This is a genomic window from Vibrio navarrensis (assembly GCF_015767675.1).
GTDB lineage: Bacteria > Pseudomonadota > Gammaproteobacteria > Enterobacterales > Vibrionaceae > Vibrio.
The window spans coordinates 2,765,192-2,880,534 of the sequence record NZ_CP065217.1; the positions used below are offsets into that span (position 1 = coordinate 2,765,192).

Consider the following 115,343-nt stretch of genomic DNA (forward strand, 5'->3'; position numbering starts at 1 on the left):
AACACTCGACTTCGAACCTTCCTTTAAATTCCATTTGGTATGACCAGTCTCATTTTCCGTCGCTGGCTATTTAGCCAAACAGCAAACATGCCGCGAACTCATCTCACATTCCCCTAACCTAACTCTGCTTATCTAGTTAATAAAATGTAATATTCTCTGATAGTTAACGAGAATATGCGGCTTCTGAACGTCAAATACATGGTGGATTGGCTATGAAAGCTATGTCTTCAATTGCTCATTGCGCGAAAAATACTCAAACAATGACTTATTTAACAAAAAAGATACGTATCATTAATAAAATTATGCTCGAACGCTCAATTTGATTGTTTGTTTGTTTTCGCAATCGTTTAAATGTGCAAAATAACCGCTGTGCATGTGGTTTATAAAAATAAGCACGCCGACTGTGGAACATAAAGGACTCTTACCATGACAAACAAAAAAACAACTCTCTTCGGAGAGTGCCTGGCCGAATTCATCGGTACAGGTCTACTTATCTTTTTCGGTGTTGGCTGCGTTGCCGCGCTGGTTCTTGCCGGTGCTCAATTTGGTCAATGGGAAATCAGCATTGTGTGGGGCTTTGGGGTCACCATCGCTATCTACTGCACCGCAGGGGTATCGGGTGCGCACATCAACCCAGCGGTGACCATCGCTCTGGCTGCTTTCCATGGCTTCGATAAAGCGAAAGTCGTGCCTTACATCATCGCTCAATTGCTTGGCGCATTTTGCTCTGCGGCGCTGGTTTACAGCCTGTACAGCAACCTCTTCACTGACTACGAACTGGCGCACAACCTGATCCGTGGCAGCAAAGAGGGCTTGGCAACGGCTGGTATTTTCTCCACTTACCCACACGCTTCAATCTCTTTCCTTGGCGCTTTTGCGGTGGAATTTGTGATTACCGCGGTACTGATGTTCGCCATTTTGGCGCTAGGCGATGAGCACAACGGCGCTTCTCGCGGCGCGATGAACCCACTGTTGATCGGCATTTTGATTGCGGTCATCGGTGGCTCACTTGGCCCACTAACCGGTTTTGCCATGAACCCGGCTCGTGACTTTGGACCAAAACTGTTTGCTTACTTTGCAGGCTGGGATTATGCCCTGACTGGTGCGAAAGACATTCCTTACTTTATCGTGCCAATCCTTGCTCCGATTGCTGGTGCTTGCTTTGGTGGCTGGTTGTATCCAAAAGCGATTGCGGCCTACCTACCTAATGTTGGCCAAGGTTGCACCATCCCGAATCAATGCGATGCTGCTGAAGACGTTGAAGAAGCTCGCGCTTAATAAATTGACTAAAATATAACTAACGAAACGAAAGGATCTTACCATGACTGAGCAGAAGTACATTGTGGCGCTGGACCAAGGCACAACCAGTTCTCGCGCGGTGGTTTTAGACCACGACGCGAATATTGTTTCCGTTTCCCAGCGCGAGTTCACTCAGATCTACCCTCAAGCAGGATGGGTAGAGCACGATCCCATGGAAATTTACGCCACCCAGAGCTCAACCTTAGTGGAAGTTTTGGGTAAATCCGGCATTCGTAGCGACCAAGTCGCCGCCATCGGTATCACCAACCAACGTGAAACCACCATTGTGTGGAACAAAGAGACTGGCAAACCGGTGTATAACGCGATTGTGTGGCAATGCCGCCGCACCGCCGATATCTGTGAAGATCTGAAAGCACGCGGCTTGGAGAGCTACATCCGTGACAATACAGGCCTAGTGCTCGACCCTTACTTCTCGGGCACCAAGGTGAAGTGGATTCTCGATAACGTGGAAGGCGCTCGCGAAGACGCTGAAGCCGGCAAACTGCTGTTTGGTACCGTCGATACTTGGCTCGTTTGGAAAATGACCCAAGGCCGTGTGCACGTAACCGACTACACCAACGCCTCTCGTACCATGCTATTTAACATCAACGATTTGTGTTGGGATCAGAAGCTTCTAGACGAAATGGACATTCCAGCCTCAATGTTGCCAGAAGTGAAACGCTCTTCTGAAGTCTACGGCCAAACCAACATCGGTGGTAAAGGTGGTACGCGTATTCCAATCGCCGGGATCGCAGGTGACCAGCAAGCAGCACTGTACGGACAAATGTGTGTTGAAGCGGGGCAAGCGAAAAACACCTACGGTACGGGCTGCTTCTTGCTGATGAACACGGGTAAAGAGAAAGTGGCGTCGCAAAACGGCCTACTGACCACACTGGCTTGTGGCCCACAAGGCGAACCCGCCTACGCGCTGGAAGGTGCGGTATTTATGGGCGGCGCATCGATTCAATGGCTACGCGATGAGCTTAAGCTGATTTCTGATGCGCACGACTCTGAATACTTTGCTACCAAAGTTGACACTTCAAACGGCGTGTATGTGGTGCCTGCCTTTACTGGCCTTGGCGCACCATACTGGGATGCCTATGCTCGCGGCACCATTGTCGGCCTGACTCGCGGCGTGAACTCGAATCACATCATCCGCGCGACACTAGAAAGCATCGCCTACCAAACTCGCGACGTGTTGGATGCAATGCAAGCCGATTCAGGCATCAAGCTCTCTGCGCTGCGCGTCGATGGTGGTGCGGTGGCCAATAACTTCTTAATGCAGTTCCAATCCGATGTATTGGATACCGAAGTGCACCGTCCGAAAGTGACCGAAGTAACCGCACTTGGCGCAGCATACCTGGCCGGCCTTGCCGTGGGTTACTGGAACAGCATTGATGAGCTGAAGAACAAAGCGGAAATCGATCGCTCTTTCCTTCCTCATCACGACGAAGAGAAACGCAACCGCCGCTACAAAGGCTGGAAGCGTGCCGTTAAGTGTGCGCAAACTTGGTCTGAAATGCGCGATCTCGAAGATTAATTCTTACCTCCCCCTATGTTTGGGCGCCTTCATGGCGCCCTTTTTTGTTGTTTCAGCCGATTTCTTGATGTTGGTTGCTTCTATGAATGCGTTATTTAGCGCACAATAGCCCGAGTGATTATTTTCGAATGCCAGCATTTCTAACCCTTAAGGACTAAGCTGGTTAGAGGCATCAGGGAGACAAAGTGAAGCAGATACCAAGACACCAACAAATTATCGAAATGGTGAAAAAGCAGGGATACGTCAGCACCGAGGAGCTGGTCGAGAAATTTAATGTTAGCCCGCAGACCATTCGCCGTGATCTGAACGAACTTGCCGACGAGAATAAAATCCGCCGCTACCATGGTGGCGCAACCATTCCGCTCAGCTCAGAAAACACCTCCTACTCGACCCGCAAAAAAGAGCACTTTACCGAGAAAGATCTGATCGCCGAAGAGCTAGCCAAGCACATTCCCGATGGCGCTACGCTGTTTATTGACATCGGCACCACGCCAGAGGCGGTTGCCAAAGCGCTCAACAAAAATCACAAGCAATTGCGCGTCGTTACCAACAACATCAACGTCGCCAGTATTTTGCTCAGCAATCCAGAGATCAAAGTTATCCTCGCGGGCGGAGAAGTGCGTAACCGAGATGGCGGCATTGTCGGAGAAGCCACGTTGGATTTCATCAAACAGTTCCGCCTCGATTTCGGCATCTTAGGCATCAGCGGCATTGATTACGATGGCTCCTTGCTCGATTTCGATTATCACGAAGTGCGCGTTAAACAGGCCATTATCGAAAACAGCCGCAGTGTGTACTTAGCGGTCGACCACAGCAAATTTGGCCGTAATGCGATGGTGAAACTGGGCAACATCTCGCAAATTAACTTGCTGATCACCAATCAGCAACCTCCCGAAGAGATCAGCGCCATACTCAAAGAGCATCAAATCCCGTTAGAAATCGCTAGCCACTGACCTTTCCTCAAGCTCCCTTTGCGCCTCACTTCTTTGGTGGGGCGTTTTTGTTTTCGTCTCCACAAACACCCAAACGCGCGCCTTATCAGCTTCCTTTTCTTTGTTCTTATGCGCAAATCACACAAACGCTCAAAAACGAAAATAAAAGATGATCTCATTCGAAAATTCGGTTAGGCTTCTTTTAGTTTCTAAAATGCTCGTTCGCTCAACATGACAATACAAAAATAGGTCAGCTTCTATGATGAACTCACAACCTCAACAATCTCCAATTCTTGATCTCATTGTCGTTGGCGGTGGGATCAATGGTGCTGGTATCGCCGCCGACGCAGCAGGCCGTGGGCTTAGCGTTGGTTTATACGAAATGAAAGACTTCGCTTCAGCTACCTCGTCAGCCAGTTCGAAACTGATCCACGGTGGGCTGCGCTATCTTGAACACTATGAGTTTCGTTTGGTCTCGGAAGCGCTTGCTGAACGTGAAGTGCTGATCAAAAAAGCACCGCACATCGCCTTTCCGATGCGCTTTCGTTTGCCACATCGCTCCTATCTGCGCCCAGCGTGGATGATTCGCTGTGGGCTATTTTTGTATGACCACCTTGGCAAACGCACAACGTTACCTGGCAGTGAAAAGGTCAATCTGGCGCAGACAGGCCTTCTCAAAGAAGAGATGAAAGTGGGCTTTGAGTACTCCGATTGCTGGGTGGATGATGCCAGACTCACACTCTTGAATGCCCTTTCCGCACAGCAAAATGGCGCGGAAGTGCGCAACTATTGCAAAGTGGAAAAAGCCGAACGCACCGAAGGGATGTGGAAAGTAACGCTGCAAGATCAGCACACTGGCGAGCGTTTTGAGCGCATGGCGCGTGCGTTGGTCAATGCGGCTGGCCCTTGGGTAAAAGCGTTTTACGATCAAAGTTTGGCTACGCCATCACCACGCAATATTCGTTTGATCAAAGGCTCACACATCGTGGTACCACGCGTGCATCCCGATCCTCAGGCGTATATTTTACAAAACAACGATGGTCGGATCGTTTTTGTTATCCCTTATCTAGATAAGTTCTCAATTATCGGCACCACCGATGTGGAATACAAAGGCGACCCGCGCGAAGTGGCGATCGCGGAGCAAGAGATCGAGTACTTGATTGATATCGTCAATCAGCACTTTATCCACCAGCTTGAGCGCAAAGACGTAGTATGGACGTACAGCGGCGTGCGCCCTTTGTGTGATGATGAGTCGGACTCACCGCAAGCCATTACCCGCGACTACACCATCGAGCTTGAGCAAGAGTTAGACCAAGCACCTCTTCTCTCCATCTTTGGTGGCAAGCTAACCACTTACCGCAAGCTGGCGGAATCGGCGATGCGTAAATTAGCGCCCTACTTTACCGAGATGGGTCAAGCATGGACCGCCAACCAAGCCCTGCCAGGCGGACACTTTAGTTGCACACGCGAGCAACTCGCCACGTCACTGACCCAGCAGCACGCATGGCTACCCCCTGCTTTGGCACAACGCTACGTAGCGCAATTTGGTAGCGATGCTCGGGTGCTGCTGCAAGATGTAGCTCAAGAGAGCGACATGGGCCTGCTGTTTGCCGAAGGCGTCTACCAAAAAGAGATCGATTATATGCTGAACCATGAGTTTGCCCGCTGCGCAGACGATGTACTGTGGCGACGCACTAAACTTGGCCTTTACCTCACCCCAGAGCAGGTAGATGAACTCACACGCTATATTCAGCAGCAAGTAGAAGGTACTCAGCCAGCGCTACTTAAAGCGGCCTGTTAAACCTAAGCTCTCTGTTTCTTAGCAAACAACACTGGCGTCATGGCAGTAAGTCGCGTACTTTGAACACTGCCATTTTTTAGGAAACAGAGAGCCTATCCATGGGATTTATCATTGCTCACTGGGATTTCAATTCCGCCCCGGCGAATCAGCCAAGTGACAATCAACTGCGCATGCAAGCGGGTCACTGGTATCATTGTGAACGCCACCATCCTGATATCCGCCGCTGGTTAATCGACAATCAAGTGCCACTGAGCACCATTAACCACCTTTTAGCTGACGAGACTCGGCCCTCTTTTCACCGCTATGATGATGAGAGCTTCATGCTGATCCTGCGTGGTGTGAACATGAACGAAAACGCCACACCGGAAGACATGCTAAGTGTGCGTATTCTCTATTTTAACGGCTGCTTAATCTCTACACGCAAAATCTCCTCCAAAGCCATTTCCGAGATCCGCGACACGCTGACGCAACATAAAGGGCCGCAAACACTCGGCGATCTGCTGCTCGCCATTATTGATGGCTTGACGGGGAAAATGCAGAGCTATCTGCAAACCATTGAGGATCAAATCGAACGCTTTGAGTTAGACACCGAACAGATTGGCGATGTGATTGAGGTGCAGAAATCGCTCCTGAGCGTCAAACGCTTCATTCGTCCACAGCAATACGCGATTGCCGACTTCGCTATGTCTGAACTCAATCTTTTACAAAACAAAACACTGCTGATTAATTACGCGCTCAGCAATATCACGCGTATCAATGAAACTATCGATTTCTACTTAGATGAGCTGCAACTGTTGAAAGAACAAATTCAACAGTTGCGTGAAGACAAGATCAGCCGCAACAGCTACTTGTTTACCTTGATTGCCAGTATTTTCCTGCCGACCAGTTTTTTAACTGGATTGCTGGGCATCAACATCGGTGGTATCCCGGGTGTCGAATCCCCTGTTGCTTTTATGTGGTTTTGCATCGGCTTAGTGGTGATTTTTACCGCCGAAGTGTTGCTACTCAAACGGCTCAAATTTTGGTGACCATTGCCATTATTATCGGGGCACACGGCCTGGTTTGATCACCACGCAGGCCGTGTGTTTCTGTTTGCCAAAACCAATGATCTGCGACAACGCCTTTTTACTCACCGTCACATGTGCCGAGGCTATGGCATCTTGTTCAGACTCGGCATGCGGATCGTGAATAAAGAAAAAGCGCTCGCTCATGCCGCTCAACAACACCCAGTGCGGCTCCTTACTACCATTAAAGCGGTAGGTGCTGATCAGCAGCAGCACGCTCGCCCCTTCTCTGACCCACTGCTCCAGTTGCATTTGGGTTGGCGGCGCTTCAATCATGCTGACGTCAAACTCTTGCAACTGTTGGCAGAAATCTTGATGGACGATTTCGATCACTTGTTTTTTATTTTCATCTCGCACGCTGTCGATAAACGGGGTCGATTTGGCATGACTCCACAGCTCGACATGGTAACCGCGTCGCGCCGCAGCAAGTGCCAATCCGTGGCCACTGCATCCACCGTGCCCAGCTGCCATGAAAATCGTTGTCGCTTCACGCCACAGTTGTAATTCCTCTTTTCTTGACGGCGTAAATTCCGGGGTGCTATGTGCAAAGGCCATCAGCAAACACGCCGCACCACAGGTAAATGGCGTAGTCTGCACGTAAAGAGGCATCGGTAGTAACGTTTTCGGCCCATAGTGCGCCAGCCGTTTTTGCATGCGGATGCCATCACACAAATCATCATAATAATGAATCAGCAATTTAAAGGTTTTGTAACCCAATTTTTGGTACAAATTTATTGCGGCTGTATTGTCTTCGCGAACCTCAAGGCGTAATGTAGTGAAACCCTGTTCAATGGCCGAACGCTCACATAGTTCAATCAAAGACTGAGCAATTTTCTGCCCACGAAACTCAGGTCTTACAGCAATCGAATACAATCTTGATAGTTGTGTTCCTTGATGAAACAGTAACAGCGCATAGCCTGCTAACTGTTGGCCACTATCCGCAACCAGCAGCATGGCATGGTCAGATTGGATAAAACGTTTCATTTGTCTCGGTGCAATTCTGTCACCGGTGAAAAGTTCTTTTTCCAGCTTGTTCAACGCATCAAGATCGGTCATTTTCGCGACACGAAAATCCATTTGGCACCTTCGGGAATGAGTAAGAAAGCTTCCTCATCATAGCTCGTTTATTAAGGAAAAAAAGAGATGGCAAATCTTTTAATTGTGACTGACCAAACCAGTGATTGGCAGCAGTATTTTCCATCCGAACAAGTGGTCAATGTTGCCCAATATTTAGACAGTGAATGGCAACACAATCAGCGCAGTGTACAGGTTGTTAACCTGTGCCGAGATTACAGTTACATGAGCAGTGGCTACTACTGCTCTCTGATGGCGGGCGCACGCGGACATCGCGTCATCCCGACCGTCACCGCCATCAACGACATTACCCAGCCATTATTGATCTCCTCCGGTTTTCTTCGCCTTCATCGTCTACCGAAAGATCAAGATGAAATCGCGTGCAAGATCTACTTTGGCCGCACAGAGCAAAAAGGGCTAGAAAAGCTGGCCAGACGCCTGTTTGAACAATTTATGGTGCCAGTGATTGAGCTGAAAATGACCCGCAATCAGCACAACTGGCAAATCGACTCAGTACAGCCTTTCCCATTCCAAGATCTTGAAGAACAAGAGGAAAACTTCTTTATCGAATCGCTAGAGATGTTCTCAAACAAAGTATGGCGCAAACCCAAGCAAGAGAAAAAATATCGCTACGATATCGCGATGCTGGTCGATAACGAAGAGAAAATGCCCCCGTCAGACCCTTCCGCGCTCAAACGCTTTAAGCGTGCCGCTGCACGTTTAGGGATGAATTTGGAAACCATTTCTCGTGATGAAATTTCGCGTCTTGGCGAGTTCGATGGCCTGTTTATCCGCGCGACCACCAATATCAGCAACTATACCTACCGCTTTGCCAAAACGGCCGAGAAACTAGGGCTGGTGGTGATGGACGACTCCGAGTCGATCATGAAGTGTACCAACAAGGTCTTTCTCACTGAGCTGCTAAAAAACAACAAAGTGCCTGCGCCAGACAGTGTGATTTTGAAAAACTTTGACCCGGAGTGGAAAAGTGATCTACTCAGCGAATTAACCTTCCCTATGGTACTAAAAATTCCAGACGGTGCTTTTTCACGTGGCGTAGTAAAAGTACGTAATGAAGAAGAGCTGGAAAGAGAAGCGGCTGCTCTGTTTGAAAAGAGCGAGTTGATTTTGGCTCAAGCCTTTATGCCAACCGACTTTGACTGGCGCATTGGGATTTTGAATCGCCAAGCGATCTTTGGCTGTAAATACATGATGAGCCGTGGTCACTGGCAGATTTATCAGCATCACAACAGCGGCCGCGTCTCTTCTGGTGGTTTTGAGACGCTGGATCTAAAACAAGTGCCGAAAAATGTGGTTGATGTAGCGCTCAAAGCGGCCAACTTGATCGGCAATGGCCTCTACGGCGTGGATCTCAAAGAAATTGATGGCCAAGTGTACGTGATTGAAGTCAATGACAACCCAAGCATCGATCATCATGTCGAAGACGCCTTCCTCGGTGATTTACTTTACGATCGCATTATGACCGAATTCTTGCGTCGTATTCAGATGCGCGGTTTCTAATTTTACACAACAAGCTCTGCTAACAACCAAGCCACTAGCAATGAGTGGCTTGGTTTTTTCTATCATCCCGGATGCCCATCCACCCTTGGCGTGAGTAACATCTTGCCAAACTTAACCACAAACAAGGTAAAAGCGACAATCCACAACGCCGCACTCAAGTTTACCCACACAAACAGATATTCAGGAAAGGCAATCACCCCAAAGCTGCGCACGCACGCCGCCAACAAGATGGAGAGAAAAGCGACGCGCAGATTTGGTCCTTTGTATATCATCCGCCCGGTGTGCCCCATCGTCACACGCGCAATCATCGCCAAGATCAAGCCGCCCAGCGCACCGATGGCAAACAAATGCAGTAAATTATGCGTTGCTAGCGGGTTATGCCCAACGCCTCGTAAAATCAAGCTAAGCGGCAGACACAAATACGCGCCATGCAGTGACCAAACCAACGGCTCGCTCAATGTTCGCCATGGTTGCCAACGGTAAAAACGAACCAGTTGAATAATCCCAGTGAACAACATAAGCGCCGGACCAATTTGAAGAAAAGTGACCGGGAAAAAACTGAGAACAAACAGTAGAACCAGTGGCAAGTTTGCCAGCCAATCTAGCCAGACTAAAGCCGGCGCTTTTTCAAAGTTAAAACGACGGGCAGTAAAAAACGGGATAACGCGGCCGCCCATGACCGAAAGGAGTAACGTAAACCACCACAACATCGCCTGCCACACTGCGGAGGCACTAAAAGGCGGCATGCCTTTTACGGTGGCGTAACTGGCAAAATTGGCCGCAATCGCCAACAGAAAAAGGGGCACGAAAAACAGGTTGCGCCAACCTTTCGCTTTGACAACACGGCTTCCAACTTCATACGCGACTAAGGCAAGGAACAGCGCTTCGATACTGGAGGTCAGCCAAAGTGGCGTGGGTGTCCAGAGCAAAACTCTTGGCAAGATCCAAAGTACCACTAACCAAGCGAGACGATGGTGTTTGGTGCCATTAACCCCTGTCCAGTTTTGTACCGCGGTGAGTAAGAAGCCAGCGACGATCGCCATGGCAAATCCGAACAACATTTCGTGGACATGCCACCACAGCGCGGGTACTGCCAACCAAGAAGGTTGCCCCTTTTGAAACATCCACACCCAGGAAAAAATGGCGACGACCGCATAAACAGAGCCCAGTAGAAAGAAAGGACGAAACCCCAATCTTAACCAAGGTGGGATCGCTTCCTCCACCCGCTTATCCGTAATATTTAGCATCGCAGCTCCCATAACTTGATTTGATTTTGCTCGCTGGCCGCAGTGTAACACCAAAAGATGTAAAATAAATACAACTTTAAAATTATTCTCAGGTGGGTATAAATAGTCCCACTGCGATCACTTGGGGAGCTCTTATGTACATCTTTGGTTATGGTAGTTTGATCAATTCGGCGTCGCGCCAATTAACCGGACAGACAGGCGAAGCAATTCCTGTCATTGCGCATGGCCTAGTGCGCTATTGGGGCAAAGTGGACGATAGCTATGTTCTCTCACCTTTAGTGGTTAACCGCGGCGACAGCCAAGTCAACGGTGTGTTGCTTGAGATTGATGAGCAGGCATTAGCCGAGTTTGATCGACGAGAGCGCGGTTATCACCGCATCGCCATCAGCGCAGAGCAGATAGAAACGGAGCACACATTTGATCGTGACTATCCGATTTGGGTTTATGTAAAAGAGCAGCCGGAGCCGCCCTGCACTTTAAGCCCAATCATGCAAACCTATGTCGATACGGTTTTAGCTGGCTGCTTGGAAATCTCCGCCGATTTCGCCCGTCATTTTATCGACTACACCGTTGGTTGGCACTTTCCCAAAGAAAACGACCGCCACGCGCCGAAATATGGCAATTTGGCTGGGGTTGAGCCGCATCACTATCCACTGATCGATGCACTGATTACTCAAAAGGGAGCATAATACTCCCTTGGGTCAAGCATCAAATAATCATCAGAACTTGTAACGGCCACCAATATAAAGGGCTGTTAGATCGACATTGGTGTCGTAAAATTCAGTGCCAAGGCCACGGTAACCACCTTGGATCATCCAACCAGAGTCAAACTCGTAGCCAGCTTCAATGCCGTAAGTGAAACCATTGCCACTTTCGCTCTCCATTGTCGCCGAGTTGTAGTTGCTCTTAGTTAGCTCTACTTCAAACTTAGTTGCTGAATAACCCAGCAAAGCCCCTACGTAAAACTTAGTATTAGAGAAATAGTACTTGGGACGAATGTTCAGACCGTAGCCTGAAAATGATCCTTCAACGTCCGCAGAAACAATCCCACCATTAGTGGTCGTTGCTAGTGCACTACCCAATGTTTTAGAGCCGTAGTTTACGTACTCAAATTCAATACCAGTAACGAAATTGTCAGTGATTTTTTTATCGAAGCCAATCGCAAATGCGGCACCAGCATCCAGATCATAAGACTTCGCATTTGCATCATTGATAGAAACTTCTGTTTTTAGCCCCTCAAGCCCCACATACCAGCCCTGTTTAGGACCAACTTGAGTTTGTTCGATCTCTTCCGCACCTGCTGCAAATGCAGCACCCATAGCCAATGCCAGAATCGGCAAGATTTTATTCATTATAATTCCCTTGTATGTCATACTGTTAAACAGTAAACCAATCGCGCAGGATTATAATATCTCTTGCTTTTTAACCAATTAGGAATCTCATAAAATGAGACAGATTCCATAAAAATGGGTGATATATTTATACTTTTGTATATGAATTAAACACAATAAAGCGTTCTTACGCCCATATGTCGTTAAGTTTGCACATGGGCTTTAGAATAAGAAATCAGAGAAATGAATACATGCAAAGCCCAATGCTCAGCACGTCCCTTAGCCTGTCACCAAAATAGTTAAAGTCTAAAACGTGTCATTTTTTCATCGAGCTGGCGAGAGAGTTCCGCTAATGTTTCACTCTCTTCGGCTAAGAAACTGGCGGCTTGCGACATCTCCATCGCGGCGTCGTTAATCCCACTGACGTTGCGATTCATCTCTTCCGCCACGGCACTTTGTTCTTCCGCAGCTGTAGCTATTTGCGTTGCTTTGTCACTCACATGACGAATATGGTCAACGATAAGCTGTAAATCTGCTCCGGCGTGCTCTGCCTGGGCCACACTGCTGTCGGCCAAAGAGCGGCTTTTTTGCATTGCAGCCACCGCAGCCACCGCAAGTTGCTGTAGACGATGAATGGTGGTTTGAATTTCATCGGTCGAATGATGAGTACGTGCCGCGAGATTACGTACTTCGTCAGCGACCACGGCAAAGCCTCGCCCTTGCTCACCAGCACGAGCCGCTTCAATCGCCGCATTGAGGGCCAGAAGGTTGGTTTGTTCAGAAATGCCACTAATCACACTGGTCACTTCACTGATTTGCATCACGCCTTCTTTGAGTTTGTTGACCTGCTCATTAGCCACATTTAACTCAACGGAAAGCTGGCGAATGCTATCGACACTGGAATGCACATCCTTGTCCCCGAGGTTGGCTTCTTTGGTGGCGTCGAGTGTATCGCGCGCCGTATCTTCAGCATGCCCGGCCACATCGGCCACCGTCGCACTCATCTCATTCATCGCGGTCGCCAGTTGATTGAGTTGATCGCGCTGACTGACTACCGCTTGGCTGGTCTCTTCCGCTGAAGTAGCAATACGCACCGCGGCATCGGCCACTTCTGACGCTGACTGCACGGATTCATACAGAGCATCTCGAACCGAGGCAATGCTTTGATTAATATCGTGCGCTAAGCGGCCGAACTCATCTCGACCTTCAACCTTCACGCGAGCGGTTAAATCACCTTTCGCCACTTGCTTCATGCTTTCGCGAATCGCTTGCAATGGCTCAACCACTGCGCGGGTAATCACGATACCCAAGCCGCTCATTAGCAAGGTGGCAATTAAAGTGGCCAGCCCCATTTTCATGATCTGCTGATTGACCGCCGATTCAATGTCATCTAGCAGCATACCCGAACCAATAATCCATCCCCACGGAGCAAATCCTTGCACCACTGAGAGTTTATCGGCTGGCTGCCCAGCATTATTTTGCCAAGGATAGATCAATGACCCGCTTCGGCCATCACTGCCTTTTTCTACCATAGTGAACCAGAACTGCCCGTCACTGCCATTGCCCATCTGTTTTCCGACCAGATCATCACGAATGGGATGGACAATGGTGTAGCGGTTTTCATCCATCACAAACAGGTAATTTTCGCCGTCAAAGCGCGTATGTTTGATCAATGCTTGCGCTTGTTGCTGCGCTTCTTGTCTCGGTAACGTCTGATTGAGGTAAGCCACTTGAGAAAACACACCGCGGATCACCGCATTTAAGCGGGCTTCTCTTTCAAAAATGAGGTTTTGTTTGAGTACATTGGCAGAAATAGCCAGAAGAGAGAGAAATCCCAGTATTCCAACCGCAATAATAATAGCCAGCTTGTAGCTGACTTTGATGTTTCTTAGCTTCAACATGACGCGATACCACCCTAAATCAATCTTGAATAAATGTTGAGACTGATAATTTTGTTATTTTGGGACTGAATGTATTTATCATGGTCGACGGTTTTTACTTTGCCAGTATAGATATGCAGATTGTTATTGAGCTCAAAAAACATTATGCAAGACCATGAAATGCACCCAGTGGTTATACTTCTATTCTAGCCATTTCGCCTGAATGATGGTTCTCTTCACCACCTCTCTCAGCCAAAGTCCCTTATCACTCTGCGTGACACTCGAATGCCAAACCAAGGAGATATCGAAATCGGCCACGGTGAGAGGTGGCTGAAACGTCACAAGACCATCGTCAAAACCGTTCGCTTTCGCCATACGTTCCGGCACGATGGCGATTAACTCTCGGCCAACGAGAAGATGGCGAATAGTGAGAAAATTTCGACTGGCTAAAGAGACACGGCGGCTCAAACCGTATGAAGCTAACGTTTTGTCGGTTTGTGTCGTCAAACTGCCATCGGTACTGACCAACGCTTGTTCGAGCGCGGCAAATTTCTCTAACGTCATGCCTTGCACATCAATAAGCTGTGGATCGCACAGGCATACATGGCGCTCAGTGTAGAGGTACTGCTCGCAAAACTTGCTGTCCAATTGCGGGATCGATCCTATCACCACATCCAACTTTTCTTGTTCCGTCAAGGAGATATAGTTTTGACGATTGACATTGACAAAGCTGACTTGCGCGCCAGGCGCTTCAGATCGTATCGCGTCATACAATTGGGCGGCAAAGATAAACTCCGCATAGTCTGTCAATCCGATGCGGCAAACACCTGCAAACTGTGATGGACAGAACTCACGCCGAGTCAAAAGCTCGCGTGCAATCGATTCAAGTAGCCCATCAATAAACGGCGCAATTTTATGCGCGTACTCGGTTGGCTCCATCTTGTGTCCTTTGCGTTCAAACAGCGGGTCGTCCAACATGATGCGTAGTCGGCCTAAGCTGTGGCTCATGGCAGACTGACTAACGAAGCCCATTTCGGCGGCTACGCTGACACTCCGGTAGCGGTAAAGCTGTGAGAAGACCACCAGCAGGTTCAGATCCATATTCTTCCAATTCAGATCGCCGAGCACTTTCATCCCATCCTGTTCATACAAAAAATTAAAACTATTAATTTGAATCATTATAAGTCGCTGCGTACAGTGTGCTCATCATTTATATGAGAAAAATCCATGTTCACAATTTTCAAAACCTTCTTTTACTTGGGCTGGATCAGTTTCGGCGGCCCTGCAGCACATATTGGTTACTTTCGTCATACGTTTGTGGAAAAACGCCATTGGCTGAGCGACGAGGAGTACGCCCAATTGGTCGCCTTAAGTCAGTTTTTGCCTGGGCCGGGATCAAGTCAAGTCGGCTTTGGTTTAGGCTACAAACAAGGGGGCCTGCCCGGTGCTTGTGCGGCTTTTTTCGGTTTTACGCTTCCCTCAGTCATTGTCATGTTGCTGTTGGCGCTGCTGAGCAGCCAAATCATGGGCAACTTTTGGTTCGAACAGGTCGTGCATGGTCTCAAGCTACTAGCCGTGGTCGTGGTCGCCGATGCGGCTTGGGGCATGTATCAGAATTTTTGCCGCACACGTCTAACCACAGCGCTGTGTGTTGTCACCGCTTTTGCCTTGTTGGTTTTCGCTTCTATCGCGACACAAATGTTGCTGTTGCTTTTGGCTGCCGTGATTGGTGTGGCCTTTATAAAAAACGATAAGGTCGCTTCTCCATCCGAGTTTAAACCGTCACTATGGCCACTGGTGATGTTTGTTCTGCTGCTTTTGGCTGTGCCCATTGCTACGACACAACACTCTCTTCTCGCGCTTTTCAACGATTTCTTCCAAGCAGGCAGTCTGGTATTTGGTGGTGGTCATGTAGTGCTGCCTCTTTTGCAAAACATTGTGGGCGATAAGCTCAGTCAAGACGCCTTTTTAACCGGTTACGCCGCTGCACAAGCCGTGCCCGGGCCTATGTTTACCTTTGCCACCTACATTGGCTATGTGCTTCATCCACAGGCACCGATTCTCGGAGCCTTAGTCGCGACATGCGCCGTCTTTCTGCCTGGTTTTCTTCTGATGCTCGCTGTGTTGAAAAACTGGCAACAACTGGCGAACAAGCCGAAAGTCAGTGGCGCATTGATGGGGGTCAACGCGTCAGTGGTGGGCCTACTGGTAGCGGCGCTTTATCAACCCGTGTTTAGCAGTGCGGTAAGCTCTGGTCTTGATGTCGGGCTAATTTTGTGCGGATTTTTTCTGCACAAACAGATAAAGCTACCCATATTAGTACTGGTTATTTTCTTTATGCTCGCTGGTGTTGTCAGCGGCGGGTTCTAGTCCTGCTCGCTGGATCTCTAAGCGTGTTGTCTGCCCAACGGGTTGTTTTGACTGCAGTTGGGCAACGCCTAATTCTCTTTTCAATACCACATCCAGAAAAAGTCAGCGAAACGGATTGGATCAATTACTTGGCGCAAATTCTCAACAGCAAAACGTGGATTTTTATTTCTGACTCCTCTAAAACATGCTAAATTAACAACAAATTAACATAACAATAACGATTGTTTTGCCAATAACATGGAGTTAGAGAATGATTCAGCCTAACGAGTTAAGCAAACCCAACTGTGCTCTCCCACCGCCAAATGAAATGATCTTAAAATGGGCAGCGGAACGCCCGAATGAGGTCTATCTAAAACAAATCATTAACCGCCAGTTCGTCGAGTTCACCTATGCGCAAGTCGCTGACCAAGCCCTGCGTTTAGTCACCGCTCTTCGCGAACTTGGTGCACAACCGGGCGATCGCGTCGCTCTGATTTCGAAAAACTGCGCCGAATGGTTTATTTGCGATTTGGCGATGATGCTTGGTGATTACGTCAGTGTCCCGATCTTTCCAACCGCGAGTGCGGAAACGATTGAATACTGTTTGAGCCACAGTGAAAGTAAAATTTTGATCGCGGGTAAACTTGATAATCCGGAGACCACACAAAAAGTCATTGATGAGATGACCGATATCAAGAGCATCGCGTTACCGTATGATTCTGCGCCACAATGCCAGTATCAGTACAAAAACTTGATTGCCAAGGCCGAGCCGAGTCAAGAGCGCCCACAGCACGACGATGATAAACTGATGTCTTTAGTTTATACCTCGGGAACGTCTGGTCTGCCGAAAGGCGCGATGCTCACTTATGGCGCATTTTGTTGGTCGGTGCATCAACTGATTAAACACATCGGAATTCAAGAAAACGACCGCCTGTTCTCCTATTTACCTCTCGCGCACATCACTGAGCGCGTCTATATCTTTGGCTCCTCAGTGATCGGCGGTGTTCCTACTGCCTTTCCCGAATCGCTGGATACTTTTATCGAAGATGTCAAAATGCAGCGCCCAACGCTGTTCATTTCCGTACCACGCTTATGGACACTGTTCCAGCAGCGCATCCAAGACAAATTGCCGCAAAAACGTCTTAATTTTTTGCTGAAGATTCCCTTGGTCAATTCCTTGATCAAAAAGAAATTGGCCGATGGACTTGGTTTGGATCAAGCACGCGTGTTGGGTTGTGGCTCCGCCCCAGTTTCCCCGGCTCTGCTCCAGTGGTACCACAGTGTCGGGCTCAACATTACTGAAGCCTGGGGGATGACAGAGGCCTTTGCCTACACCACATTGAACTACCCTTTTAAGGCCGACAAAATCGGCAGTGTTGGCAATGCCGGGCCGGGTATTGAACTGAAAATCGCCGAAGATAGCGAGATCATGGTTCGCAGCAAAGGACTCTTTTCTGGCTACTATAAGAATGACATTGCGACCAAAGAATCCTTTGATAAAGAAGGCTGGCTACATACTGGCGACATAGGATCCATCGACAGCGAAGGCTATTTGACCATTCAAGGTCGTAAGAAAGACACCTTCAAAACCGCCAAAGGCAAGTTTGTCGCTCCTGTCCCCATCGAGAAAAAACTCTTTGAATACAGCCGAGTGGAAATGATGTGCCTTATAGGCTCGGGGCTACCTGCACCAATCTTGCTTGTTGTGCCACATAACTTCCCCCATTTTGACCGTGAGCGGTATGAACGGACAACGCAAAAGGTCATCAAACGCATGAATGCCGAATTGGAATCTCATGAGCAGATCAAGGGAGTTCTGATGATTAAGGAGCCATGGAGTATCGAAAACGGCATTTTGACGCCAACCCTGAAAATAAAACGTCATGTGCTTGAGCAGAAGTATCACGAAGTTGGTCACAACTGGCCAAAAGATAAATTGGTGGTTTGGGAAGAATAACCTGTTCATCGACACGCCTTAAAGACTCAAAAGCCGCAGCCTCACTCCTAATATAGAGTCTGCGGTTTGTTCAATTAAAAACATCGATATGACCTTTCTCAGCAACTACATGTGCGCGCATGCTGGCTATTTCCGACGAGAGAAAGTCCTGCTTTTTCGCCAGTGGCTTCTCGACGAAATAGCGAACTTTCAGTACGCTTATCCACTCACTGGCATTGATGTAATCAGCAATATCGATTAGTCGAGGCGAATAGATAAAGAGGCTAAGAGCAGCTTACCGCATCTTGATATCCAAATAATAAAAAACCCGCAGTTGCCTGCGGGTTTTTCTGTTATCGAGTTAAGTTAAGAATTACTTCTTAGCGTTACGCTCTTTAACTTCAGCAATCACTTGCTCTGCTACGTTGTTTGGACATGCTGAGTAGTGAGAGAACTCCATAGAGAACTGACCACGACCAGAAGTCATTGTACGTAGAGTACCGATGTAGCCGAACATTTCAGAAAGTGGTACGTCTGCTTTAACGCGAACGCCAGTTACACCCATTTCCTGGTTCTTGATCATGCCGCGACGACGGTTCAAGTCACCGATTACGTCACCAACGTGATCTTCAGGAGTGAACACGTCAACTTTCATGATTGGTTCAAGAAGCTGAGGAGCCGCTTTAGGAATTGACTGACGGAATGCGCCTTTCGCTGCGATTTCAAATGCGATTGCAGATGAGTCAACTGCGTGGAAGCCACCGTCAAACAGTTCAACTTCAACGTCAAGCACAGGGAAACCAGCCAAAGTACCAGTCGCCATCATAGACTTGAAGCCTTTCTCAACTGCTGGCCAGAATTCCTTAGGAACGTTACCACCCACAACGGTTGATTTGAAGGTGAAACCAGTGTTTTGCTCTCCTGGACGGATACGGTAGTCAATCTTACCGAACTGACCTGAACCACCAGACTGTTTCTTGTGCGTGTAGCTGTCTTCTACTGCTTTGGTGATAGTTTCACGGTAAGCAACCTGAGGAGCACCCACTTCAAGCTCAACGCCGTAAGTACGTTTCAGGATATCCACTTTGATATCTAGGTGAAGTTCGCCCATACCTTTCAGAATGGTTTCACCTGAATCTTCGTCAGTTTCAACTTGGAATGATGGATCTTCTGCAACCATTTTACCGATCGCGATACCCATTTTCTCAGAACCGTTCTTATCTTTTGGCTTAACCGCGATAGAGATAACTGGATCTGGGAAGATCATTGGCTCAAGAGTACATTCATGCTTAGGATCACATAGAGTGTGACCAGTTTGAACGTTCTTCATACCAACGATCGCGATAATGTCACCCGCTTGTGCTGCTTCAAGCTCGTTACGGTCGTTTGCGTGCATCTCAACCATACGGCCAACACGCTCAGTCTTACCAGTTGCACTGTTAAGAATGGTATCACCCTTCTTAATTTTGCCTGAGTAGATACGAACGAAAGTCAGAGCACCGAAACGGTCATCCATGATCTTGAACGCAAGCGCTTTTAGAGGCGCATCAACAGATACTGTTGCTACTTCACCAGTTGGCTCACCCGTTTCTGGGTTAGTCAGAGGCTGAGGCTCAACTTCAGTTGGAGACGGTAGGTAATCTACAACCGCGTCTAGTACAAGCTGCATACCTTTGTTTTTGAATGCAGAACCACAGTACGTTGGGAAGAACGCTAGATCACGAGTACCTTTACGGATACAAGCTTTGATTTGCTCGATAGATGGCTCTTCGCCGTCCATGTAAGCCATCATCAGATCATCGTCTTGCTCAACAGCAGATTCGATCATCATCTCACGGTATTCTTCAACTTGATCTACCATGTCTGCTGGAATTTCTTTGATTTCGTAGTTTTCTGGAAGACCTGTGTCATCCCATACGAATGCTTGACGAGTCAATACATCAACTACACCTACAAACTCGTCTTCACGGCCGATAGGTAGAGTCATCACTAGAGGGTTGGCGCCTAGTACTTTCTTCACTTGCTCAACAACGCGGAAGAAGTCTGCACCCATACGGTCTAGTTTGTTAACGAAGATCAGACGAGATACTTCTGATTCGTTCGCGTAACGCCAGTTTGTTTCTGACTGAGGTTCAACACCGCCAGAACCACAGAATACACCGATACCACCGTCAAGAACTTTCAGAGAACGGTAAACTTCAACAGTGAAGTCAACGTGTCCAGGGGTGTCAATTACGTTAAAACGGTGGTCTTTCCAGAAACAGGTAGTCGCAGCAGACTGGATAGTGATACCACGCTCAGCTTCCTGTTCCATGAAGTCCATCGTTGAAGCGCCGTCGTGTACTTCACCCAGACGGTGGATTTTACCAGTAAGCTTCAAGATACGCTCAGTGGTAGTGGTTTTACCCGCGTCAACGTGCGCGAAAATACCAATGTTTCTGTATTTTGATAAATCTGCCATTGTCTTACTCTGTTAATAAGGTATAAAGTGCGCGCAGAGTATATCACAATCGTTCAAGACTGATACCCTTGCATGCCATTCGTTAAGAAAAATTTTCTTCTACAACAGTAAAGCTTACCAATGCTTAGCTTGCAAAGCGGCGCGAAACTATATTTTTGCTTCCTCTGTTCACGCACAAAATTTTCCTTCCTGACTATGAAGATCGAACTCTCTACTCTCTAGAGTTCATCAAAGGCACTGATCGCATCGGCAAGTTTTTTCACCCCGTGGATCTGCATGCCCGCAATTCCGCCTTTCGGCATATTCGCCATTGGGACAATCGCTTTCTTAAAGCCATGTTTGAACGCTTCATTGAGACGCTCTTGACCACTGGGGACTGGGCGGATCTCGCCAGCCAAGCCCACTTCGCCAAAAACCACTACGTCTTTAGGCAGCGGCCGATCACGAAAACTCGACAGCAGCGCCATAATCAGCGCCAAGTCAGCGCTGGTTTCACTCACCTTTACCCCACCGACCACATTAACAAAGACATCTTGATCAGCCATTTGTAAGCCGCCGTGCTTATGTAAGACCGCCAATAATAAAGAGAGACGGTTTTGCTCAAGACCAACAGCGACCCGACGAGGATTAGCAAGCTGCGAGTAGTCCACCAGAGCTTGGATCTCGACCAGAAGCGGCCTAGTACCTTCCCAAACCACCATTACCGAACTGCCAGAGGTTGCTTCTTCTCCACGTGACAAGAAAATCGCCGATGGATTACTTACTTCTCGCAGCCCTTGCCCGGTCATCGCGAATACGCCGAGCTCATTCACCGCACCAAAGCGGTTTTTGTGGCTACGCAGGGTACGAAAACGACTATCGGTATCGCCATCAAGCAGCACAGAACAGTCAATAATATGCTCTAATACTTTCGGCCCCGCTAAGGTGCCATCTTTAGTTACGTGCCCAACAATAAAGACAGCGACATTGTTTTGTTTGGCATAACGGGTTAATGCCGTCGCGGATTCACGTACTTGTGCAACACTACCGGGTGAAGATTGCACATCTGAAACATGCATGACCTGAATCGAATCAATCACCATAATGCGTGGTCGCACTTCTTCGGCAATTTGGCAAATCTTATCCACGTTAGTCTCTGAGAGCATTTTCAAATGCTCTTTCGGCAATCCCAAACGAGAAGCTCGCATCGCAACCTGTTGTAAAGACTCTTCGCCAGTGACGTACAACGCTGGCATGTGTGCCGAGAGTGCACACATCGTTTGCAACAACAACGTCGACTTACCCGCACCTGGGCTTCCGCCAATCAAGATTGCCGCACCGGGTACGATACCACCACCCAACACGCGATCCAGCTCTTTAAAACCACTGGTAAAACGTGGGACTTCCTGCAGATCGATATCAGACAAAGTCTGTACTTTGGACTCGGTTGCACTGCCCGCATACCCTGACAAACGTTCATTACGTGCGACACTCGGCGAAGCCGCTAACCTGACTTCAGTAATGGTATTCCAAGAACCACAGGCGTTGCATTGCCCCTGCCAACGAGGAAAATCCGCCCCACAGTCGTTACATACATACGCGCGTTTTGCTTTCACCATGCCGCCTCAAATTGTCCAGCCTGTGATCCTGTCAGACCACTGATTCATTAAACACAGAACAAAGTGCTGTTATACTTAAGTTTATTATCACTTTGCCGATACTCTTATCAAGAACAGATACTGTAACAGAAAAGATGGAACAAGCTGAAATTCTCTCAATCGCAGAAAGACTCATCCCGCTGTACAACGCGGAAGATTTTGATTTTGTCCTGAGTCAACTGACCGAGGGAGAACCGCCATCGGCTAAATTGCTGGTGAAGATGGAGCTTAACCGCATCATGGCGCCATGCAAAAAAAGTATCGACTTACGTGGTCGTGTGCAAGGTGAGTGCCGTGAATATGAGTTGGATGGTTTAAAGCACTGGCTTGATGATGTCGCTTTTAATGCCTACCACAAAAACACGAAGAAATTTGGCCGCTATACCGAAGGGGTATGGGAAGCATTAAGCAATACACGTAATAGTTTCCGTGTGTTGGGCAAAAACACGCAACAGCCGGAAGGTCTCGGGTTAACGGATCCGGCTAGCCCTTATGAAGCGGAAACCATTTACCTTGGCTACGATCTTAAAAGACAAGAAAAGCGCCTGCGCGTGCAGTCGCAGGTGGAAATAAAACTGTCTAAAGGACAAGTTTTGCATGGTGTGAGCGTCGATCTCTCTAGCTCTGGCGCTAAATTCAAAGTGCCGAGTGCCTTTAATTACAACCTCGGTGAAATTATACAGGTCTCCTTTTCCGAGCTCGCCAAAACTTCGCAAGTGGCGAACATCGACAAAAAATTGGAGTATCGCGTGATTGCCGTAGAAGACTCTTATGAGAACGATGCGGTCAAATTTCTACGTTGTCTGCGCCTGACCGAAACCAACATCATTGCCCGCGTGATTGATGAATCACTAAGCAATTCGGCCAAACGGACTCGCCACGATAACCAAGACAAAATCATTCGTTCAAGAACGCGTGGATACGAGCACATCTATCTTAAACACACCTGCAACCTGCCGCTGTTTTTCCAAGGAAGTGAGCTCAAACTGGCGATGATGACGCCCAACAATGCGCCGATTTGGAATTACTGGCACGATGAGCGCAAGCAGCAAGTCTTCGGCACGCTATTTAATCCACAAAGAATGGAGATGTTGATTAAGTCTGGCGTGAAAGGGGCCAGCAATGTCATCTACTCCTTTACTCACGAGCATGAGGGCAAGACCTTCTTCTATTCGATGCTGATGCCTGAAGCGACTCGAGAACAACGACAGCTTTTTTGGCATTTGGGAGCACGTCGTTCAAGCTGGCGCGCATTCCGCATTACCATTTTTGAGCTTTCAGACAAAGAGAAGCAGCAATTAGCCTCTTTTTCTTCTGAGCTTGCCGATGCGTCAACCGCCCTGACTCACTGCGGTATTTTGCAAGAAATTGCCGATGACAGTGTGGGTGACGATTATCTATTTACCGAGAAACCTCGTATTCCAGCCAGCACGCTAAATACATTTCGTCACCCAAGAAAGATCGTCGGCTCGCCCAAGGGAATTTTCTTCGACGCAAAGTCGAGGCGCAAAGAGCCAAGATACAGCTTTCAGTCGCCACTGCTTTTGACTAAGAGTGGCGGCTTACAAGCGCAAGGTAATACGCTTGATTTGTCCAAGCGCGGGCTGAGTTTGCAATTGAATGCGCCGTTGGTACTGGTTGCCGGAGAAGAGGTTGAGGTCAATTACCTTGAACTGCAACTGTATGACAAAAAACTCCCGCTAGATAAAGTGCCGTATCGAGTAATACGTGTAAGCCCAGACGGCCAGCAAGTGCAGCTGGTGATTGATGAAAATAGTCAAACCATCAAAACCATCGCTTTTTTCAACAGCATTATAGAACACAACCAAGATAAGCTGATTGCCCAGCAAGAGATCCTGCCGAACAATGAGCTATTGGAGTCATTGCATAGCATATTGCTCTCCAAGATGGTGAGCACACCTATTTTTATTAGCAAAACACCATCAGGTTATCGCACTAAAGTGATTGGCGTGAATTTTCCACTAGAGAAGCACTTAATGCTGTTGGCAAAGCTAGGCCACAAAGAGAACTTCTCTCTCGAGCCAATCTACAAAGGCCGCTCGAATACGCTGATCGCGAATCCAACGAAGAGGATCGACGGCATAGAGCCGACTCATCATGAAATTTATATTGCGGTGACTAAATTCAGCGACAAGATCAAAGCCGTTCAGACCAAGATGCCGATGGAATTCGACAGCGTCAAAGAGCGCATCCAATTTGTGAAAAAGGCAAAAATGTCTGGTGAATTTTATGTGCTGAGGCTTTCCACCGCGCCGATTTTCAGCCCGATGACCTCTTTACTGCAAAAAGATCTTAACGATTTAGCCCATCTGAGCATGCACCAAGCCAGCAAGCTGGAGAAAGAGCTCTCCACCTTAATGGGTTATTGCGAAATGGAAGACATTACTGAAGAAGTATTGATTCGTCTTGAGTTAAGCGATTAAAGCTCATGAACAACAAGGAGCGATAATCGCTCCTTGTTGTTTAGAGAAATCTCAATCGATTAAGGCTTGGTTTGCCAACTGATTTTTTGCTGCCGTGCCAATACACCAGACAAAATGCACACAATGCCACCTAAACCAGCAAAGCGCACCGCGTTTTGTGCCTGCTTTTCCACTTTGGGTTTGGCATGATACGCAATCCCCAACCCAGCGGCCTGCATCATCACCAAATCATTAGCACCATCGCCGACAGCAACAGTGTTGTGCATTTCGACGTCATATTTCTCGACAAGCTCGATGAGGATATCGGCTTTGGTTTGCGCAGAGACCACCTCTCCCAACACTTGCCCCGTCAACCGTCCGTCAATAATTTCTAGTTGGTTAGATTGGGCATGATCTAAACCCAAACTCTGCTTTAAATGATCAGAAAAATAGGTAAATCCACCTGAGGCAATCGCCGTCTTCCAACCAAACGCTTTTAAGGTGTTGATAAGCTCGGGTAAATCCGGCATCAAGGGCAACTGCGCACGCACACTTTCGAGAATCGACTCATCGGCACCTTGCAACTTTCCAACACGTGCTCGCAAGCTCTGCTCAAAATCCAGCTCGCCCTGCATGGCCCGCTCAGTGATTTCGGCAACTTCTTCGCCCACACCCGCCAACTTGGCAATTTCATCAATACATTCAATTTGAATGACGGTGGAATCCATATCCAGAACGATCAACCCCGGTTTGGAGAGATCAGGGACATCTTGCAAATTGGCGTAATCAATTTGGAGGCTTTGCAAAATGGTTTCGTGTTCTGCGGTCAGTTCGCCCGCCATCAGCGCCACCTCGTAGCGTCCGACTTTCCAAGTATCGATGATCGGGTTGTACATTCCGGTAAAAAAATCGATGTCCTCAAAATGCCCCGGAGCTAAATACTCAGCATACATCAGCCAGTTGGCTCTGTTTTTATCCAGTTGTGTAGCAAATCGAGTTTCTGGCAAACGAGTCAAAAGTTGAGTATGCCTTCTCAGCGGCAGTGTCTTTAGCGCTTCCATGAATCTAATCCTTTGTGAACCTTGGCAAACGTTAACCTATTGCAATTTGAAAAGGCAAGCCCCAAACTGGCATTTGTTCGCGAATCAAAGTTAGTGCTAGATATGAAAGAGTCTCTTTTTTCACTGCGGAATGCCTTACGCGTCGTCGCGCTGATCATTTTAGGGGTGATGTTTTTCATCACCATTAAAAACAGCGTGGTGATCAGCAAAGGGAACGAACGCATCCAGGCGCAACAACTGGAAACCTTAACCAAGGTGTTAAGCTCTCAGGCTGCCCTTTCGGCCAGTGATATGATTGTGCAAAAAGATCAGGAACAGTTGCTCAAGTTAACCAATCAGTTAGCGAAAGAGCGTTTGGTCTTTGATGCCACCATTTACGACGCAGAAGGCATCCGTCTCGCCTCCAGCGAAAAAGCGCTGACGGTGCGTGAGGTGTTGGGGCTAGATACGCCGCTAGCGACAGCGGGCATTGGCCGCCAACAGTTGGTCGAACCCGTTTATGCCGATAACAGCATCATAGGTTTTATCCGCATCACGTTTGAGACAGGCAAGGTGACGGCAATTTCTGATCATCACTATCGCAAAAGTGACCGCTATATGTTTTTGATGATCTTGATGAGTTTCGTCGGCGGCATGCTCTTTATTCTCATCCTACGCAAAAAGCCGCAGCCCAAAGTCGAGAACCTGTTACTCACCCATAAAGATCCATAAAAAAGAGCCTGCATTGTCGCAGGCTCTTGATATTGCGTTGTAAAATCTAAAACACTTACTCAGCATCACCCAGTAGCACAGAGTCCAACGCGATGATCATCATATCGTTGAAGGTGTTCTGACGCTCTTCCGACGTGGTTTGCTCACCGGTTTTGATGTGGTCAGAGACGGTACAAATCGTCAGTGCTTTCGCGCCGTATTCCGCAGCAACGCCGTAGATACCTGCCGCTTCCATTTCTACGCCGACAATGCCGTATTTGTCCATCACGTCGAACATGTCTGGATCTGGCGTGTAGAACAGTTCAGCAGAGAATAGGTTGCCCACTTTTACATCGATACCACGCGCTTTCGCTGCTTCTTCAGCGGCTTTGACCATTTTGTAATCCGCGATAGCGGCAAAGTCATGACCTTTGAAACGGATGCGGTTCACTTTGGAATCCGTGCACGCGCCCATGCCGATCACGACATCACGCACTTTGATCGCTTCGCTCACTGCACCACAGCTACCTACGCGAATGATTTTCTTCACGCCGTAGTCTTTGATAAGTTCAGTCGCATAAATAGAGCAAGATGGGATGCCCATACCATGACCCATAACCGATACTTTACGACCTTTGTAAGTACCAGTGAAACCGAACATATTACGAACATCACACACTTGAACGACGTCCTCTAGGAACGTCTCTGCGATGTATTTTGCACGTAGTGGGTCACCAGGCATCAGAACGACGTCTGCAAAATCACCCATTTCAGCATTAATATGCGGAGTTGCCATGTTTTTGTTTCCTTGTTTTTCATTCACAAAAGACTTGCTTTGTATTCGCAAAAGAATAGAGAGGCATACCTCTCTATTCGATAAGTTCCATTATAGCTCTGGATTAGAGAAAGTTTTTGCCGTAATCCATTGGCGATGTACCAAAGTAGCTCGCCAGTGTTTGGCCAATATCCGCGAACGTTTCGCGGAGACCCAATGAGCCCGCTGGGACTTTTTGACCATAGACAAGCACTGGAATGTGCTCACGAGTGTGGTCAGTGCCCGGCCAAGTTGGGTCGCAGCCGTGGTCAGCCGTGAGGATAAGGATGTCATCGTCTTGCATCAATTCCATCACTTCGTGGATGCGTCCATCGAAGTACTCAAGCGCAGCGGCGTAACCCGCCACATCACGGCGGTGGCCATAAGCAGAGTCGAAATCAACAAAGTTGGTGAAGACGATGGTGTTATCGCCCGCCGCTTTGATTTGCTCAAGTGTCGCTTCAAAAAGCGCAGGGATGCCCGTTGCTTTCACTTTTTTGGTGATGCCGCAGTTAGCGTAGATATCGGCAATCTTACCAATAGAGACCACTTGACCTTGTTTTTCCTCAGCCAGCTTTTGCAATACCGTCGCTGATGGCGGCTCAACAGAAAGGTCACGACGGTTACCAGTGCGCTCAAACTGACCTTTACCCGGACCAATGAATGGACGCGCAATCACACGACCGATGTTGTAATCTTCCAGCTCTTCACGAGCAATTTGGCAAAGCTCAAGTAGGCGATCAAGGCCGAATGTATCTTCGTGACAGGCGATTTGGAATACAGAGTCCGCAGAGGTGTAGAAAATTGGCTTGCCCGTTCTCATGTGCTCTTCACCTAGGTCATCAAGCACTTGTGTACCTGACGCATGGCAGTTGCCGAGGAAACCATCAATGCCAGCACGGGCAAGAATGCGATCGGTCAGCTCTTTCGGGAAACTGTTGGCTTTGTCGGTAAAGTAGCCCCATTCAAACAGAACTGGCACACCCGCGATTTCCCAGTGGCCAGACGGCGTATCTTTACCAGACGAGAGCTCAGCGGCATGGCCGTACGCGCCAATAATCTCCGCGTTGGCATCCAAACCCGGTGCAAAACGACCCGTTGACTCTTTGTGCGCCATTGCCAAGCCCAATTTGGACAGATTTGGCAGACGAAGAGCCCCTTGGCGCTTGTCGTTGTTTGCCAAGCCTTGCTCACACTGGTCCGCAATATGACCAAGCGTGTCAGACCCCACATCGCCAAACTGCTCGGCATCCGCCGTTGCGCCAATACCAAAAGAATCCAGTACTAAAATAAATGCTCTTTTCATTACTTCTTCCTCAGGCCTGCCGGTACGAAAATGTGCAAGCAGGCCCAATAGTCATTAAATATCTTCTTCGCGAATCAGGCCGTAAACGTCGGGGGTGGGTACGTAGTCGCCACCCACTTTAATCGCCGCTTGCAGCGCATTTGCCGCTTCTTGCCATTGCGCTTCGCTACGCGCATGAATCACCGCCAAAGGCTTGTTACTGTCTGCGATTTCACCCAAGCGGATGAAGCTATCAAAGCCAACCGCATAATCGATGCTGTCGGTCGCAACACGGCGTCCACCGCCCATCGCCACCACCGCCATACCGATAGCACGCGTATCCATTGCCGACACCACGCCGCTCTCTTTGGCATAAACCGGCTTGACGATTTCCGCCTTGTCTAAGTAGTGATCGTAGTTGTCGATAAAGTCCGCAGGTCCGCCCAAACCAGCCACCATTTTGCCAAAACACTCGGCGGCTTTGCCGTTATCCAGCACCGCCATCAACTTCGCGCGCGCTTCGTCAGTGTCTTGCGCCAGCTTACCCAGCACCAACATTTCCGCACACAGCGCCAACGTCACTTCGAGCAAACGAGGGTTACGGTATTCGCCTTTGAGGAACTGCACCGCTTCGCGCACTTCCAGCGCATTCCCCGCCGACGACGCCAACACTTGGTTCATGTCGGTAAGAATGGCGGTGGTTTTGGTGCCCGCACCGTTTGCCACGGCTACAATCGATTTCGCCAGTTCTTGTGACGCTTCGTAAGTTGGCATAAAGGCACCCGAACCGACTTTCACATCCATCACTAGTGATTCAAGGCCAGCCGCCAGCTTCTTCGATAGAATGGACGCGGTGATTAACGAGATGTTATCAACCGTTGCTGTGATGTCACGCGTGGCATAAACACGTTTATCCGCAGGCGCCAGATCGCCCGTTTGGCCGATGATCGCTACGCCAGCGTCTTTTGTCACTTGGCCGAAAACGTCATTACTCGGAGTGATGTTGTAGCCCGGAATCGCTTCCAGTTTATCCAAGGTGCCGCCAGTATGACCAAGGCCACGACCGGAAATCATTGGCACGAAACCACCACATGCTGCCACCATAGGGCCAAGCATCAGTGACGTCACATCGCCCACACCACCAGTGGAGTGTTTGTCGACAATTGGGCCACCGAAGTTCATGTGACTCCAGTCGATCACCATACCGGAATCGCGCATGGCACACGTCAGCGCGATGCGTTCTGGCATGGTCATTTCATTAAAGAAAATCGTCATAGCAAAGGCCGCAATCTGACCTTCAGACACGGTATTTTTCGCCACGCCTTGGATGAAAAAATTAATTTCATCGGCAGTCAGCACTTCGCCATCACGTTTTTTACGAATAATTTCTTGAGGTAAATACATTAGAGCCTCCCAAGCTCAAAATGAGCCGTGGTAACAGTAGAGTAAGAAGGTTGCGTGGCGCAAAACGCGCCACGCTCAGACATTTATTAGAATTAGTACGCCGCAGGATCGGCGACTTGATCTGTCACTTCTAATGTATTGAGTAGATTGGTTAGCAAGCTAGATGCACCAAAACGGTAGTGCATATTATCCGCCCAGTCAGCACCTAGGATCTCATCTGCCATTGCTAAGTAAGCCGCAGCGTCTTCCGCAGTACGCACGCCGCCAGCAGGCTTGAAGCCCACTTTTTCAGCCACACCCATGTCACGAATAACTTCGAGCATCATACGTGCATATTCTGGGGTTGCGTTAACTGGCACTTTACCCGTTGAGGTTTTGATAAAGTCGGCACCCGCTTCAATGCAGATTTGCGATGCTTTCTTAATCAGCGCTTCTTCTTTTAGCTCACCGGTTTCGATGATCACTTTCAGAAGAATATTGCCACAGGCTTCTTTACATTGCTTAACCAGTTCAAAGCCGACTTTTTCATCACCAGCGATCAGCGCGCGGTATGGAAAAACGACGTCAACTTCATCAGCACCGTAAGCGACTGCAGCTTTGGTTTCTGCCACGGCGATAGCGATATCGTCGTTACCGTGTGGGAAGTTGGTTACAGTCGCAATGCGAACCTCTGGTGTACCTTGCTCACGAAGTGTCTTCTTAGCAATAGGAATAAAGCGAGGGTAAATACAGATCGCAGCCGTGTTACCTACAGGCGTTTTGGCGTCATGACAAAGCTTGATGACTTTCGCATCCGTGTCATCGTCATTTAGCGTGGTTAGGTCCATAAGTTTCAGTGCACGTAGTGCTGCTGCTTTTAAATCGCTCATTTCTATCTCCGATCAATATTCAAAAATTTTACTACTCAGCCCCTTTTCCCTGTTTCTGCTCACCTCAAAAGCAAACAGCAAATCAGTAAAAAAGGTCTTTGCTAAACAGTCATTGATGAACGGACTTGGTTCCCTGAAGACTCGGCAGTCATTACTTGCCAATTGCTATCCTTGTCACCGCACAGTACCAATTTGGCCTATGGCACAACAATCTATGATTGCGGTGTCTTTTTATCTGCACTTGGTGTCAACCGCTCTATTAGCTTACTGACCAAGGCAGAGAGTGTCGGGCAGCTCATTTGCCCTAAACATATCTATTCAGATGAGCGATGAAACGTCCTGCTTCATCCCTCTTCTGTGATTAATACATTATAGATATTCATCGCAAAACTGTAGCACCAAATAGAGCGCAAACGGTTTGTATCTCAAAAAAACTCAGCCTCAACGCCCATGACGATTCGCTCTAACTGAGCCCATTTCATTCACTGTGGCGCAAAAACTGAAAACGCCCCGCAGCAATCTCTTGCTACGGGGCGAAGCTAAACGGCGTCTATAAATACTGTCTCTTAACTAAATTAGAAAGACAGGAAGAAGCCAGCGATGGTCGCTGCCATCAGGTTAGATAGCGTACCCGCTGCAACCGCTTTAACACCCATACGAGCGATGTCGTGACGACGAGCAGGAGCAAGGCTACCTAGACCACCAAGTAGAATCGCGATAGAAGAAAGGTTTGCGAAACCACATAGAGCGAAGGCGATGATTGCTTGAGTCTTCTCAGACATTACTTGACCTGTTGCTGGGACAACTTGTGCTGCATCACCAACGTAAGGTACGAAGTTTAGGTAAGCGACGAATTCGTTTACAACCAGTTTTTGACCGATGAAAGAACCCGCAAATGTTGCCTCAGCCCATGGTACACCGATTAGGAATGCTAGCGGCGAGAACAACCAACCTAGAAGTAGTTCTAGAGTGAGGTTTTCCATGCCAAACCAACCACCAACGCCACCGAGGATGCCGTTAACTAGTGCGATTAGACCAACGAATGCCAGTAGCATTGCACCAACGTTAAGGGCTAGTTGTAGACCAACTGATGCACCGCCTGCTGCTGCGTCGATAACGTTAGCTGGCTTGTCGTCACCACCATCAATGTTGTCTTCCAAGCTTTCATTTGGAGTATCAACTTCTGGTTTGATGATTTTAGCGAACAGTAGACCACCAGGCGCTGCCATGAATGATGCTGCTACAAGGTACTCAAGAGGTACCCCCATAGATGCGTAACCTGCTAGTACACCACCAGCAACAGACGCTAGACCACCACACATTACTGCAAATAGCTCAGATTGAGTCATTTTTGGTACAAACGGACGAACCACTAGTGGTGCTTCAGTTTGACCTACGAAGATGTTCGCTGCTGCAGACATTGACTCGGCACGAGAAGTACCTAGCGCTTTCTGAAGACCGCCACCTAGGATCTTGATAACCCACTGCATCACACCAATGTAGTAAAGTACAGAGATAAGTGCTGAGAAGAAAATCAGTGTTGGTAGTACTTGGAAAGCAAAGATGAAGCCGATACCGTCAACTGAGAAGTTAACTAGGCTGCCGAACAAGAAACCAGTACCGTCTTTACCGTAGTCGATCACGTTTTGAACACCAGCAGAGAAACCCGCTAGTAGATCACGACCCCATGGAACGTAAAGAACGAAACCACCGATGATGAATTGGATAGCAAAAGCGCCAGCCACAGTTCTAAGATTGATAGCTTTACGGTTATCTGACAGTAGTAATGCAATTCCTAGCAATACTGCCATACCGACTAGGCTCATAAACAGGCTCATAGTTTATGACTTCCTTATTAAGTTATTTATTGGCGTGTTACAAAATGGAGCTATAAAGCGGGGGCAATTATACTCACGCCTTAATAATTAAAGTAATGCCACCTTCACACTTTCCCATCAGACTCGGTGCAAATTCACTTTTGTTTGTGAGTATCTTCACAATAATATATGAGACGACGTATCGTTTGAGTGGGAATGTTGGATTTTATTCACAGATAGAGAACAGCGAATTGCTATTTTTCCAAAGTTGCGAAGCAACCGTTTGCTTTGTCTGATTTTTCAGCTCACAGAGTATAGTCAGGATGTTAACTATTTGTGATGGCGTATTTACCATCCCTTGATAGCCACTCAGTGGCATATCTGGCGCATCGGTCTCCAAAAGCAGATGCTCAAGCGGCAGTTTCGCCACCGCTTGGCGAGTTTTGTTGGCGCGCGGATAGGTGATCGTGCCGCCAATACCGAGCGAGAAACCCAATCTCACCCACTCCATTCCCTGTTCATAACTGCCTGAGAATGCGTGCAGCACGCCCCCTTTAGGCAACTGAGCGGCTTTGACCATCTGGATCAGACGATTGTGCGCCTTACGGCAATGTAAAATAACGGGCAGGCCATACTGCCTCGCTAACTCGAATTGCCACCGTAACGCTTCTTCTTGTAAGGCCGAGTCAACCTCAATGGCAAAGTCTAGGCCACATTCACCAATGGCGACACAGCGCGCCGGACGCGCATCTAATCGTGCCATTAGCTGTGTTTGGTAGAGCGTATAGTCAGCTTTTAAGAAGTAAGGGTGCAAGCCGAGTGCGTAGTAAATCTCTGGATGTTGCGACGACAGCTCAGCGACTCGCGACCAATTTTCCGGGCCAACGGAAGGAATGAGGAATCGCTTCACACCCACGTGCTGAGCAGAGTGCAAGATATGTGAAAATTCGCTCTCAAACACCGGAAAATCAAGGTGGCAGTGACTATCAAACAGCGTCATTGTTATTGCGTTCTCGCGCGGGATCTTGTTTGTAAGGTACGCAACTGCGTTTTTGCTCCGGCGTTAAACCAAGCTCTCGGCACCAATCGTCGTAGCGCTTTAACCACTTTTTCAACCACTGCATGCTCATCACCTCCATACTGTTTTACTCACCATATAAAAAAGCGCCCCGGGCTGCAAACCCAGGGCGACGATTCTCAATCACTCAGCGCTTAGTGCTCACGTGTGGCACGGAACTCAACCTCAGGGAAGCGTTCTTTGGCTAAGTTCAAGTTGACCATGGTTGGCGCAATGTAGGTAAGATTGTCACCACCATCCAGCGCTAGGTTGGCTTGGTTCTTACGTTGGAACTCATCGAGTTTCTTCGCATCCGCACATTCAACCCAACGAGCCGTAGCGACGTTTACGCCCTCGTAGATCGCTTCCACGTTGTATTCTGATTTCAAACGCGCCACCACCACATCAAACTGCAGCACACCGACCGCGCCGACTATCAAATCGTTGTTTTGCCGCGGACGGAAAACTTGCACTGCGCCTTCTTCAGACAGCTGAACCAGCCCTTTGAGTAGTTGTTTTTGCTTTAGAGGATCGCGTAGACGAATACGACGGAACAGCTCTGGGGCAAAGTTGGGAATACCCGAGAACTTCAGTGTTTCACCTTGAGTAAAGGTGTCACCGATTTGAATCGTGCCGTGGTTGTGCAAACCAATGATGTCACCAGCGTAGGCATCCTCAGCACGAGAACGGTCCCCCGCCATAAAGGTCACAGCATCCGAAATATTGACCTGTTTACCAAGGCGAACGTGGTTCATTTTCATTCCTTGGTTATAAGTGCCTGAAACGATGCGCATGAAAGCGATGCGGTCACGGTGTTTCGGATCCATATTGGCTTGGATCTTAAACACGAACCCCGTGAATTTGTCTTCGGTCGCTTCAACCTGACGCTCATTGGCCATACGCGGCAGTGGCGCAGGCGCCCATTGCGTCAGGCCATCCAGCATGTGGTCAACACCAAAGTTACCTAAAGCGGTACCAAAAAACACAGGCGTCAATTCGCCTTTGAGGAACATCTCCAGATCAAACTCGTGCGAAGCGCCCAGCACCAATTCGAGCTCTTCACGCAGTTGCTCAGCCAGATCAGCGCCAATCTCATTATCCAGCTCTGGATTATCTAGCCCTTTGATAATGCGCTCTTCTTGAATCGTGTGACCATGTCCAGTGGCGTACAAAATCGTTTCATCGCGGTGAATGTGGTAGACACCTTTGAACTCTTTACCGCAACCGATTGGCCAAGAGATAGGCGCACACGCGATACTGAGTTCGCTTTCGACTTCATCCAGCAGCTCCATCGGGTCGCGAATATCACGGTCCAATTTGTTCATGAAGGTCACGATCGGTGTATCACGTAGGCGAGTGACTTCCATCAGCTTACGCGTTCGATCTTCAACACCTTTGGCGGCATCGATCACCATCAAGCACGAGTCTACGGCGGTCAACGTACGGTAGGTATCTTCAGAGAAGTCCTCGTGTCCTGGGGTATCAAGCAGGTTGACCAAGCAGTCATTGTAAGGAAACTGCATCACAGAGGTGGTCACCGAGATACCACGCTCTTTCTCCATTTCCATCCAGTCGGATTTGGCATGCTGGCTTGAACCGCGACCTTTCACGGTACCTGCCGTCTGGATAGCACGTCCGAATAACAGGACTTTTTCTGTGATGGTGGTTTTACCCGCATCCGGGTGCGAGATAATAGCGAACGTTCTGCGCTTGGCAACTTCGCTCAAAAATGGAGCATTTGACATGAAACTGGTCTTCTTGTGTGTTCTGGACGGGGAAACGGGCGGCTATCGCTTTTGCTCAATAACCCTTGCAGATAGGAATCTGCGACGCCCCTTCCTAAGGTAGATTCAATTTTGCGCGGTATTCTCGCTTATTATTCGCCAATCGGCAACTCTGGACAGCAAAGAGCCATGTGCTCAACAGATAATCGACGGCCTGCGAGCAGGCAAAATCCCATCACAATGGCACAACTTTTCACATCTATGTGTAGCAACACAAACCATTTTATCTCGTTCAAGTATTTTGGGTTACTTGGCTATATGTTCTATAACTATAGGAGTAAGAAGGATTGGTTGACGGTATGCTAAAAAATAAAAAAGTACATTCTTTAGCTTTTAAGCAGGCAAGAACCGTGTTTCTGGTTTCGGTTGTGCTCGGCCTGTGTTTTAGCTTGTACCATATCCTGATTGATCTCCATCAGGAGCAACGGCGCATCGAAGAACACTATCAGTTTAAGTTGATGCAAAATTACTCCAACGCCAGCCAAGCGGCATACCACTTAAACCACTTGCTCGCGGAGCAAGTCGCCTCCAGTTTGATGATGGATAACGCCGTCTACAGTGTCGCAATTGTCGACGATTTCGGTGATGTTCTCACGCAAAAAAACAGGCCGATTGAAGCTCAAGATATGATCACGCAACTGCTCTCCACCATCTTGACGCCAGCCTCACCGTTTTACAAAACGGAGCTCCACCAGCCCAACTCAAACGTAGTGGTTGGCACGCTCAGCTTTTCCGTCAATGGCTCCAGCATTGCCGAAGCGTTTATCAACAAATCGAGCCGCATCCTGTTATTTGATTTGTTTCGCAATATTCTATTGACCACCATTTTGTTGGCTTTTTTCTATATGAAGCTCTCCAAACCGATTATTACTTTAAACAATTGGGTGAACTCGCTGCAAAACCGCAAGACAGCCATCGAACTTCCTCCTCGCAACAGTAATGACGAGCTAGGCCGTTTGGCGCTCTCTTTTCACAATTTATGGCAAGCGCGCGCGGCGGCGGAAAGCCAGTTAAACCAACTGGCGTACTACGACACCTTAACTGGCCTCGCCAACCGTAGTCTGCTGTTGAAAACGCTCAATGATAGCCTGAATGAAGCGCTGCGAAACAACAGTAGTGGGGTTTTGTTTTACATGGACTTGGATCGATTTAAAACCATCAACGATTCACTCGGCCACACCATCGGCGACAATTTAATGCGGGCCATCGCCAAACGGTTGGAGGGTTGGTTGCATGATGGAGAAACGGCAGCTCGTATCGGTGGCGATGAATTTGCCATTCTGATCCCCAACTTGTCGCTTGAGCATGCAGCAAACAAAGCACAGCAGCTACTCGCTTTAGTATCGAATCCGTATTCGATAGATGACCACCAACTTTACTGCACGGTGAGTATTGGTATTTCTAAATTCCCCAGTGAAGGAATCTCCAGCATTGACGTATTGCGCCAGGCTGATACAGCCTTGTATCGCGCAAAAGTCGCTGGACGCAACAAATACATGTTTTATGAGCCGGAAATGCACGCTCAAGTTGAGTCATTTCTGGAGATTGAAAAAGGTCTGCATGAAGCGCTGCATCGACAACAACTTGAACTCTATTACCAACCTCAAGTGAACGACAAGATGCAGATCATTGGCGTGGAAGCCTTGATTCGTTGGAATCACCCAGAGCGCGGATTGCTCCCTCCTGGTGTTTTCATGCCTATTGCAGAAGAAACCGGACAAATTCTGCAAATCGGTGACTGGATTATCGAACAAGCTTGTTACCAATACGCACAGTGGAAAAAATTGGGCGTTTTGCCGGACACCTTCCGTCGTTTAGCAATCAACATCAGCCCACTGCAGTTTTCTCAACAGTTTTTTGTCGAGCACATTACCCATGCCCTTAAACAAGCGGGGATTTCCGGCGAGCATATCGAGCTGGAAATTACGGAAAGTTTGTTGTTAGAAAACGTTGAAAGCGCGATGAACAAGATGGCACAGCTCAAAGAGCTTGATCTGAAAATTTCCATCGATGATTTCGGTACAGGCTACTCATCCCTGCGCTACCTCAAACATCTGGCGGTGGATGTGCTGAAAATCGACCGCTCCTTTGTTACTCAATTGCATCTGGATCAAAGCGACCAAGCGATCGTCGATACCATTATCATGACCGCGGATCGTCTCAACTTAGAAGTGATCGCCGAGGGTGTGGAAGAGCACGAAGAGATGGAAGCGTTAATGAAGCTTGGTTGTGAGCAGTTTCAGGGCTATCTCTTTGATAAGCCCCAACCAGTTGATATCATCACGCAAAGATTAAAAGAGAACAGCTACGGAGAGACTCGAGCCGCAGTGATGCTCAAAAGCAGTTGAACAGATAACTCATAATAATGGCATCTTCTTGACCGGTTTGGGTCGGGTAGTAATTGCGGCGACGATCCACCTCGTTAAAGCCAGCTTCTTGATACAAGTCCAATGCACGCTGGTTACTCTCACGCACCTCAAGCCAAGCGCTTTGTGCGTTTTGTTGCTCACCTAACTCAATAAAAGCGTCCAACAGCTCACGTCCGTAACCTTTGCCTTGCTGCGTCGGACAGACGGCGATATTGAGTAAAGTCACCTCACCGACAATATTTTGCGCATAAAAATAGCCCACCACTTTGCCATCAACCAGCATCACGTGATGCATTGCACCACGGCTAGAGAGATCGCGGATCAAGCTTTGCGCCCAAGGGTGAGTGTGAGCACGAGTTTCGATCTGATAAACCGCGTCGAGGTGCTCGACGTTCATAGCGACTAAAGTACAACTCATTTCTATTTACTCATAAGCACAAATTTGCTGCCAAAGTGCACGGCGATGCTCGGTATTCCCATCGATTTCACTCAATGTAGGAGAATGCAGTACGTTCACCATGGCAGGTACTGGCTGAGCGACTGTGCCAGCAAACCAGATCCAAGTGAGAGGTTCTAGGTTTACCAGCGCAAGCTCTGCGGGAGAGACGTGTCTCGCTTGTGAAAGTTCAAGCTTGATGCTTTTCAGCACTCTTTCAAACAGCTGCGCGGTTTGATTTTTGGGGCACTGTTCTGCCACCAATAGCAAGCAACACTCAGCCGGTAGCTCGATTTGGGCAAATTGAAATCCGGCCAACCGTTCAGGATGAGTGAGTTCCCAGGTGGCGATACCCATTTGCTGTAAGTAGAGTTTTTCGTTTTCTGACATCATCTGACCATTTCCATCAACGGCACAATAGTATCAAAAATTTGTCGTCGAGTCAGAGCAAGTCTGAAACTGACTTTCTGCGAGCCTCGGAACGCAAAACGGCCTGTACTGCAGGCCGTTTTGCTTAAAACATGGAAAACTCCACACTGTACTCAATGTTACCTTGGCGGCCCTGAAATTCATTGTCGGCTAACGCGAGAGATTGGAAAGCCCCTTCAGGTACCTCCCACTGACATGCAAAACCCAACTCATTCGCAGCAGTAAAACCGAAGCGGTGATAGTAGGCTGGATTTCCTAACACAAAGCAGGCCGGATAACCGAATTCCGCCAAGCAGGTCAGCCCTTCTCGCACCAACTCTGCCCCTATGCCCTGATTTTGGTACTGCGCTTTGACAGCGAGCGGCGCCAAGCCTTGCCATGAAAAGTCCTCGCCATTGAGCGTCACCGGAGAAAACATCGCATGGCCGATCACTTCCCCTTCTTCACTGCACGCCACCAGCGACAAAGTCAAACGCCCATTCTCACGCAGCGCCATCACCAAATTCGCTTCTGCGTCGGTGGGAAACACCGTTTTGAGCAGTGCATCAATCGCCAGGAGATCCGCTGGCGCTTCAGTTCGAATAAGCATTTACAACCCCATTGTCTATTTGGGCTGATTGTACTCCCTTATGAACAAACTCGGCCAGTTGATTTAACAACTGTTGTAGCGCTTTCGGTAACTGTTCTAAGTCAACGCTATCCATCAGATTCTTCACTTCCAAACCCAGTTCCGTGTCGCCTTCAATTGACAAACGGCGTTGGAAAAAGAGGGTGTCTGGATCTTCTTTACGTCCAGCGATCAGTACTAGATCATTGAGATTACCAGCGAAGCTCACCGACGCTTCCACCTCATTCTTGGCCACCACCAGTTGTTCATTCTGATAGCTGATGTACCAATACAGTTGCAGGTCTTTTATCTCTACTTTTAGCCACTTATCTTGTAGAAATTCAAAATCACCATCATCGAGCGCTTCTTTAAAAACCAGTTTCAGCCCTTCAAGCAAGGCTTTTTTCTGTACAGCTTGCGGCAATAACTGGACTGGAGATCGCAAAATTGATGCGGCGTTTTGAACTAGTTGACTGCGAATCTTGTTTATCACGCTCATTTTCCGTTACTTTGTCAAAAGAGCATCTATCTTAGTGGATAGCATGAGAGGAATACCTGTTGTGCATCAAAAAAGACTTTTATACCGATTGCATAACACACTGAGTAAATAGATGACAATGTCCGACGTTTTTTTGACCTTTGATAATTTATTGTCACTATTGTATTGATAAACCCTTTAATAAGCATACTTTCACAGTTATAGTTAGATGGCTCTGCGTTTTTCATTACATGGACGAATAATCACGCTCCCTGGAGCTCGGTAGTACTTTAATGCCATCCAAGCAATTACATCATTGGTTTAAGACACTTACAGCCAACAGCCCATTCTTCTTTGCTATCCTCGATCGTCAGCATGGCTACTGCATGGTGAATGAGCGCTACTGCGATATCTCTGGACTCTCTGAGCAAGAGTTGATCAGTATGAATGATGCAAAAATTCTCGGCGAAAATTTCTACCAAAAACTACGTCCCTACTATCAACGTGCGTTTGACGGTGAATATATAGAAGCGGAAGTGACTCTGGATGAAACCGATCTGGAAACCAGTTTGCATTTCAGCCTATCGCCACTGCGCGACGAAAATGGCATTAAGCACATCGTTTTCCATTCCATCGACACCTCAGAAAAACAGATTTTAATCAAATCGCTTGAAGAATCAGAAAGTAAGTTCTCACAGTTAACGCAACTGCTACCAGACGGTTTGTTGCTGGTTGAGGATGATTCGGTTTTATTTGCCAATCCTGCTGCCGCTCGGCTGCTGGGTTTTAACTCCCCTCATGACTTGCTCGGGGAAGAGTTGAGCCGCTTGTTCATGGATGAAAAGACCAAAATGGTCTTTCGCCACAAGCTTTCGACTTTGCTTTCCAGCAAAGCGTTTGTCTGTATGACCAGTGCACGTTGCGGTTTCGAGCGCCGCGTTCAGTTGCATGCCGACAACACCACGGTATTGGGCAACCAGTCACAACTCATTTTGATCCAAGATGCGGATGAAACGCCCAAACAGCTCTCTAATCAAGGCGATGACGATATTCATATCGACTCTCTGACTAAGCTGTATAACCGCTTTGGCTTTACCAAACGACTCGAACAGTTAATAAAAAACCAAACCCCGTTGCTGCTTTTGTATTTGGACATTGATAACTTCAAAAACATCAACGACTCGCTAGGCCACCATATTGGCGATCGCGTGATTCTGGAAGTCTCTGCGCGGTTAAAACGCCTTTTACCGCAGCATGCCGTGATTGGCCATTTAGGCGGAGATGAGTTTGGTGTCATTTTACCCGAACCTGAAAACAACCGCATGGCAGAGCTGTTGTCAGATAGAATCATCGCATTGATCAATCAACCCTTTGATCTGCACCATTTCAGTAAACGCCTCGCCTGCTCGATTGGTAGTGTGCGTTACCCAGAAGACGGGCAAGACGCTCGTGTCTTGCTGCAAAATGCCGATACCGCGATGTACGAAGCCAAAGATCGCGGCCGCAATCGTCTGATTAAGTTTAATGATCAGATGAACAAAGAAGCGCGGATGCGCTTATGGCTGGAGATAGAGCTACAAAAAGCGCTGCAACAGAACGGTTTGGAAGTGTGGTATCAACCAAAGGTTAACGCGCGTGACTTCAGCATTAATGGCGCCGAAGCGTTAGTACGCTGGAAACATCCTGTCGAAGGCTACATCAGCCCAGCCGCGTTCATCCCGGTCGCTGAAAAAGCGGGCCTCATTGAGCACTTAGGCCGCGTGGTGATGCGTGAAGTGTTTAACACGGTTAAACGCTGGAAGCTGCAAGGTATTTTACCCGGTCGTGTGGCAATCAACCTCTCTCCCGAGCAGTTCGGTAATCCCCAATTGATTGATTTTATGGAAAAGCTGCTCAGAACCACAGAGCTCGATCCTAGCTGCATCACCTTTGAACTGACCGAAAGCGCGGTAATGAGCGACAGCGAGCATACGCTGCAAATGCTCAACTCCATCAAGAAATTAGGCTTTTCATTATCGATAGATGATTTTGGCACTGGCTATTCATCACTGGCCTACCTCGCTCGCTTTCCGATTGATGAGCTGAAAATTGACCGAGCCTTTATCAACGACATTGACGTGTTACCCAAACAAGTTACGGTGATCGAAAACATCATCAATCTCGGCAAATCACTGGATCTCACTGTGGTGGCAGAAGGGGTGGAAACCCATCAACAAGCCGCTTTGCTCTCCAATTTACGTTGTCACTCTATCCAAGGCTTTCACTTCTATCGCCCTCAGCCTAAGCATGAAATCGAAGAGCTGTTCGCGCAAAACCGTCGCCACAAAAACTAATCAATGTTGGCTATTACCCCTTTATCGCCACTACCCATAATGGGTAAATATCGGATTTATTGCGACAAACCTAATTTACATCAAATCGACTATTCATAATCCTTCATAAAATGCTGCCACCTTTTCGTCTCGATTTTAGACAGCATATGGAACTCCTTTGCCCGGCAGGTAACCTCCCTGCGCTAAAAACCGCCATCGATTGCGGTGCCGATGCGGTGTACATCGGTTTTAAAGATGATACCAACGCCCGCCATTTTGCTGGCCTCAACTTTACTGGCAAAAAACTGGATAAAGCGGTTGAGTACGTTCACGACCGACAAAAAAAAATCCACATAGCATTAAACACCTTTGCCCATCCGGATGGTTTTCATCGCTGGACTGACGCCGTGGACAGGGCCGCTGAGATCGGCGTGGATGCTTTGATTGTTGCAGACATCGCCATTTTGCAATACGCCGCCGAGAAGTACCCTGAATTAGAGCTGCATCTTTCAGTACAAGCTTCCGCCACCAATGTTGCGGCTATCGAGTTCTACAAGCAGAATTTCAACGTCAAACGTGTCGTGCTACCACGTGTTCTTTCCATCCATCAAGTGAAACAGCTCTCCAGAAACACCCCAAAAGATGTTGAACTGGAAGTGTTTGCTTTCGGTAGCTTGTGCATCATGTCGGAAGGTCGCTGCTATCTCTCTTCCTACCTGACTGGCGAGTCACCGAACACCGTCGGAGCCTGTTCGCCCGCTAAATATGTTCGCTGGCAAGAGACCGACTCGGGTCTGGAGTCGAGATTGAACAACATTTTGATCGACCGATACGCACACGGAGAAAACGCAGGTTACCCGACGCTGTGTAAAGGTCGCTTTGAGGTTGATATTGAGGGCGAACGCAAACGCTATCACGCACTGGAAGAGCCCACCAGCCTCAATACCCTTTCACTCTTGCCGGAACTGTTTGCCGCCAATGTAGCCTCGGTGAAGATCGAAGGGCGACAACGTAGCCCCGCTTACGTCGAGCAAGTGACTCGTACCTGGCGCGCGGCCATCGATCACTACCAAGCCAACCCACACGCTTATCAAGTGCAAGAGGCGTGGAATGCCGCACTGGCCAATGTCTCAGAAGGCCGACAAACCACGCTCGGCGCCTACCATCGCCAGTGGCAGTAACGAGGAATTAGCATGAAATACTCACTTGGCCCTTTGCTGTACTTTTGGCCAAAACAGAATGTCGAAGCCTTCTACCAACAGGCAAAGCAGAGCTCGGCAGACATCATCTATCTAGGCGAATCGGTCTGTTCAAAACGACGTGAAATGAAACCCGCTCACTGGTTTGAGTTGGCTAAAGAGCTCTCTTCGGCAGGAAAACAAGTGGTGATTTCGACCATGGCACTGCTTGAAGCACCAAGCGAAGTCAATGTGATGAAGAAATACATCGATAATGGTGACTTTGCCATCGAAGCCAACGACGTGGCCGCGATTCAAATGGCGCATGAAAAAAAGGTGCCATTTATCGTCGGCCCGGCGATAAACAGCTACAACGCCCACACACTCAATGTGTTGCTAAAGCAAGGCATGATTCGCTGGTGTATGCCGGTTGAGCTATCAAAGCAGTGGTTGCAGAATGTCTTAACTCAATGTGAGTCGCTCGGCATCCGTCAGCAGTTTGAAGTGGAAGTATTCAGCCACGGTTATCTGCCTTTGGCGTATTCGGCGCGTTGTTTTACCGCTCGAGCGGAGAATCGCGCCAAAGACGATTGCGAAACTTGCTGTATCAAATATCCCACAGGTATTCAGGTTTGCAGCCAAGAGGGGCAGAGCGTGTTTAACCTCAATGGCATCCAAACCCAATCCGGTTACTGCTACAACCTGATAAACGATCTGGCGGGGATGCACGGTTTGGTTGATGTGGTGCGCCTAAGCCCGCTTGGTCTGGATACCTTTTCGCAGCTCGATCGATTCAGAGCCAATGAAAATGGCCAGCAACCGAGCACAATTGGTGATCATCAATGCAATGGTTACTGGCATCAGATTGCTGGACTGGAAGTCAAAAACATCTGTTGATCCATTCATCAAGGCGGAGCCGAGGATCGATTTCTCTTCGCTCCGCACTTTAGTTGGCTTTCGCCGCTAGCGCATCCGCTGGCATTTGCCGCATATCTCGCCATAACATCACCGCCACCACACTGCTTAAGGCAATATTCGATAACGGGAATGCCAACCACACGCCAGTAATGCCAAATAACTTAGGCATGACGAAAAGAAAAGGCAGTTGCACCAGCATATTGCCGATGCTGACAAACAGCGCCTTGCCGCCACGATTGATCGACTGATAGTAGGCGGCACACACCACTAAAAAACCGTCGAGAAACATCGCGAACATATGCAGTCGAATTCCGGTGACGGTACTTTCGGTTAAAGCTTGATCATGAGCGTTAAACACCGCGACCACATTTTCCGGAAAAAGATTCAAAAGCACGACAAACACGACTCCGGTGAGCACAGCCGAACTCATCGCCACTTTGAGCAACTTACGAATATTGCTGCGATTACCCGCACCGTGATTGAAACTGGCCAAAGGCTGCATGCCGTTGGCAATCCCCTCTGCAATCAAGTAGTAAACCACCACGATGTAGCCCAAAATGGCATACGCCCCCACTAAAATCGGGCTGCCATATTGAAGGAGTAAACTGTTGTGCAGCGCAACCATCATCGAACCATAAGCGTACATAAAAAAGCTGGAAGTACCGACTGCCACTATGTTCGGCAATGCGCGCCATTGGAACGCATAGCTATCGCGACTTAAGCGCAGTTTCGCTTTGCGTGATAGGAAATAACTCAGTCCGACAACAGTGACGATCATCTGCGCCAACGCCGTTGCGATTGCTGCGCCCGTCAATTGCCACTGCAACACCCCGATCAAAAGATAATCGAGCACAATATTGCTCACCGCACCCAGGATCATCAGCATAGTCGCCAGATTGGGGCTGCCATCGTTGCGCAGTAAGATGGGCATCGCTATCGACCCCAAGGTAAAGACGCACGAGTACACCAGCACCTCTAAGTACTGCAATCCAAGCTGGTATACCGCACCTTCGGCGCCCTGCCAACGGAGAAAATCGTCCGCGTAGTTGGCCAGCAGCCAGGCAACAATGGGACTTATCAACAGCAGCAGCGACAAGCCTGTCGACAGAAGCTTTCTGGCTTGCTCAAGATCTTTCTCACCCAGTTTGATTGACGCCAAAGCGCCAGTGCCGACTCCAACCATCAAACCGATGCCGAGCACCGAACCAATCAGCGGCCAAGCGACATTAATCCCCGCCAGCCCTTCTGCCCCAACGTAGTGGCCAATAAAAATCCCATCCACAACTTGGTATAAACCGTTAACCAACATGGCGGCAATCGTGGGAATCGCGTAGCGCCAAAATTGGCGGTAAATCGACACTTGCATTTTTTACTACTCTGTATGCTCTTCAACGAAGAGATAATTCAACAAGCTAACCTTGGGCTTATCCCAATGCCTTGGTTAGCAGATTGTCTAACTGAATACGCTCATCCTGAGAGAGATTTTTGCCAACTTCATCGGCGATAAGTGCATAGGCCGCAAGCTCAAGTGCCAAATGTTGCTTCGCTCGTTCGGTCAAAGAGATCCGTTTGGCTCTCGCATCCGTTGAACACGGTACGCGAACAAGCAACCCTTTGCTCTCCAATTTGGTCACCATATTGGTCGCAGAAGGCTTCGACACTTCTAAAGCATTCGCTAAGTCGGTGAGTCGAATAGGATCGGGTAAAGATTGCACCGCTTTTAGGTAGTCGTACTCGTTAAAACTCAAATGGCCAATAGGATCTTCTTTGGCAGTTTGTCGCCATACTTTGGCAGAAAAGCGTTCCAACTTTTCTAGCTGTAAACTCAGGGTCATAACACACTCATTTAATTAGCCTAACTAACTATTATGATAACTCAATTGGTTTTGCCTAGCCCCAAAAAATAAAACCGCCAAAAAGGCGGTCATAAAATAACGGGATAATGTAACTATTTAGCCTTCGCCATGCGTTCAGCCTGTAGCTGGTCAAAAATATTACCTAACTCAAGAAAAGCATAACGGTGCTCAACGTATTCATAGACGTTAAAAGAAATAGCCAGTTTATACAATGATATAGCATTAGCAAAGTCGCCTTTCAGCTGATAGCGTTTCGCCAGATAGAAGTAGACTTCCGTCAAACGCTGAGCCAGCAAAACATTTTCTCTCGATGCGTCAATGATCGCTTTGAATGCCTGTTCTTCTGAGACTTGCTCCGCCATCAGCGCCACTAAAACCCATCCCCACTCTTCACTGCGTTGGCGATAGCGCTCAAGCAGATCATTTTTTGCCACTACGGGATCGATTTCCGCTTCAATAATATAAAGCCACAGTGCACGGAAAGGATCGCTTGGGTCATCGTGATAATGTTTCGCCATTTCGTCGCGAGCCAAATCCAAACGACCACCATAGTAGAGAGCAATAGCACGATTGCGTTCTGCGTAACTATTGTGTGGGTCAAGCTCTAAGGTTGAATCAAAAGCTTCATAGGCCGCGTCGTATTCACCAACCTGAGTGTAGTAGACGCCCAACAAATTAAAGATATCTGGCTGAGATGGATTCAGTTGTAGAGATTGGCTAAAGTCCAAGCGCGCTAAATCTCTCAAACCGACACTGTCATAGTAATTGCCGCGTTCATAGTGCATTTTTGCCCGAACGGGATCGCTGAGATCTGGGCGCTGTAAAAGCTGAGATAGGCGTGCAATCTGCACTTCTTGCTGCACGCTCGCCTGCAAAGGTACGGCCATTGGAGGGTACATCCACTGACTCTTGTTACTGCTAAGGGTAGAGGCACAGCCTGTTGTCGCTAAGGCTAGGCAAAGGCCGACGGTTTGAAACCATTTCACTCAGGGAGACTCCTGTTAGACCGCAATAAAAAAGGGAGCAAAGTTGCTCCCTTTATAACATGCTTTCAGCGCCTTAAGCGAGAAAAGCGCCAAATTACGGCGTTATGCCGCGTGTTGGCTTACTCTTCTACCGCTGGTGCTGCTGGCGTTTCTGCCTCCACAGGCTTTTCTACCGCTTCTTTCATGCTCAGACGCACGCGGCCTTGGCGGTCGATTTCCAGTACTTTAACTTGCACTTCTTGGCCTTCAGACAGCACATCTGACACTTTCTCGATGCGCTTGTCAGCGATTTGAGAAATGTGCACTAGACCATCTTTGCCTGGCAGGATGTTAACGAATGCACCGAAGTCAGCAAGACGTGCCACTTTACCAGTGTAAATACGGCCAACTTCCACTTCAGCGGTGATCTCTTCGATACGACGGATCGCTTCTTTCGCTTGCTCACCAGAGGTAGCTGCAATCTTAATCGTGCCGTCATCTTCGATTTCGATGGTAGTGCCAGTTTCTTCAGTCAACTGACGAATCACTGCACCACCTTTACCGATCACGTCTTTGATCTTGTCAACGCTGATCTTCATGGTGTGGATACGTGGCGCGAACTGAGAGATATCATCACGAGCACCAGCAATCGCTTGATCCATAACCGATAGGATGTGCTTACGTGCACCTTGAGCTTGGTTAAGCGCAATTTGCATGATCTCTTTAGTGATACCTTCGATCTTGATGTCCATTTGAAGTGCAGTGATACCAGTTGAAGTACCCGCGACTTTAAAGTCCATGTCACCTAGGTGGTCTTCATCGCCAAGGATATCTGAAAGAACAACGAAATCGTCGCCTTCTTTCACTAGACCCATTGCGATGCCCGCAACAGAAGCCTTGATTGGCACACCAGCATCCATAAGCGCTAGAGAAGTACCACATACAGAAGCCATTGAAGATGAACCGTTAGATTCCGTGATTTCTGAAACAACACGTACTGTGTATGGAAACTCATCAATTGATGGCATTACCGCGGCAATACCACGCTTCGCAAGTTTACCGTGACCAATTTCACGACGTTTAGGAGAACCGACAAAGCCCGTTTCGCCTACACAGTAAGGAGGGAAGTTGTAGTGTAGTAGGAAGTAATCTTTCTTCTCACCAGTGAGCTCATCGATGATTTGTGCATCACGCTGAGTACCTAGCGTTGCCGTTACTAGCGCCTGAGTTTCACCACGAGTGAACAGCGCACTGCCGTGAGTACGTGGAAGAACACCAGTACGAACATCTAGTGCACGAACCATGTCTTTTTCACGGCCATCGATGCGAGGGTTGCCAGCAATGATGCTACGACGCACAACGGTCTTCTCTAGATCGTGGAAGATAGTGTGAATTTCTTTCGCATCGGCTTCTGGGTCTTCTGCAAGGATAGCTGCATTCACTTCTGCCGCAATCTCATGGATACGGTCGTAACGAGCCATTTTTTCAGTGATTTGGTAAGCTTCAACCAGTTTCGCTTCTGCTAGATCAGCCACTTTCTCGTTTAGAACGGTGTTCGCTTCAGGAGCAACCCAGTTCCAAGATGGCGTCGCAACTTCTGCTGCGAATTCGTTGATCGCTTTGATCACGGCTTGTTGTTGGTCGTGACCAAATACCACTGCAGATAACATTTCTTCTTCGGTTAGGTTGTCCGCTTCTGACTCAACCATTAGAACTGCAGATTCAGTACCCGCAACAACGAGATCTAGACGAGATGCGTTTAGTTCAGTGTTACTTGGGTTTAGTACGAGTTGACCATCAATGTGACCAACACGTGCAGCACCGATAGGACCGTTGAATGGGATACCAGAGATAGCAAGCGCTGCAGAGGTGCCAATCATGGTTGGGATATCTGGTTGTACGTCTGGGTTAACAGACACGACCGTTGCGATAACTTGTACTTCATTATTAAAACCCTCTGGGAATAGAGGACGAATTGGGCGGTCGATTAGACGAGCCGTCAGAGTTTCACCTTCAGATGGGCGACCTTCACGCTTGAAGAAACCACCAGGGATTTTACCTGCAGCGTAAGTACGCTCTTGGTAGTTTACGGTTAGCGGGAAGAAGTCTTGACCTGCAACCGCTTCTTTTTTACCAACCACAGAAACAAATACCGCAGTATCGTCCATGGTCACCATCACAGCGGCAGTAGCCTGACGCGCGATTACGCCAGTTTCCAGTGTCACGGTGTGGTTGCCGTACTGGAATGTTTTAACAACTGGTTTTTCGAACATGTTTATTCCTTGCTCTAAGCACACGCTTAGATAAATTAAATGAGGCTCAGAACACTACGAATCGCGACTAGTAAAAATAGGCTTGCGCTGCGCGTTTGACACGATGGGAAAACAAACCGACTTTTAATAGTCGCGACCTTTAGGTCGACGAGGTTGACTGTAATGCCTGAACTGATGAGTTATCTCATGAGTTGAGATAAAGCCGTGCGTAGTATAACGACTTGAAACCGATTTGGCTAAATTTAGGTAACAAAAAAGGGGCTTACGCCCCTTTTTTAAACAAACTGTACTATGCAGCCACTGATTAGCGACGTAGGCCTAGACGTTTGATTAGGTCTTGGTAGCGAGCTAGATCTTTACCTTTTAGGTAATCTAGAAGCTTACGACGACGAGAAACCATGCGTAGCAGACCACGACGGCTGTGGTGATCGCCTTTATGCGCTTGGAAGTGACCTTGTAGGTGGTTGATAGAAGCAGTCAGTAGAGCTACTTGTACTTCTGGTGAACCAGTGTCGCCTTCGCCACGTGCGTAGTCAGCAACGATTGCTGCTTTAGTTTCTGCATTCAGAGACATAATTCTCTCCTAATAAGAGTAGGTTAGTGTTTGTGCCAGCCAATCTCTGATTCAGCCGACACGCGAAGCGCGGATTATAGGGAATATTCACTTGCCACGCAATGAAAAAATGCTGGCACATTGACCAGCATTGTCACTGTCAGTCGTTTCATTACTCTTCGTGACGAAAGACCACTAAACGTTTGGGCGCAATCTTACCGTCGTCGTTCATTTCTCCGACACCAATAAACAGCCTTTCCTCACCCATGGTCAAACGCACCGTCCCTTCGGTTGGCGCACCAAACACTTGCACGGCTTGACCATGCTGCACCATATCCGCTAGTTCAGGGATAAGATTCACCTCCGGCAAATCTTCAACGGCGGTATCCATCGGCAGCAACAGGGGATCAAGCAGTTCGCGCGGAGCGATTTCTTCACGTTGCGCTTGCTCCAGCAATTCGTTGAGTTGCTCAAGCGTTACCATTTTCTGGTAAGGGTAGTTAGCGACCGCAGTGCGACGCAGCATCGTAACGTGTGCACCACAACCCAACATTTCACCGAGATCGTCGACAATGGTACGAATATAAGTGCCTTTCGAGCAATGCACTTCCATCTCTACTTCATCGCCAGAAAAACGGTGCAGCACGATCTCGTGTACCGTGATTTTGCGCGACTCTCGCGGAACTTCGATGCCTTTGCGTGCGTACTCATACAAGGGCTTACCTTGATACTTCAGCGCCGAAAACATCGAAGGAACTTGATCCGATTCGCCACGAAATTGCTCAATACAGGCTTCGAGCTTAGCAAGACTCACGTCAATTGGACGTGTTTCGACCACTTCACCATCGGAATCGGAGGTGTTGGTACGCTCACCAAGTTTGGCGATCACGCGATAACGCTTATCTGAATCGAGCAAAAATTGAGAGAACTTGGTTGCTTCGCCAAGACAAATCGGCAACATACCAGTTGCCAACGGATCTAATGCGCCTGTATGCCCCGCTTTTTCAGCAAAGTAGATTCGTTTGACTTTTTGCAGCGCATCGTTAGAAGAGATACCCGTGGGTTTATCCAACAAAATAACGCCATCAATCGGACGACCTTTGCGACGACGAGCCATTACTCTTCGTCCTCACGGCCAGAATCTTTCTGCTTGAGCTTGTCTTTGTTGACCACTTCTGTCACTAAGTTCGACATCCGCATACCTTCAACTAAGGTATTGTCGTAGTAGAAACGCACTTCTGGAGTCAAACGCAGGCGAATGCGCTTACCGAGCATCATTCGAATGTGTACTTCATGTTCGCGCAGCGCAGCCAAACAAGACTCTGGTGTTTGCTCGCCGATGCACAAAAAGGTAACGAACACTTTGGCGTAAGCCAGGTCACGGGAAACCTCAACATCGGAGATGGTGACCATTCCCAGACGAGAATCGCGAACTTCGCGCTGAAGGATCATCGCAAGTTCTTTTTGCAGCTGCTGGGAGACACGCTGCGTACGGCTAAATTCTTTTGACATATCTTTTCTCATATATAGAAAGAATGGGGGGATGGATAATCCAGCCCCCCATGGCGTATTCAACAACCTATCATTGCCAGGTGGCAATAACGTTAGTCAATTAATCGATGGTACGCTGAATCTCGATCGTTTCGAATACTTCGATCTGGTCGCCAACGCGAACATCGTTGTAGTTCTTAACGCCGATACCACACTCGTAGCCATTCTTAACTTCAGCAACGTCATCTTTAAAGCGACGTAGGGACTCAAGCTCACCTTCGTAAATAACCACGTTATCACGTAGTACGCGAATTGGTGCGTTACGCTTGATCAGGCCTTCTGTCACCATACAGCCAGCAATTGCGCCCAGTTTTGGTGACTTAAACACGTCACGAACTTCAGCTAGACCAATGATCTCTTGCTTGAATTCTGGAGCAAGCATACCGCTCATTGCTTGTTTCACTTCGTCAATCAGCTGATAGATGATTGAGTAGTAGCGTAGATCAACGCTTGCCGTTTCGATTGCACGACGTGCAGAGGCATCGGCACGAACGTTAAAGCCAAGAATGATTGCGTTAGACGCTTCAGCCAAGACTGCGTCAGTTTCCGTGATACCGCCAACACCAGAGCCAACGATGTTCACTTTCACTTCTTCTGTTGAAAGTTTCGTCAGTGAATCTGCGATTGCTTCAACAGAGCCTTGTACGTCTGCTTTCAGTACGATGTTCAACTCAGCCACATCACCAGCCGTCATGTTAGAGAACATATTCTCAAGTTTAGACTTCTGCTGACGAGCAAGTTTCACTTCACGGAACTTGCCTGCACGGTAGTTCGCAACTTCACGCGCTTTACGCTCATCACGAACAACAGTAGCTTCATCACCCGCGGCTGGAACACCAGAAAGACCAAGAATTTCTACAGGAATTGATGGGCCCGCTTCGTTCACTTCATTGCCGATTTCATCACGCATTGCACGCACGCGACCATATTCTTGGCCACATAGAACAATATCACCTTTGCGTAGCGTACCGGACTGCACCAGTACGGTAGCAACCGGACCGCGTCCTTTATCAAGACGAGATTCAACAACCACACCAGAAGCCATACCTTCTTTCACCGCTGTCAGCTCGAGAACTTCTGCTTGTAGAAGAATCGTTTCTAGCAACTGGTCGATGTTGGTACCTTGTTTCGCAGAGATGTGGACAAACATGTTTTCACCGCCCCACTCCTCAGGCATAACGCCGTATTGAGACAGCTCGTTCTTCACGTTGTCGGGATTCGCTTCTTCTTTATCGATCTTGTTCACGGCAACAATCAGAGGAACAGCTGCCGCTTTCGCGTGCTGAATCGCTTCCACAGTTTGTGGCATTACGCCATCATCTGCCGCAACGACAAGGACAACGATATCCGTCGCTTGAGCACCACGAGCACGCATTGCGGTAAAGGCCGCGTGTCCAGGAGTATCTAGGAAGGTGATCATGCCGTTTGGTGTTTCTACGTGGTAGGCACCAATGTGCTGCGTAATACCACCCGCTTCACCAGAAGCAACGTGTGTACGACGAATATAGTCCAGCGTTGACGTCTTACCGTGGTCAACGTGACCCATGATAGTCACAACAGGCGCACGAGGTACGGATTCGAACTTGTCGTCACGATCCAACAGAACGGCCTCTTCGAGTTCGTTCTCTTTACGCAGAACGACTTTGTGGCCCATCTCCTCAGCAACCAGTTGCGCAGTTTCTTGGTCAATCACTTGGTTGATAGTCGCCATCGCGCCCATCTTCATCATAACCTTGATGACTTCAGTCGCTTTAACCGACATCTTGTTCGCCAACTCAGAGACAATGATAGTCTCGCCGACAACTACATCGGATTTCGCCACAACTGCTGTTTTATCGAAACCATGTTGCATTGACTTCGGCTTAGACAGTTTGCCTTTACGTCCGCCTTTCCCGCCACGCTGAACGCGTGGACCACCACGCTCATCATCTTCACTTGCTTTGGTTGATGACTTGGTTTTTTTCTTCTTGCGACGAGCGGCTTCTTCTTGACGATCTGCTTCATCTTCGGCTTCACGTGCGTATTGTGAAGTCGTTACATGGTAATCTGTATCTTCCATATCACCCTTTTTCTCTTCTGCAGCAGACCAACGCTCTTTGTTCTTTTCAGCCAATTCGCGAGCTTCCTCAAGCTTGCGCTGACTTTCCTCTTCAGCCTTACGCTTAGCTTCTTCTTCCTGACGACGTTTTAGCTCTTCGGCCTCTTTTCGCGCTGCTTCTTGCTTAATTTTTTCTTCTGCATCACGTTTTGCTTTTTCTTCAGCAGCACGTTCCGCTTTCTCTTGTGCATCACGGTCAACCGATTTCTCAGCATCACGTTTTGCTTCGTCTGCGGCACGTTTTGCAGCTTCTTCTGCTTCACGTTTTGCCGCTTCTTCCGCATCACGCTTCGCTGCTTCCTCGGCTGCACGTTTTGCTGCTTCTTCAGCTTCACGTTGCGCCGCTTCTTCAGCTTCGCGTTTTGCTTCGTCTTCGATTGTACTGCGTTTTACGTAGGTACGTTTCTTGCGCACTTCAACCTGAACATTCTTACTCTTACCGCCACCAGCGCTTACACTAAGCGTGCTGCGAGTTTTACGCTGTAAAGTCAAGCGAGTCGGAGCCGTGTCACCTGACGTGTCACCGTGCTCTTTCTTCAGATGAGAGAGAAGCTTCTGCTTCTCTTCATCCGTCACATTATCTGTGCTCGCTTTTTTCATTCCAGCATCAGCAAGTTGCTCTAATAAGCGGTCAACTGGCGTACCAATTTCTTCACTCAGTGCTTTAACTGTAAGTTGTGTCATGCCGCTTTCTCCCCTTGCTGAAATTATGCTTCTTCTCCGAACCAACAGATGTTACGCGCAGCCATGATGAGTTCACCTGCTCGTGCTTCTGTTAGGCCTTCGATACCTTCTAAGTCATCAATACCCTGGTCAGCCAAATCTTCCAGTGTCGCAACACCTTTTGCTGCCAGTTTGAATGCCATTTCGCGTTCGAGCCCTTCAAGGCGAAGCAGATCTTCTGCTGGCTCTAGGCCTTCAAACGCTTCTTCCTGTGCCAATGCGATAGTGGTCAATGCATCTTTTGCACGGCTACGTAGCTCCTCAATCAGGTCTTCATCAAGGCCTTCAATATCGAGCAGCTCATTCACAGGAACGTAAGCAATCTCTTCAAGAGTAGAGAAGCCTTCTTCAACCAACAGTTGAGCGAAATCTTCTTCGACATCTAGATATTTCATGAAGTTATTAATAGACGCTTGAGACTCTTCAGCATGCTTCTTCTGCAGATCTTCAACCGTCATGACGTTCAGTTCCCAACCTGTTAGTTGAGAAGCCAAACGAACGTTTTGACCGTTACGGCCGATCGCTTGTGCTAGGTTACCCGCTTCTACTGCGATGTCCATTGAGTGTGCATCCTCATCGACGATGATAGATGCTACATCCGCTGGCGCCATCGCGTTGATCACGAATTGCGCTGGGTTATCATCCCAAAGAACGATGTCAATACGCTCACCGCAAAGTTCGCCGGAAACCGCTTGAACACGAGCACCACGCATACCAACACAAGCGCCGACAGGGTCAATACGTCTGTCGTTCGTTTTAACAGCGATCTTAGCACGAGAGCCTGGGTCACGTGCAGCGCCTTTTAGTTCAATGATCTCTTCCGCAATTTCTGGCACTTCTACACGGAATAGCTCTGCCAGCATTTCTGGCTTTGAACGTGTGATAAACAGTTGGAAGCCGCGAGCCTCTGGTGCAACCTTGTATAGTAGGCCACGAACACGGTCTCCTGGGCGGAAGTTTTCACGTGGTAGCTGATCATCACGAAGAATCACCGCTTCGGCGTTGTTACCTAAATCCAGCACAACCGTTTCACGGTTTACTTTTTTCACAACACCCGTGATCAGATCACCTTCGTTGTCGATAAACTGCTCGACGATCTGTGCACGTTCAGCTTCACGTACTTTTTGCACGATCACTTGTTTTGCGGTTTGTGTGGTGATGCGGTCAAAAGTAACTGATTCAATCTTATCTTCGATATAGTCACCGATTTCAACCGAATCATCGTCAAAGCTTGCCGCTTCAAACGAGATCTCTTTGGTTGGGTTTTCTACATTCTCTACCACTAGCCAACGGCGAAAAGTTTCGAATTCACCCGTTTTACGATCGATAGCAACACGAACATCAATTTCAATTTCGTATTTTTTCTTAGTTGATGTCGCCAGAGCAATTTCTAGCGCTTCAAAGATACGCTCACGAGGTACCGCTTTTTCGTTGGATACCGCTTCTGCTACCGCTAAAATTTCTTTACTCATTTAATTAGCCTCTAAGCTGAAAACTTTTTTAGGGAACTAAAATTTAGGGATCAGGTTAGCTTTTGAAATATTGCTCAGGGCAAATTCTTCCTGCTGTCCATCAACGATAACCATGATGGTTTCGCCATCCACACCCTGGATAACACCTTTCCATTTACGGCGGTTACTTGCAGCCATTTTCAAAACGATGCTGACCTCGTGACCAATAAAGTGCTCATAATGCGCTGGCTTAAAGAGCGGCCTGTCCAAACCTGGTGAAGAAACTTCCAAGTTGTAGGCCACAGTGATCGGATCTTCAACATCCAGCACAGCACTGACTTGACGGCTAACCTCGGCGCAATCTTCAACCGTAATTCCGTTTTCATGATCAATGTAAATACGTAATGTTGAGTGTTCACCCGCGCGGATAAACTCTAATCCAACGAGTTCATAGCCTGAAGCACCGACAGGCGCTTCAAGCATTTCAGTAAGTTGTCTCTCTAAACCAGTCATTTAAACCACTCCAGAAACAAAAAAAGGGCTCAGAGCCCAATACTAAAACCAAGCAACTATCTGATTTTCCTAAAAAAGGAAGATTCAGATAACAAAAAACCCCGATTCAGTCGGGGTTTTTTGTTGCTGGACCCTGAAATGTCAAGCGTCCGATAACGCTTAACAGTAGTGTGGTTAGCACTACGACAAACTTGTATAGCATCTCAAGGAGATTGGTTGCGGGGGCCGGATTTGAACCGACGACCTTCGGGTTATGAGCCCGACGAGCTACCAAGCTGCTCCACCCCGCGTCCGACTTGCTGTGCATTATACGCGCAACAGCAGTATTTACAAGTTTGTAAATCAATGGTGCCGAGAGAGGGACTCGAACCCTCACACCATAGGCGCTAGCACCTCATGCTAGTGTGTCTACCAATTTCACCATCTCGGCAATCAAATCTGATTAGTGAGGAATGTCGTCTGACTGAGCAGGCTTATCACTCACATTGTCCTGAACTTGTTCGATAACTTGACCCTGCGTTGGATCAACCCATTGAGACTCGACTTTGTGCGTTGACATACGGCCAAGCAACAAGCTCACAACAAAAAATACGGTTGCTAAAATAGCAGTCGTTCTGGTTAGGAAGTTTCCTGAGCCGCTTGCACCAAACACGGTGTTTGACGCACCAGCACCGAATGAAGCTCCCATGTCTGCGCCTTTACCTTGCTGAATCAACACGAGGCCAATCACACCAAGCGCTGCCAACAGGTAAATCACAAGTAGAACTGTAAACATTTTTCCACCTATGTTCCGATTTGTTGAGCCAGCGCCGTTTTTTGGCTCTAGAAACAGAGCATTAAAACAAGGCTAGCGTCCTCCTAACTGAAGGCCGAGCAATACTATCGAAAGCATGCTGTGCTGACAAGCGAAAATTAAGAAAAAATCCTCACTCAAGCATTAAGCGGTCAAAAAAGGGACAAATCGGAGGTTTTGCTACTAAAAGAGCCATCCATTGATGGCTCTGAGATAAGGTGCACCGGCCGCTAGCAGCTCGCTTTTACTGCATCGGCGATTTTAAGAGCGCTCTGAGTAACCAGTTCTGCATCTTCACCTTCCACCATCACGCGCAGCAGCGGTTCAGTTCCAGATTTACGCAACAGTACTCGGCCTTTGCTGCCAAGTACATTTTCCACTTCCGTCACCGCCTGCTTAACGGCATCGGCTTCGAGCGGATTACTGTCGCCAGAAAAACGTACGTTTTCCAGTACTTGAGGGTAAAGTGTCATCCCTTGCGACAGGTCATGCAAGGTCATTGAGCTACCGACAACTGAAGCTAACACTTGTAACGCCGCCACAATCGCATCTCCCGTGGTGACTTTATCGAGCAAAATGATATGACCTGAATTTTCTGCTCCGATTTTCCAGCCTTTTTCCAAAAGCTTTTCCATCACATAGCGGTCACCCACTGCGGCGCGAACAAAGGGAATACCTAACTGTTTAAGCCCATTTTCCATGCCAAGGTTGGTCATCAATGTCCCAACCACTCCACCTTTCAATTCGCCACGACGTAAAGCATCACGGGCAATGATGTACGCAATTTGATCGCCATCGACCTTATTGCCAAGATGATCGACCATAATAATGCGGTCACCGTCACCGTCAAACGCCAAACCTAAGTCGGCATTTTCTTCTACTACGCGCTTTTGTAATGCACGCACATCGGTTGCGCCTACTTCGTGGTTGATGTTAATGCCATTCGGTTCAACACCCATTGCTATGACGTCAGCACCCAGCTCAGAAAAGACACTAGGTGCAATGTGGTACGTGGCACCATTGGCACAATCGACCACAATTTTGAGCCCTGAAAGGTTCAATGCAGAGGGAAAAGTACCTTTACAAAACTCGATGTATCGGCCTGCGGCGTCATTTAAACGCGTCGCTTTACCGAGAGCCGCAGATTCAACACATTCGATCTCTTTGTCTAGCTCTGCTTCAATCGCCAATTCCACTTCATCGGGTAATTTGGTCCCTTCGGAAGAGAAGAACTTAATGCCATTGTCGTAGTACGGGTTATGTGATGCCGAGATCACGATCCCCGCCTCTGCTCGAAAAGTTTGCGTTAAATACGCCACCGCTGGCGTTGGCATCGGGCCAGTGAACGTGGCTTTTAAACCTGCCGCCGCTAAGCCAGCCTCAAGAGCCGACTCCAGCATATAACCAGAAATACGCGTATCTTTGCCAATAATCACTTTTTTTGTGCCCTGTTTGGCGAGGACACGACCCGCCGCCCAGCCAAGTTTTAGTACAAAGTCCGGAGTGATTGGGTACTGCCCAACTTTTCCACGCACACCATCAGTACCAAAGTAACGTCTTTTTTCTGACATAGTTTTCCCTTTATTTTTCTTCTCGGCTCAGTGGTTGCTTTCCATCATCTGGATGATTTTCATCGCTTCAACCGTCTCTTCAACGTCATGGACGCGAATAATCTGAGCCCCTTTCAAAGCAGCAATGGTGGCACATGTTACACTAGCGACCATGCAATCGGCAGGCTTTTTGTCCAACAATTTAAAGATCATCGATTTGCGCGACATCCCAGCCAGTAGTGGCAAACCAAATTGGTGGAAGGATTCGAGATGCGCGAGAAGGTGATAGTTGTGTTCGATCGTTTTCCCAAAGCCAAAGCCAGGATCCAAAATCAGCAACTCTTTTGCTATCCCCGCTTGTTCGCACACTTTAACTCTTTCCCTCAGGAACTCACCGACTTCTTGCAGCACGTCTTGATAGTTAGGACTATGTTGCATAATTCGAGGCTGACCTTGCATATGCATTAAGCAAATGGGAACTTGTGCTTTGGCGGCAATTTCCAGTGCACCTGGCTCTTGCAATGCGCGAATGTCATTAATCAGATCAGCGCCTGCCTCAATGGCTTGGCGCATCACTTCCGCTTTACTGGTATCTACTGATATCCAGACATCAGAATTTGCTCGGATCGCTTTAACCACAGGAATCACTCGAGTGAGTTCTTCTTCTAGTGACACTTCCGGCGCTCCGGGGCGAGTCGATTCACCACCAATATCAATGATGGTTGCACCCGCTTGGGTCAATTTCTCTGCTTGGCGAAGTGCAGCATCTAAGTGTGTAAATTGCCCACCATCAGAAAAAGAGTCTGGCGTGACGTTGAGAATACCCATTATTTTTGGGGTAGAAAGGTCAAGTTGTTTTTTATCAGAACGTAAAATCATAGCAATAAATACAAAAACCCCGAGTTTCCTCGGGGCTTTCCTTCATAGTTAACCGTTATTCTGCATCTTTTTTATCTGCAGCCTCAACCGTTGATTCATCAACTTGCTCAGGTTTTTCGACTTTTGCTTCCGCATTTGCTTCTGGCGCAGCTGGTTTCTCAGGCTGCGAATTTTGCACGTGATCCGCCCATCCAGCAGGATCTCGAATCACTTCTTTACGCGCCATAAGATCATCAATCTGGCCAGCATCGATCGTTTCATACTTCATCAATGCATCTTTCATTGCATGCATGATGTCCATATTATCGATCAGGATTTGTCTCGCACGCTCGTAGTTACGGTCGATCAACTTACGTACTTCATCATCGATGAGTTTTGCGGTGTCATCAGACATGTGTTTTGTCTGTGTCACGCTGCGTCCTAAGAAAACTTCACCCTCATCTTCGGCATAAAGCATCGGTCCAAGCTTTTCAGAGAAGCCCCACTGAGTGACCATTTTACGCGCTATGTCTGTGGCGCGTTCAATGTCATTAGATGCACCAGTAGACACTTTCTCTGCGCCATAAATCAGCTCTTCAGCCAAACGACCACCATACAGACTAGAGATCATCGACTCGAGGTGCTGACGAGACATACTGACACGATCCTGTTCTGGCAAGTACATAGTCACACCCAGTGCACGACCACGCGGAATGATCGAGACTTTGTAAACCGGATCATGCTCAGGCACCAAACGGCCAACAATTGCATGGCCTGCTTCGTGATAAGCAGTCGATTCTTTGGTTTCTTCCGACATCACCATAGAGCGGCGCTCTGCACCCATCATGATTTTGTCTTTTGCCAGCTCGAATTCAACCATAGAAACGTTACGTTTGTTACCTCTGGCCGCAAACAGAGCCGCTTCGTTGACCAAGTTGGCCAAATCAGCACCTGAGAAGCCAGGAGTACCACGCGCAATCAATGAAGGCTCAACATCACCCGCAAGCGGTACTTTGCGCATGTGCACTTTGAGAATTTGCTCACGGCCACGTACATCTGGCAGGCCAACTACAACCTGACGGTCGAAACGGCCAGGACGCAACAAGGCAGGATCTAGTACATCTGGACGGTTAGTCGCAGCAATGACGATGATGCCTTCGTTGCCTTCAAAGCCATCCATTTCCACCAACATTTGGTTCAACGTTTGTTCGCGTTCATCGTGACCACCACCAACACCAGCACCACGTTGGCGACCAACCGCATCGATTTCGTCAATAAAAATGATACATGGAGACGCTTTTTTCGCTTGCTCAAACATATCGCGAACACGAGAAGCACCGACACCAACAAACATCTCAACGAAATCAGAACCAGAGATAGTAAAGAACGGTACTTTCGCTTCACCAGCAATCGCTTTAGCTAACAACGTCTTACCCGTACCTGGAGGACCGACCATCAAAACGCCCGTCGGAATCTTACCACCGAGCTTCTGGAAACGGCTGGGATCGCGCAGATAATCGACAAGCTCTTTTACGTCCTCTTTGGCTTCATCACAGCCAGCCACATCTCCGAATGTCGTTTTGATTTGCTCTTCGCTCATCATGCGCGCTTTGCTCTTGCCGAATGACATGGCGCCTTTGCCGCCGCCACCTTGCATCTGACGCATGAAGAAAATCCATACGCCAATCAGAAGGATCATTGGGAACCAAGATATAAAGATGGTACCAAGTAGACTCTGCTCTTCTGGAGGCGTGCCTTGCACTTTCACATTTTGGTTAATCAGGTCATCAAGTAGCTTTTGATCGTACACAGGCATATAAGTGACGAACTTCGCACCTCCGCCTCGGCGAACAAAACTAATTTCACCATTATTAAAGGTTGCTTCCTGAATCTGGCCTTGGCCAACTTCCTGTACAAATGTGGTGTAATCAACTGCTCTGCCGTTACTTTCACCAGGGCCAAAGCTCTGAAATACCGACATTAAAACCACAGCGATAACCAGCCACAGAATTAGATTTTTTGCCATGTCACTCAAGGTGTCAGCCTCTCGATAACTAATTGTAATTAAAGGTAGGGTACTACAGTTTGTAACCTGTATCTATAGTGTTAACTTTGCCCAGCTTGAGCTAAATAGTTAACCTTTGTAACCAGTGGCTACAACAAAGACTTCGCGTGAACGCGCTCGCGATGACTCTGGTTTTCTGATTTTTACGACCTTAAACATGTCGCGAACGTTTTTAACGTATTCATCAAAGCCTTCCCCCTGGAAAACCTTGACCACAAAGCTACCATTAGGCGCCAGAACTTGTCGACACATATCTAAAGCTAATTCAACCAAGTACATAGCACGTGGCTGATCAACCGAGTTATTGCCCGCAATATTTGGTGCCATATCTGACATGACTACGTCCACCATCGAAGGTTGTATTCGCTCTAAAAGCGCTTCTAGTACAGCATCATCGCGAAAATCACCTTGTAAGAAGCTAACGCCCGCAATCGGATCCATGGGTAACAAATCACAAGCAATCACTTGCCCTTGTTCACCGAGAATCTTAGCCGCATACTGAGACCACCCACCAGGTGCAGCTCCTAGATCGACCACAGTCATACCTGGTTTCAACAACTTATCTTTCGTTTGAATCTCTTCAATTTTGAAGTAAGCACGGGAACGATAGCCTTTTTTTCTGGCCTCATTTGCATACTTATCATCAAAATGCTCTTTTAACCAACGACCAGAACTGGCCGAATGTTTCTGTTTACTCATTCTAATCTCAACGAAGCTGTTTGCAGACCTATTACTTTGATAGGCAGACTCTATCGCTCAATAAATTATAGTCTTCAGCAATAGATGGCGCTAAAATAGGTTTTTTCAACCCTTAGTTTAAATAAAAATGGCGGCGGAATGAACCTAAGCACCAAACAAAAGCAGCACCTAAAAGGCCTAGCTCACAGTTTAAAACCTGTTGTGCTCATGGGCGCAAATGGACTTACAGAAGCCGTGCTTGCCGAAATCGAAATTGCACTTAATTCTCACGAACTGATCAAAGTTAAAATTGCTTCTGAAGATCGAGAAACTAAGCTGCTGATTGTCGATGCGATTGTTCGTGAAACTGGCGCGGAGAAAGTACAAGTGATTGGTAAAACTTTGGTACTTTTCCGTCAATCGGAACAACGTAAAATTGAACTTCCACGTAAGTAATGACGATATTTACGTAGGAAACGAACAAAAGAAAGGTCGCGCAGTGCGACCTTTTTCGTCATTTTAGTTATCAAACGCTTAGATGTATTCCACGCGGTCAATTTCAAAATCTTTCGTGCCGCCAGGCGTGGTGATTGCCACTTCATCACCTTCCATTTTACCGATCAGGCCACGTGCAATTGGCGAACTGACAGAAATGCGCCCAGCCTTGATGTCAGCTTCATCTTCACCAACAATTTGATACGTTTTTTCTTCGTCGGTATCGCAATCGATCAATGTCACGGTCGAACCGAAAATAACCTTACCTGTGTTTTCCATTTTGCTCACATCAATCACCTGAGCCACGGACAATTTATACTCAATATCACGAATTTGCGCTTCGCATATCCCCTGCTCTTCACGAGCAGCATGATACTCGGCGTTCTCTTTCAGATCGCCCAACTCACGGGCTTCAGCAATGGCCTCGGAAATCTGTGGACGCAACTTGAGCAATCTTTCTAATTCTTGGCGCAGCAACTGTTCGCCGCGAGCTGTCATTGGAACTTTTTCCATTTTCTACCTCTATGCCAAAGTGTCCTTTGGACAAAAAAAATCTACCCACTCATAGGAGTAGGTAGTTACAGAACATTTATGTGTTTAGTGTAAACAAACTTTATCACCAAATCATCTTAATTTGTTCTATCGCTTTTCGCTGCCTCAAACAAACATGTATAGCCTGCGAAAATAGCCATAGCCTGCTGTAATAGACAACATTCCTAACGATTAAGTTGCAGGAAAACAACTAAAAAAAGATAAAAAAAAACTAAGCCACCCCACACACAGAAAAAACAAATAACATTTACATTCAATAAATTAAAAGCAAAAATCAAAAATCGAACAGTGTTCATTATTAGAATTTATATCATTTTACTAACCACCTCGTGAGGTTTGGCAGTACAACATGGCAGTCAAACGACGTTGTTCGCTCTTATATGCGTTACTCCTCAAACGTTTATGGGTAGCCGCAGCGAAGATTCAACCAAAACAAAGCTATCTGTTACGAGAGCGTTAAGCCTCACTCATAGCGATAATAGCGATATATGGACTGCTAAAACTAGGACTATAAAACGATGAAAAAGACATTAATTGCTCTTTCGGTATCTGCTGCTGCAGTGGCAACGGGTGTGAATGCAACTGAAATTTACAACCAAGACGGTGCTTCTCTAGATATAGGTGGTCGTGCAGAAGCGCGTCTTTCAATAAAAGATGGCAAAGCACAAGACAACTCACGTGTCCGAGTGAACCTATTGGGTAAAGCTGACATCCAAGATGGTCTGTATGGTGTGGGCTTTTTTGAGGGCGAATTTACAACGGCTGACAACGGCAGCAACAAAGAGAACAACCATCTAGATAATCGCTACACTTATGCAGGTATTGGCGGTACTTTTGGCGAGATCACTTATGGTAAAAATGATGGCGCGCTAGGCATCATCACTGACTTTACCGATATCATGTCTTACCACGGTAACTCTGCAGCACAGAAAATTGCAGCAGCTGACCGCGTAGATAATATGGTTGCCTATGCTGGTCAATTTGACGCTCTAACGGTGAAAGCGAGCTACCGCTTTGCAGATCGTGTCGAAAACAAAGACAACAACGGTACAGTTGATTACTACTCAGATAATGGTCAAGATGGCTACTCACTTTCAGCCATCTACGCTATCGGTAATACTGGCTTGGCGCTTGGTGGTGGTTACGCCGATCAAAAAGATCAAAATGAGTACATGCTAGCAGCGTCTTACACTATGGGTGATCTGTACTTCGCAGGCATTTACACCGATGGTGAGTTAGCGAAAACGGGTGGTGACTACACAGGTTACGAGCTGGCTGCTCGCTACACTATGGGTCAAACCGTCTTTACTACCACCTATAACAATGCAGAAACCAACAGCAACACTTCTGCAGATAACGTAGCACTGGATGCCACTTACTACTTCAAACCAAACTTCCGTGGTTATGTTTCTTACAACTTTAACCTGATTGATGCAGGTGATAAGTACGGTACTGTTGCTAGCACCGTTGCGACAGCAACCAAAGCACAAGCAGAAGACGAACTGGCTATTGGTCTACGTTACGACTTCTAATACGCCTTATTCGGCCTACGACTCTCGACGCCTGCTCAACTAGCAGGCGTTTTTTATCCCCGCTATACTGTTGTCACTTTGATATTCAACAGGCAATACGCATGCGCTTTTTTCTTCAATCATTGTATCTTCTCGGCTGCGGCTTTTTTGCTCATATCTCCTCGGTACAAGCGGACAATTATGCGCCTTTGGCTTACCTGCCTGAGGGTAGTCGAAGCAGCTTGTGGGTTGAGAACTTACAAAACCAAACCAGCCTGAGTAGCTTACCAAGCAATCCACAGCTTTTTCCACCGGCGAGTACCTTAAAATTAGCCACTGCACTGGCAGCCAAATTAGAGTTGGGAGACGATTTTGTTTTTACCACCCAACTGCTGCGCGATAAGCAGGATGTTATTTTACGCTTTTCTGGTGATCCCACGCTCACAACAGACCGGCTCAAAACCCTTTTTGCTGAGGCAAAAGCACAGGGGATAACGCAAATTTCGGGCGATATTTGGCTGGATAACAGTGTGTTTACGGGCTATGAACGCGCCGTGGGTTGGCCGTGGGATATTTTGGGCGTTTGCTACAGTGCGCCATCGAGTGCCATTACTCTGGATGAAAACTGTGTCCAAGCATCTATTTATACCCAAGATGATGGAAACACACGCGTTTACGTACCAGAGCACTTTCCTATCTATGTGACGACTGACGTAAAAACCGTTTCCAAAACGATCAAAGAAGCCAGCCATTGTGATTTAGAACTTTTGACCTCAAGCAACAACCAGTATCAACTCCAAGGATGTCTAGTCGAACGCGATAAGCCGTTACCTCTTAAATTTGCAGTGCAGGACTCAACACAGTACGCGACACGAATTGTTTACACCCTACTACGACAGCTCGATATCAAGTTCACTGGGCAGATTCGTATTGGTGTACCAAACTCGACCTCGGCCATCTTGATCGCGACGCATCAATCCGCTCCATTGCCGACTTTACTCGATTCAATGCTCAAGCATTCTGACAACTTGATCGCCGATAACCTGACCAAAGCGCTCGGCGCCCACTTCTATCTTCAGCCGGGAAGTTTTAACAACGGCACCGAAGCGATCAAGCAAGTCTTATTCGCCAAGGCGGGCATCGATCTCTCCAGAGCACAGCTTGCTGATGGTTCGGGATTATCACGCAATAACCGCATGAGCCCACAAGATATGATGGCGATATTAAAATATCTCTGGCAACACGATGCCCAGCTGCGAATTCTCTCCATGCTACCGAAATCCGGTGTCTCTGGGACATTAAAATACCGCCAAAGCATGCGCCAAGAACCCGTGAAAGGGCAAATTCTCGCCAAGAGTGGTTCACTGTATGGCAGCTATAACATGGCCGGGTTTGTACTAGACCAAAGCGGCCAACCGAGATCCGCTTTTGTGCAGTTTATCACTGACTACTACCCGTCAGAGGAAAGCACGCCAGTGGCGCCGATTACCCAATTTGAAAACGCCTTCTATCGTGATTTGCTGCAGTTTAGCCAAGTCACGACTCAGCGCCCCTAACGGTTAGGGTTAGGGTTAGGGTTAGGGTTAGGGTTAGGGTTAGGGTTAGGGTTAGGGTTAGGGTTAGGGTTAGCAGCCAACAAAAAAAGCGCCTCGAAAGGCGCTTTTTCAATTTAATACAATCAGCCGAGTTTAGGCGATGGTGACACGAGCAAACTTGCGCTTGCCAACTTGGAACACATAAGTGCCAGCAACCGGCTCAAGTTTAGCATCGTCGATCTTCTCACCATCCAGCTTCGCTGCACCTTGTTTAACCATACGTATCGCTTCCGAGGTCGATGCGCACAGCTCGGCGTCTTTCAACAGATTCGCAATCGCGATACCTGCGGCAAACGTAAACTCTGGCATGTCATCAGGCACTTGGTTCTTAGCAAAACGGTTGACAAACTCTTGCTCAGCGGCGTCTGCATCCGCTTCGCTATGGAAACGAGCAATGATCTCTTTCGCCAGCAGCACTTTAATATCGCGTGGGTTTTTACCCGCTTGAACGTCTGCTTTGAACTGTGCAATCTCTTCCAAAGGACGGAAAGAGAGCAGCTCGTAGTAACTCCACATCAAAGTGTCTGATATCGACATGATCTTGCCGAACATCTCACTCGGCGCTTCGCTGATACCGATGTAGTTGCCCGACGATTTCGACATTTTCTTCTCGCCATCAAGGCCAACAAGCAGTGGCATCATCAGTACCACTTGCGGCTTCTGGCCGTGAGATTTTTGCAGTTCGCGGCCCATCAATAAGTTAAATTTCTGGTCAGTACCGCCAAGCTCAACATCGGTTTCCATCGCAACCGAGTCCCAGCCTTGCAACAGTGGATACATGAATTCGTGAATGGCTATCGGCTGACCACCCGCGTAACGCTTTTTAAAATCATCTCGCTCAAGCATACGCGCCACAGTTTGGTTCGCTGCAAGACGAATCATCCCTTCCGCACCCAGCTCAGAAAGCCATTCAGAGTTGAACTGAATTTTGGTTTTCGCTGGATCAAGGATTTTGAACACCTGCTCTTTATAAGTTTCAGCGTTACGAAGTACATCTTCACGGCTGAGCGGCGGACGCGTACTGTTCTTACCCGTTGGGTCACCGACCATAGCGGTAAAATCACCAATCAGGAATGTCACTTCATGACCTAATTCTTGGAACAAGCGAAGCTTATTGAATATCACCGTGTGGCCAAGGTGGATGTCAGGTGCGGTCGGATCCGCCCCCAATTTGATCCGTAGAGGACGGCCTTCTTTTAATTTTGCGATGAGCTCTTCTTCTGGAATCAGCTCTTCAACACCGCGTTTAATCTCGGCTAGTGCAGCTTCAATGCTCGCCATGCTTGTTCACTCCCACAAATTTGGCAAAATATAATAGCTGGACATCTTACTTGAATAGCACTGCATTTTGAAACAAGTTAGACTAATCCAAGGTTATTTTTCTCTCTTAGATATCATTAAAAACCAGACATGCTTTCGATTTTTACCCGTCTTCCACTGCTGCACAAAATGTTCATCGGCTTTTTTAGTGCAATTATATTCAGCGCTGCCTTTTTGCTCCCGGATGTGAACGATTTGCGCCCCAAGGAAAATCATTTGCAAGTCGGATTGCATTATCCGATTGAACTCAATACGCAAAGCTTTTCTCTTACAACGCCACTTAGCGCCGAGTCGGCCATCAGTCGTTGGGAACAGCACCGAGTGAAAGAAGGCGAAAGCGCCGCCTTGCTCTTTAGCCGTATTGGTTTGTCGGCCAGTTTGCTTCACCAACTGATCAGCACCAACAGCGATATTCAAGAGCAGTTAACCAAGCTGCGCCCTGGCGATCTGTTGCAATTTGGCTTTGATGAGCAAAACAATCTGCTGCAACTCAAAAGACAATTAAACGCGTTCGAAACCTTTGCCATACAGAAAGAAGGCGAGCAATTTGTTTCACAATTGGATCGCAAAGAGGTCAACTATCAGTACGCCTACGCCGAAGCCACGATTACTTCCAATTTCTGGAACGCAGCAATCAGCGCTAATTTAACCCCTAACCAAATCATGGAACTGGCGGGCATTTTTGGTTGGGATATCGATTTTGCGTTAGATATTCGTGAAAAAGACAGTTTTCGCGTTTTGTATCAAGAACAAGTCGTTGAAGGAGAAGTGATTGGTCGCGGACGGATCATCGCAGCGATTTTCCACAACCAAGGCGAAACATTCACTGCGATTTATGATGATAGAACCGACAATTACTACGATGAGAATGGCCGTGCGATGAAAAAAGCCTTCCTTCGGGCACCGATCGATTTTCGCCGTGTCAGTTCCAATTTCAATCCACGTCGCCTTCACCCTGTGACTGGCCAAGTTAAAGCACACCGTGGCACGGATTACGTTGCGCCAGTGGGCACTCCTATTTGGGCGGCGGGAGATGGCGTGGTTTTGCAATCTGCCTACAACCAGTTCAACGGTAATTACGTGTTTATCAAACACAGCAATACTTACATCACCAAATATCTGCATATGAAAAAGCGTCTGGTCAAAACGGGCCAACGGGTAAAACAAGGGCAGACGGTTGGCACGCTTGGTGGAACAGGTCGCGTCACGGGTCCGCACTTACACTACGAATTTTTGGTGAATGGGGTGCATAAAAACCCCAGAACGGTAAGTTTGCCTCAGGCGCAATCACTGAGCGGAAGTGCAAAGCAGACCTTTATCGCCAACTCCACACTGAGTCTGGAAAAATTGGAGCGCTACAGCAAACTGCTGGCAATGCAATAACCTTCGGGCAAAAGAAAAGAGGCAATTCAAATTGCCTCTTTTTAATTCACCCAATACCTCTCACAGCGCTATTTTACCGCAGTATCTGCCGCTTCTTCATCCGCAATCAGCTGCTCATATTCATCAGGCACAATGGGTGAGGCTTTCTCGCGGCCCAACATCAACAAACAGGGCGTAAGCACTAACGTTAGAACGGTCGCGAAAGCCAACCCACCCGCAACTGCCGTTGCCAATTGCGACCACCATTGAGTACTCGGTGCACCGAACTCGATTTTCTGATTGATCAAATCGATGTTCATCTCAAGCACCATTGGCAGCAGACCCAAAATGGTCGTAATGGTGGTTAACATTACCGGGCGTAAACGCTGAACCCCGGTTCTTAGAATCGCTTCTTCCCTCTCCAATCCACGTTTTCTCAGTTGGTTGTAAGTATCAATCAACACAATGTTGTTGTTCACCACAATGCCCGCTAGGGCGATAACCCCAATTCCAGACATGATAATGCCAAAGGGCTTTTGGAAAATCAGTAACCCAGCAAACACGCCAACGGTTGAAAATAACACCGCACTTAAGATTAGAAACGCTTGATAGAAACTGTTGAACTGAGTGATAAGAATCAAAGCCATCACGGCCAGCGCCACCATAAACGCCGTTTGCAAAAAGGCAGACGAGTTTTCCTGCTCTTCATTTTGCCCACGGATTTTAAACTCCACCCCAGAAGGAAGGCCGAGTTCACTGAGCGCTTGTTCAATTTTCGGCAGTTCCAACGCCAAATTGTAGCCTTCAGCCATATCCGCCATCACGTTAATCACGCGATGCCCGTCAATACGCTTAATGGTATCTTGCTTATGATTGGGTTTGATCTCCGCAAAGTTGGTGATGGGAACTAATCCCGCTGCCGTTTTCACCCTCAATTGATCAAAGCGGCCAATATCGCGTTTGTCTTCGGGATAGCGTACTAGAATATCGACTTCTTCATCCGCATCATCTGGCAAATAATCTCCAATTTTCAAGCCATTGGTGACAAACTGCACCGTATTACCGACTAAGGTGGCATCAGCAGCAAAGCGAGCAGCGTCATCACGACGAATATCGATCTGCCAGTCAATCCCATCTTTACTCGAAGAGTCACTGAGATTGGTCAAAGCGGGATTGTTGTCCGCCCAATGACGCACCATTTTCGCGGCTTCGTCTAAGTAATCGGGCACACGCGAAGACATTTCGATCACGAGATCATGTTCCACTGGCGGCCCTGCATCTGGGAACTTGTACTCAATTTCCACCCCAGCAAATTTCGAAGTCGTTTGCTTTAGCTCTTCAATGATGGTTTTCACTTTGCGACGGTATTGCCAATCGACTGGCGTGATCTGAATCTGCCCTATCTCATCATCGCCCCCTGTTCGTGTGTAAACACTCTCAAACTCATCGTGACCGAGCATGACTTGCTCAATGCCACGCATCACGACATCTTTCTCATAGATAGAGAGATCGCCATAAGAGCGAACTTTAACGGTAAAGAAAGGCGGATCAACCTCTGGAAAGAATTCCGCTCCAAGCCCCGCTTTGCTGTAGGTAAAACCGATACCAACCGCCAGTAAGATCGCACTCAACAGAATTTTCAGCGGGTGACGAATCGCAATGGCTAGGGTTTGATAGTAAAGCTTAGTAATGCCCGTTGCCTTATCAAACTCACCATTGTGCAGTGCTACCATACGACGTTGATTTTCAGCGGAAACATTTTGTGGTTTACCAATCAAACCACCGAGTACGGGTACAAACAGCAGCGCCATAATCAGAGAAGCCGCTAACGTTGCTATCAAGGTCAGTGGCAAATACTTCATGAATTCGCCAGTAATATCTGGCCAGAAGAGCAAAGGGGCAAAAGCGGCGAGCGTGGTCGCGGTGGAAGCGGTAATCGGCCACGCCATACGTTTGGCGGCATCAAGATAGGCACTGCGCCTGTCCACGCCTTCTTGCATGCGTCGATCGGCAAACTCCGTCACCACAATAGCGCCGTCAACCAACATGCCAACTGCCATGATAAGAGCAAACAGCACCACAATATTGACGGTTAAACCAAACACGGCCAGCACCAGTAAACCAGTTAAAAATGAGCCCGGAATCGATACGCCAACCAAAAACGCGGTGCGAACACCTAAGATGGCGATGATGACAATCACCACCAGAATAATGGCCGACAAAATGTTGTTTTGCAGATCGTTGAGCATCAACTCAACGTCTTTTGACTGATCCCAAGTGTATTTAACCAACAAGTTCGCAGGCCAGTCGTCTCTTTTTTGCCCCTCTTCGATAACCAGTTTTACCAACTCAACCGTTTCGATGATGTTCTCACCTGCGCGCTTTTTGACATCCAACACCACGGCAGATTTACCATCGAGGCGGGCAAAACTTTCCGGATCGCGAAAAGAGCGGCGCACCGTTGCGACATCGGCAAAGGTGATCACTTGCTTGCCGTCCACTTTGATCGGCAGCTCTAAGACATCTTTAAGTGAGTCGAAAACCGAAGGTACCTTCACCGAGAAACGGCCGTAGCCGGTGTCGACGAAACCTGCCGCAACGACGCGGTTATTCAAGGCGATCAAATTATAGATATCGCCCTGATCAAGACCATAGCTCTCCATCAGTAGCGGATCGACGACGATTTCCACGATATCTTCTCGGTCACCGGCAATGTCCACTTCCAGCACCTGACGAAAGCTTTCGAGTTTGTCACGAAGCTGACGGGCTACCTGAACAATCGTGCGCTCCGGCACCGTGCCATATAACACTACCGACAAAGCAGGCTCTTCCGAGGCGAGCGTCACTTCGTTCACCGTTGGCTCATCGCTCTCCGTCGGCAATTTTGGCTTAGCCAAATCGACCGCTTCACGCACATCCGCCATGGCTTTGGCCAAATCACTGCCAACGGTAAACTCCAACACCACAGAAGCATGTCCCTCTGAAGCCGTAGACGTCATCTCTTTTACGCCCTCTATCGAGCGCAGCTCCTGCTCAATCGGCCGAACCAACAGCCGCTCAGCGTCGGCAGGCGAAATGCCTTGATGACTCACCGAAACATAGATAATCGGAATGGTGATATCTGGGCTCGACTCTTTGGGAATCGTCATGTAGGTGCCCACACCGGCAATCAAAATCAAGATCAGCAAGCTGATCATGGTGCGCGAACGCGATAAGGCCGCATCTATGATAGAAAACATATCGCCTCCTTAATTGACCGCTACGCTGGCTTGGCGCGTCGCATGGACTTTATCACCATCGCGCACAAACCCTTGACCAAGGACGATAATGTCAACTTTGTCTCCCACCCCTGAGAGCCAAACGCCATCTTGCTCCGCTTTGACCAGTTGAATAGGCACAAAACGCACCACACTGTCTTGCAAAGTCTTCACGCCTAGATTGCCATTGTTATCCAGTGCCAGCATGGCAGGCGTTACTTTGATGGCTAAGGTTTCATCTAGAGTAAGATGCACTTCAGCGCTCACCCCTGCCGGGATTCTCTGCATGCGGTTATCCACTTCGACTTCAATCGGGAAGGTATTAGTGGCGGGAGACGAGACCTGCCCTACGTAGCGCATCTTACCGTCCAAGACCAGCCCGTTGAGGAGACGGACTTTCGCCGTTTGCGAGTTGGCAAGCGATTGCACATGGCGCTCACTGACATCCGCTTCTATCACCAGCTTATCCAAGTCAATCACCGTCGCTACTGGGTCGCCAATGCCAACAAAATCGCCGAGTTCGACAAAACGACTATCTAGAATGCCATCAAAAGGGGCTTTTACTTCGGTGTTGCGCAGCTCGGTTTCCACCGTCACCAGATTCGCTTTCGCTTCCACTAGGGCCGCTTCGGCCGTGGCAAAGGCCACTTCACCTTGTAGGCCACGGTTATTGAGCGATTGCGCCGCTTTGAATTCTTTCTGCCGAACGTCCAGCATGGCTTTGGCACGCTGCAACTGGGAATCGAGATCGCGTTTGTCTATCACGGCGACCACTTGACCTTTACGTACCGCTTGGCCCTTCTCAACGTCTAAGCGCACAATTTTTCCAGCGATTTCAGCGCCTAACTTGGCTTGCCGATTGGGCGCAGTACGGCCATAGAGATCAATACTCTTGGCGGTATTTTGCGCGTTAAAGGTTTGAAAAACGACACTCGCGAGTGGAATAGCTTGTTCTTTGGTGAGGGGAGCCGGCTCTTCGGCTTGCAGAGAACCCACACTAAGCCACGTGGTTAATGCGAGGATAATAAGTAGAGAAACTAGCCATGGACGCTGCAAAAAAAAGCGGCCTTGTTGTTTGATAGACATAAAAAGTCCTTTTTATTTGCTCCCCGGAGTCTGGAGCGTGTTTTACGCAATATCCTAGCGGCGTAAAACAAAGGTAGTTGCGCAATACAACTACCTTTGAAGAAGAGTCTAACCGGATTACACGCTAAACGAGGCGCCGCAACCACAAGTGGTCTTGGCGTTGGGGTTATCAATGAAGAAACGCGATCCTTCTAACCCTTCCGTGTAATCGACTACACCGCCGATCAAATACTGCAAACTCATAGGATCAACCACCAGAATGACACCACTATTTTCAATGGTCATATCACCGTCGTTGACGTTTTCATCAAAAGTAAAACCATACTGGAAACCACTGCAACCACCGCCAGTAATATAGACACGCAATTTCAGCGCTGGATTTTCTTCCTCAGCAATCAACATTCTTACCCGTGCCGCTGCTGCATCCGAAAAGGATATTGGTACATTCATATCGCTCACGACGACCTCTCTCACTCGTGTAATGCCGTCGGTATGAGTATTCCAAATAACTCACGCGACGGACGTATCTTTGTTGATATGAGAGCGATTATCCAATACCTGACCAATACGTTCAAGTATTCACCACTTTATAGTTCGCTCTTAAGCAATACATTCTAGCCTGAATATTTTCCGTAAACTCGTGAAAGGAGTCATAAAGCTCAGCAAAATATTTCTAACTGCCTCTTAGAGAGGTACAATGCCCGCCACTTGGTCCCGAGCAATCAGAAGAGGATAAACCCATGACCAAATCATCCGAGCTGTATCAGAAAGCCCAACAGACCATCCCTGGCGGAGTGAATTCTCCGGTGCGCGCCTTTAATGGCGTTGGCGGTTCGCCAATTTTTGTTGAAAGAGCCGATGGCGCGTTGATCTTTGATGCGGACGGTAGAGCTTATATCGACTACGTGGGTTCATGGGGGCCTATGATTCTCGGTCACAACCACGCGGTGATTCGTGAAGCAGTAATTGACGCAGCACAGCGCGGTTTGAGCTTTGGTGCGCCGACCGAGATGGAAATCAAAATGGCCGAACTGGTTTCACAGCTTGTGCCATCGATGGAACAGTTGCGTATGGTGAGCTCAGGTACTGAAGCGACCATGAGCGCGATTCGTTTGGCACGTGGATTTACTGGCCGCGACAAAATTGTCAAATTTGAAGGCTGCTACCACGGCCATGCAGACAGCTTGCTGGTCAAAGCTGGTTCGGGCGCATTAACCCTTGGTCAACCAAGCTCGCCTGGGGTCCCTGCTGATTTTGCCAAACATACGCTGACCGCTCGCTTCAACGATTTGCATTCAGTGCGTGAACTGTTTGCTGCCAACTCAGGCGAAATCGCCTGTATCATCGTCGAACCTGTCGCTGGTAACATGAACTGCATTCCACCAGTGGAAGGTTTCCACCAAGGGCTGCGTGACATTTGCGACCAAGAGGGCGCGCTGTTAATTTTTGATGAAGTGATGACGGGGTTCCGTGTAGCACTGGGCGGCGCGCAAGCGTATTACGACATCAAACCCGATCTCACCACGCTGGGTAAAATCATTGGTGGTGGTATGCCAGTTGGTGCGTTTGGTGGACGTAAGGATGTGATGCAGTTTATCGCACCAACGGGTCCGGTTTACCAAGCTGGCACGCTATCGGGCAACCCTGTTGCGATGGCAGCGGGTTACGCTTGCCTGAATTTGTTAAAAGAAGAAGGCAACGAAAAACGTTTAGCGGCGAAAACCAAACAATTGGCTGACGGTTTCAAATCGTTAGCCGACAAACACGGCATCCCTCTAGTGGTCAACCAAGTCGGCGGCATGTTCGGTTTCTTCTTCACCGAACAAGAGCAAATTACTTGCTATGAAGATGTGACCAAGTGCGATGTTGAAAGATTTAAACGTTTCTTCCATCTGATGATTGAGCACGGTGTCTATTTGGCGCCTTCTGCTTTTGAAGCCAGCTTTACGTCTTTAGCGCACGGCTCAAAAGAGATCGATGCAACGCTCGAAGCGGCGGATCGCTGTTTTGCCATCTTGGCGCAAGAACAGCAATAATATCCTTGTCAACCGAGTTCAATGGGCCACAACAAAGTGGCCCATTTTTATTGCCAGTTGAAAAGTACCAGTAGTGCCAGCAACACTACGACGAGAGAAAACCAAGGAATGGATCTTTTTCGTTGCTGTTTTTCACAGTCTTTATCTTTATTGCAACAGCCCATCATCCACTCTCCGCATTGATAACGTCATGATTTGGCGTCATTATAACCGCAATATCAATCTATCGTGGATGGCAACTGTGTCAGAAAAAGTCAAAATTACTTCCAGTCATCGGGTTTTGATCGTCGCGCTACTGGCCGCTGGCATTGCCTGTTATTTGCTGGTCGAGCCCTACATCAATTCGATCATTATGGCATTTATCATTTCTCTGCTGATGTTTCCTGTTCACCAATGGTTTGAGCATAAGATGCCGCAGAAGAAAAATCTGTCCTCATTACTCTCTTGCATTGTGCTGACCTTCATTATCGTGGTGCCGCTGCTGTTTGTATTCGCTGCCATCGTACAGCAAGGATCTCTGTTTTCTCAGAACACTTACAAATGGGTTACGCACGGCGGCATTCAAACCGTGTTCGCTCATCCTTGGGTGACTAAAGGGCTGGAACTGCTCAATGAATATTTGCCTTTTGACAATATTGACGCCAAGTCGATTGCCGAAAAAGTGGGGCAACTGGCCAGTGCACTCGGATCCAATTTAGTTGCAATTAGCGCCAAAATTTTGGGGGACGCCACCAACTTTTTGCTGGATTTCTTCCTCATGCTGTTTGTGCTGTTCTTCTTGTTACGTGACCACGATAAGATCATCGCCGCCATCCGCCACATTTTGCCTCTGTCACGCAGTCAGGAAGACAAACTGCTGGACGAAATTGAGAAAGTCTCGAAGTCAGCCGTGATGGGGTCTTTTCTCACCGCGATAGCTCAAGGGGTCGCTGGCGGTATCGGCATGTGGCTCGCGGGCTTCCCTGCACTTTTCTGGGGCACCATGATGGGCTTCGCCTCTTTCATTCCGGTGGTAGGTACGGCGCTGATTTGGATTCCGGCGACACTCTATCTGCTGCTGACCGGAGAAACGGGCTGGGCCATCTTCTTGGCGATTTGGAGCATTGCAGTAGTCGGTTCGATTGATAATCTGCTGCGGCCGTTTTTGATGCAAGGCAGCGCGGGAATGAATACCCTGATGATCTTCTTTTCTCTCTTGGGCGGTATTCAACTGTTTGGCCTCATCGGCCTTATTTATGGACCGCTCATTTTTGCCGTCACTATGGTGCTGTTCAATATTTACGAGGAAGAGTTTAAGAGCTTTCTCGACCAACAAGACAACAGCTAACCTCAGATAGACTTCAAGTCATGGGCAGAGTGTGCGAAAATCTGCCCAATTTTTATAGATAGCGTACCCACATGTCTGCATACACCGCCCCAAGCCAAATCGCCCAACGTCAACTCGATTATTTCAAAGGTAAACACGTTCTGGTCGCCGGAGAGATCGAAGACACTTTCCCCATCGAACTGGCGCAACATTGCCAAACGGTGACTGTGTTTACCTCCAATTACGCTTACTTTCGTCAAATTCAGCAATCCGATCAGGTGAAGAGTTACTTTGGCGCTGAGTTTGACCAAGCGACGCAAGCGGACCTGTTGCTGCTCTACTGGCCAAAGGCCAAAGCAGAGGCGAACTACTTACTGTCGATGCTGATGGCCAAGTTAGGCCAAGGGTGTGAGATAGTCGTGGTGGGTGAAAACCGCTCCGGGATAAAAAGTATAGAGAAAATGTTTAGCGACTACGGGCCAATCAACAAGTACGACTCCGCTCGTCGCTGTTCATTTTATTGGGGACAATGCGAACAGATTCCCGCCCCCTTTGCTCAACAAGACTGGTTTGCCAGCTATCAACTGACGCTCAACGGTCATACAATCACAGTAAAAAGCTTACCAGGTGTATTTAGCCACGGCGAGTTTGATCTAGGCAGTAAACTATTACTCGAAACCTTGCCGTCATTAAGCGGTAAGGTGCTGGATTTTGGCTGTGGTGCGGGAGTCATTGGTGCATTCATGGCAAAAGCCAACCCACAGATTAGCCTCGAAATGTGTGACATCAATGCTTATGCATTAGCATCAAGCCAAGCAACCTTGCAAGCGAATGGCTTGGAAGGTCGTGTGTTTGCTTCCGATATCTACTCTGATACCGCCAGTGATTACCGTTTCATCATATCTAACCCACCATTTCACAGTGGTCTTGAAACAAGTTATAACGCAGCCGAAACCTTATTGGGCAAGGCGCCACAATACCTTAATGCCAACGGTGAACTGCTCATCGTCGCCAACAGCTTCCTGCGCTATCCTCCGATTATAGAGCAATCATTCGGTAATTGTGCGACGCTAAATAAGACCAGCAAGTTCGCCATTTATCAGGCACACAAGTAAGCACATTGGTCACAATCTCCGCAGCCCCAGCATGACATTGTGACCTACTCACCCCGTTAGAGCGATTTTTTGCGTTTCCATCCACGCTTTGTAAACAACTTACTTGTCAAAGTAAAAAAACTCGTTAATTTCGTTAAATTCAAAATGGTCTATTTTGTTGTATCAAGTACTGTTCATTAACCATTTATCCGTTTCGCATTCATGACTCTCCAAGCTTGAGTCCTCGTCTTTCAAGAGCCTTAACGAAATTGTATGTTTAAGTTTTACCGGAAACAGAAATTCAAACGTCTGCAAAGCACCCTGATGACGGCCTTTTTGGTGTTGAGCCTGACACCATTGACCATCATTGCGATTTTCTTTTTGCAATCTCATAGCAAGGATCTGCAAGAGCAAAGCACTTCCCACCTACTTTCGGTGCGCGATACCAAGCAACAACAGGTGATGGATTATTTTCAGGCACAAGAAACCGAAGTGATGGGGTTTGTCCGTTCAGAGTTGGCTTATGCCAGTGGCGGGCGTTTTTATGGCCTCGTCAACGCCTTTAAAAGCCTTGGTTTGGATATCGAGCAAGCACGCGAAAACGCCCAGCAACGCTATATTCCTGGCTCGGGCGATCAGATCAAAACGTCAATCTTGCCTGAATCCAGCAGTTATGTCGGTAGTGAACGTTACCGACTGCTGCATAAGCGCTATCACTGGGCCTACCTAGAGCTACTCAAACGCTCCGATTTTGACGACATCCTGCTCATCGACTTGGATGGTAACGTGACCTACTCCATCTACAAATACGATAATTTTGGTACCAACCTGAAAACGGGGCCCTACAAAGACACTTTGCTTGGAATGAGCTTTCGCCAGCTTGCCAAAGACGTCACTGAAAAGCGCAAGGACAACGAAGATTACACCCCAGTACTGATTTCCGACTTCGCCGAGGAGGATGGTAAACAGGTCGCTTGGTTAGGTGCGCCCATCATTCAACAAGGCTACTTGCACAGCTATGCGATGTTCCGTTTGCCCAACAATGGCTTAACCAAACTGGTTGCCGATGTAAGCAAAGATGCGGTTATCCATACTTTACTCGTAGGTAGTGACCACTCACCTCGCACCATGAGTACCAAACAGGACGACATTAGCCAAAGTGCGGAAGTGATCAACAAAGCATTGGCAGGATTAACCTCGGTTGGAACCTACATTAATGGCTTAGGCGAAGCGACCATTGCCGCATTTACCCCCATTATCATGAAAGGACAAACTTGGGCGTTGGTAGTTCAATTGCCTGAAAGCGAAGCCTTTGCTCGCATCCAACAGTTGGAGAAACTGTTTGTCATCGCCATGCTGATTGCCATCATTCTGGTGTTTATCTGCTCACATTATCTATCCAATTTCATTACCTCTCCGCTGCTTAAACTGACTTGGGCAGCAGAACGAGTCTCTGCTGGCGATCTTGACGAGAATATGATCAATACAGATCGCCGGGATGAAATTGGCCGTTTGGCGGTCAGCTTTGAACGTATGCAGCGCTCCATTCGCGACAAAATTCAGTTAATCAAAACGCAGAACCGAGAGTTGGAAAAAAGCCTGCAATTGATCCAAAAACAAAACGATGAGCTGCAATTAGCCGATAAACTCAAAGATGAGTTCCTCGCGACCACCTCACACGAATTGCGCACTCCATTGCATGGTATGATTGGCATTGCCGAAACCTTAGTCTCCGGTGCCAATGGTCCGATTCCTGGCAGCCAAAAATATCAGCTAGACATCATCATCAAAAGCGGCCAAAGGCTTGCAAACCTAGTCGACGACCTACTTGATTATCACAAAATGCGCTACGGCAGCTTGGACATTCATAAATCGGCTGTCAGTTTGGCCAGTGCCACACGCTTAGTGCTTGAGCTTTCCAGTCATCTGCTCGGCAATAAAACACTACGAATCATTAATCAAGTTCCAAACGATCTCGCCCCCGTTTCCGCCGATCCACAACGCTTGGAGCAAGTGTTGTACAACTTGATTGGCAACGCTATCAAATACACCAGTGAAGGCAAAATCGTCATCTCCGCCAACGTGGTAGACGGCAAAGCAAGAATCCAAGTCGTAGACACTGGACAGGGCATTCCAGCAGAACAGTTGGAGCACATTTTTGAGCCGTTAATCCAAGCGGGGCAAGATGCAGGTCGTTACCGGCAAGGCGCTGGTCTTGGCCTCTCGATTAGCCGTCAGTTGATTGAGCTGATGGGCGGCTCACTGTATGTCAGCAGCCAGCCAATGGTTGGCACTACCTTTAGTTTTACCCTGCCTTTGGCAAGTGATGACGAGATCAATACCACAGCGAAGATGTCGCAATACCATCACTTCCAAGCACCTGACAGCAACGAATTGTTCTCTCTCGACCAATCGTCGCTTCCAGAAAATCCGCAGGGCGCCTTATTAGTGGTGGCTGACGATGAACCCGTTAATCTACGTGTACTGGAAAGTTTCCTGCGCATTGAAGGTTATCGCGTCAAAACCGCTTCCGATGGCCCAGAAACTCTCGCACTGATCAAGCAAGAGAAGCCAGCGTTATTGCTACTCGATATCATGATGCCGGGTATGAGTGGTTATCAGGTTTGTCATCAGTTACGTCAAGAATTCGATCTGGCTGAACTGCCCGTCATCATGCTGACCGCACTCAATCAAAGTGAAGATCGCGTGCGCGGCTTTGAAGCGGGTGCCAACGACTACTTATCCAAACCGTTTAATAAGCATGAGCTTGCCGCGCGAATCAAGGCACATCTAATGGCGAGTAAAGCCGAAGAGCGACGCTTGGAAAATAGCCGCTTGGAAGCCGAATTAAAGCAGCGTGCCATGGTCGAAGCAAGTTTACTGGAGACACAAGGACGGCTACTGGAGCAACTGGAATCCGCCCCTGAAGCCATCATCTGTATCCGGGAAGACAAACGCATCCGTTTTGCCAACGAAGCCGCTTGTAAACTGTTTAAACGCAATTTGGAACAACTCAGGCGTTCAAACGCAGAGGAATTGATTGCGCCCAAGTACCTAACCGTCAAACAACCACACTATTGCGGCCACATTGATATTTACGTCGAAGATGTAAGACAGCACATTGAAACCGACATTCTCAAATTACCTGAAGGATCAGGTTTAGATGCCATGTATATCTTCAACGTCGGCGGCGGCGCAACCGCGTCGCGCATTCACAACTTAGAAACCGCCGTTGAGGTGCTCTCAAGCTATGCTTTTGATGGCGATAAAGAGAAACTTCAAAGCCTGAAAGAACTGGGCGGAGAGTTCACTCGATTGGCTGACAAAGCTTTAGGGAGCAGCCAAAACAAACAAGAGATAATGCGTGAGGTTTTGGTCGATGTGATGACTCATGCGTTAGACTACTGGGAGTCAGTCTCGGGTGAGAATAAGTTTGCTTTTGCTGAGAAAAGCGGCTTGTGGCGCGTCTATCTCGACCGAAGTACGCTGCAAACCCGTACTCTCGACAAATACATGCGCATTGAAACATTACCAAGAACGCCTCGTTGGCGTACGGTACTCAGTTCTATTGAGTTTATTCTCGCGCATTGTAAAGAGCAGAGCCCAGAGCGTAGCTACATTGAAATGCAGCGCGATAAGCTGCAACGTCTACTCACCAGCTAGTGGTGAGAACTGCGCCGAAAAGCCCAAAATGTATTTTGGGCTTTTTTTATATCGGTTGATATTGAGCGCAATAGCCATACCCTCTACCTTTTGTTCTAACAGCTCAATCAACGTCGATCATCTATCAACACCTCTCATCCCGAACCACATTGCTCAACGGATACTCAGGCTGCCTAAGGCGCGTTTGTTCTGTCGGTCAAACGAGATAATTTCACTCAAAAACTCACATCAGAACGCTTAATTTACTTGAAGAATTAATGGCAGATTCATGACTGACTAGTAGCGATTATCAACGTAAAAATGCCTTTTCCACTGACTCATCGTGGACTTTTAAAGCAGTTTGCGAGTTCAATCACAACAGAACGGCAGATTAAATTTTGTCTGATTAATTAACTCATTTTTCAGATGTGAGCAAGATCTACAATATTAACAACAGCCTTAAATGGCAATTAAAACAAGGCTTGAGTGGTTAGCAATCACTAACAAAAAGCAATTGAACACCTTAGGTATGCGACGCACATCAATGCGCAAAATTTCAGCAAAAACAACTCAGCCTAGATAGAAATGACGTTTATGACGGAGTTGGTGGCCATTTTAACGTTTTTAACGGGAAACGAGTTTGATTATTTACTTAGTAAGGTGTTTTCTTACTCCTGCCTAAGGCCTACAGGCCACTTTGATCAAACCTTCAAAGGTAGGTCTTGGAGAGTGTTTATAAATTGATGACATTCCAAACAATGTGAAATGAAAGCAAAATAGTAAGGAACAGCTATGCTTGCCAATATTAAAAAAACAGCTCTAGCTACTGCAGTAATCGCTGCAGCTGCGACCAGCATTTCCGCACCAGCGGCAGCTCGTAGTGAGCTAACTATCGTACCTGATTTCTACCCTACCATGGTACGTAACTTTAACCCGTATCTAGCGACTAACCTTCGCACGACAACGGATTTCATCTATGAACCACTTGTTATCTTTAATGAAATGCATGGCAATACCCCAGTGATGCGTCTCGCTGAAGATTTCCGCATGTCTGACGACTTGATGAGCGTGACTTTTGACATCCGTAAAGGTGTAAAATGGTCTGATGGTCAGAAGTTTACTGCAGATGACGTCGTGTTCTCTTACGGCCTACTGAAAGCAAAACCTGAGCTTGACCAACGCGGCATCAACAAATGGGTGACCAGTGTTGAGAAACTGAACGAATACCAAGTTCGTTTCCGCCTAAGCGAAGCAAACTCTAACGTCCCTTACGAAATTTCATTGGTTCCTATCGTTGCTGAGCACGTGTGGAAAGAGGTGAAAGATCCAACCACGTTCACCAACGAAAATCCTGTTGGTACTGGTCCATTTACTGAAATCGACACTTTTACTCCACAACTTTACATTCAGTGTCGTAACCCAAATTACTGGGATAAAGCAAACTTGGACGTAGACTGTCTACGCGTACCTCAAATCGCCAACAACGACCAGTTGCTAGGTAAAATTGTTAACTCTGAGCTAGATTGGACGTCCTCGTTCGTTCCAGACATTGACCGTACTTATGCAGCAGCGAGCCCTAACCACCAATACTGGTATCCACCATCAGGCACTCAAGCCTTTGTGGTAAACTTCAAAAACCCAGATCCAGTGAAAAAAGAAGCACTGACCAATGTTGACTTCCGTCGTGCATTCTCGATGGCACTTGACCGTCAAACCATCATTGACATCGCGTTTTACGGCGGCGGTACAGTGAATGACTTCGCATCAGGTCTTGGCTACGCTTTCGAAGCTTGGTCTGATGAAAAAGTGCACAACAAGTACAAAGGTTATAATACCTACAACGTGGAAGGCGCGAAGAAGCTGCTAGCTAAAGCAGGCTTTAAAGATGTCAATGGTGACGGCTTCGTCGACACTCCGTCAGGCAAATCTTTCGAGCTACTGGTCCAATCGCCAAACGGCTGGACTGACTTTAACAACACCGTGCAACTTGCGGTTGAGCAGCTCGCTGAAGTCGGTATCAAAGCAAAAGCGCGTACCCCTGAGTTTGCGGTATACAACCAAGCCATGCTAGAGGGTACTTACGACGTTGCATACACCAACTACTTCCACGGTGCAGATCCACACTTGTATTGGAACAGTGCATATAACTCAGCACTACAGAAAGGTGAAGGCATGCCTCGCTTCGCGATGCACTTCTACAAAAATGAAAAACTGGACAACCTACTTGACAGCTTCTACAAAACCGCTGAGAAGAAAGAGCAAATCGCTATCGCTCATGGTATCCAGCAAATCATCGCTGCAGATCAGGTCACCATCCCTGTAATGTCTGGTGCTTACATGTACCAATACAACACCAAGCGCTTTACTGGCTGGTGGAACGAAGAAAATCCTAAGGGCCGTCCAAACATTTGGGCAGGCATCCCTGAGCGTCTACTGCACGTACTGGACCTAAAACCAGTTAACTAAGTAGAAGTTCATCTCCCGCGGCGCGCATCCCGTGCGCCGCTATAAATCCTTTTCAAACCTTGTTTGTTTATGGCGCCAGTCGTCAGGGGATTTTTCGCTCTGAATTCGGTCATGAGCGACCTGAAACCAGGAACAGGGAAAACGCTGGGTGAGTAAGGTGTAAGTTATGGGTTATTTTTTAAGACGTTTGTCATTTTATTTAGTCGCTCTCTTAGTTGCAGCGACATTAAACTTTATTATTCCGAGGGCGATGCCGGGCGATCCGGTCACCATGATGTTTGCGAATGCAACCACACAGGTTACCCCAGAGCGCATCGAAGCGATGAAAAAGCTGCTCGGTTTCGTCGACGGTCCTTTGTATGTCCAGTATTTGACCTACATTAAGAGTATTGTGAGTTGGGAACTGGGCACGTCAATCAAGTTTTATCCACTCAGTGTGAATGAACTGTTAGGCAGCGCTTTTGGCTGGTCACTGTTCTTAGCAGGCAGTGCGGTTATTCTCTCTTTCTCGATTGGTTCTATCTTAGGGATCTTCGCTGCTTGGCGTCGCGGTAGTAAATACGATGCGTTCATTACGCCGGGAATGCTGATTATCCAAGCCGTTCCACAAGTCGTAATCGCGATGCTCGCTTTGTTTACGTTTGCTATCGGCCTAGGTTGGTTCCCAACCGGTTACGCCTACACACCGGGCACGATTCCGGATTGGACAAGCTGGGACTACTACAAAGATGTTGCTTATCACGCCATTCTGCCTCTCCTATGTGCCTCTATCGTGCAAATCGGTGGCTTCTTGGTCAACATGCGTAACAACATGATCAACCTGCTAGCGGAAGACTACATCACCATGGCCAAAGGCAAAGGCTTGAGCGAAAACCGTGTGGTGTTCAACTACGCTGCGCGCAACGCGCTACTGCCCAGTGTCACGGCGCTTTCCATGTCACTCGGTATGGCGATCGGTGGTCAACTTATCGTTGAAATCATCTTTAACTACCCGGGATTAGGTAAGGTTTTGCTTGATGCAATCAACGCACGTGACTACCAAGTTCTGCAAGGTCAGTTGCTTATTATGACGCTGTTTATGCTGTCGTTTAACCTGATTGCCGACATGGTATATGTCGTGCTCGATCCTCGCCTACGCAAGGGAGGTAAATAATCATGAACAATCTATTTAAGCTTATTCTGGGTAACTCAGTCGCACGTATCGGTCTGGTGATTGTTAGCCTATTTATTTTCACGGCAGTGGGCGCACCACTTATCACCAAACATGCGCCAGATAAAAGAACGGGTAACCCACACGAATACCCAAGTTTCGTCGTGAAAGCAACGAAAGCCAATCCTGATGGTTGGGTAGCGAAAAACCTTGCCGATGATCGCCGTACGCTGCAACTATCCAAAAAGGCCGATCATGTGCTAGGCACATCGCGTATGGGCCGTGATATCTGGTCTCAACTGGCTTACGGTGCTCGCGTATCACTCGCCGTTGGCTTTGGTGCAGGCATTACCGTCTGTTTCTTGGCGACCGTTATCGGCATTTCGGCAGGTTACTTTGGTGGTCGTATCGACGATATTCTCACCGCCGCGATGAACATCATGCTGGTCATTCCGCAATATCCCCTGCTGTTCGTTTTAGCCGCCTTTATCGGCGAAGCTGGACCTGTAACAATCGCGATTATTATCGGCTGTACCTCCTGGGCATGGGGCGCGAGGGTAGTTCGCTCGCAAACACTCGCACTGCGTGAAAAAGAGTTTGTCAAAGCCGCTGAAGTGCTAGGTGAATCCTCTTGGCGCATCATCTTTGTCGAGATTCTGCCGAACCTTGTTCCAATTGTCGGTGCAAGCTTTATCGGCTCAGTAATGTACGCCATCACCATGGAATCCATCATCTCCTTCCTTGGACTTGGCGATCCAAACACCATCAGTTGGGGCATCATGCTGTACAACGTACAAACCTCTTCTTCAATGCTTATCGGTGCTTGGTGGGAACTACTGGCTCCATGTATTGCACTGACTTTACTGGTGACTGGCTTGGCGCTGCTTAACTTTGCCGTTGATGAAATTGCCAACCCACAACTTCGCTCTCATAAAGGTATGAAACGCTGGAAAAAACTGGCAAACCAAGACAAGAAAGAACGTGCACCAGCGATTGAACCACAAAATGCACTTTGCAGCGGGGATAAATAACTATGACGACGCCACTTATTTCAATCCGCAATCTATGCGTTGACTACATCACCGATGCGGGCGATGTCCGCGCCTGTAACAATGTCAGCTTCGACATTGCACCCGGTGAAGTGTTTGGTCTCGCTGGAGAATCTGGCTGTGGTAAATCAACCGTCGCCTTCTCTTTGATGCGACTGCACAAGCCGCCTGCGTTTATTACTGGCGGAGAGGTGATTTTCAACGGTGAAGACATTCTCAAATACAGTGACGATCGCATGCAGGCATTTCGCTGGAGCCAAATGTCCATGGTATTCCAAAGCGCGATGAACGCGCTCAACCCTGTATTGACCATGGAAGATCAGTTCTGCGATGTGATCATGCGTCACACCAACATGACTCGTGAGCAAGCCAAACGCCGCGCAGAGGGGTTACTGGAGATCGTTGATATTCACGCCAGCCGTCTAAGAGATTATCCGCACCAGTTTTCTGGCGGTATGCGCCAACGCCTAGTGATTGCCATTGCCCTCGCGCTTAATCCGAAGATGATCATCATGGATGAACCGACCACTGCACTGGACGTGGTGGTACAGCGCGAAATCTTGCAAAAGATCTATGCACTGAAAGAAGAGTTTGGTTTTTCAATCCTCTTCATCACACATGACTTGTCGTTGATGGTCGAGTTTTCCGACCGCATCGGCATCATGTACTCCGGTGAGCTGATTGAGGTTGCGCCAGCGAAACAAATTCTGCAATCCCCTTTCCACCCTTATACCAAAGGGCTGGGCAGTTCATTCCCACCGCTGACAGGGCCAAAAACCAAACTGACTGGCATACCTGGTAACCCGTTGAACCTGCTTGATGTTCCACAAGGTTGCCGTTTCCAAGCCCGTTGCAGTCGTGTTCACGACACTTGTACCAAGGTCGCCACCAGCTTACGACAAATCGAGCCAGGCCGTTTTTCCAACTGCCACCTTTATGGCGAGCCGATTGCTCAACACAAGCTGTAAAGACCACGGACAAGCTGTTAAGGATACTGGAGACAATTATGAGCAAAGAATATGGTGAGCTGCTGATTGAAGGCAAAAATGTCGTCAAAGACTTCCCGCTCAATAGCAACTCAATCAAACAATCTAAGATGCGTGCCCTCAATGACGTGTCATTCAAAATGTACAAAGCTCGCGGGTTATCGGTAGTGGGTGAATCAGGCTCTGGTAAATCAACCACCGCCAAAATGATCGCCAAAATGTACGCGCCAAGCAACGGAGTCATCGAATACAAAGGCCGAGACATTCAAGAGATAACCTCAAGAAAAGATCTGATCGCTTACCGCGAAGGCATTCAGATGGTGTGGCAAGATCCGTTTGGTTCGCTTAACCCAACACACAATATCTTCCACCACATCGCTCGCCCATTGCTGATCCATAAAAAGATCGCCCCGGGCAACCCAAAAGAGCTGGAAGAGCGTGTTTACGATCTGCTGGAACAGGTCGGCCTTATTCCACCGAAAGAGACAGCAGCGAAGTTCCCCCATCAGCTTTCTGGTGGCCAACGTCAGCGCGTTAACTTAGCGCGCAATATTGCCGTAGGCGCTGAAGTGGTATTGGCGGACGAACCGACTTCAATGCTGGATGTATCGATTCGTGCTGGCGTGCTTAACTTGATGGAGGAGATGAAGTTTGAGAAACAGATGTCGCTTCTCTACATCACGCACGACATCGCAACCGCACGCTATATTGCCGAAGATCTGGCCGTGATGTACGTCGGTCACATGGTGGAATGGGGAGATACGGAAGAGATCATTCATGATCCTCAACACCCTTACACACAACTGTTGGTGTCTGCGGTGCCCGATCCAAGCAAATCGATTCACGACAAGTTAAAAGGCAACAAAGGGGAAATCCCACTCTGGACACCCGCTTCCGTTGGTTGCCCTTTTGCGGGTCGCTGTGAACACGCCACCAGCCGATGCCGCGAGCAGTTACCTGAAGTAACGCAGCTCTCGGAAAACCACTTTGTTCGTTGTTATTTATTTGACAATTAAGCCCAATAGAGCCAGGACTCGTCCTGGCTCTGGCAATAACTAGAAATCCTTTGTCGGAGATTTGCAATGCTGCTACTCACTAACCATATAGGCTACGAACGAAACGGCCCCAAGAAAGCCGTGCTTCAGACGCGTCAAGCACGTCTGTCGTCTGACACCGCCTTGCTGGTCTGTGCCAACGAGCATCAAACAATCACTACCCTTTCAATACAAAAAGTCGGTCGCGTCGCCAACTGGCATCAAGGGTATTTTTACACCATTGATTTTAGTGACTTTAACCACGTTGGTGAGTTCTATCTGCGCTTTGACAACCTATGTTCAGCCACCTTTACCATCGGCGACACTTTACTGTTCAAGCGAACCTTTTCCGACGTATTACACTACTTTAAATCACAACGCTGCGGCGGAGTTTTTGACCAACAAGATAAAGCCGTTCCTTTGCTGCACAGCGAGCAAACTGTGGATGTACGAGGAGGCTGGTACGACGCCTCGGGCGATGTGAGTAAATATCTCAGCCATCTCTCTTATGCCAACTATCTCAACCCACAGCAAACCCCCATGGTGGTGTGGAACATGCTCAAAGGTTTAGAGTTGATGAGCGAAAGCTCGGATTTTCCGGCATTTAGTCAAGTGCGACTAAAAGAGGAAGCGCTGCATGGCGCTGATTTTTTGGTCAGAATGCAAAACCCTAAAGGATTCTTTTACACCACGGTCTTCGACAAGTGGAGTAAAGACGTCAAACAACGGGAAATTTGTACTTACGCAACTCAACAGGGTCACAAGTCTGACGACTACCAAGCGGGATTTCGCCAAGGTGGCGGCATCGCAATAGCGGCGCTGGCGGCTGCCGCAAGATTGGATGTACACGGCGAGTATGATCAGCAGAAGTACCTCAACGCAGCCGAAAATGGCTACTGGCATCTGAAAGAAAGCAATCGCTATTATCTCAATGACGGTGAAGAGAACATCATTGACGAGTACTGCGCTCTGCTGGCATGTGTCGAGCTATATCGTTCAACGCAAGAGCGTCGATATCTACAAGAAAGTCGCGCTTGGGCAGCTCGCCTTGCGGTGCGTCAACACAACGATGAGCAGTTCGCCCATTTCTGGTCAGCTAATCAAGATGGTTCTCGCCCTTATTTCCACGCGGCCGAAGCGGGGCTGCCCGTGATTGCCCTGTGTGAATATCTGGCTATCGAAAGCGATGAACAATACAGCGAGCCGCTGCGTCAAGTGGTGCACAACGCGTGCTGGTTTGAAGTGACTATCACCAACAAAGTGACCAACCCCTTTGGTTATCCTCGCCAGTACGTTAAAGGGGTTGAACAAGCCAAACGTGACGCCTTTTTTATCGCCCAGCAAAACGAATCGGGCTATTGGTGGCAGGGTGAAAATGCCCGTCTTGGATCGCTTGCTGTGATGGGCTTTTTAGCGCAAAAACACCTCCGCGATGAGGCGCTCAAAGACGCACTTTCACTCCTAGCGCAAGATGCCTTGAACTGGATTTTAGGGCTAAATCCATACGATATGTGCATGCTTGATGGCCACGGCCATAACAATCCGGATTACCTTCCGCATATAGGTTTTTTCAACGCCAAAGGCGGGGTATGCAACGGGATTACTGCTGGATTTGAGGACGAAGAAGATATCGCCTTCAACCCTGACGGGCAAAAAGACGACATGTTGCAGAACTGGCGTTGGGGGGAGCAATGGATCCCTCACGGCGCTTGGTATTTGCTCGCCATGATGTGTCAAGTACATCACCACACTCAGTTCGATCAGGAGTGAGCCAATGAAAGAATTTTACGTGGGGATTGATGGCGGAGGCACCTCGTGCCGCGCTCGGATCCGCGATGCGCAAGGTACGCTAATTGGCGAGGGCAGAAGTGGCAGTGCCAATATCATGCTCGGCGCGGAACTCGCCATGACATCCATCATCTCGGCCATTCGCCAAGCCGCGATGCAAGGTGGCCTAACCGAGCAGGATTTCGCCAGTATGCATTTGGGCTTAGCACTGGCGGGAGCAGAGCATAAAGCCTCTTGGCACGCATTTATGCAACAGCCGCATCCTTTTGCCAGTGTCACTTTGAATACGGACGCGTACGGCGCTTGCCTTGGGGCGCACAACGGTAAGAACGGCGCGATCATGATCGCAGGCACAGGATCGTGCGGCATCTATCTGCAAGAGGGTGTGCAGCATGTGGTGGGAGGACGCGAGTTTCCTATCTCCGATCAAGGTGGTGGTGCTGTTATGGGCTTGAGACTTATCCAACAAGTGTTACTCGCCGAAGACGGCATTCGCGAGAAAACCCCACTTTGCCTGCACGTGATGACGCATTTTAACCAAGATGTCGACGCTATTGTTGAATGGTCCAAAAAGGCACTGCCACGAGACTATGGCTGCTTTTCTCCCGCTATTTTCCAGCACGCGGAACAGGCCGACTCGCTGGCAATTGAGCTGTTAAAACAGACGGCGCAGGACATTGAGATGTTTCTCATCGCTTTACATAAACGCGGCGCAACGCGCATCTGCTTAATGGGCAGTATCGCAGAACGTATTTTGCAATGGTTATCACCACCCGTTCAGCAATGGATCGTCGAGCCACAACACGACGCTATAGAAGGGGCTTTGATGTTTGCCGGTCAAGACAAACACAACCTCTATGCTATGACCCAACAATAGGAATTGTTCATGGAATATCGTATTGACCTGGTTGTCCTTTCGGAGCAGAAACAGAATTGTCGTTTTGGGCTCACTTTGCATAATCTCAGTGACCAGGATCTGCCCGCATGGTCGCTCACTTTTGCTTTCAATCGCTTCATTCAGCCTGGTAGCGTCTCACATGGCACACTGACGCAAATTGGTAGCTATTGCCAGCTAAAGCCGGAAACGCAAGTGTTAGCGGCAAATGACCACTTTTACTGTGAATTTAGCGTGCAAACCAATCCATTTCGCTACTATTCCGATGGTTTAAATCAAGCCTTTATTGAATTTCAGCAAAGCGATACACGGGTTCGCCACCCGGTGGATGTCCCTCCTATCGTACTTGCTTCCCCTTATCGTGAACGCGAGGTGCTGCCACATACTTTAGCCAGTGAGCACGCCCTGCTACCTAAACCGAACGCGATGACTCTTAATAAAGGGATCTTTACCCTTACCGCTGAGAGCGGCGTAGCTTGGCAATGCGATGCAGCGCAAAGCGCAGCCCTGTGGTTTATTGACGAGCTGCAACGTATTCACCACATCACTCTTCGCGCCGATGAGCATGGCAAGCTGGTATATAAAAAGAATCCTACCTTGGATGAAGGGGTTTATCACCTCAATATCAGTGAGTCGCACATCTCGATCGAGTCAGGATCGCAGGCTGGCTTCGTCCACGCCAGCGCCACCTTATTGCAATGGATTGGTTGCCCTGAAGAGAGTCAGCCGATTGAACTGGTGTGCTGCACGATTGCCGATCAACCACGCTTTGATTATCGCGGCATGATGCTCGATTGCTCACGCCATTTTCACAGTATCGAGCAAGTTAAACGTCTGATTAACTTGTTGGCGCACTACAAATTCAACACCTTCCATTGGCATCTGACCGACGATGAAGGCTGGAGAATTGAGATCAAAGCGTTCCCTGAGCTGACCGAAATTGGCGCTTGGCGCGGTGTCGATGAAGCCATTGAGCCGCAATACACCCATATTTCGCAGCGCTACGGTGGCTTTTATAGCCAAGAAGAGATCAAAGAGGTGGTCGCGTTTGCACAGCAACGAGGCATTAATGTCATTCCTGAAATTGATGTGCCGGGGCACTGCCGCGCGGCGATCAAATCACTGCCACACTTACTGGTTGAAGAACAAGACACCACCGTCTATCGCAGCATTCAAAACTACTCTGACAACGTGTTAAACCCTGCGTTAGAAGGGACTTACCAGTTCCTTTATCGCGTCTTAGAAGAAGTCACGGCACTGTTTCCTTCTCCTTATGTCCATATCGGCGCCGATGAAGTGCCACATGGCGTTTGGTCAAACAGCCCGAGCTGCCAAGCGTTGATGGCGGAATGTGGCTACCAAGATTACAAAGAGCTTCAGGGACACTTACTACGCCACGCGGAACAAAAACTGCGCTCACTAGGCAAACGCATGCTTGGCTGGGAAGAAGCACAACACGGCGACAAAGTCAGCAAAGACACCGTTATCTACTCTTGGCTGAGTGAAGATGCGGCGGTGAACTGCGCTCGCCAAGGGTTTGATGTGGTGCTCCAGCCTGCACAAACCACCTATCTCGATATGACACAAGATTACGCACCGGAAGAGCCGGGGGTAGATTGGGCCAATCCACTGCCACTTGAAAAAGCCTATACCTACGAGCCGCTTGCCAATATACCGGCTGACGACCCAATTCATAAACGAATTTGGGGAATCCAAACGGCTCTTTGGTGCGAAATCATTAATAACCCACAACGCATGGACTACATGATCTTCCCACGCTTAACCGCGCTGGCCGAAGCGTGTTGGACCGAAAAACAGCAACGCGACTGGCCCGACTACTTAGCAAGACTCAAAGGCCACTTACCGCTGCTCGACAAACAAGGCGTGCAATATCGTCAGCCTTGGAAATAGACAATCCGCCGGGGGCAAAAGCGCCAGGCTGTTTTACTCGCTTTAGTTTTTGACTGCCTATGCGGCAGTTTGTTGAAAAGGAAATGACAATGAAATACGGCTATTTCGATAATGACAATCGTGAATACGTCATCACCCGTCCAGATGTACCAGCACCTTGGACGAACTATCTGGGCACAGAAAAGTTCTGTACCGTCATCTCACACAACGCGGGCGGCTACTCTTTCTATCACTCGCCCGAGTACAACCGCGTGACCAAATTCCGCCCCAACTTTACCCAAGATCGCCCGGGACATTACGTCTATCTGCGTGATGATGCCACTGGCGACTACTGGTCTATTTCCTGGCAACCTGTGGCAAAAAGCCTTGAACAAGCGAGCTACGAAGTTCGTCATGGCCTCTCCTACTCAAAATTTAAATGTGAGTACAATGGCATCGTGGCGAAAAAAACGCTCTTCGTGCCAAAAGGCGAAGATGCCGAAGTTTGGGATGTTGAGATCGAAAACACGTCAAATGAAGTGCGCACCATCAGTGCATTCAACTATGTTGAGTTTTCTTTCAGCCACATCAAATCAGATAACCAAAACCACCAGATGTCACTCTACTCTGCGGGCACCGAATTCAAAGATGGCGTGATTGAGTATGACTTATACTACAACACCGACGACTTCCTTGGTTTCTATTATCTTACGGCCACATTTGATGCCGACAGCTACGATGGCCAGCGCGATACGTTCCTCGGCATGTACCGCGACGAAGCCAACCCAATTGCAGTCGCGCAAGGTCAGTGCTCGAACAGCGCGCAAACTTGTTACAACCACTGTGGTGCGCTGCATAAGCAATTTGTGCTACAACCGGGCGAGAAAGTGCGCTTTGCGGTGATCTTAGGTGTAGGTAAAGGCAACGGCGCAAAACTGCGTGAAAAATACCAAGATCTTAACCAAGTGGATCAAGCGTTTGCCGGTATCAAAGCACACTGGGACGAGCGCTGTGAGAAGTTCCAGGTGAAATCACCAAACGCTGGTTTGGATACCATGATCAACGCATGGACACTCTACCAAGCAGAAACCTGTGTGGTATGGTCGCGCTTTGCCTCGTTCATAGAAGTCGGTGGCCGTACCGGTTTGGGTTATCGTGATACCGCACAAGATGCGATCTCAGTTCCGCACACCAACCCAGCAATGACGCGCAAACGCCTAGTTGATCTGCTGCGCGGCCAAGTGAAAGCAGGCTACGGTTTGCACCTCTTCGATCCTGACTGGTTTGATCCAGAAAAAGCCGATGTTAAACCATCGAAATCACCCACCGTTGTTCCAACACCGTCTGACGACGATAAGATCCACGGTATTAAAGACACCTGTTCAGACGACCACCTGTGGATCGTGCCAACCATCTTGAACTATGTGAAAGAGACGGGCGATATCGGCTTTATTGACGAACTGATCCCTTACGCAGACGGCGGCAACGCGACCGTTTACGAACACATGATGGCGGCGCTGGATTTCTCCGCAGAATACGTCGGTCAAACCGGTATCTGTAAAGGGCTACGTGCCGACTGGAACGACTGTCTAAACCTCGGCGGCGGTGAGTCATCCATGGTGTCGTTCCTGCACTTCTGGGCACTGGAAGCCTTCTTGGAACTGTCTCGTTTCCGCAACGATGACGCCGCAACCGATAAGTACCAAGCGATGGCAAACGGCGTTCGTGAAGCATGTGAAACCCACCTATGGGATGAGAAAGGCGAATGGTACATCCGCGGCCTGACCAAAGATGGCGACAAGATCGGCACCTTCGACCAAGTGGAAGGTAAAGTACACCTTGAGTCCAACTCACTGGCGGTCCTTTCTGGTGCCGTCAGCCACGAGCGCGGTATCAAGGCGATGGATGCAGTCTACGAGTACTTGTTCTCGAAATATGGCCTACACCTAAACGCACCATCGTTTGCCACACCAAATGATGACATCGGTTTCGTCACTCGCGTTTACCAAGGCGTGAAAGAAAACGGCGCTATCTTCTCGCATCCAAACCCATGGGCATGGGTGGCAGAAGCGAAGCTCGGCCGCGGCGATCGCGCGATAGAGCTTTACGACGCGCTCAACCCATACAACCAAAACGACATCATTGAAACCCGCATTGCAGAACCGTACTCCTATGTGCAATTCATCATGGGGCGTGACCACCAAGACCACGGCCGGGCAAACCACCCATGGTTAACGGGGACTTCAGGTTGGGCGTATTACGCCACCACCAACTTTATCCTCGGCGTGCGTACTGGTTTCGATTCACTTGAAATCGACCCATGTATTCCAACCTCGTGGCCTGGCTTTGAAGTGACTCGTCAATGGCGCGGCGCCACTTACCAAATCAAGGTAGAAAACCCGCAAGGCGTTTCAAAAGGAGTGAAATCGATCACTTTAAACGGTCAAGCGATCGCAGGTGCGGTTCCTGCGCAAGCGCAAGGTACGGTGAATGAGGTGGTGGTCGTGTTGGGATAACCCCATCACGGTATCGCTAGCAAAAATTTTTGGAAGTGGCCAAGTTGCCACTTCCGATTGGAGATCAAGTTATGATCAAATTTGGAACCGGTGGCTGGCGCGCTTTTATTGGCGAAGAGTTCACCAAAGACAACGTTCGCTTGGTCGCGCAAGCGGTCGCGAACATCATTCATGACGAAGCAGTGGCGCATCGCGGTTTTGTCATCGGCTACGACCGCCGTTTCTTGTCAGACAAAGCGGGGGCTTGGTTTGCAGAAGTGCTGGCGGCCAACGGCATTGTGGTCAGTTTTATCAATAAATTTGTCCCAACGCCGATTGTGATGTTTAAAGCCAAAGAAATGGGCTGTGCTTACTCTGCCTGTATTACCGCATCGCACAACCCCGCGGACTACAACGGCATCAAGGTATTTATTGAAGGCGGACGTGATGCTGACGAAGTGATCACGCAGAAGATCGAAGCGCAAATCGCCCATCTGACTCTAGATCAAGTGCAAAGCGTCGATTTCGAACAAGCGGTGCAAGACAAACAGATCAATATCATCAATCCGATGAATGAGTTTGTCGATTCGATCATCGATTTTATCGATATTGAAGCGATTAAACGTGCCAATCTGCGCGTGTTGATTGACCCTATGTTTGGCGTGGCGAAAAACGCACTGCAAACCGTCCTGATTAATGGCCGCTGCGATGTCGACGTGATCAACGATGGCAAAAACCCAGACTTTGGCGGGCTAATGCCTTCGCCAAGTGCCGCGACGCTCTATCGTCTCAAGCACTTAGTGGCCGCAGAGGGCTACGACATTGGCATCGGCACTGACGGCGATGCCGACCGCTTGGGCATCATCGATGAGAAAGGCAACTTCATTCACCCTAACGAAGTGTTGATGCTGCTTTACTACTACCTGCTTGAATATAAAGGCTGGAAAGGTTCGGTGGTGCGCAATATCGCCACGACGCATATTCTCGACAAGATCGCCGCCGATCATGGCGAAGTGTGCTTTGAAGTTCCTGTTGGCTTTAAACACATCAGCTCACAAATGGAAGCGGACGACTCTTTGATTGGTGGGGAGAGCTCTGGCGGCTTGACCATTCGCGGTCACATCAAGGGCAAAGATGGCGTATTCGCTTCTAGCCTGTTGGTGGAAATGCTCTCGGTGACTGGCAAAAAACTCTCTGAGTTACTCGATGAGATCTACAGCAAATACGGCTACGCCTACATGGCCGAAGGCGATTGCAAATTTAAAGCCGCGCAGAAAGAGGCGTTGTACAACAAAATTTATGTTGAGAAGCAGCTACCTGAGTTTGATTTTGCCATCGACAAAGTGAGTTATCACGACGGGGCCAAAGTCTACTTCCAAAATGGCGGCTGGGTGATTGCCCGCTTTTCCGGCACAGAGCCACTGCTGAGAATTTTTGCCGAGATGCAGGATAAAGAGACTGCTGAGCTTGTTCTTCAACAGTTTAAAGAATTTTTGGCTTTAAACTGATCCTGCCAAGAGGATTCACCTGAAGAACGATTGCCCGACACCAAGTCGGGCTTTTTTTTGCTCTTAAAATGCCAAGATCCCTTGCGTATCCACTTTGACACTCACGCTCTGTCCGACACTCAGCGCTTGCGAGGAACTGGCTAACAGCTGACTGCCATTGCTTTCAATCACATAGCGACAGTGATCGCCCATAAACTGCTGTTCTAAAATGCAAATACTGCTCTCTGCGGCGGCACTGATTTGAATGTGCTGCGGGCGCAGCAACAGTTCGCAGCGAGCGTTGAGTTCTATTGGCTGCTGCGCTTGGGCTTCTACCACACCAAGCTGCGTTTCGAACTCGCTCTCAGACAGACGCGTTGCGGGCAAATAACTCCCCCCGCCAAGAAAATCCGCCACAAACTTGCTTGATGGTTGATAGTAAAGCTCCGACGCCGTGCCATATTGCTCAATTACGCCGTGGTTCATCACCGCCATTTTATCGGCAAAGGCAAACGCCTCTTCGCGAGAATGAGTAACAAAAATCGCCGTTACCCCTTGCGCTTTGAACAATTTGCGAATTTCACCAATCAGCTCATGGCGCACTTGGGTGTCGATATTGGAAAACGGTTCATCCAACAGCAGTAAATCTGGCTTGTAAGCCAATGAGCGCGCAATGGCGACTCGCTGCTGCTGACCACCTGAAAGCTGGTGCGGGTAGCGCTGGGCAAAGGCGCTCAGATGCACCAAATCCAACATTTCGGCCACTCGACGCTGTTTGTCTTGCTGACTACTCCCTTTCAAACCAAATGCAACGTTGTCCGCTACCGTCAAATGCGGGAAGAGTGCGTAGTCTTGAAAGATCATGCCAATATTACGCTGCTCAGGCGGCAACCAGCGTTCACCATTGTCGATCGTCACACCATTGAGGCACATCTCGCCCGCACTGAGCGGCAGGAGGCCGGCAATGGCCTTGAGCAAGGTTGTTTTGCCACAGCCACTCGCGCCAAGCAAACAGACAATTTGCCCCGGTTCAACGTGCAAAGAGAGCGATTCTAAAATCGTCTGTTGATCATATTGGCAGGTCAAATTTCGGATAGATAACGCACAGCTCATTAGTGACTCTGCTCCAGTGAACGGTTAACAATGACAAGAGGGATCAAACCGACCAGCACCAAAAGTACCGCAGGCATCGCTGCGATCTCCAAGCGCTCGTCGGAGGCGTAGCTATAAACGTAGGTCGCAAGGGTTTCGAAGTTAAAGGGTCGCAAAAGCAAAGCCGCATTGAGCTCTTTCATCGACTCAATAAACACCAATAAGGCCGCTATGAGCATGCCACGTTTGATCAAAGGGAAATGCACCCGCCACAACATGCGATTGGCATCACAGCCCATGGTTCTGGCCGCCATGTCTAGCGAAGGGGAAACCTTGTTGAGATGACTTTCAATACTGCCAATCGCCACCGCGGCAAAACGCACCACCATAGCAAAAATCATGGCAAACATAGAACCGGAAAAAATCAGCCCCGGCCTTCCCCATGCAAACTGCTTGGCCAAGTCGTTGACCAAATGATCGAGCGACAACACCGGCACCATCACACCAATGGCCAAAACCGTTCCCGGCACGGCATAGCCGAGCGACGACATGCGCATCCACACTAAGCTCGAGCGCTGGCTGTGAAGTCGATAATTGAAGTTCACCACCAACGCGACCAATACCGCGACAATCGCCGCAGATAAAGAGACTTGCAAGCTGTTAAGTGCAAAACGGCGAAACTCTTCGGTCCAGCTTTGCGCAAAATAGGTCAGCGAGTAGTCGAGCAGTTGCAACAGCGGAAACAGGAATGCCATCGCCACCAGCCCCCAGCACCAACACAGTGCCGCCCATTTTTTCCAGCCATGCAGTTGATAGCGAAAATCTTCATGGCTATTAAACTGCGCTTGAAACAGCTTTTGCCGACGACGACTGTAGCGCTCAGCGCTGAGCAGTAAGATGACGATCACCAGCATCAACGCGGAGATTTTCGCCGCCGCATTGAGATTGGAATAGCCCAGCCAAGTGTCGTAAACCGCGGTAGTTAAGGTATTGACCGCGAAATAGCTCACCGTGCCAAAATCACCGATGGTTTCCATCGCAACCAGTGACAAGGCTACGGCGATGGAAGGACGCGCCAGCGGCATCGAAATACGCCAAAAACTCTCCCACGGGCTGCATTTAAGCAGGCGCGCACTTTGCAGCAAAGAGACATTTTGCTCCATAAAGGCGGCGCGACACAGCAGATAGACATAAGGATAGAGCACCAGCGACAGGACGAAAACCGCCCCCGGGACAGTGCGAATATCGGGAAACCAATATTCCCCAGCGCCCCAGCCCGTGATGTCACGCAGCAAAATCTGTACTGGGCCAGCGTAGTCAAACCAATCGGTAAAAATGTAGCCGATGATGTAACCGGGCATCGCCAATGGCAGCACCAACGCCCACTGCAGCCACTTTTCACTAGGCAGTTTGCACATTGCCATGAGCCAAGCACTCGGAATGCCAAGCAACAACGAGAGCAGCATCACGCCCAAGGTCAAAGTAATGGTGTTAACAATGTAGGAAGGCATCACGGTTGCCAACAAGTGAGCAAACAGCTCGTCGCTTGAGCCAACCGCCGTGTAGAAGATCGCTAAGATCGGCAAAACCAGCAGTACGGCTAATGCCCCACTGCTGGTTTTCCAGGTGTATTTTTGTTCTTTCATCGCCTAATTACTGCAAGGCTGTATGAAATACAGTTGCGCTCGCAAATACATCTCATATCACTTTAATTTACAAGGGGTACAGTTATACCCCTTGTTTCATTTAAAGGTCAAATTTCACTTCGTCGAGAAGCTTAATTGCCGCTGCATGGTGAGATGCAATGTCATCTAGAGAAAGCGTATCGGCTTTAAAGTCTCCCCAAGATGCCACCAGCTCAGAGCGTTTCACGCCTTCTTTAACTGGGTACTCAAAGTTCACCTCAGCATACATTTGCTGCGCCACATCGTCGGTCAAGAACTCCATCAGCTTCTGCGCATTGGCTTTGTTTGGTGCGTATTTGGCCATTGCCATGCCAGAGATGTTGACGTGTGTGCCTTGAGTTTTCTGATTCGGGAAGTTGATATACACCGAGTCCGCCCACGCTTTTTGCTCAGGATCGTTGATCATTGCGCCAAGGTAGTAACTGTTGCCGAGAGAAACATCACAAAGGCCTTCTTTGATCGCTTTCACTTGACCGCGATCGTTGCCTTGCGGTTTACGCGCTAGGTTCGCTTTCACACCTTCCAGCCATTTTTTGGTTTCCGCTTCACCGTGATGAGCAATCATTGCTGATACCAGAGAAACGTTGTAAGGATGTTTACCGCTGCGAGTACAAATTTTGCCTTTGAATTCTGGTTTCGCCAGATCTTCGTAGTCAAAGTCTTCACCCAGCAGACCAACGCGATCGCGTGATGAGTAAACACTGCGCGTACGGGTGGTCAACGCGAACCACTCGTTTTGCTTATCTTGGTACTGTGCTGGGACATTTTTTTCAATAATGTCACTGTTTACAGGCTGAACTAGCCCTTTGTCGGTCAGTTCAGCAAGACGGCTGATGTCTACGGTAAGAATCACATCTGCCGGGCTGTATTCGCCCTCTTGCGCTAGCTTCTCTGCAATACCGGTTTTCGCAAACATCACGTTCACTTTAATGCCCGTCTCTTTGGTGAACTCTTTAAACATGGGTTCAACCAGGAAAGGTTGGCGGTAAGAGTAGACGTTCACTTCTTCAGCAGCCATGGCTGTCGGTGCCAGTGTCGCGCACGCCAGCGCAGACAGAGTAAGCAGTTTTTTCATCAAGAGAGTCCTTTGAGCCAGATTTGAACTAGAATGATAACGTTTATCAGTTGCGTCATTATAAGCATGTCGATTTTTAAAACAACGCTTAAATGATAAAAAACCCGCCAACAACGGCGGGTTTTTGATAGCTTTATTTGTAAGGATTTGTGTCTTATTTGACGGTAACGAACTCTGGGTAAGCGCCGACACCACAATCGTGCATGTCCATGCCTTCCATCTCTTCTTCTTCACTAACACGGATACCCATGGTCGCTTTCAAGATGCCCCACACCACTAAGCTTGCGCCAAACACCCAAGCAAAGATCACCGCAGCGCCGAGAAGCTGAGCTGAGAAAGTCGCGTTGGCATTGCTTAGCGGAACCACCATCAGGCCAAAGAAGCCACACACGCCGTGAACAGAGATAGCACCCACTGGATCGTCAATCTTCACTTTATCCAGACCGATGATGCTGAACACCACCAGCGCACCTGCTACCGCACCGATCGCCACCGAGTAAACTGGCGATGGAGAAAGAGGATCTGCGGTAATCGCCACTAGACCAGCCAACGCGCCGTTGAGAATCATGGTCAGGTCTGCTTTACCCCAAGTGGTTTTACACACGAGCAGTGCAGCGATAGCACCCGCAGCCGCAGCCGCGTTGGTGTTAAGGAAGATTTGACCTACCGCTGTCGCGTTTTCAAAATCCGACAGCATTAATTGTGAGCCGCCGTTGAAACCGAACCAACCAAACCACAAGATGAAGGTACCTAAGGTGGCTAGTGGCATGTTAGAACCCGGAATTGGGTAGATTTCACCGTTTTTACCGTATTTGCCTTTACGTGCACCGAGCAATAACACACCCGCTAGAGCCGCAGACGCACCCGCCATATGCACAATACCCGAACCCGCAAAGTCGCTAAATCCAGCCGCAGACAGGAAGCCACCACCCCAAGTCCAGTAACCTTCCATTGGGTAGATAAACGCGGTCAAAATGGCCGAAAACACAAGGAAAGACCACAGTTTCATACGCTCAGCGACAGCACCCGATACCACAGACATGGCGGTGGCAACGAAGACCACTTGGAAGAAGAAGTCAGATTCCAGCGAGTGATCCGCCCCTTCGGCTTGACTGCCAATCAGCGCACCAAGCGAGGGCAGCCAACCGCCTTCGCTGTTGTCGACGTACATGATGTTGTAACCAACCACCAAGTAGGTCGTACAGGCGATAGCGTACAAACAGAAGTTTTTGGTTAGAATTTCAGTGGTGTTTTTTGAACGCACCAGACCCGCTTCCAACATGGCGAAACCAGCCGCCATCCACATCACAAGCGCGCCGGAAATGAGAAAGAAAAAGGTATCGAGCGCGTAGCGTAACTCAGTTACGGTTGTTGTTAATTCCATAGTAAGTTCTCCAGTCCTTTGAATCGTTACAGTGCTTCAATATCAGTCTCGCCAGTACGAATACGTACCGCGTGACTTAAGTCGTACACAAAAATTTTGCCGTCACCAATTTTTCCGGTATGCGCCGCTTTGGTGATCGCGTCAATCACTCGGTCCACATTGTCTGCTTGAGTGGCAATCTCAAGTTTTACCTTCGGCAGAAAATCAACCTGATACTCGGCACCGCGATACAGCTCGGTATGCCCTTTCTGGCGGCCGAATCCTTTCACTTCTGAAACCGTCATCCCTTCAATGCCGACATCCGCCAGCGCTTCACGAACATCATCCAGTTTAAATGGTTTAATTATGGCGTTGATTAGTTTCATTGCATCCTCTCTGAAAACGTCATCCTGTTACATACCAAGTAATCCAAGGTACGTGCCAACTTTTTATCTTATTGTTTTTAAAGTGCTTGTTAGAAAAACAGCACTAAAAATAAAATTGATAGCACCAGCTTGGTGCATCGCATTCACAAAAATAAAGCATCGGCTGAATTTCGGCCTAATTCAGTGCAACCGTTCAACAATAAGCTTATTTACCCTCAAGACTTGTGACATTATTGTGAAGATAAGAAAAATCCCCAGACTTTCATCTGGGGATTTTTTATGTTTCTAGCATAACCGGACTGTGAATCCGCTAAGCTAACGTTGGCCGCTTAAAAACGCATGTTGGCCGAGATCCAGAAGTTACGCGACGCGTGTTTCACGTTGTAGTGATCTTCTTTAGTCATGGTGTAGCTACCATCGCCGTTGTCTTGCCAGTTGGTGACATCGTAGGTGGTAAAGTCTTTGTCAAACAAGTTGTTCACACGAGCGGAGAGAGTCAAATCATCCGACAGCATCCAACTGCCACCTAAGTGGAAGACCTCGAAATCTTTGTAGTACTGATCCTTACCGCTGTCATCTTGACCACGGTAGCGGTCTGAGTTGGCTTCCATGGTCAGATAGAGCGAAACGTAGTTGGTCGCGTACCAGTTTAAGGTCGTATTGAGCATGTGCTTCACTGGATTACTGGTCAACGGCTCACCTTTATTGGCCCCACTGGTGATCTCAGAATCGGTGTAAGTGTAGTTTGCTCTTAGTGAAAAATCGTATGGCAGCATCAGTTGCCCTGCTAGCTCAACCCCTTGCACTCTTGCATCACCGACGTTGTCTTTGTAACTCAACACATAGCGACTATTTAATGCATTCCAACCTGCGGCATCCGCATTGTCACACGCGCGATTGTTTGGATTGGCGATACAGTTGTATTTGCTTTCGATCTTGTTTTTAAAATCGTTATGGAAGAAGGTCGCGTTAAAGGTATGGCCTTTTTCATGGGTGTAGTACACCGCCACTTCGCTGTTGACCGATTCTTCCGGTTTCAGGTTTTCGTTGCCAACCCACGGGCTAGTGCCTTGGCCGCCAAAGCCGGTAATGCCGGAGTATAGATCGGTGGTTTTCGGCGTTTTATACCCCGTTGACACACCACCTTTTACTGTCCAGTTCGGGTTTAAGGTGTACACACCGTACAAACGCGGTGAAACATGGCTACCGAATGTATCGTGATCGTCGTAGCGCACACCCGCGGTCAGCGTCAATGGCTCAATGATGCGCCAGCTGTCTTCGACAAACAGCGAATATTGAGTTTGCTCTTGCATCGCTCCCGCTCGATAGCCCGAGCCTTGCATGCCAAACACGCCATCTTCCATCTCGGAATCAATCAGTTGTCCGCCTACAACCACAAAGTGATCGCCCAAAGGCAGCTCGAGTTTGGCATCCAACGTAGTGCTTTCGTTACGCAGTTCACGTTTAGGACGAGACATCAATTCAGATTCGATCCAGGCCATCACTTCGGCTTGGCTCAAATTGGCTTTTTTATCCGCCAACTCTTGACGCTGCTGTAGCGAGAGCGGCAGTGAACGGCCTAAATTTTCTGTTTTAACATGCGATAGCGAGACTTCACTGCGGCCAAACTCCCACTTGCCTTTGTGCGTCAAAGACCATTGGTCACGCAGCGTGCGCTGAGTCGGAGCATAGCCTACACGGGCATTTTTATAGATGGTTGCGGCACTATCGGTGGTGCCGAATTGCGATTCGCTGTTGTCGTACTTCTGACGTGAAGCATCGTAGTCGATCAACAGTTCCTGATCCTCGTTGATGTACCAAGCTAAGCCAAAGCCAGCGGTCCAGTTCTGGTTATCGGAGGTTTTACCGCCGCCACCAAAGGTGCTTGGAGGCGTATGCATATTGCCATCTGGCCCAAGCTCAGCAGCATAAGATGGCGTGGATTCGGCTTTATCGTAGTAGCTGCCGCGCACAGAGAGCGCCAATTTATCTTCGATAAGCGCACCCGAGGCGTAAAAATCGGTGGTGTTAACATCGCCCAGTTCACTATTCTCTTGGAAGGTACGACTGGTTGAGATAGAGCCGTGCCACTCTTTGCTCGCACGTTTAGTGATGATGTTGACTACGCCGCCCATCGCATCTGCACCGTACAGAGTGGACATGGGGCCACGCACCACTTCGATACGCTCAATCATATCCAGTGGCGGAATGTGTGCCGATTGGAAACCGACAAAGTTGTTCGGATAGAGGTCACCATTGTTGTTTTGACGCTTACCATCAATTAAAACCAAGGTATAGTCCGCCCCCATTCCGCGGATACTGATGGTGCTCTGGCCGCTTTTGTCTTGGCTTTCACCAACGTCAACCCCTTCGATATTGCGCAGCGCATCAAGCAAATTGGTGTACGGGCGGGCACGGAGATCTTCCTCGGTAATCACCGTTACGCTGGCAGGCGCATCAACCAGTTTTTGTTCAAATCCAGAAGCAGTTACTACCATCACTTCATCGGCTTTGCTTTCTGCTTGGGCAGAAGTAGAAATCGCGCAGAGCGATGCAACGGCCATCGCCAAGTTTGTCTTACGTGTTAACAACATGGTTTTTATTCCTTTCCTAGTCAGTCTCCCTTGGCCTGCTTCAATCAATGGCGGCCTTGGTTTTACTGGGAATGGAATTTATATGATAATAATTATCAATTGTATTCGATTTACAATCTTTACATTACTTTACGGAACTTTTTGCTGCTTGCTGCCAACAAGCAAATTGCAGGCGAACTTGTAAGCCATTCTCACTATGCGCACTTAGGCTGCCCGCCATTTTTTTCACCGCTTGCGCGACAATCGAGAGGCCAAGCCCATAGCCACTCGCTGAGCTTGGCGACTGCTTGACTTGATAAAATGGCGTAAACAACTTGGCTAGCTCTTGCTCGCCAACGCCCGGACCATCGTCGGCAACTTCAATCATCAACATCTCTTGTTCAACGAAGGTGGACAAACAGATAGTACACGCCTCGCCTGCGTATTTCACGCAATTGGTGAGAAGATTGTTGAGCACACTGCCCAGCAGTACAGGATCCGCTTCAATCCAAGCCGCTTGCTGACACAAGGCTAATTCAATCTGTTGCCCAGACAAAAGATGAGGCTCAAATAGAGCCGCTTGCTCGGTGAGATAGGCATTGATGTCCAAAGGCTTGAGCGATACAGAAAACTGGCTGCTCTCTAACTGGCTCAACTCAAGAATTTTTTCAATCATCGAGTTCATCAATTGCGCTTCCTGCTCGACCCTATCGAGCCAGAGTGTGCGCTGCTCAGGCTCTTTGGCTCGCTGACAAAGGTGCGTGGCCAACAACTGGCGGGTGAGCGGCGTTTTGAGCTCATGCGACAAAGTACGCACCAACTGTCGCTGCTCTTCCACCAAAATTTGGATGCGCTCGGCCATACGGTCAAAATCCAGCGCTAATTCACGAAATTCGCTCACGCTGTGACCAAGGGTATGCGCGACGCGGGTGTCGGTTTTTTCTTGCGCCAATGCGCGCGTTGCCGCCTGCAACTGGGTGAGCGGATTTTGCAGATAGCGCGTCAGCACCCAAGAGATAAAGGCAAGAATACACACGCCGACAATCGCATTCACTGCCCACAAATAGTAGCTCGCCTTGGCGGCCGGGTGCTGCTGCCAAGGCAGTTGAATCATCAGTTGATGTTCTTGATCAAGACGAATGCCAATCATAGGGCGAGAAACACGATCGCCCATCGGCTGATCTAAACGGCGATAAAAGTGCATTTTTTTCAACACATGCGGATGAACATCTCGGCCACTGACCGGCTGAAACTGTTGATCAACCACATACAGTACGTAACGCTGCTTGGCTTCCCATTGCGCCAGTTGCGACCACTCTTTACGTGCGACCCACTGCCCCGCCTGGTGTGCCAAATCAACAAATTCTTGGTGCTGCTGTTTGGAAAGATTGAGTAGACGCTGGTAGAGCAACATTTCCACGCAGCTAAACGCACTCACTACCAACACCACTCCAAGCGCGAGTGCGACAAACAGCCGCACAGCCAGTTTTTTTGGCAAGGCGAGCCAACGGCGCAGTTTAGCCATGGGTAAGTTCAAACTGATAACCAATCCCTCGCACGGTACGAATGGTATTTTTTGACCAGCCAGCTTGGGTCAGTTTGCGGCGAATATTGCTGATATGCATGTCGAGATTGCGATCAAACGGGCACAACTCGCGTTTCAACACTTGGTGTTGCAACTCCGCTTTGGTGATGGCTTGCTGATGATGGTTGGCCAAATAAACCAGCAGTTCCTGCTCCGTTTGGGTGAAGGGAAAACGCCCGAGAGTGGTCAGAACATCGCTCACCGCCTCGCTACCGCTTAAAGTGTTGACATGAGTATGGCGCTGCTTTTCCAAAGCAACACGGCGCAAGGTCGCTTTAATCAGGGTCAAAAGCTTGGCAATACTAAAAGGTTTGGCAAGGTAGTGATCGGCACCTGAGTCATAACCTTCAATCTTATCGGCTTCTTCAGCAAAGGCGCTGATCATGATGATCGGTGTAGAGAAACGCTGGCAAATACGGCGCGCCGCTTGCAGTCCATTGAGGTTGGGCATCATCACATCCAATAGCACCAGATCAAAAGGCTCACGGGCGAGCCAGTTGAGCGCCTGCTCGCCATCGTGGGCACAGCTAACCTGATAGCCTTCTTGCTGCAAGACAGAGTCAATGAGCTCGCACATGAGGGGATCGTCATCGGCAATCAAAATCGTGGGCATAGTTTAAACTGAATAAATGATAATGGTTATCATTTTATCAACAACCTTGACCGATGCAATAGTGGAAAATCATTAATATTATCGATGAGTTTATCTTGCAGCCTCTTGCTCAAGCGCTTTAATCCGCCAGCGCTCAATCGTGACGCCGCTTTTACTCGAACCAAGACGCGAGACGGCATCTACCTGCAAATAGTGCGAAAATTCAGGTAACAGCTCGCGCAATTTGGGGCTCACTGGGCGAGTTGTCGCGATCCAGAGATTGGGGTTGAGCGCGATCCAAGCTCTGATCTGCGCCACATCTTGCGCATCCCATTCCAACTCCGATTTTGCCTGTACGCCTTGCACATGCAAACTGTACCCGGCAGCAAAATCAATCAAGGCTTCATCCAGCAGCAGCACACTTTCAATATCTTGTGCCATCAATCGCTGCTGATTGGTCAAAATCAGTTGCTGAACTGCCAGCGCAATTTCGCGCTGATTGTGGCGGATCTGTGTTTGCCACTTGGGGAAAACACGTTGTAGGTCATCACTGAGGATGCCAAGCATGGTGACTAAGTTGGCTGGATTGAGCCACACATACGGAGAGACCTGCTGTTGGTACTGCACCAACGCCACCGATTGCGCCCTTGGTAACAGCGACTGGGCAGAATCAATCTGGATCACGCCAATATTGTGCTGACGCACCTGCGGGAAGATCGGGTCTTGTGGCCACACCGAACGAATCGTCACCACCGCTTTGGCGTCTTTCGCGGCCTGAGCCACTGCCTCTTGCTCGGCCTCGAACCAGGCTTGATGGCGCGACATGCTAAAACGCGGTGACGGCAGGTAACGCACCTCCACCTCAGTATGCTTAAGCAAATCGCTCGCCAGCCAATAATTGACGGGCAGTGACGTGAGCACGCTTTCCTTAGCAAAGGCAGGCACAGACAAGCTCGCCAAAGCACAACCAAGCAACAAAATTGGCGAAAGAAGGCGCGTCATACGCGCTGGCAATAATTGTTTCATCGTATTATCCATTGGGCCTCATCACGCGCCACAGAGTAGCGAGCACAAAGAAGCAGGAGGAGAGTAAAATAATTGCAGCGCCGGAAGGTAGCGGCCATTGATAGAGCACAGGCAGCAGCGTACCGCCCAAGCAGGCTAAGGTCGCTAACAGTGCCGACAGCAGCACAAAGCGGCGGTTATCTCGCGCTATCAGGCGCGCCGTTGCACCGGGAATGAGCAGCAGCGCGCCAACCAGCACAGCGCCAATCACTTTCACCGCCACAATCGTCACTAAGGTGATCATCAGCACAAACAAATAGTCATAAAAGGCGACACTGTGGCCGCGCACTTTCGCCACATCTGGGCTGAGGCAGCAAAGCAAAATGCGGTTGTAGGTAAAAAACAATACCAGTAACACAGTAAAGCAGACCAGAGCCAGCAGCGCGATATCCTGCTCGGTCACGGTCAGAATCGAGCCAAACAGCACATTTTCCAGCAAGTGGATGTTGATTTTACGCGCCACGTACATCAGCAGCGCCGCTCCGAGCGCCAGCGCGCAAGACAAAAACACCCCAACCAAGGTGTCATATGGGACCTGAGTGCGGCTGCGCACATAGTGCAGCATCAAAGCAAAAATCAGGCAGAAGCTGAACAAACCGATCATCGGCGATTGCGGATCTTCCCCGAGCAAGATACCGATGGCAATACCAGTAATGGCCGCGTGCCCGACCGCTTCGGAAAAAAACGCCAAGCGTTTGGCAATCACCAAGGTGCCTAAGCCGCCCAGCAGCGGACCCAAAATCACGGCGGCAATCAGCGCGTTGAGCATAAAGGCGTACTGAAAGCTCTCGGCCAACCACCCCTGTTGCACCGCTTCCATCAGCCAAGTTTGCAGACTGCTCATGCCGCTTTTCCTCTTTCGAGCAAGCGCTGTTGCGAGTGGTGTTGAAACAAGCGCTCCAGCTTATCGACACTCAACACCTGCTGCACACTGCCAGAATCGACCATGGCACGATTGACCACATGCACCTGACCGGGTGTATGTTGCAAAATGCGCTTTACAGCGGAGATATCATGGTGAACCGCGAGCAAGGTCACCCCTTGTGCGACTAATTGGGCCATCAACTGCTCTAAATATTGCACCCCTTGCTCGTCCATTCCGGTCGCAGGTTCATCCAAGATCAACAGCTCTGGCTCGTGCCACAAGGCTTGGGCAAACATCACCCGCTGTAGCTCGCCGCCCGAAAGCTGACCAAGGCGTAAATGGGCGCGTTGCTCCATCCCCACCCGAGCGAGCGTTCGGTAGACCAAGGCTTGATGACTGGCGTAGCTAGGCAGCCATTTTTGCAAAAACAGCGGCGCGCGGCTGATGTTCAACAGCATAAAATCGAGCACGCTGATCGGCAGGCTGGATTCAAACAGCGCTTTTTGTGGCACATAACCAATACGCTGCTTAGCCTCTGAGGGCCAATGCAGGGTGATCTTGCCATCAAACGGAGTTAACCCCATGATGGAGCGCAGCAACGAGGTTTTACCCCCGCCGTTCGGCCCCATAATCAGATGGCACTGCCCGGCGGCAAAACGATGATTCATCTCGCTCAGCACAGGCTGCTGGCCATAACGCAGCGCTACGCCACACAGTTCAATCTCTGGCCCGTGTTTCATGCCGACTCTCCGGCGGCCAAGCGACTGGCGTAGCGAATCGCTTCGACTAATGTCGCGGTGTTTTCCGCCATCTCTCGTTGCACCTTGTCGCGCTCAAAAGCGCCGTGAGTCATATGAGAAAAACGGTACAGTTTCACCCCGGTCTCGCGCTCAATGGTTTCGACAAAGCGATTGGGCATTTCAAGTTCGTAAAAAAGCACGTTGATGCCAGAGCGGCGGATCTTTTCGATCGTCTCTTGCAGTTGACTGGCGCTCGGCTCGACACCGTGAGCAGGCTCGATCACCGCACTCACTTCAATCCCAAACTCTTGCAGGAAGTAGTTGTAGGCGTTGTGCGTGGTGGCCACTTTCAGCGCCTGCACATTGTCATCGCTCAGTTGCTGCATCGCCTGAAACTTCATTTGTCTCATCTGCTTGGCAAACTGGCGCGCGTTGGCAAGATAAAACGCGCCGTTGGCGGAGTCTAACTTCGCCAGCTCTTGCGCGATGGTGTAAACCTTTTGAATCGAGGTTGCGATGCCAACGAATGTGTGCGGATTTTTCGCCCCACTGCCGATACTCGCCCCCATTGCCGCCAGCAGTGGCACATTTTGATTGGCATAGATGACCGCCAAGTCGCTACGCTGCGCCGCATCAAGCACTTTGATCGCATAGTCATCATGACCAATGCCATTGACGACAATCACGTCCATTTGCTGCAAGCGCAGTAGATCCGCTGGCTGAGGTTGATAGTTGTGCGCGTTAAAGCCTTCGTCCACCAGCGGCAGAACCTGCGCTTTATCTTGAACTATGGTCGAGACATAGCTGTAGTAAGGGTGCAAAGTGATGCCGATGGTCAGCTTGTCACTGGCCGTGGCAGTGCCGATGAGCAGCAGGCCAAGACAAAACGTCATCGCTCGGCGCATTAGTGGAAGATATCGCATCGAGTCATTTCTCCTCAGTGAATATGCGGTTGCGGGGCCCAGCGTTTCCAGCCAGTCGAGATCCATTGCAAAGGTGCGTGAGTGGCAAAATCAGCGCGATTAGGGGCACTTTCGTCGGGCAAAAACCAGATTTGCACTTGCAGCTCATCGTCATACCAGATCAGCACATGCCCGGTGCCCTGAGCACGAGTCGATTGGCCGAGATACCCCTGACTCAACCGCTGCCATTGGTGCGCGCCGAGAAATTGCCAACTGGCATCAGCGACAAAAGGGGCGATGGCTTGCTCGGCAAGCCACTTGACTTCAGGCAGTTGCCCATGGCTTTGCCAGTAGTCGCGCAGCTCATAGTCGGCCAGTGACAGTTCCGTCACCACGCTTTTCTGCTTTTCATTCAAGGCCTCATTAGGCAACTGCCAAGTGGGCGCATTGAGTGAAAGCGCCCCCTCTGCCGGGTAAAAAACGCGCAGAGCCAACCACGCGCAGAGTAAGATCAGCGCTATCGCAGCAACAACCCAGCGCGTCTCTTGGTCGCCGCGGTTTGCGCGCACTGGCACACTAATGGCCTTGCTCTGTGGCTTTTCTATCTCAAAGCTCAACGCCATCAACCTCAACCGCGGACTCATGCCCCGGATCAAAGACGATGTAATAATCGCCGCTTGGTAGGGTGAAAATCACGTTTGATTTCTCGTCCGTCTTTTGGCTTTCAAGCAGCACATCGTCGTAGCTAAACAGGCGAATGGTTTCGTTACTGGCGGTGCTGCCATCGCTGTAACCCGCTTGGCAGTGAATTTCATTGCCTTGCTTGCTGCACTCCATCAGAGGAAAGTGCGCTAATGCGCTGGCACTGAACATTGCCGTGGCGAACGTGAAGCCAACACGCATCACTTCAACACCACTTCAAAGGTCAGATGAATGCTAGAGCGCGCTTCATCGGCCATGGCATCATTGCTCAGTGGGCTGGTGTGTCCAGCAATCAGCAGATAACGCCCCGCTTTGCTTGGGGTAAAACGCACTTTTCCGTCTTGATCGCTGCGCAGCATCACCGCTTCTTGCTGGTTACGGTATAAAGTGCCGTCTTGACGAATTTCCGCTTCCACCCCAGCTTGTGGTTGACCATTGAAGAAGAATTGCATCTCGATTGGCTCGCCTTCAATCATGTCAGCCGGGTGAGTCACAGGCACCAGTTCTAGATAGCGATTCTCCAAGGCGAACACTTGCGTTGAAGGCTGATTGACCGTCACATACGCTTCGGTGCGATTAAACATCAAGGTACTTTTGACATTTTCTGCCCCTTCAGGTAACTGCGCGGCGCGGTCAGCTTTACTGGCACGAATGCGGCGCGCGGTTTCACGTTTGCCGATGGTGTAACTGGTGAAGTACATCGGTTCGCCCGTCAGCGCCAGCTTGTGTGTACCGGCTTCGCTAAAGAAAAAATCAAAGCTGGATTTACGCTTAAATTTGGCGCTAAAGGCAAAACGTTCACGCTTGCCAGAGGGGGTGAGCACGTAGCCGGAATCCACACTCAGCGGCTTGTCAAACACAAACGTGCCATGCGAAGCCGTCGCATCGGTGGTGATCCAGTCGCCCTCTTGTGAAGAGATGCTGAACTCGCTCGGCAGCAGCCAGCGAGGATGAGCCGAAGCCGCGCCAGAGGTCAGCGCAGCAAGTAGTAGTAAACCGGTCGAAAATTTACGGTTAAACATAATCCTTTCCTATTGATGAATGGTTGCTCACGAGCCGCTGGTTGCGGCTTAAGGCTGGTAAGAGAGCCGAACTTGGCCCGTTTCATGCGTCGCATCAAGTTGATAGTTGACTGGCGCTTGGCTTAGGTTCATCGGCTGGCGAATCACATCTCGCCCGCCATGTTCGCGCACCACTTCGGCAAAGAAATGATACTGGCCGTGCGCAAGCTCGTTGCCTTGCTGATCTTTGCCGTCCCATTGCAGGCGATATTGCCCTGCTGGTCGAGTGGCTGAAGTGATGGCATCCACCAGATCACGATCGTAGCGGCCCACTTTTCGCCACCACTGACGCAAGTCTTTCAGCCAGGTATCGTCTTTTTGCCATAGCGCGACGGTGCGCACTGGCTGGCCTTGGTCGTCTTCAATCCACACCGCGACATAAGGTCTGGCGTACATGCCACCCTCGATTTTCGGCAAGCTAAACTCAATCTCCAACGTGCCAAGAGTTTTGGCCTGTAGTGGTGAGCAAAACGCCGCCAGCAGAAACAAGGCGCAGCCTTGCTTGATTAATCCTTTCATATTTTTCCTATTGCATTATTTGAGTGCGTTATGGCACCAGCCAAAGGTAAACAGCGACCGTCAATAGCAACCCAGCCGAGCACCAGCGCAGTGCGTAGCTCAAGGTGCTTTTTTTCGGGAGCAGCAGCGCCACGCCAGAGAGGATAAACACCAACATCAGCAGCGCCGACGCATCGATCAACCACTTCCAAGCTTCACCGCTGTGACGGCCTTTGTGCAGATCGTTCAAACGTGCAACCCAGCCATAGTCGGTGACGTCAAGCTCTGCCTGCGCGCTCACCAAATCGATAAACAGCGCCGCGCTGTAACCGGGCGCATTAAAGCTGGCACTCACCTCGCCCTGTTTAAGCGTTTCACCTTCGTATCGGCTATAGATATCCAGATCCGACATCGCGCCCGGAATAAACGTCTGCTCGGTCAGAAATTGCGCTAAGGTGCGTTTATCGACGGCCACTTTGCCATTTTGAAACAGCAGTTCCTGTGGAATGCTCAACTGAACAGAAGAAGATTGAGGTTGGCTGGAAACGAACAAATCTGGGCGATTCAAGGTAATGCCCGTCAGCGCAAAAAACAGCATCAAGCCAAGCAAGGCCATGGAAACGTAGATGTGCAGGCGGCGAGCCCACAGCTGAAAAGCGCGGTGTTTATAAAACATAATCGGCGAGCAACAAACATAATTGGTCAAAAGCTATATGATAATCACTATCACTTGTATTTAATTTACATTATTTACGTTTGCTGTACTGTTCGCAGCGAAGGAGAGCAATAGCTGCTAACAACGAGCGGGGAGGAAAAAACCGGAAAAGAAGAGAAAAGGCGCTCTACCTCAGATACAGAGATAGAGCACCGAAAAGGTTAGCGTTGAATAAATTCCAGCCATTGCAGCATTAGTTGTTCAAAATCTTCTAAGCCGCAACAGGCGATACTTTCGCTCTCATACAACTCAAACTCGCTCTCTTCGTCGTCGTACGCCATCAGCAAAGCGTTGTCTTGAATGGTCACTTCATCACCGCAGATGAGCAAACTGATCTCAGGGCCTGTTCTGCTCCACTCTTTCGCGCTGTTGACTCGGGCTTGATCAAGCAAAGCCAGTACCTCTCGAACTTTAGCCTGATCTTTCCCCATCTCCTCTTGCACCCAGCGGCCGAGGATTTCATGACCCATTGAACAATGGCAGTAGTAGCTACCATCCAGCACGTTTTTCTTAAATTCGTAATCCATCTTTTTCTCTATTGATGACGATCTCGGGTGATATTATCGGGAAATTGCCCACAAGACGCCACTGCCAAGATGAAGCAAAACCATCCGCCCCTTCAGCAGAGGGTAAAAAATACGCTGAAAATCGTCATTGCGCCGGACTCCTACAAAGAAAGCTTAACGGCAATGCAGGTCGCCATCGCGATTGAAAAAGGGTTTCAGCAAGTCTTACCCGATGCCCAATACATCAAACTGCCCATGGCCGATGGTGGTGAAGGCACCGTGCAATCCTTGGTTGATGCCACTGGCGGCACCATCATCAAGCACACAGTAATCGGCCCACTTGGTCACCCTGTTGGTGGCTTTTTCGGCTTACTCGGTGAGGGAAAGACTGCGGTGATTGAGATGGCGGCGGCTTCTGGCCTTCATCTTGTTACGCCTGAGCAACGCAACCCGCTCATCACCACCAGCTATGGTACGGGAGAGCTGATCAAAGCCGCACTCGATCACGGTGTAGAACACATTATTGTTGGCATCGGCGGCAGCGCGACCAACGATGGTGGCATCGGCATGGCGCAAGCGCTGGGCACCAAACTGCTTGATGCTCAAGGGAAAGCGCTTGGCTATGGTGGTGGTGAACTGGCTAGATTGGCGACAATCGATTGCAGCGATCTCGATCCGCGTTTAGCTGAGGTTCACATAGAAGTGGCGTGCGATGTTGATAACCCACTGTGCGGCGAAAAAGGCGCGTCTGCAGTATTTGGCCCGCAAAAAGGCGCAACCCCTGAGATGGTTACGATCTTGGATGAAAACTTGGCACACTACGCTGCGATCATCAAACAGCAATTGGGCAAGGATGTTCGCGATATGGCGGGCGCAGGTGCAGCCGGTGGCATGGGTGCGGCGCTGCTAGGCTTGCTCGACGCAGATCTTCGCCCGGGTATTGAGATTGTGATGGATGCGGTTCGCTTAGATGAGATCGTTACTGATGCGGATCTGGTGATCACCGGAGAAGGCCGTATTGACAATCAAACCATTCACGGCAAAACGCCAATCGGAGTCGCTCGCACGGCGAAGAAGCACGGCTTACCGGTTATTGGCATCGCGGGGTGTCTCTCGGCCGATTGCGGTGTGGTGCATGAACATGGCCTCGATGCCGTTTTTGCCGTGGTCAATAGCCCAGTCGATTTACCTACCGCGCTGGCAGAAGCGGCGGAAAACGTAGAGCTGACGGCCAGAAACGTTGCCGCTGCTTTTTGTATGTCGCGCCGTTGAACTTTGCTTAACGTAAAAAAAACCGCTGAAGATTCAGCGGTTTTTTTATCAGTGACACTTAAGCCGGCTGTTGGAAAATCACCGTGTCGGCTTTTTTGGTGTACTGCCCCATCAGGTGGAAGTTGAGGTAACGGTAGGTATCTGCCGCCGTTGCATCCAACTGCTTCGCGTACTCCATGTACTCTTCCACCGTTGGGATACGGCCAAGAATCGCGCCGACCGCAGCCAATTCTGCTGAGG

At 48.8% G+C, this 115,343-nt stretch carries 94 protein-coding genes and 2 tRNA genes (1 of these 96 cut by a window edge); 35 read left to right on the plus strand and 61 right to left on the minus strand.

Annotated features, from left to right (window positions below; all coding sequences use genetic code 11):
* Positions 1 to 426: 426 nt before the first annotated feature.
* From I3X05_RS13055 to I3X05_RS13075, 5 genes are all read left to right on the plus strand, one after another.
* Positions 427 to 1,278, plus strand: coding sequence for an MIP/aquaporin family protein (locus tag I3X05_RS13055; protein ID WP_045571110.1), 852 nt, complete (start codon positions 427 to 429; stop codon positions 1,276 to 1,278).
* Positions 1,279 to 1,321: 43 nt separating this feature from the next.
* Positions 1,322 to 2,839, plus strand: a complete 1,518-nt coding sequence (gene glpK / locus I3X05_RS13060) for a glycerol kinase GlpK (RefSeq protein WP_337970783.1) — start codon at positions 1,322 to 1,324, stop codon at positions 2,837 to 2,839.
* 185 nt (positions 2,840 to 3,024) lie between these two features.
* Positions 3,025 to 3,792, plus strand: a complete 768-nt coding sequence (locus I3X05_RS13065; protein ID WP_039430350.1) for a DeoR/GlpR family transcriptional regulator — start codon at positions 3,025 to 3,027, stop codon at positions 3,790 to 3,792.
* 241 nt (positions 3,793 to 4,033) lie between these two features.
* Complete coding sequence (gene glpD / locus I3X05_RS13070) at positions 4,034 to 5,572, plus strand: glycerol-3-phosphate dehydrogenase (RefSeq protein WP_045571267.1); 1,539 nt, start codon at positions 4,034 to 4,036, stop codon at positions 5,570 to 5,572.
* 98 nt (positions 5,573 to 5,670) lie between these two features.
* A complete protein-coding gene (locus I3X05_RS13075; RefSeq protein WP_045571112.1) occupies positions 5,671 to 6,600 on the plus strand; it encodes a zinc transporter ZntB in 930 nt (309 codons plus the stop codon).
* 12 nt (positions 6,601 to 6,612) lie between these two features.
* Here I3X05_RS13075 and I3X05_RS13080 read toward each other — a convergent pair whose 3' ends face one another.
* Positions 6,613 to 7,713 (minus strand): GNAT family N-acetyltransferase/peptidase C39 family protein, encoded by a 1,101-nt coding sequence (locus tag I3X05_RS13080; protein WP_045571113.1) that lies wholly within the window; start codon positions 7,711 to 7,713, stop codon positions 6,613 to 6,615.
* 66 nt (positions 7,714 to 7,779) lie between these two features.
* On the opposite strand from I3X05_RS13080, the gene I3X05_RS13085 reads away from it, so the two are divergent.
* Positions 7,780 to 9,231 carry a RimK family protein gene (locus I3X05_RS13085; protein ID WP_045571114.1) on the plus strand — a complete coding sequence of 484 codons (1,452 nt, stop codon included), beginning with the start codon at positions 7,780 to 7,782 and terminating at the stop codon, positions 9,229 to 9,231.
* 62 nt (positions 9,232 to 9,293) lie between these two features.
* Here the strand turns inward: I3X05_RS13085 and I3X05_RS13090 are convergent, their stop codons facing one another.
* Positions 9,294 to 10,478: an NnrS family protein gene (locus I3X05_RS13090; RefSeq protein ID WP_045571115.1), complete on the minus strand. Its 1,185-nt coding sequence runs from the start codon at positions 10,476 to 10,478 to the stop codon at positions 9,294 to 9,296.
* Between the two features lie 134 nt (positions 10,479 to 10,612).
* Between I3X05_RS13090 and I3X05_RS13095 the strand changes: the two genes are divergently transcribed.
* Positions 10,613 to 11,167, plus strand: a complete 555-nt coding sequence (locus tag I3X05_RS13095) for a gamma-glutamylcyclotransferase family protein (protein WP_045571116.1) — start codon at positions 10,613 to 10,615, stop codon at positions 11,165 to 11,167.
* Positions 11,168 to 11,197: 30 nt separating this feature from the next.
* Here the strand turns inward: I3X05_RS13095 and I3X05_RS13100 are convergent, their stop codons facing one another.
* From I3X05_RS13100 to I3X05_RS13110, 3 genes are all read right to left on the minus strand, one after another.
* Positions 11,198 to 11,830, minus strand: coding sequence for an outer membrane beta-barrel protein (locus I3X05_RS13100; protein ID WP_052702566.1), 633 nt, complete (start codon positions 11,828 to 11,830; stop codon positions 11,198 to 11,200).
* 278 nt (positions 11,831 to 12,108) lie between these two features.
* The gene (locus I3X05_RS13105; protein WP_045571117.1) at positions 12,109 to 13,710 is read right to left on the minus strand and encodes a methyl-accepting chemotaxis protein; all 1,602 of its coding nucleotides are present in this window, start codon (positions 13,708 to 13,710) and stop codon (positions 12,109 to 12,111) included.
* A 180-nt stretch (positions 13,711 to 13,890) separates the two neighbouring features.
* Positions 13,891 to 14,868 carry a LysR family transcriptional regulator gene (locus tag I3X05_RS13110; RefSeq protein WP_082069713.1) on the minus strand — a complete coding sequence of 326 codons (978 nt, stop codon included), beginning with the start codon at positions 14,866 to 14,868 and terminating at the stop codon, positions 13,891 to 13,893.
* A 48-nt stretch (positions 14,869 to 14,916) separates the two neighbouring features.
* Between I3X05_RS13110 and chrA the strand changes: the two genes are divergently transcribed.
* Both chrA and I3X05_RS13120 read left to right on the plus strand, forming a co-directional pair.
* Complete coding sequence (gene chrA / locus I3X05_RS13115; protein ID WP_193166973.1) at positions 14,917 to 16,059, plus strand: chromate efflux transporter; 1,143 nt, start codon at positions 14,917 to 14,919, stop codon at positions 16,057 to 16,059.
* 250 nt (positions 16,060 to 16,309) lie between these two features.
* Entirely contained in the window at positions 16,310 to 17,995 is a 1,686-nt protein-coding gene (locus I3X05_RS13120) for an AMP-binding protein (RefSeq protein ID WP_045571119.1), read from the plus strand.
* Positions 17,996 to 18,347: 352 nt separating this feature from the next.
* Here the strand turns inward: I3X05_RS13120 and fusA are convergent, their stop codons facing one another.
* Together fusA and radA are read right to left on the minus strand one after the other, a co-directional pair.
* A complete protein-coding gene (gene fusA, locus I3X05_RS13125; RefSeq protein WP_045571120.1) occupies positions 18,348 to 20,435 on the minus strand; it encodes an elongation factor G in 2,088 nt (695 codons plus the stop codon).
* 218 nt (positions 20,436 to 20,653) lie between these two features.
* Positions 20,654 to 22,033, minus strand: coding sequence for a DNA repair protein RadA (gene radA / locus I3X05_RS13130; protein ID WP_337970784.1), 1,380 nt, complete (start codon positions 22,031 to 22,033; stop codon positions 20,654 to 20,656).
* Positions 22,034 to 22,167: 134 nt separating this feature from the next.
* Here radA and I3X05_RS13135 point away from each other — a divergent pair, with 134 nt between their 5' ends.
* Complete coding sequence (locus I3X05_RS13135; RefSeq protein ID WP_045571122.1) at positions 22,168 to 24,516, plus strand: PilZ domain-containing protein; 2,349 nt, start codon at positions 22,168 to 22,170, stop codon at positions 24,514 to 24,516.
* A 59-nt stretch (positions 24,517 to 24,575) separates the two neighbouring features.
* Here the strand turns inward: I3X05_RS13135 and serB are convergent, their stop codons facing one another.
* On the minus strand, positions 24,576 to 25,556 hold the full coding sequence (serB, locus tag I3X05_RS13140) for a phosphoserine phosphatase (protein ID WP_193166975.1): 981 nt from the start codon (positions 25,554 to 25,556) through the stop codon (positions 24,576 to 24,578).
* Between the two features lie 102 nt (positions 25,557 to 25,658).
* On the opposite strand from serB, the gene I3X05_RS13145 reads away from it, so the two are divergent.
* Positions 25,659 to 26,267, plus strand: coding sequence for a YtjB family periplasmic protein (locus tag I3X05_RS13145; RefSeq protein WP_039431638.1), 609 nt, complete (start codon positions 25,659 to 25,661; stop codon positions 26,265 to 26,267).
* Between the two features lie 55 nt (positions 26,268 to 26,322).
* On the opposite strand, the gene deoD is transcribed toward I3X05_RS13145, so the two are convergent.
* The 4 genes from deoD to deoC form a co-directional block, all read right to left on the minus strand.
* Entirely contained in the window at positions 26,323 to 27,042 is a 720-nt protein-coding gene (gene deoD, locus I3X05_RS13150; protein WP_039430363.1) for a purine-nucleoside phosphorylase, read from the minus strand.
* A gap of 103 nt (positions 27,043 to 27,145) precedes the next feature.
* On the minus strand, positions 27,146 to 28,366 hold the full coding sequence (locus tag I3X05_RS13155; RefSeq protein ID WP_045571124.1) for a phosphopentomutase: 1,221 nt from the start codon (positions 28,364 to 28,366) through the stop codon (positions 27,146 to 27,148).
* A 54-nt stretch (positions 28,367 to 28,420) separates the two neighbouring features.
* On the minus strand, positions 28,421 to 29,749 hold the full coding sequence (gene deoA, locus I3X05_RS13160) for a thymidine phosphorylase (RefSeq protein ID WP_045571125.1): 1,329 nt from the start codon (positions 29,747 to 29,749) through the stop codon (positions 28,421 to 28,423).
* Positions 29,750 to 29,841: 92 nt separating this feature from the next.
* Complete coding sequence (gene deoC, locus I3X05_RS13165) at positions 29,842 to 30,618, minus strand: deoxyribose-phosphate aldolase (protein ID WP_045571126.1); 777 nt, start codon at positions 30,616 to 30,618, stop codon at positions 29,842 to 29,844.
* A gap of 150 nt (positions 30,619 to 30,768) precedes the next feature.
* On the opposite strand from deoC, the gene I3X05_RS23820 reads away from it, so the two are divergent.
* Positions 30,769 to 30,951, plus strand: coding sequence for a hypothetical protein (locus I3X05_RS23820; protein ID WP_413470534.1), 183 nt, complete (start codon positions 30,769 to 30,771; stop codon positions 30,949 to 30,951).
* A gap of 242 nt (positions 30,952 to 31,193) precedes the next feature.
* On the opposite strand, the gene I3X05_RS13170 is transcribed toward I3X05_RS23820, so the two are convergent.
* From I3X05_RS13170 to prfC, 4 genes are all read right to left on the minus strand, one after another.
* Positions 31,194 to 32,456 (minus strand): NupC/NupG family nucleoside CNT transporter, encoded by a 1,263-nt coding sequence (locus tag I3X05_RS13170; protein WP_045571127.1) that lies wholly within the window; start codon positions 32,454 to 32,456, stop codon positions 31,194 to 31,196.
* 205 nt (positions 32,457 to 32,661) lie between these two features.
* Positions 32,662 to 33,435, minus strand: a complete 774-nt coding sequence (locus I3X05_RS13175; protein WP_045571128.1) for a TatD family hydrolase — start codon at positions 33,433 to 33,435, stop codon at positions 32,662 to 32,664.
* Positions 33,422 to 33,559, minus strand: a complete 138-nt coding sequence (locus tag I3X05_RS13180) for a DUF5363 family protein (protein WP_161782469.1) — start codon at positions 33,557 to 33,559, stop codon at positions 33,422 to 33,424. The genes I3X05_RS13175 and I3X05_RS13180 overlap by 14 nt, the downstream gene beginning before the upstream one ends.
* 88 nt (positions 33,560 to 33,647) lie before the next feature.
* Positions 33,648 to 35,237 (minus strand): peptide chain release factor 3, encoded by a 1,590-nt coding sequence (prfC, locus tag I3X05_RS13185; RefSeq protein WP_045571129.1) that lies wholly within the window; start codon positions 35,235 to 35,237, stop codon positions 33,648 to 33,650.
* 338 nt (positions 35,238 to 35,575) lie between these two features.
* Between prfC and I3X05_RS13190 the strand changes: the two genes are divergently transcribed.
* The gene (locus tag I3X05_RS13190; RefSeq protein WP_045571130.1) at positions 35,576 to 37,624 is read left to right on the plus strand and encodes a putative bifunctional diguanylate cyclase/phosphodiesterase; all 2,049 of its coding nucleotides are present in this window, start codon (positions 35,576 to 35,578) and stop codon (positions 37,622 to 37,624) included.
* Here the strand turns inward: I3X05_RS13190 and rimI are convergent.
* The 4 genes from rimI to ubiT all read right to left on the minus strand — a co-directional run bounded on the left by rimI (position 37,611) and on the right by ubiT (position 39,610).
* Positions 37,611 to 38,063: a ribosomal protein S18-alanine N-acetyltransferase gene (rimI, locus tag I3X05_RS13195; RefSeq protein WP_045571131.1), complete on the minus strand. Its 453-nt coding sequence runs from the start codon at positions 38,061 to 38,063 to the stop codon at positions 37,611 to 37,613. The two genes, I3X05_RS13190 and rimI, sit on opposite strands and share 14 nt — an antisense overlap.
* A 6-nt stretch (positions 38,064 to 38,069) precedes the next feature.
* Positions 38,070 to 38,471 (minus strand): DNA polymerase III subunit psi, encoded by a 402-nt coding sequence (locus I3X05_RS13200; RefSeq protein WP_045571270.1) that lies wholly within the window; start codon positions 38,469 to 38,471, stop codon positions 38,070 to 38,072.
* Positions 38,472 to 38,595: 124 nt separating this feature from the next.
* Positions 38,596 to 39,099, minus strand: coding sequence for a GNAT family N-acetyltransferase (locus I3X05_RS13205; RefSeq protein ID WP_045571132.1), 504 nt, complete (start codon positions 39,097 to 39,099; stop codon positions 38,596 to 38,598).
* A complete protein-coding gene (gene ubiT, locus I3X05_RS13210; RefSeq protein ID WP_045571271.1) occupies positions 39,083 to 39,610 on the minus strand; it encodes a ubiquinone anaerobic biosynthesis accessory factor UbiT in 528 nt (175 codons plus the stop codon). Before ubiT ends, I3X05_RS13205 begins: the two co-directional genes overlap by 17 nt.
* A 278-nt stretch (positions 39,611 to 39,888) precedes the next feature.
* Here ubiT and I3X05_RS13215 point away from each other — a divergent pair, with 278 nt between their 5' ends.
* The 3 genes from I3X05_RS13215 (at position 39,889) to I3X05_RS13225 (ending at position 43,982) form a co-directional block, all read left to right on the plus strand.
* Complete coding sequence (locus I3X05_RS13215) at positions 39,889 to 41,928, plus strand: sensor domain-containing protein (protein WP_337970785.1); 2,040 nt, start codon at positions 39,889 to 39,891, stop codon at positions 41,926 to 41,928.
* 146 nt (positions 41,929 to 42,074) lie between these two features.
* Positions 42,075 to 43,088 carry a ubiquinone anaerobic biosynthesis protein UbiU gene (gene ubiU / locus I3X05_RS13220; RefSeq protein ID WP_045571134.1) on the plus strand — a complete coding sequence of 338 codons (1,014 nt, stop codon included), beginning with the start codon at positions 42,075 to 42,077 and terminating at the stop codon, positions 43,086 to 43,088.
* A 12-nt stretch (positions 43,089 to 43,100) separates the two neighbouring features.
* Positions 43,101 to 43,982, plus strand: coding sequence for a U32 family peptidase (locus I3X05_RS13225; protein WP_045571135.1), 882 nt, complete (start codon positions 43,101 to 43,103; stop codon positions 43,980 to 43,982).
* A gap of 49 nt (positions 43,983 to 44,031) precedes the next feature.
* On the opposite strand, the gene I3X05_RS13230 is transcribed toward I3X05_RS13225, so the two are convergent.
* The 17 genes from I3X05_RS13230 to rlmE all read right to left on the minus strand — a co-directional run bounded on the left by I3X05_RS13230 (position 44,032) and on the right by rlmE (position 61,951).
* Positions 44,032 to 45,369 carry an MATE family efflux transporter gene (locus I3X05_RS13230; RefSeq protein ID WP_045571136.1) on the minus strand — a complete coding sequence of 446 codons (1,338 nt, stop codon included), beginning with the start codon at positions 45,367 to 45,369 and terminating at the stop codon, positions 44,032 to 44,034.
* 58 nt (positions 45,370 to 45,427) lie between these two features.
* Positions 45,428 to 45,838: a MarR family winged helix-turn-helix transcriptional regulator gene (locus I3X05_RS13235; protein ID WP_337970786.1), complete on the minus strand. Its 411-nt coding sequence runs from the start codon at positions 45,836 to 45,838 to the stop codon at positions 45,428 to 45,430.
* Between the two features lie 113 nt (positions 45,839 to 45,951).
* The gene (gene nlpI, locus I3X05_RS13240) at positions 45,952 to 46,845 is read right to left on the minus strand and encodes a lipoprotein NlpI (protein WP_045571138.1); all 894 of its coding nucleotides are present in this window, start codon (positions 46,843 to 46,845) and stop codon (positions 45,952 to 45,954) included.
* A 119-nt stretch (positions 46,846 to 46,964) separates the two neighbouring features.
* On the minus strand, positions 46,965 to 49,097 hold the full coding sequence (gene pnp / locus I3X05_RS13245) for a polyribonucleotide nucleotidyltransferase (RefSeq protein WP_045571139.1): 2,133 nt from the start codon (positions 49,095 to 49,097) through the stop codon (positions 46,965 to 46,967).
* A gap of 304 nt (positions 49,098 to 49,401) precedes the next feature.
* On the minus strand, positions 49,402 to 49,671 hold the full coding sequence (gene rpsO, locus I3X05_RS13250) for a 30S ribosomal protein S15 (RefSeq protein WP_011079620.1): 270 nt from the start codon (positions 49,669 to 49,671) through the stop codon (positions 49,402 to 49,404).
* A 151-nt stretch (positions 49,672 to 49,822) separates the two neighbouring features.
* Positions 49,823 to 50,767 carry a tRNA pseudouridine(55) synthase TruB gene (gene truB, locus I3X05_RS13255; RefSeq protein ID WP_045571140.1) on the minus strand — a complete coding sequence of 315 codons (945 nt, stop codon included), beginning with the start codon at positions 50,765 to 50,767 and terminating at the stop codon, positions 49,823 to 49,825.
* Positions 50,767 to 51,162 carry a 30S ribosome-binding factor RbfA gene (gene rbfA / locus I3X05_RS13260; RefSeq protein ID WP_039430381.1) on the minus strand — a complete coding sequence of 132 codons (396 nt, stop codon included), beginning with the start codon at positions 51,160 to 51,162 and terminating at the stop codon, positions 50,767 to 50,769. Before rbfA ends, truB begins: the two co-directional genes overlap by 1 nt.
* Before the next feature lie 100 nt (positions 51,163 to 51,262).
* Positions 51,263 to 53,983, minus strand: a complete 2,721-nt coding sequence (gene infB, locus I3X05_RS13265; RefSeq protein WP_045571141.1) for a translation initiation factor IF-2 — start codon at positions 53,981 to 53,983, stop codon at positions 51,263 to 51,265.
* A 23-nt stretch (positions 53,984 to 54,006) separates the two neighbouring features.
* Positions 54,007 to 55,494 carry a transcription termination factor NusA gene (gene nusA, locus I3X05_RS13270; RefSeq protein WP_045571142.1) on the minus strand — a complete coding sequence of 496 codons (1,488 nt, stop codon included), beginning with the start codon at positions 55,492 to 55,494 and terminating at the stop codon, positions 54,007 to 54,009.
* Between the two features lie 36 nt (positions 55,495 to 55,530).
* Complete coding sequence (gene rimP / locus I3X05_RS13275) at positions 55,531 to 55,986, minus strand: ribosome maturation factor RimP (protein ID WP_039430384.1); 456 nt, start codon at positions 55,984 to 55,986, stop codon at positions 55,531 to 55,533.
* Between the two features lie 213 nt (positions 55,987 to 56,199).
* Positions 56,200 to 56,276: transfer RNA gene (locus I3X05_RS13280), tRNA-Met, on the minus strand.
* A gap of 56 nt (positions 56,277 to 56,332) precedes the next feature.
* A tRNA-Leu gene (locus I3X05_RS13285) sits at positions 56,333 to 56,416 on the minus strand.
* A gap of 12 nt (positions 56,417 to 56,428) precedes the next feature.
* Complete coding sequence (secG, locus tag I3X05_RS13290) at positions 56,429 to 56,761, minus strand: preprotein translocase subunit SecG (RefSeq protein WP_045571143.1); 333 nt, start codon at positions 56,759 to 56,761, stop codon at positions 56,429 to 56,431.
* Positions 56,762 to 57,009: 248 nt separating this feature from the next.
* Positions 57,010 to 58,350 carry a phosphoglucosamine mutase gene (gene glmM / locus I3X05_RS13295; protein WP_045571144.1) on the minus strand — a complete coding sequence of 447 codons (1,341 nt, stop codon included), beginning with the start codon at positions 58,348 to 58,350 and terminating at the stop codon, positions 57,010 to 57,012.
* 27 nt (positions 58,351 to 58,377) lie between these two features.
* Positions 58,378 to 59,208, minus strand: a complete 831-nt coding sequence (gene folP, locus I3X05_RS13300; RefSeq protein ID WP_045571145.1) for a dihydropteroate synthase — start codon at positions 59,206 to 59,208, stop codon at positions 58,378 to 58,380.
* A gap of 55 nt (positions 59,209 to 59,263) precedes the next feature.
* Positions 59,264 to 61,222: an ATP-dependent zinc metalloprotease FtsH gene (ftsH, locus tag I3X05_RS13305; protein ID WP_082069714.1), complete on the minus strand. Its 1,959-nt coding sequence runs from the start codon at positions 61,220 to 61,222 to the stop codon at positions 59,264 to 59,266.
* A gap of 99 nt (positions 61,223 to 61,321) precedes the next feature.
* Complete coding sequence (rlmE, locus tag I3X05_RS13310) at positions 61,322 to 61,951, minus strand: 23S rRNA (uridine(2552)-2'-O)-methyltransferase RlmE (protein WP_045571147.1); 630 nt, start codon at positions 61,949 to 61,951, stop codon at positions 61,322 to 61,324.
* Between the two features lie 138 nt (positions 61,952 to 62,089).
* Between rlmE and yhbY the strand changes: the two genes are divergently transcribed.
* The gene (gene yhbY / locus I3X05_RS13315) at positions 62,090 to 62,386 is read left to right on the plus strand and encodes a ribosome assembly RNA-binding protein YhbY (RefSeq protein ID WP_045571148.1); all 297 of its coding nucleotides are present in this window, start codon (positions 62,090 to 62,092) and stop codon (positions 62,384 to 62,386) included.
* A 78-nt stretch (positions 62,387 to 62,464) separates the two neighbouring features.
* Here the strand turns inward: yhbY and greA are convergent, their stop codons facing one another.
* Positions 62,465 to 62,938 carry a transcription elongation factor GreA gene (gene greA / locus I3X05_RS13320; protein ID WP_039430391.1) on the minus strand — a complete coding sequence of 158 codons (474 nt, stop codon included), beginning with the start codon at positions 62,936 to 62,938 and terminating at the stop codon, positions 62,465 to 62,467.
* 557 nt (positions 62,939 to 63,495) lie between these two features.
* On the opposite strand from greA, the gene I3X05_RS13325 reads away from it, so the two are divergent.
* Positions 63,496 to 64,509: a porin gene (locus I3X05_RS13325; RefSeq protein WP_193185777.1), complete on the plus strand. Its 1,014-nt coding sequence runs from the start codon at positions 63,496 to 63,498 to the stop codon at positions 64,507 to 64,509.
* Positions 64,510 to 64,610: 101 nt separating this feature from the next.
* Positions 64,611 to 66,044: a serine-type D-Ala-D-Ala carboxypeptidase gene (gene dacB / locus I3X05_RS13330; protein ID WP_045571150.1), complete on the plus strand. Its 1,434-nt coding sequence runs from the start codon at positions 64,611 to 64,613 to the stop codon at positions 66,042 to 66,044.
* 132 nt (positions 66,045 to 66,176) lie between these two features.
* On the opposite strand, the gene tyrS is transcribed toward dacB, so the two are convergent.
* Entirely contained in the window at positions 66,177 to 67,364 is a 1,188-nt protein-coding gene (gene tyrS, locus I3X05_RS13335; protein WP_193253667.1) for a tyrosine--tRNA ligase, read from the minus strand.
* Between the two features lie 129 nt (positions 67,365 to 67,493).
* Between tyrS and I3X05_RS13340 the strand changes: the two genes are divergently transcribed.
* Complete coding sequence (locus I3X05_RS13340; protein WP_337970787.1) at positions 67,494 to 68,786, plus strand: peptidoglycan DD-metalloendopeptidase family protein; 1,293 nt, start codon at positions 67,494 to 67,496, stop codon at positions 68,784 to 68,786.
* Between the two features lie 68 nt (positions 68,787 to 68,854).
* On the opposite strand, the gene I3X05_RS13345 is transcribed toward I3X05_RS13340, so the two are convergent.
* The 3 genes from I3X05_RS13345 to erpA all read right to left on the minus strand — a co-directional run bounded on the left by I3X05_RS13345 (position 68,855) and on the right by erpA (position 73,567).
* Complete coding sequence (locus I3X05_RS13345) at positions 68,855 to 72,004, minus strand: efflux RND transporter permease subunit (RefSeq protein ID WP_045571153.1); 3,150 nt, start codon at positions 72,002 to 72,004, stop codon at positions 68,855 to 68,857.
* 9 nt (positions 72,005 to 72,013) lie between these two features.
* Positions 72,014 to 73,108 (minus strand): efflux RND transporter periplasmic adaptor subunit, encoded by a 1,095-nt coding sequence (locus I3X05_RS13350; protein WP_337970788.1) that lies wholly within the window; start codon positions 73,106 to 73,108, stop codon positions 72,014 to 72,016.
* A gap of 117 nt (positions 73,109 to 73,225) precedes the next feature.
* Positions 73,226 to 73,567: an iron-sulfur cluster insertion protein ErpA gene (gene erpA / locus I3X05_RS13355; protein ID WP_045571155.1), complete on the minus strand. Its 342-nt coding sequence runs from the start codon at positions 73,565 to 73,567 to the stop codon at positions 73,226 to 73,228.
* A gap of 281 nt (positions 73,568 to 73,848) precedes the next feature.
* Between erpA and hemL the strand changes: the two genes are divergently transcribed.
* The 14 genes from hemL (at position 73,849) to I3X05_RS13425 (ending at position 96,447) form a co-directional block, all read left to right on the plus strand.
* Positions 73,849 to 75,144 (plus strand): glutamate-1-semialdehyde 2,1-aminomutase, encoded by a 1,296-nt coding sequence (hemL, locus tag I3X05_RS13360; RefSeq protein ID WP_045571156.1) that lies wholly within the window; start codon positions 73,849 to 73,851, stop codon positions 75,142 to 75,144.
* Positions 75,145 to 75,385: 241 nt separating this feature from the next.
* Entirely contained in the window at positions 75,386 to 76,471 is a 1,086-nt protein-coding gene (locus I3X05_RS13365) for an AI-2E family transporter (protein WP_045571272.1), read from the plus strand.
* 71 nt (positions 76,472 to 76,542) lie between these two features.
* Positions 76,543 to 77,565 carry a 16S rRNA (guanine(1207)-N(2))-methyltransferase RsmC gene (rsmC, locus tag I3X05_RS13370; protein ID WP_045571157.1) on the plus strand — a complete coding sequence of 341 codons (1,023 nt, stop codon included), beginning with the start codon at positions 76,543 to 76,545 and terminating at the stop codon, positions 77,563 to 77,565.
* Between the two features lie 252 nt (positions 77,566 to 77,817).
* Positions 77,818 to 81,207, plus strand: coding sequence for a response regulator (locus tag I3X05_RS13375; RefSeq protein WP_045571158.1), 3,390 nt, complete (start codon positions 77,818 to 77,820; stop codon positions 81,205 to 81,207).
* A 771-nt stretch (positions 81,208 to 81,978) separates the two neighbouring features.
* On the plus strand, positions 81,979 to 83,652 hold the full coding sequence (locus I3X05_RS13380; protein ID WP_045571159.1) for an ABC transporter substrate-binding protein: 1,674 nt from the start codon (positions 81,979 to 81,981) through the stop codon (positions 83,650 to 83,652).
* Positions 83,653 to 83,818: 166 nt separating this feature from the next.
* Positions 83,819 to 84,805 (plus strand): ABC transporter permease, encoded by a 987-nt coding sequence (locus I3X05_RS13385; protein WP_045571160.1) that lies wholly within the window; start codon positions 83,819 to 83,821, stop codon positions 84,803 to 84,805.
* Positions 84,806 to 84,807: 2 nt separating this feature from the next.
* Positions 84,808 to 85,833, plus strand: a complete 1,026-nt coding sequence (locus tag I3X05_RS13390) for an ABC transporter permease (RefSeq protein ID WP_045571161.1) — start codon at positions 84,808 to 84,810, stop codon at positions 85,831 to 85,833.
* Positions 85,834 to 85,835: 2 nt separating this feature from the next.
* A complete protein-coding gene (locus tag I3X05_RS13395) occupies positions 85,836 to 86,819 on the plus strand; it encodes an ABC transporter ATP-binding protein (protein ID WP_045571162.1) in 984 nt (327 codons plus the stop codon).
* A gap of 38 nt (positions 86,820 to 86,857) precedes the next feature.
* Positions 86,858 to 87,853, plus strand: coding sequence for an ABC transporter ATP-binding protein (locus I3X05_RS13400; protein ID WP_045571163.1), 996 nt, complete (start codon positions 86,858 to 86,860; stop codon positions 87,851 to 87,853).
* Between the two features lie 66 nt (positions 87,854 to 87,919).
* The gene (locus tag I3X05_RS13405; RefSeq protein WP_045571164.1) at positions 87,920 to 89,641 is read left to right on the plus strand and encodes a glycoside hydrolase family 9 protein; all 1,722 of its coding nucleotides are present in this window, start codon (positions 87,920 to 87,922) and stop codon (positions 89,639 to 89,641) included.
* Between the two features lie 4 nt (positions 89,642 to 89,645).
* Entirely contained in the window at positions 89,646 to 90,536 is an 891-nt protein-coding gene (locus I3X05_RS13410) for an N-acetylglucosamine kinase (RefSeq protein ID WP_045571165.1), read from the plus strand.
* A gap of 9 nt (positions 90,537 to 90,545) precedes the next feature.
* Complete coding sequence (locus tag I3X05_RS13415) at positions 90,546 to 92,465, plus strand: beta-N-acetylhexosaminidase (protein ID WP_337970789.1); 1,920 nt, start codon at positions 90,546 to 90,548, stop codon at positions 92,463 to 92,465.
* Between the two features lie 89 nt (positions 92,466 to 92,554).
* A complete protein-coding gene (locus I3X05_RS13420) occupies positions 92,555 to 94,960 on the plus strand; it encodes a GH36-type glycosyl hydrolase domain-containing protein (RefSeq protein WP_193157523.1) in 2,406 nt (801 codons plus the stop codon).
* Positions 94,961 to 95,031: 71 nt separating this feature from the next.
* The gene (locus I3X05_RS13425; protein WP_337970790.1) at positions 95,032 to 96,447 is read left to right on the plus strand and encodes a phosphoglucomutase/phosphomannomutase family protein; all 1,416 of its coding nucleotides are present in this window, start codon (positions 95,032 to 95,034) and stop codon (positions 96,445 to 96,447) included.
* Between the two features lie 63 nt (positions 96,448 to 96,510).
* Here the strand turns inward: I3X05_RS13425 and I3X05_RS13430 are convergent, their stop codons facing one another.
* The 18 genes from I3X05_RS13430 to I3X05_RS13515 form a co-directional block, all read right to left on the minus strand.
* Positions 96,511 to 97,539, minus strand: a complete 1,029-nt coding sequence (locus I3X05_RS13430; protein ID WP_193157525.1) for an ABC transporter ATP-binding protein — start codon at positions 97,537 to 97,539, stop codon at positions 96,511 to 96,513.
* Positions 97,539 to 99,164 carry an ABC transporter permease gene (locus I3X05_RS13435; protein WP_337970791.1) on the minus strand — a complete coding sequence of 542 codons (1,626 nt, stop codon included), beginning with the start codon at positions 99,162 to 99,164 and terminating at the stop codon, positions 97,539 to 97,541. Before I3X05_RS13435 ends, I3X05_RS13430 begins: the two co-directional genes overlap by 1 nt.
* Positions 99,165 to 99,264: 100 nt before the next feature.
* A complete protein-coding gene (locus I3X05_RS13440) occupies positions 99,265 to 100,278 on the minus strand; it encodes a Fe(3+) ABC transporter substrate-binding protein (protein ID WP_045571170.1) in 1,014 nt (337 codons plus the stop codon).
* A gap of 154 nt (positions 100,279 to 100,432) precedes the next feature.
* Complete coding sequence (locus tag I3X05_RS13445; protein ID WP_193157526.1) at positions 100,433 to 101,662, minus strand: ammonium transporter; 1,230 nt, start codon at positions 101,660 to 101,662, stop codon at positions 100,433 to 100,435.
* Positions 101,663 to 101,688: 26 nt separating this feature from the next.
* On the minus strand, positions 101,689 to 102,027 hold the full coding sequence (glnK, locus tag I3X05_RS13450; RefSeq protein ID WP_193253637.1) for a P-II family nitrogen regulator: 339 nt from the start codon (positions 102,025 to 102,027) through the stop codon (positions 101,689 to 101,691).
* Positions 102,028 to 102,356: 329 nt separating this feature from the next.
* Positions 102,357 to 104,621 carry a TonB-dependent receptor domain-containing protein gene (locus I3X05_RS13455; RefSeq protein ID WP_337970792.1) on the minus strand — a complete coding sequence of 755 codons (2,265 nt, stop codon included), beginning with the start codon at positions 104,619 to 104,621 and terminating at the stop codon, positions 102,357 to 102,359.
* A gap of 124 nt (positions 104,622 to 104,745) precedes the next feature.
* Complete coding sequence (locus I3X05_RS13460) at positions 104,746 to 106,125, minus strand: HAMP domain-containing sensor histidine kinase (protein WP_193157527.1); 1,380 nt, start codon at positions 106,123 to 106,125, stop codon at positions 104,746 to 104,748.
* Positions 106,118 to 106,798: a response regulator transcription factor gene (locus tag I3X05_RS13465; RefSeq protein WP_045571174.1), complete on the minus strand. Its 681-nt coding sequence runs from the start codon at positions 106,796 to 106,798 to the stop codon at positions 106,118 to 106,120. The genes I3X05_RS13460 and I3X05_RS13465 overlap by 8 nt, the downstream gene beginning before the upstream one ends.
* 90 nt (positions 106,799 to 106,888) lie before the next feature.
* Complete coding sequence (locus I3X05_RS13470; RefSeq protein WP_193157528.1) at positions 106,889 to 107,803, minus strand: metal ABC transporter solute-binding protein, Zn/Mn family; 915 nt, start codon at positions 107,801 to 107,803, stop codon at positions 106,889 to 106,891.
* Between the two features lie 4 nt (positions 107,804 to 107,807).
* On the minus strand, positions 107,808 to 108,686 hold the full coding sequence (locus I3X05_RS13475) for a metal ABC transporter permease (protein ID WP_045571175.1): 879 nt from the start codon (positions 108,684 to 108,686) through the stop codon (positions 107,808 to 107,810).
* On the minus strand, positions 108,683 to 109,447 hold the full coding sequence (locus tag I3X05_RS13480) for a metal ABC transporter ATP-binding protein (protein WP_045571176.1): 765 nt from the start codon (positions 109,445 to 109,447) through the stop codon (positions 108,683 to 108,685). The genes I3X05_RS13475 and I3X05_RS13480 overlap by 4 nt, the downstream gene beginning before the upstream one ends.
* Positions 109,444 to 110,370 carry a metal ABC transporter solute-binding protein, Zn/Mn family gene (locus tag I3X05_RS13485; RefSeq protein WP_045571177.1) on the minus strand — a complete coding sequence of 309 codons (927 nt, stop codon included), beginning with the start codon at positions 110,368 to 110,370 and terminating at the stop codon, positions 109,444 to 109,446. Before I3X05_RS13485 ends, I3X05_RS13480 begins: the two co-directional genes overlap by 4 nt.
* 14 nt (positions 110,371 to 110,384) lie before the next feature.
* On the minus strand, positions 110,385 to 110,972 hold the full coding sequence (locus I3X05_RS13490; protein ID WP_193157529.1) for a DUF6162 family protein: 588 nt from the start codon (positions 110,970 to 110,972) through the stop codon (positions 110,385 to 110,387).
* On the minus strand, positions 110,956 to 111,252 hold the full coding sequence (locus I3X05_RS13495; RefSeq protein ID WP_045571179.1) for a hypothetical protein: 297 nt from the start codon (positions 111,250 to 111,252) through the stop codon (positions 110,956 to 110,958). Before I3X05_RS13495 ends, I3X05_RS13490 begins: the two co-directional genes overlap by 17 nt.
* The gene (locus tag I3X05_RS13500) at positions 111,252 to 112,073 is read right to left on the minus strand and encodes a DUF4198 domain-containing protein (protein WP_045571180.1); all 822 of its coding nucleotides are present in this window, start codon (positions 112,071 to 112,073) and stop codon (positions 111,252 to 111,254) included. The genes I3X05_RS13495 and I3X05_RS13500 overlap by 1 nt, the downstream gene beginning before the upstream one ends.
* A gap of 48 nt (positions 112,074 to 112,121) precedes the next feature.
* Entirely contained in the window at positions 112,122 to 112,631 is a 510-nt protein-coding gene (locus tag I3X05_RS13505) for a DUF2271 domain-containing protein (RefSeq protein ID WP_045571181.1), read from the minus strand.
* A 28-nt stretch (positions 112,632 to 112,659) separates the two neighbouring features.
* Positions 112,660 to 113,286: a PepSY-associated TM helix domain-containing protein gene (locus I3X05_RS13510; RefSeq protein ID WP_045571182.1), complete on the minus strand. Its 627-nt coding sequence runs from the start codon at positions 113,284 to 113,286 to the stop codon at positions 112,660 to 112,662.
* 200 nt (positions 113,287 to 113,486) lie between these two features.
* A complete protein-coding gene (locus I3X05_RS13515; RefSeq protein WP_045571183.1) occupies positions 113,487 to 113,852 on the minus strand; it encodes a YacL family protein in 366 nt (121 codons plus the stop codon).
* A gap of 114 nt (positions 113,853 to 113,966) precedes the next feature.
* On the opposite strand from I3X05_RS13515, the gene I3X05_RS13520 reads away from it, so the two are divergent.
* Positions 113,967 to 115,103 (plus strand): glycerate kinase, encoded by a 1,137-nt coding sequence (locus tag I3X05_RS13520; RefSeq protein ID WP_045571275.1) that lies wholly within the window; start codon positions 113,967 to 113,969, stop codon positions 115,101 to 115,103.
* A gap of 58 nt (positions 115,104 to 115,161) precedes the next feature.
* On the opposite strand, the gene acnB is transcribed toward I3X05_RS13520, so the two are convergent.
* A protein-coding gene (gene acnB / locus I3X05_RS13525) for a bifunctional aconitate hydratase 2/2-methylisocitrate dehydratase (protein WP_337970793.1) crosses the window boundary here: on the minus strand, positions 115,162 to 115,343 show its 3' end. 2,416 nt of this gene lie beyond the right edge of the window; the window shows 182 of its 2,598 coding nt (coding positions 2,417-2,598); the start codon falls outside the window, past its right edge; the stop codon is at positions 115,162 to 115,164.

Bases quoted from the DNA above. Each gene is read 5' to 3' on its own strand.
- I3X05_RS13120 (WP_045571119.1), top strand. From the start codon at position 16,310: ATGATTCAGCCTAACGAGTTAAGCAAACCCAACTGTGCTCTCCCACCG.
- I3X05_RS13175 (WP_045571128.1), bottom strand. From the start codon at position 33,435: ATGACGCTGTTTGATAGTCACTGCCACCTTGATTTTCCGGTGTTTGAG.
- nusA (WP_045571142.1), bottom strand. From the start codon at position 55,494: ATGAGTAAAGAAATTTTAGCGGTAGCAGAAGCGGTATCCAACGAAAAA.
- I3X05_RS13145 (WP_039431638.1), top strand. From the start codon at position 25,659: ATGAAAGAGTCTCTTTTTTCACTGCGGAATGCCTTACGCGTCGTCGCG.
- I3X05_RS13500 (WP_045571180.1), bottom strand. From the start codon at position 112,073: ATGTTTAACCGTAAATTTTCGACCGGTTTACTACTACTTGCTGCGCTG.
- deoC (WP_045571126.1), bottom strand. From the start codon at position 30,618: ATGAGCGATTTAAAAGCAGCAGCACTACGTGCACTGAAACTTATGGAC.
- rlmE (WP_045571147.1), bottom strand. From the start codon at position 61,951: ATGAGTAAACAGAAACATTCGGCCAGTTCTGGTCGTTGGTTAAAAGAG.
- I3X05_RS13235 (WP_337970786.1), bottom strand. From the start codon at position 45,838: ATGACCCTGAGTTTACAGCTAGAAAAGTTGGAACGCTTTTCTGCCAAA.
- infB (WP_045571141.1), bottom strand. From the start codon at position 53,983: ATGACACAACTTACAGTTAAAGCACTGAGTGAAGAAATTGGTACGCCA.
- I3X05_RS13490 (WP_193157529.1), bottom strand. From the start codon at position 110,972: ATGGCGTTGAGCTTTGAGATAGAAAAGCCACAGAGCAAGGCCATTAGT.
- I3X05_RS13425 (WP_337970790.1), top strand. From the start codon at position 95,032: ATGATCAAATTTGGAACCGGTGGCTGGCGCGCTTTTATTGGCGAAGAG.
- I3X05_RS13180 (WP_161782469.1), bottom strand. From the start codon at position 33,559: ATGCAGTGGTTGAAAAAGTGGTTAAAGCGCTACGACGATTGGTGCCGA.
- I3X05_RS13200 (WP_045571270.1), bottom strand. From the start codon at position 38,471: ATGTCAGAAAACGAAAAACTCTACTTACAGCAAATGGGTATCGCCACC.
- glnK (WP_193253637.1), bottom strand. From the start codon at position 102,027: ATGAAACTAATCAACGCCATAATTAAACCATTTAAACTGGATGATGTT.
- I3X05_RS13430 (WP_193157525.1), bottom strand. From the start codon at position 97,539: ATGAGCTGTGCGTTATCTATCCGAAATTTGACCTGCCAATATGATCAA.
- I3X05_RS13230 (WP_045571136.1), bottom strand. From the start codon at position 45,369: ATGCAAGTGTCGATTTACCGCCAATTTTGGCGCTACGCGATTCCCACG.
- greA (WP_039430391.1), bottom strand. From the start codon at position 62,938: ATGGAAAAAGTTCCAATGACAGCTCGCGGCGAACAGTTGCTGCGCCAA.
- I3X05_RS13475 (WP_045571175.1), bottom strand. From the start codon at position 108,686: ATGAGCAGTCTGCAAACTTGGCTGATGGAAGCGGTGCAACAGGGGTGG.
- I3X05_RS13375 (WP_045571158.1), top strand. From the start codon at position 77,818: ATGTTTAAGTTTTACCGGAAACAGAAATTCAAACGTCTGCAAAGCACC.
- ubiU (WP_045571134.1), top strand. From the start codon at position 42,075: ATGGAACTCCTTTGCCCGGCAGGTAACCTCCCTGCGCTAAAAACCGCC.
- rimP (WP_039430384.1), bottom strand. From the start codon at position 55,986: ATGACTGGTTTAGAGAGACAACTTACTGAAATGCTTGAAGCGCCTGTC.
- I3X05_RS13215 (WP_337970785.1), top strand. From the start codon at position 39,889: ATGCCATCCAAGCAATTACATCATTGGTTTAAGACACTTACAGCCAAC.
- I3X05_RS13135 (WP_045571122.1), top strand. From the start codon at position 22,168: ATGGAACAAGCTGAAATTCTCTCAATCGCAGAAAGACTCATCCCGCTG.
- I3X05_RS13395 (WP_045571162.1), top strand. From the start codon at position 85,836: ATGACGACGCCACTTATTTCAATCCGCAATCTATGCGTTGACTACATC.
- radA (WP_337970784.1), bottom strand. From the start codon at position 22,033: ATGGTGAAAGCAAAACGCGCGTATGTATGTAACGACTGTGGGGCGGAT.
- I3X05_RS13460 (WP_193157527.1), bottom strand. From the start codon at position 106,125: ATGGCTAAACTGCGCCGTTGGCTCGCCTTGCCAAAAAAACTGGCTGTG.
- I3X05_RS13225 (WP_045571135.1), top strand. From the start codon at position 43,101: ATGAAATACTCACTTGGCCCTTTGCTGTACTTTTGGCCAAAACAGAAT.
- glpK (WP_337970783.1), top strand. From the start codon at position 1,322: ATGACTGAGCAGAAGTACATTGTGGCGCTGGACCAAGGCACAACCAGT.
- I3X05_RS13470 (WP_193157528.1), bottom strand. From the start codon at position 107,803: ATGAAACAATTATTGCCAGCGCGTATGACGCGCCTTCTTTCGCCAATT.
- rsmC (WP_045571157.1), top strand. From the start codon at position 76,543: ATGTCTGCATACACCGCCCCAAGCCAAATCGCCCAACGTCAACTCGAT.
- I3X05_RS13390 (WP_045571161.1), top strand. From the start codon at position 84,808: ATGAACAATCTATTTAAGCTTATTCTGGGTAACTCAGTCGCACGTATC.
- hemL (WP_045571156.1), top strand. From the start codon at position 73,849: ATGACCAAATCATCCGAGCTGTATCAGAAAGCCCAACAGACCATCCCT.
- I3X05_RS13455 (WP_337970792.1), bottom strand. From the start codon at position 104,621: ATGTTGTTAACACGTAAGACAAACTTGGCGATGGCCGTTGCATCGCTC.
- I3X05_RS13345 (WP_045571153.1), bottom strand. From the start codon at position 72,004: ATGTTTTCTATCATAGATGCGGCCTTATCGCGTTCGCGCACCATGATC.
- I3X05_RS13380 (WP_045571159.1), top strand. From the start codon at position 81,979: ATGCTTGCCAATATTAAAAAAACAGCTCTAGCTACTGCAGTAATCGCT.
- I3X05_RS13205 (WP_045571132.1), bottom strand. From the start codon at position 39,099: ATGCTTATTCGAACTGAAGCGCCAGCGGATCTCCTGGCGATTGATGCA.
- I3X05_RS13410 (WP_045571165.1), top strand. From the start codon at position 89,646: ATGAAAGAATTTTACGTGGGGATTGATGGCGGAGGCACCTCGTGCCGC.
- I3X05_RS13405 (WP_045571164.1), top strand. From the start codon at position 87,920: ATGCTGCTACTCACTAACCATATAGGCTACGAACGAAACGGCCCCAAG.
- I3X05_RS13155 (WP_045571124.1), bottom strand. From the start codon at position 28,366: ATGAAAAGAGCATTTATTTTAGTACTGGATTCTTTTGGTATTGGCGCA.
- I3X05_RS13495 (WP_045571179.1), bottom strand. From the start codon at position 111,252: ATGCGTGTTGGCTTCACGTTCGCCACGGCAATGTTCAGTGCCAGCGCA.
- yhbY (WP_045571148.1), top strand. From the start codon at position 62,090: ATGAACCTAAGCACCAAACAAAAGCAGCACCTAAAAGGCCTAGCTCAC.
- I3X05_RS13415 (WP_337970789.1), top strand. From the start codon at position 90,546: ATGGAATATCGTATTGACCTGGTTGTCCTTTCGGAGCAGAAACAGAAT.
- I3X05_RS13090 (WP_045571115.1), bottom strand. From the start codon at position 10,478: ATGCTAAATATTACGGATAAGCGGGTGGAGGAAGCGATCCCACCTTGG.
- I3X05_RS13075 (WP_045571112.1), top strand. From the start codon at position 5,671: ATGGGATTTATCATTGCTCACTGGGATTTCAATTCCGCCCCGGCGAAT.
- I3X05_RS13085 (WP_045571114.1), top strand. From the start codon at position 7,780: ATGGCAAATCTTTTAATTGTGACTGACCAAACCAGTGATTGGCAGCAG.
- I3X05_RS13400 (WP_045571163.1), top strand. From the start codon at position 86,858: ATGAGCAAAGAATATGGTGAGCTGCTGATTGAAGGCAAAAATGTCGTC.
- deoD (WP_039430363.1), bottom strand. From the start codon at position 27,042: ATGGCAACTCCGCATATTAATGCTGAAATGGGTGATTTTGCAGACGTC.
- I3X05_RS13100 (WP_052702566.1), bottom strand. From the start codon at position 11,830: ATGAATAAAATCTTGCCGATTCTGGCATTGGCTATGGGTGCTGCATTT.
- I3X05_RS13440 (WP_045571170.1), bottom strand. From the start codon at position 100,278: ATGAAAAAACTGCTTACTCTGTCTGCGCTGGCGTGCGCGACACTGGCA.
- fusA (WP_045571120.1), bottom strand. From the start codon at position 20,435: ATGGCAGATTTATCAAAATACAGAAACATTGGTATTTTCGCGCACGTT.
- I3X05_RS13485 (WP_045571177.1), bottom strand. From the start codon at position 110,370: ATGCGATATCTTCCACTAATGCGCCGAGCGATGACGTTTTGTCTTGGC.
- I3X05_RS13170 (WP_045571127.1), bottom strand. From the start codon at position 32,456: ATGAGCCTGTTTATGAGCCTAGTCGGTATGGCAGTATTGCTAGGAATT.
- I3X05_RS13080 (WP_045571113.1), bottom strand. From the start codon at position 7,713: ATGGATTTTCGTGTCGCGAAAATGACCGATCTTGATGCGTTGAACAAG.
- I3X05_RS13340 (WP_337970787.1), top strand. From the start codon at position 67,494: ATGCTTTCGATTTTTACCCGTCTTCCACTGCTGCACAAAATGTTCATC.
- I3X05_RS13055 (WP_045571110.1), top strand. From the start codon at position 427: ATGACAAACAAAAAAACAACTCTCTTCGGAGAGTGCCTGGCCGAATTC.
- I3X05_RS13420 (WP_193157523.1), top strand. From the start codon at position 92,555: ATGAAATACGGCTATTTCGATAATGACAATCGTGAATACGTCATCACC.
- I3X05_RS13435 (WP_337970791.1), bottom strand. From the start codon at position 99,164: ATGAAAGAACAAAAATACACCTGGAAAACCAGCAGTGGGGCATTAGCC.
- tyrS (WP_193253667.1), bottom strand. From the start codon at position 67,364: ATGGCGAGCATTGAAGCTGCACTAGCCGAGATTAAACGCGGTGTTGAA.
- folP (WP_045571145.1), bottom strand. From the start codon at position 59,208: ATGATTTTACGTTCTGATAAAAAACAACTTGACCTTTCTACCCCAAAA.
- pnp (WP_045571139.1), bottom strand. From the start codon at position 49,097: ATGTTCGAAAAACCAGTTGTTAAAACATTCCAGTACGGCAACCACACC.
- glpD (WP_045571267.1), top strand. From the start codon at position 4,034: ATGAACTCACAACCTCAACAATCTCCAATTCTTGATCTCATTGTCGTT.
- I3X05_RS13325 (WP_193185777.1), top strand. From the start codon at position 63,496: ATGAAAAAGACATTAATTGCTCTTTCGGTATCTGCTGCTGCAGTGGCA.
- I3X05_RS13110 (WP_082069713.1), bottom strand. From the start codon at position 14,868: ATGATTCAAATTAATAGTTTTAATTTTTTGTATGAACAGGATGGGATG.
- I3X05_RS13095 (WP_045571116.1), top strand. From the start codon at position 10,613: ATGTACATCTTTGGTTATGGTAGTTTGATCAATTCGGCGTCGCGCCAA.
- chrA (WP_193166973.1), top strand. From the start codon at position 14,917: ATGTTCACAATTTTCAAAACCTTCTTTTACTTGGGCTGGATCAGTTTC.
- I3X05_RS13445 (WP_193157526.1), bottom strand. From the start codon at position 101,662: ATGGAATTAACAACAACCGTAACTGAGTTACGCTACGCGCTCGATACC.
- rpsO (WP_011079620.1), bottom strand. From the start codon at position 49,671: ATGTCTCTGAATGCAGAAACTAAAGCAGCAATCGTTGCTGACTACGCA.
- I3X05_RS13510 (WP_045571182.1), bottom strand. From the start codon at position 113,286: ATGTTTTATAAACACCGCGCTTTTCAGCTGTGGGCTCGCCGCCTGCAC.
- dacB (WP_045571150.1), top strand. From the start codon at position 64,611: ATGCGCTTTTTTCTTCAATCATTGTATCTTCTCGGCTGCGGCTTTTTT.
- I3X05_RS13465 (WP_045571174.1), bottom strand. From the start codon at position 106,798: ATGCCCACGATTTTGATTGCCGATGACGATCCCCTCATGTGCGAGCTC.
- deoA (WP_045571125.1), bottom strand. From the start codon at position 29,749: ATGTATTTACCTCAAGAAATTATTCGTAAAAAACGTGATGGCGAAGTG.
- truB (WP_045571140.1), bottom strand. From the start codon at position 50,767: ATGGCTCGTCGTCGCAAAGGTCGTCCGATTGATGGCGTTATTTTGTTG.
- secG (WP_045571143.1), bottom strand. From the start codon at position 56,761: ATGTTTACAGTTCTACTTGTGATTTACCTGTTGGCAGCGCTTGGTGTG.
- I3X05_RS13385 (WP_045571160.1), top strand. From the start codon at position 83,819: ATGGGTTATTTTTTAAGACGTTTGTCATTTTATTTAGTCGCTCTCTTA.
- I3X05_RS13350 (WP_337970788.1), bottom strand. From the start codon at position 73,108: ATGTCTATCAAACAACAAGGCCGCTTTTTTTTGCAGCGTCCATGGCTA.
- I3X05_RS13505 (WP_045571181.1), bottom strand. From the start codon at position 112,631: ATGAAAGGATTAATCAAGCAAGGCTGCGCCTTGTTTCTGCTGGCGGCG.
- I3X05_RS13480 (WP_045571176.1), bottom strand. From the start codon at position 109,447: ATGAAACACGGGCCAGAGATTGAACTGTGTGGCGTAGCGCTGCGTTAT.
- prfC (WP_045571129.1), bottom strand. From the start codon at position 35,237: ATGTCAAATGCTCCATTTTTGAGCGAAGTTGCCAAGCGCAGAACGTTC.
- I3X05_RS13515 (WP_045571183.1), bottom strand. From the start codon at position 113,852: ATGGATTACGAATTTAAGAAAAACGTGCTGGATGGTAGCTACTACTGC.
- rbfA (WP_039430381.1), bottom strand. From the start codon at position 51,162: ATGTCAAAAGAATTTAGCCGTACGCAGCGTGTCTCCCAGCAGCTGCAA.
- glmM (WP_045571144.1), bottom strand. From the start codon at position 58,350: ATGTCAGAAAAAAGACGTTACTTTGGTACTGATGGTGTGCGTGGAAAA.
- I3X05_RS13105 (WP_045571117.1), bottom strand. From the start codon at position 13,710: ATGTTGAAGCTAAGAAACATCAAAGTCAGCTACAAGCTGGCTATTATT.
- serB (WP_193166975.1), bottom strand. From the start codon at position 25,556: ATGGAAGCGCTAAAGACACTGCCGCTGAGAAGGCATACTCAACTTTTG.
- I3X05_RS13190 (WP_045571130.1), top strand. From the start codon at position 35,576: ATGCTAAAAAATAAAAAAGTACATTCTTTAGCTTTTAAGCAGGCAAGA.
- rimI (WP_045571131.1), bottom strand. From the start codon at position 38,063: ATGAGTTGTACTTTAGTCGCTATGAACGTCGAGCACCTCGACGCGGTT.